The sequence below is a fragment of the Serratia sp. CY47444 genome (assembly GCF_052168635.1).
Classification (GTDB): domain Bacteria; phylum Pseudomonadota; class Gammaproteobacteria; order Enterobacterales; family Enterobacteriaceae; genus Serratia; species Serratia bockelmannii.
The window spans coordinates 1-114511 of the sequence record NZ_JBJNMH010000009.1 but is presented as its reverse complement, the minus strand read 5'-3'; the positions used below and the strand labels follow the sequence as shown (position 1 = coordinate 114511).

The 114511-nt window shown below is 58.6% G+C and carries 105 protein-coding genes, 5 tRNA genes and 3 CRISPR repeat arrays (1 of these 113 cut by a window edge); of the genes, 35 read left to right on the top strand and 75 right to left on the bottom strand.

The genetic code is table 11. The annotated features are described in order from the left end of the window. The 7 genes in view from ACJ8IL_RS13905 to phnP are tightly spaced (at most 16 nt apart) and all read left to right on the top strand, a layout consistent with a single transcriptional unit that may run on beyond the window. Window positions 1-282, top strand: partial view of an alpha-D-ribose 1-methylphosphonate 5-phosphate C-P-lyase PhnJ gene (locus ACJ8IL_RS13905; protein WP_019453317.1) — the end only. The gene continues 579 nt to the left of window position 1, outside the view; only the last 282 of its 861 coding nucleotides appear in the window; its start codon lies beyond the left edge, outside the window; its stop codon occupies window positions 280-282. Next, window positions 282-1070, top strand: a complete 789-nt coding sequence (phnK, locus tag ACJ8IL_RS13900) for a phosphonate C-P lyase system protein PhnK (protein ID WP_442516602.1) — start codon at window positions 282-284, stop codon at window positions 1068-1070. Before ACJ8IL_RS13905 ends, phnK begins: the two co-directional genes overlap by 1 nt. Before the next feature lie 16 nt (window positions 1071-1086). After that, window positions 1087-1791 carry a phosphonate C-P lyase system protein PhnL gene (phnL, locus tag ACJ8IL_RS13895; RefSeq protein WP_442516601.1) on the top strand — a complete coding sequence of 235 codons (705 nt, stop codon included), beginning with the start codon at window positions 1087-1089 and terminating at the stop codon, window positions 1789-1791. Continuing rightward, window positions 1791-2927 carry an alpha-D-ribose 1-methylphosphonate 5-triphosphate diphosphatase gene (gene phnM / locus ACJ8IL_RS13890; RefSeq protein ID WP_015376433.1) on the top strand — a complete coding sequence of 379 codons (1137 nt, stop codon included), beginning with the start codon at window positions 1791-1793 and terminating at the stop codon, window positions 2925-2927. Before phnL ends, phnM begins: the two co-directional genes overlap by 1 nt. Continuing rightward, complete coding sequence (phnN, locus tag ACJ8IL_RS13885; protein ID WP_308369870.1) at window positions 2927-3496, top strand: ribose 1,5-bisphosphokinase; 570 nt, start codon at window positions 2927-2929, stop codon at window positions 3494-3496. The genes phnM and phnN overlap by 1 nt, the downstream gene beginning before the upstream one ends. After that, window positions 3493-4095, top strand: a complete 603-nt coding sequence (locus tag ACJ8IL_RS13880; protein WP_049198721.1) for a DapH/DapD/GlmU-related protein — start codon at window positions 3493-3495, stop codon at window positions 4093-4095. The genes phnN and ACJ8IL_RS13880 overlap by 4 nt, the downstream gene beginning before the upstream one ends. Window positions 4096-4108: 13 nt before the next feature. Further along, a complete protein-coding gene (gene phnP / locus ACJ8IL_RS13875; protein WP_107226645.1) occupies window positions 4109-4891 on the top strand; it encodes a phosphonate metabolism protein PhnP in 783 nt (260 codons plus the stop codon). Here the strand turns inward: phnP and ACJ8IL_RS13870 are convergent. Beyond that, entirely contained in the window at window positions 4848-5480 is a 633-nt protein-coding gene (locus ACJ8IL_RS13870) for an NAD(P)H-binding protein (protein ID WP_442516600.1), read from the bottom strand. The genes phnP and ACJ8IL_RS13870 overlap by 44 nt on opposite strands. Window positions 5481-5510: 30 nt before the next feature. Next, entirely contained in the window at window positions 5511-5945 is a 435-nt protein-coding gene (locus ACJ8IL_RS13865; protein WP_171402857.1) for a YhbP family protein, read from the bottom strand. A 261-nt stretch (window positions 5946-6206) separates the two neighbouring features. Here ACJ8IL_RS13865 and ACJ8IL_RS13860 point away from each other — a divergent pair, with 261 nt between their 5' ends. Then, window positions 6207-6491: a GIY-YIG nuclease family protein gene (locus ACJ8IL_RS13860; protein ID WP_173888106.1), complete on the top strand. Its 285-nt coding sequence runs from the start codon at window positions 6207-6209 to the stop codon at window positions 6489-6491. An 88-nt stretch (window positions 6492-6579) separates the two neighbouring features. After that, window positions 6580-8889: a CRISPR direct-repeat array (repeat unit 28 nt; unit sequence TTTCTAAGCTGCCTATACGGCAGTGAAC). 130 nt (window positions 8890-9019) lie between these two features. On the opposite strand, the gene cas6f is transcribed toward ACJ8IL_RS13860, so the two are convergent. From cas6f to ubiT, 8 genes are all read right to left on the bottom strand, one after another. Continuing rightward, window positions 9020-9574: a type I-F CRISPR-associated endoribonuclease Cas6/Csy4 gene (gene cas6f, locus ACJ8IL_RS13855; RefSeq protein WP_442516599.1), complete on the bottom strand. Its 555-nt coding sequence runs from the start codon at window positions 9572-9574 to the stop codon at window positions 9020-9022. A 9-nt stretch (window positions 9575-9583) separates the two neighbouring features. After that, window positions 9584-10576: a type I-F CRISPR-associated protein Csy3 gene (csy3, locus tag ACJ8IL_RS13850; RefSeq protein WP_169540562.1), complete on the bottom strand. Its 993-nt coding sequence runs from the start codon at window positions 10574-10576 to the stop codon at window positions 9584-9586. 12 nt (window positions 10577-10588) lie between these two features. Continuing rightward, on the bottom strand, window positions 10589-11554 hold the full coding sequence (csy2, locus tag ACJ8IL_RS13845) for a type I-F CRISPR-associated protein Csy2 (protein WP_442516598.1): 966 nt from the start codon (window positions 11552-11554) through the stop codon (window positions 10589-10591). After that, entirely contained in the window at window positions 11551-12888 is a 1338-nt protein-coding gene (csy1, locus tag ACJ8IL_RS13840) for a type I-F CRISPR-associated protein Csy1 (RefSeq protein WP_442516597.1), read from the bottom strand. The genes csy2 and csy1 overlap by 4 nt, the downstream gene beginning before the upstream one ends. 373 nt (window positions 12889-13261) lie before the next feature. Then, entirely contained in the window at window positions 13262-16537 is a 3276-nt protein-coding gene (gene cas3f / locus ACJ8IL_RS13835) for a type I-F CRISPR-associated helicase Cas3f (RefSeq protein WP_173888096.1), read from the bottom strand. After that, a complete protein-coding gene (cas1f, locus tag ACJ8IL_RS13830) occupies window positions 16534-17514 on the bottom strand; it encodes a type I-F CRISPR-associated endonuclease Cas1f (RefSeq protein WP_173888094.1) in 981 nt (326 codons plus the stop codon). Before cas1f ends, cas3f begins: the two co-directional genes overlap by 4 nt. A gap of 200 nt (window positions 17515-17714) precedes the next feature. After that, a CRISPR array of direct repeats spans window positions 17715-20260; the repeat unit is 28 nt; unit sequence TTTCTAAGCTGCCTGTACGGCAGTGCAC. A 332-nt stretch (window positions 20261-20592) separates the two neighbouring features. Next, the gene (locus tag ACJ8IL_RS13825; RefSeq protein WP_043139248.1) at window positions 20593-21096 is read right to left on the bottom strand and encodes a GNAT family N-acetyltransferase; all 504 of its coding nucleotides are present in this window, start codon (window positions 21094-21096) and stop codon (window positions 20593-20595) included. Then, a complete protein-coding gene (ubiT, locus tag ACJ8IL_RS13820; RefSeq protein WP_025305082.1) occupies window positions 21090-21611 on the bottom strand; it encodes a ubiquinone anaerobic biosynthesis accessory factor UbiT in 522 nt (173 codons plus the stop codon). The genes ACJ8IL_RS13825 and ubiT overlap by 7 nt, the downstream gene beginning before the upstream one ends. Before the next feature lie 258 nt (window positions 21612-21869). On the opposite strand from ubiT, the gene ubiU reads away from it, so the two are divergent. After that, entirely contained in the window at window positions 21870-22865 is a 996-nt protein-coding gene (gene ubiU / locus ACJ8IL_RS13815) for a ubiquinone anaerobic biosynthesis protein UbiU (protein WP_173888089.1), read from the top strand. 11 nt (window positions 22866-22876) lie between these two features. Next, on the top strand, window positions 22877-23755 hold the full coding sequence (locus ACJ8IL_RS13810) for a U32 family peptidase (RefSeq protein ID WP_442516596.1): 879 nt from the start codon (window positions 22877-22879) through the stop codon (window positions 23753-23755). A 101-nt stretch (window positions 23756-23856) separates the two neighbouring features. Next, window positions 23857-25145: direct repeats of the CRISPR family, unit length 28 nt; unit sequence TTTCTAAGCTGCCTGTACGGCAGTGAAC. Between the two features lie 141 nt (window positions 25146-25286). Here the strand turns inward: ACJ8IL_RS13810 and ACJ8IL_RS13805 are convergent. The 3 genes from ACJ8IL_RS13805 to ACJ8IL_RS13795 are packed head-to-tail and all read right to left on the bottom strand — an operon-like array spanning window position 25287 to window position 28533. Then, window positions 25287-26429 carry an ABC transporter permease gene (locus ACJ8IL_RS13805; RefSeq protein ID WP_043139253.1) on the bottom strand — a complete coding sequence of 381 codons (1143 nt, stop codon included), beginning with the start codon at window positions 26427-26429 and terminating at the stop codon, window positions 25287-25289. After that, window positions 26426-27580, bottom strand: a complete 1155-nt coding sequence (locus ACJ8IL_RS13800; protein WP_044029869.1) for an ABC transporter permease — start codon at window positions 27578-27580, stop codon at window positions 26426-26428. Before ACJ8IL_RS13800 ends, ACJ8IL_RS13805 begins: the two co-directional genes overlap by 4 nt. Further along, window positions 27562-28533 (bottom strand): HlyD family secretion protein, encoded by a 972-nt coding sequence (locus ACJ8IL_RS13795; RefSeq protein WP_025305060.1) that lies wholly within the window; start codon window positions 28531-28533, stop codon window positions 27562-27564. Before ACJ8IL_RS13795 ends, ACJ8IL_RS13800 begins: the two co-directional genes overlap by 19 nt. 231 nt (window positions 28534-28764) lie before the next feature. Here ACJ8IL_RS13795 and ACJ8IL_RS13790 point away from each other — a divergent pair, with 231 nt between their 5' ends. Next, window positions 28765-29778 (top strand): luciferase-like monooxygenase, encoded by a 1014-nt coding sequence (locus tag ACJ8IL_RS13790; protein ID WP_025305059.1) that lies wholly within the window; start codon window positions 28765-28767, stop codon window positions 29776-29778. A gap of 38 nt (window positions 29779-29816) precedes the next feature. Here the strand turns inward: ACJ8IL_RS13790 and yedF are convergent, their stop codons facing one another. The 19 genes from yedF to rlmE all read right to left on the bottom strand — a co-directional run bounded on the left by yedF (window position 29817) and on the right by rlmE (window position 49383). Further along, on the bottom strand, window positions 29817-30056 hold the full coding sequence (yedF, locus tag ACJ8IL_RS13785; RefSeq protein ID WP_033641662.1) for a sulfurtransferase-like selenium metabolism protein YedF: 240 nt from the start codon (window positions 30054-30056) through the stop codon (window positions 29817-29819). Next, window positions 30053-31267: a selenium metabolism membrane protein YedE/FdhT gene (gene yedE, locus ACJ8IL_RS13780; RefSeq protein WP_265536384.1), complete on the bottom strand. Its 1215-nt coding sequence runs from the start codon at window positions 31265-31267 to the stop codon at window positions 30053-30055. Before yedE ends, yedF begins: the two co-directional genes overlap by 4 nt. 146 nt (window positions 31268-31413) lie before the next feature. Then, window positions 31414-33342 carry a DEAD/DEAH family ATP-dependent RNA helicase gene (locus ACJ8IL_RS13775; protein WP_049208592.1) on the bottom strand — a complete coding sequence of 643 codons (1929 nt, stop codon included), beginning with the start codon at window positions 33340-33342 and terminating at the stop codon, window positions 31414-31416. After that, window positions 33332-33406: a protein YrbN gene (yrbN, locus tag ACJ8IL_RS13770; RefSeq protein WP_223182019.1), complete on the bottom strand. Its 75-nt coding sequence runs from the start codon at window positions 33404-33406 to the stop codon at window positions 33332-33334. Before yrbN ends, ACJ8IL_RS13775 begins: the two co-directional genes overlap by 11 nt. Window positions 33407-33528: 122 nt before the next feature. Further along, window positions 33529-34413, bottom strand: a complete 885-nt coding sequence (gene nlpI, locus ACJ8IL_RS13765) for a lipoprotein NlpI (RefSeq protein ID WP_025305056.1) — start codon at window positions 34411-34413, stop codon at window positions 33529-33531. A gap of 128 nt (window positions 34414-34541) precedes the next feature. Beyond that, window positions 34542-36659, bottom strand: coding sequence for a polyribonucleotide nucleotidyltransferase (gene pnp, locus ACJ8IL_RS13760; protein ID WP_025305055.1), 2118 nt, complete (start codon window positions 36657-36659; stop codon window positions 34542-34544). A 256-nt stretch (window positions 36660-36915) separates the two neighbouring features. Then, window positions 36916-37185 carry a 30S ribosomal protein S15 gene (gene rpsO / locus ACJ8IL_RS13755; protein ID WP_004933502.1) on the bottom strand — a complete coding sequence of 90 codons (270 nt, stop codon included), beginning with the start codon at window positions 37183-37185 and terminating at the stop codon, window positions 36916-36918. 124 nt (window positions 37186-37309) lie between these two features. Then, on the bottom strand, window positions 37310-38254 hold the full coding sequence (gene truB / locus ACJ8IL_RS13750; protein ID WP_039567792.1) for a tRNA pseudouridine(55) synthase TruB: 945 nt from the start codon (window positions 38252-38254) through the stop codon (window positions 37310-37312). Then, window positions 38254-38664: a 30S ribosome-binding factor RbfA gene (rbfA, locus tag ACJ8IL_RS13745; protein ID WP_004933508.1), complete on the bottom strand. Its 411-nt coding sequence runs from the start codon at window positions 38662-38664 to the stop codon at window positions 38254-38256. The genes truB and rbfA overlap by 1 nt, the downstream gene beginning before the upstream one ends. 70 nt (window positions 38665-38734) lie before the next feature. Further along, window positions 38735-41422: a translation initiation factor IF-2 gene (gene infB / locus ACJ8IL_RS13740; protein ID WP_004933511.1), complete on the bottom strand. Its 2688-nt coding sequence runs from the start codon at window positions 41420-41422 to the stop codon at window positions 38735-38737. 23 nt (window positions 41423-41445) lie between these two features. After that, on the bottom strand, window positions 41446-42954 hold the full coding sequence (nusA, locus tag ACJ8IL_RS13735; protein WP_019453340.1) for a transcription termination factor NusA: 1509 nt from the start codon (window positions 42952-42954) through the stop codon (window positions 41446-41448). A 21-nt stretch (window positions 42955-42975) separates the two neighbouring features. Further along, entirely contained in the window at window positions 42976-43428 is a 453-nt protein-coding gene (gene rimP, locus ACJ8IL_RS13730; RefSeq protein WP_028127574.1) for a ribosome maturation factor RimP, read from the bottom strand. A 217-nt stretch (window positions 43429-43645) separates the two neighbouring features. Continuing rightward, a tRNA-Met gene (locus ACJ8IL_RS13725) sits at window positions 43646-43722 on the bottom strand. 60 nt (window positions 43723-43782) lie between these two features. Beyond that, window positions 43783-43869: transfer RNA gene (locus ACJ8IL_RS13720), tRNA-Leu, on the bottom strand. A 69-nt stretch (window positions 43870-43938) separates the two neighbouring features. Further along, entirely contained in the window at window positions 43939-44274 is a 336-nt protein-coding gene (gene secG / locus ACJ8IL_RS13715; protein WP_004933519.1) for a preprotein translocase subunit SecG, read from the bottom strand. A 220-nt stretch (window positions 44275-44494) separates the two neighbouring features. Continuing rightward, window positions 44495-45832, bottom strand: coding sequence for a phosphoglucosamine mutase (gene glmM, locus ACJ8IL_RS13710; protein ID WP_122016933.1), 1338 nt, complete (start codon window positions 45830-45832; stop codon window positions 44495-44497). A 4-nt stretch (window positions 45833-45836) separates the two neighbouring features. Beyond that, the gene (gene folP / locus ACJ8IL_RS13705; RefSeq protein ID WP_025305052.1) at window positions 45837-46673 is read right to left on the bottom strand and encodes a dihydropteroate synthase; all 837 of its coding nucleotides are present in this window, start codon (window positions 46671-46673) and stop codon (window positions 45837-45839) included. Window positions 46674-46765: 92 nt separating this feature from the next. Next, the gene (gene ftsH / locus ACJ8IL_RS13700; RefSeq protein WP_004933529.1) at window positions 46766-48697 is read right to left on the bottom strand and encodes an ATP-dependent zinc metalloprotease FtsH; all 1932 of its coding nucleotides are present in this window, start codon (window positions 48695-48697) and stop codon (window positions 46766-46768) included. A gap of 56 nt (window positions 48698-48753) precedes the next feature. Continuing rightward, a complete protein-coding gene (gene rlmE / locus ACJ8IL_RS13695) occupies window positions 48754-49383 on the bottom strand; it encodes a 23S rRNA (uridine(2552)-2'-O)-methyltransferase RlmE (protein WP_004933533.1) in 630 nt (209 codons plus the stop codon). Window positions 49384-49526: 143 nt separating this feature from the next. Here rlmE and yhbY point away from each other — a divergent pair, with 143 nt between their 5' ends. Further along, window positions 49527-49820 carry a ribosome assembly RNA-binding protein YhbY gene (gene yhbY / locus ACJ8IL_RS13690; RefSeq protein ID WP_004933536.1) on the top strand — a complete coding sequence of 98 codons (294 nt, stop codon included), beginning with the start codon at window positions 49527-49529 and terminating at the stop codon, window positions 49818-49820. Window positions 49821-49932: 112 nt separating this feature from the next. Here yhbY and greA read toward each other — a convergent pair whose 3' ends face one another. Beyond that, a complete protein-coding gene (gene greA, locus ACJ8IL_RS13685; RefSeq protein ID WP_025305051.1) occupies window positions 49933-50409 on the bottom strand; it encodes a transcription elongation factor GreA in 477 nt (158 codons plus the stop codon). A gap of 256 nt (window positions 50410-50665) precedes the next feature. On the opposite strand from greA, the gene dacB reads away from it, so the two are divergent. Genes dacB through pmrB form a run of 3 tightly spaced genes read left to right on the top strand, consistent with a single transcriptional unit; the run spans window position 50666 to window position 53828 of the window. Continuing rightward, entirely contained in the window at window positions 50666-52099 is a 1434-nt protein-coding gene (gene dacB, locus ACJ8IL_RS13680; RefSeq protein ID WP_025305050.1) for a serine-type D-Ala-D-Ala carboxypeptidase, read from the top strand. An 8-nt stretch (window positions 52100-52107) separates the two neighbouring features. Further along, window positions 52108-52770 (top strand): two-component system response regulator PmrA, encoded by a 663-nt coding sequence (gene pmrA, locus ACJ8IL_RS13675; protein WP_019453348.1) that lies wholly within the window; start codon window positions 52108-52110, stop codon window positions 52768-52770. After that, on the top strand, window positions 52767-53828 hold the full coding sequence (gene pmrB, locus ACJ8IL_RS13670) for a two-component system sensor histidine kinase PmrB (RefSeq protein WP_442516595.1): 1062 nt from the start codon (window positions 52767-52769) through the stop codon (window positions 53826-53828). Before pmrA ends, pmrB begins: the two co-directional genes overlap by 4 nt. Window positions 53829-53864: 36 nt before the next feature. Here the strand turns inward: pmrB and cgtA are convergent, their stop codons facing one another. The 4 genes from cgtA to rplU all read right to left on the bottom strand — a co-directional run bounded on the left by cgtA (window position 53865) and on the right by rplU (window position 56717). Beyond that, the gene (gene cgtA, locus ACJ8IL_RS13665; protein ID WP_025305047.1) at window positions 53865-55037 is read right to left on the bottom strand and encodes an Obg family GTPase CgtA; all 1173 of its coding nucleotides are present in this window, start codon (window positions 55035-55037) and stop codon (window positions 53865-53867) included. Between the two features lie 16 nt (window positions 55038-55053). Further along, window positions 55054-56025, bottom strand: coding sequence for a DMT family transporter (locus tag ACJ8IL_RS13660; RefSeq protein WP_049208595.1), 972 nt, complete (start codon window positions 56023-56025; stop codon window positions 55054-55056). A 105-nt stretch (window positions 56026-56130) separates the two neighbouring features. Continuing rightward, entirely contained in the window at window positions 56131-56388 is a 258-nt protein-coding gene (gene rpmA / locus ACJ8IL_RS13655) for a 50S ribosomal protein L27 (RefSeq protein WP_004933559.1), read from the bottom strand. A 17-nt stretch (window positions 56389-56405) separates the two neighbouring features. Continuing rightward, window positions 56406-56717 (bottom strand): 50S ribosomal protein L21, encoded by a 312-nt coding sequence (gene rplU, locus ACJ8IL_RS13650; protein ID WP_004933561.1) that lies wholly within the window; start codon window positions 56715-56717, stop codon window positions 56406-56408. A 270-nt stretch (window positions 56718-56987) separates the two neighbouring features. Here rplU and ispB point away from each other — a divergent pair, with 270 nt between their 5' ends. Beyond that, window positions 56988-57959 (top strand): octaprenyl diphosphate synthase, encoded by a 972-nt coding sequence (gene ispB, locus ACJ8IL_RS13645; protein WP_025305045.1) that lies wholly within the window; start codon window positions 56988-56990, stop codon window positions 57957-57959. A gap of 50 nt (window positions 57960-58009) precedes the next feature. Here the strand turns inward: ispB and ACJ8IL_RS13640 are convergent, their stop codons facing one another. Beyond that, on the bottom strand, window positions 58010-58366 hold the full coding sequence (locus ACJ8IL_RS13640; RefSeq protein ID WP_025305044.1) for a DNA-binding protein: 357 nt from the start codon (window positions 58364-58366) through the stop codon (window positions 58010-58012). Window positions 58367-58546: 180 nt separating this feature from the next. Between ACJ8IL_RS13640 and ACJ8IL_RS13635 the strand changes: the two genes are divergently transcribed. Then, window positions 58547-58807, top strand: coding sequence for a helix-turn-helix domain-containing protein (locus tag ACJ8IL_RS13635; protein ID WP_004933567.1), 261 nt, complete (start codon window positions 58547-58549; stop codon window positions 58805-58807). Between the two features lie 67 nt (window positions 58808-58874). Here the strand turns inward: ACJ8IL_RS13635 and mdh are convergent, their stop codons facing one another. Then, complete coding sequence (mdh, locus tag ACJ8IL_RS13630) at window positions 58875-59813, bottom strand: malate dehydrogenase (RefSeq protein ID WP_004933569.1); 939 nt, start codon at window positions 59811-59813, stop codon at window positions 58875-58877. A 464-nt stretch (window positions 59814-60277) separates the two neighbouring features. Between mdh and argR the strand changes: the two genes are divergently transcribed. From argR to yhcN (ACJ8IL_RS13615), 3 genes are all read left to right on the top strand, one after another. Beyond that, the gene (argR, locus tag ACJ8IL_RS13625; RefSeq protein WP_016929335.1) at window positions 60278-60748 is read left to right on the top strand and encodes a transcriptional regulator ArgR; all 471 of its coding nucleotides are present in this window, start codon (window positions 60278-60280) and stop codon (window positions 60746-60748) included. A gap of 403 nt (window positions 60749-61151) precedes the next feature. Further along, on the top strand, window positions 61152-61415 hold the full coding sequence (gene yhcN, locus ACJ8IL_RS13620; RefSeq protein ID WP_025305043.1) for a peroxide/acid stress response protein YhcN: 264 nt from the start codon (window positions 61152-61154) through the stop codon (window positions 61413-61415). Between the two features lie 120 nt (window positions 61416-61535). After that, complete coding sequence (gene yhcN / locus ACJ8IL_RS13615; protein ID WP_025305042.1) at window positions 61536-61799, top strand: peroxide/acid stress response protein YhcN; 264 nt, start codon at window positions 61536-61538, stop codon at window positions 61797-61799. Between the two features lie 197 nt (window positions 61800-61996). On the opposite strand, the gene mpl is transcribed toward yhcN (ACJ8IL_RS13615), so the two are convergent. Further along, window positions 61997-63376, bottom strand: a complete 1380-nt coding sequence (gene mpl, locus ACJ8IL_RS13610; RefSeq protein WP_033636810.1) for a UDP-N-acetylmuramate:L-alanyl-gamma-D-glutamyl-meso-diaminopimelate ligase — start codon at window positions 63374-63376, stop codon at window positions 61997-61999. Between the two features lie 169 nt (window positions 63377-63545). On the opposite strand from mpl, the gene fbp reads away from it, so the two are divergent. Further along, window positions 63546-64550: a class 1 fructose-bisphosphatase gene (gene fbp, locus ACJ8IL_RS13605; RefSeq protein ID WP_004933587.1), complete on the top strand. Its 1005-nt coding sequence runs from the start codon at window positions 63546-63548 to the stop codon at window positions 64548-64550. Window positions 64551-64595: 45 nt separating this feature from the next. Here the strand turns inward: fbp and ACJ8IL_RS13600 are convergent, their stop codons facing one another. After that, window positions 64596-66149: a methyl-accepting chemotaxis protein gene (locus ACJ8IL_RS13600; protein WP_025305040.1), complete on the bottom strand. Its 1554-nt coding sequence runs from the start codon at window positions 66147-66149 to the stop codon at window positions 64596-64598. A gap of 261 nt (window positions 66150-66410) precedes the next feature. Between ACJ8IL_RS13600 and ppa the strand changes: the two genes are divergently transcribed. After that, a complete protein-coding gene (gene ppa, locus ACJ8IL_RS13595; protein WP_004933594.1) occupies window positions 66411-66941 on the top strand; it encodes an inorganic diphosphatase in 531 nt (176 codons plus the stop codon). 53 nt (window positions 66942-66994) lie between these two features. On the opposite strand, the gene ACJ8IL_RS13590 is transcribed toward ppa, so the two are convergent. From ACJ8IL_RS13590 to tamA, 3 genes are read right to left on the bottom strand one after another with little or no spacing between them, the layout of a single operon-like run. Continuing rightward, complete coding sequence (locus ACJ8IL_RS13590; protein ID WP_025159589.1) at window positions 66995-67342, bottom strand: gamma-glutamylcyclotransferase family protein; 348 nt, start codon at window positions 67340-67342, stop codon at window positions 66995-66997. 2 nt (window positions 67343-67344) lie between these two features. Beyond that, the gene (gene tamB / locus ACJ8IL_RS13585; protein ID WP_060433988.1) at window positions 67345-71163 is read right to left on the bottom strand and encodes an autotransporter assembly complex protein TamB; all 3819 of its coding nucleotides are present in this window, start codon (window positions 71161-71163) and stop codon (window positions 67345-67347) included. Further along, complete coding sequence (gene tamA / locus ACJ8IL_RS13580; RefSeq protein WP_169540592.1) at window positions 71160-72878, bottom strand: autotransporter assembly complex protein TamA; 1719 nt, start codon at window positions 72876-72878, stop codon at window positions 71160-71162. The genes tamB and tamA overlap by 4 nt, the downstream gene beginning before the upstream one ends. A 304-nt stretch (window positions 72879-73182) precedes the next feature. On the opposite strand from tamA, the gene msrA reads away from it, so the two are divergent. Together msrA and ACJ8IL_RS13570 are read left to right on the top strand one after the other, a co-directional pair. Next, a complete protein-coding gene (gene msrA / locus ACJ8IL_RS13575; RefSeq protein WP_043139288.1) occupies window positions 73183-73824 on the top strand; it encodes a peptide-methionine (S)-S-oxide reductase MsrA in 642 nt (213 codons plus the stop codon). 180 nt (window positions 73825-74004) lie between these two features. After that, window positions 74005-75336 (top strand): hemolysin family protein, encoded by a 1332-nt coding sequence (locus tag ACJ8IL_RS13570; protein ID WP_004933603.1) that lies wholly within the window; start codon window positions 74005-74007, stop codon window positions 75334-75336. A gap of 69 nt (window positions 75337-75405) precedes the next feature. Here the strand turns inward: ACJ8IL_RS13570 and ACJ8IL_RS13565 are convergent, their stop codons facing one another. Further along, window positions 75406-75612 carry a DUF1107 domain-containing protein gene (locus ACJ8IL_RS13565; RefSeq protein ID WP_004933604.1) on the bottom strand — a complete coding sequence of 69 codons (207 nt, stop codon included), beginning with the start codon at window positions 75610-75612 and terminating at the stop codon, window positions 75406-75408. Window positions 75613-75942: 330 nt separating this feature from the next. Between ACJ8IL_RS13565 and ACJ8IL_RS13560 the strand changes: the two genes are divergently transcribed. Then, window positions 75943-76500, top strand: a complete 558-nt coding sequence (locus ACJ8IL_RS13560; RefSeq protein WP_025305036.1) for a YtfJ family protein — start codon at window positions 75943-75945, stop codon at window positions 76498-76500. Window position 76501: 1 nt separating this feature from the next. On the opposite strand, the gene cysQ is transcribed toward ACJ8IL_RS13560, so the two are convergent. Next, the gene (cysQ, locus tag ACJ8IL_RS13555) at window positions 76502-77242 is read right to left on the bottom strand and encodes a 3'(2'),5'-bisphosphate nucleotidase CysQ (protein WP_033644177.1); all 741 of its coding nucleotides are present in this window, start codon (window positions 77240-77242) and stop codon (window positions 76502-76504) included. A gap of 255 nt (window positions 77243-77497) precedes the next feature. Between cysQ and ACJ8IL_RS13550 the strand changes: the two genes are divergently transcribed. Together ACJ8IL_RS13550 and ytfE are read left to right on the top strand one after the other, a co-directional pair. After that, window positions 77498-79450, top strand: a complete 1953-nt coding sequence (locus tag ACJ8IL_RS13550) for a bifunctional 2',3'-cyclic-nucleotide 2'-phosphodiesterase/3'-nucleotidase (RefSeq protein ID WP_060433986.1) — start codon at window positions 77498-77500, stop codon at window positions 79448-79450. Window positions 79451-79563: 113 nt separating this feature from the next. Beyond that, on the top strand, window positions 79564-80229 hold the full coding sequence (ytfE, locus tag ACJ8IL_RS13545; RefSeq protein ID WP_025305034.1) for an iron-sulfur cluster repair protein YtfE: 666 nt from the start codon (window positions 79564-79566) through the stop codon (window positions 80227-80229). A gap of 43 nt (window positions 80230-80272) precedes the next feature. On the opposite strand, the gene fklB is transcribed toward ytfE, so the two are convergent. Next, a complete protein-coding gene (fklB, locus tag ACJ8IL_RS13540; protein ID WP_004933618.1) occupies window positions 80273-80893 on the bottom strand; it encodes an FKBP-type peptidyl-prolyl cis-trans isomerase in 621 nt (206 codons plus the stop codon). A gap of 267 nt (window positions 80894-81160) precedes the next feature. On the opposite strand from fklB, the gene ACJ8IL_RS13535 reads away from it, so the two are divergent. Then, window positions 81161-81832 (top strand): OapA family protein, encoded by a 672-nt coding sequence (locus ACJ8IL_RS13535; protein ID WP_060433981.1) that lies wholly within the window; start codon window positions 81161-81163, stop codon window positions 81830-81832. A 3-nt stretch (window positions 81833-81835) separates the two neighbouring features. On the opposite strand, the gene ACJ8IL_RS13530 is transcribed toward ACJ8IL_RS13535, so the two are convergent. The 5 genes from ACJ8IL_RS13530 to rpsF form a co-directional block, all read right to left on the bottom strand. Continuing rightward, on the bottom strand, window positions 81836-82189 hold the full coding sequence (locus tag ACJ8IL_RS13530) for a DUF488 domain-containing protein (protein ID WP_025305032.1): 354 nt from the start codon (window positions 82187-82189) through the stop codon (window positions 81836-81838). 111 nt (window positions 82190-82300) lie between these two features. Next, window positions 82301-82753, bottom strand: coding sequence for a 50S ribosomal protein L9 (gene rplI, locus ACJ8IL_RS13525; protein ID WP_004933629.1), 453 nt, complete (start codon window positions 82751-82753; stop codon window positions 82301-82303). A gap of 39 nt (window positions 82754-82792) precedes the next feature. Continuing rightward, entirely contained in the window at window positions 82793-83020 is a 228-nt protein-coding gene (gene rpsR / locus ACJ8IL_RS13520; protein WP_000135199.1) for a 30S ribosomal protein S18, read from the bottom strand. Between the two features lie 4 nt (window positions 83021-83024). Beyond that, window positions 83025-83342 (bottom strand): primosomal replication protein N, encoded by a 318-nt coding sequence (priB, locus tag ACJ8IL_RS13515; protein ID WP_049233092.1) that lies wholly within the window; start codon window positions 83340-83342, stop codon window positions 83025-83027. Window positions 83343-83350: 8 nt separating this feature from the next. Continuing rightward, window positions 83351-83749 carry a 30S ribosomal protein S6 gene (gene rpsF / locus ACJ8IL_RS13510; protein WP_004933634.1) on the bottom strand — a complete coding sequence of 133 codons (399 nt, stop codon included), beginning with the start codon at window positions 83747-83749 and terminating at the stop codon, window positions 83351-83353. A gap of 454 nt (window positions 83750-84203) precedes the next feature. Here rpsF and ACJ8IL_RS13505 point away from each other — a divergent pair, with 454 nt between their 5' ends. Further along, window positions 84204-84470 (top strand): DUF1471 domain-containing protein, encoded by a 267-nt coding sequence (locus ACJ8IL_RS13505; RefSeq protein WP_043139300.1) that lies wholly within the window; start codon window positions 84204-84206, stop codon window positions 84468-84470. A 99-nt stretch (window positions 84471-84569) separates the two neighbouring features. Here ACJ8IL_RS13505 and ACJ8IL_RS13500 read toward each other — a convergent pair whose 3' ends face one another. Next, entirely contained in the window at window positions 84570-84944 is a 375-nt protein-coding gene (locus ACJ8IL_RS13500; RefSeq protein WP_404758506.1) for a hypothetical protein, read from the bottom strand. 123 nt (window positions 84945-85067) lie between these two features. Then, complete coding sequence (yjfP, locus tag ACJ8IL_RS13495; protein ID WP_442516594.1) at window positions 85068-85820, bottom strand: esterase; 753 nt, start codon at window positions 85818-85820, stop codon at window positions 85068-85070. Between the two features lie 127 nt (window positions 85821-85947). On the opposite strand from yjfP, the gene bsmA reads away from it, so the two are divergent. Together bsmA and ACJ8IL_RS13485 are read left to right on the top strand one after the other, a co-directional pair. Next, entirely contained in the window at window positions 85948-86256 is a 309-nt protein-coding gene (gene bsmA, locus ACJ8IL_RS13490) for a biofilm peroxide resistance protein BsmA (RefSeq protein ID WP_164068210.1), read from the top strand. A 123-nt stretch (window positions 86257-86379) separates the two neighbouring features. Beyond that, window positions 86380-86655, top strand: coding sequence for a DUF1471 domain-containing protein (locus ACJ8IL_RS13485; RefSeq protein WP_025305027.1), 276 nt, complete (start codon window positions 86380-86382; stop codon window positions 86653-86655). Here ACJ8IL_RS13485 and ACJ8IL_RS13480 read toward each other — a convergent pair. From ACJ8IL_RS13480 to nnr, 16 genes are all read right to left on the bottom strand, one after another. Continuing rightward, window positions 86652-87050: a DUF350 domain-containing protein gene (locus ACJ8IL_RS13480; protein ID WP_016929354.1), complete on the bottom strand. Its 399-nt coding sequence runs from the start codon at window positions 87048-87050 to the stop codon at window positions 86652-86654. The two genes, ACJ8IL_RS13485 and ACJ8IL_RS13480, sit on opposite strands and share 4 nt — an antisense overlap. A gap of 66 nt (window positions 87051-87116) precedes the next feature. Continuing rightward, window positions 87117-88745 (bottom strand): isovaleryl-CoA dehydrogenase, encoded by a 1629-nt coding sequence (locus ACJ8IL_RS13475; RefSeq protein ID WP_060433975.1) that lies wholly within the window; start codon window positions 88743-88745, stop codon window positions 87117-87119. Between the two features lie 116 nt (window positions 88746-88861). Continuing rightward, window positions 88862-89593, bottom strand: coding sequence for a 23S rRNA (guanosine(2251)-2'-O)-methyltransferase RlmB (gene rlmB, locus ACJ8IL_RS13470; protein ID WP_025305025.1), 732 nt, complete (start codon window positions 89591-89593; stop codon window positions 88862-88864). A 61-nt stretch (window positions 89594-89654) separates the two neighbouring features. Next, window positions 89655-92129, bottom strand: coding sequence for a ribonuclease R (rnr, locus tag ACJ8IL_RS13465; RefSeq protein WP_049208605.1), 2475 nt, complete (start codon window positions 92127-92129; stop codon window positions 89655-89657). Window positions 92130-92188: 59 nt separating this feature from the next. Next, window positions 92189-92614, bottom strand: coding sequence for a nitric oxide-sensing transcriptional repressor NsrR (gene nsrR, locus ACJ8IL_RS13460; protein ID WP_025305023.1), 426 nt, complete (start codon window positions 92612-92614; stop codon window positions 92189-92191). A 233-nt stretch (window positions 92615-92847) separates the two neighbouring features. Further along, window positions 92848-94146, bottom strand: a complete 1299-nt coding sequence (locus tag ACJ8IL_RS13455) for an adenylosuccinate synthase (RefSeq protein ID WP_025305022.1) — start codon at window positions 94144-94146, stop codon at window positions 92848-92850. 98 nt (window positions 94147-94244) lie between these two features. Beyond that, window positions 94245-94445: a DUF2065 domain-containing protein gene (locus tag ACJ8IL_RS13450; protein ID WP_004933666.1), complete on the bottom strand. Its 201-nt coding sequence runs from the start codon at window positions 94443-94445 to the stop codon at window positions 94245-94247. A gap of 63 nt (window positions 94446-94508) precedes the next feature. Continuing rightward, window positions 94509-95513, bottom strand: coding sequence for a protease modulator HflC (hflC, locus tag ACJ8IL_RS13445; RefSeq protein ID WP_004933669.1), 1005 nt, complete (start codon window positions 95511-95513; stop codon window positions 94509-94511). A 3-nt stretch (window positions 95514-95516) separates the two neighbouring features. Continuing rightward, a complete protein-coding gene (gene hflK / locus ACJ8IL_RS13440) occupies window positions 95517-96767 on the bottom strand; it encodes an FtsH protease activity modulator HflK (protein WP_025305021.1) in 1251 nt (416 codons plus the stop codon). 68 nt (window positions 96768-96835) lie between these two features. Next, window positions 96836-98116, bottom strand: a complete 1281-nt coding sequence (gene hflX / locus ACJ8IL_RS13435; RefSeq protein ID WP_147823156.1) for a ribosome rescue GTPase HflX — start codon at window positions 98114-98116, stop codon at window positions 96836-96838. Between the two features lie 98 nt (window positions 98117-98214). Then, window positions 98215-98523: an RNA chaperone Hfq gene (gene hfq / locus ACJ8IL_RS13430; RefSeq protein WP_004933678.1), complete on the bottom strand. Its 309-nt coding sequence runs from the start codon at window positions 98521-98523 to the stop codon at window positions 98215-98217. Between the two features lie 114 nt (window positions 98524-98637). Then, on the bottom strand, window positions 98638-99579 hold the full coding sequence (gene miaA, locus ACJ8IL_RS13425; RefSeq protein WP_025305020.1) for a tRNA (adenosine(37)-N6)-dimethylallyltransferase MiaA: 942 nt from the start codon (window positions 99577-99579) through the stop codon (window positions 98638-98640). Further along, window positions 99572-101455 (bottom strand): DNA mismatch repair endonuclease MutL, encoded by a 1884-nt coding sequence (gene mutL, locus ACJ8IL_RS13420; protein ID WP_099817065.1) that lies wholly within the window; start codon window positions 101453-101455, stop codon window positions 99572-99574. Before mutL ends, miaA begins: the two co-directional genes overlap by 8 nt. A 22-nt stretch (window positions 101456-101477) precedes the next feature. Then, complete coding sequence (amiB, locus tag ACJ8IL_RS13415; protein ID WP_164068206.1) at window positions 101478-103289, bottom strand: N-acetylmuramoyl-L-alanine amidase AmiB; 1812 nt, start codon at window positions 103287-103289, stop codon at window positions 101478-101480. A 7-nt stretch (window positions 103290-103296) separates the two neighbouring features. After that, window positions 103297-103767 carry a tRNA (adenosine(37)-N6)-threonylcarbamoyltransferase complex ATPase subunit type 1 TsaE gene (gene tsaE / locus ACJ8IL_RS13410; RefSeq protein ID WP_025305017.1) on the bottom strand — a complete coding sequence of 157 codons (471 nt, stop codon included), beginning with the start codon at window positions 103765-103767 and terminating at the stop codon, window positions 103297-103299. A gap of 10 nt (window positions 103768-103777) precedes the next feature. Continuing rightward, window positions 103778-105292 (bottom strand): bifunctional ADP-dependent NAD(P)H-hydrate dehydratase/NAD(P)H-hydrate epimerase, encoded by a 1515-nt coding sequence (gene nnr, locus ACJ8IL_RS13405; RefSeq protein WP_164068204.1) that lies wholly within the window; start codon window positions 105290-105292, stop codon window positions 103778-103780. On the opposite strand from nnr, the gene queG reads away from it, so the two are divergent. Then, a complete protein-coding gene (queG, locus tag ACJ8IL_RS13400) occupies window positions 105291-106430 on the top strand; it encodes a tRNA epoxyqueuosine(34) reductase QueG (RefSeq protein ID WP_442516593.1) in 1140 nt (379 codons plus the stop codon). The genes nnr and queG overlap by 2 nt on opposite strands. Before the next feature lie 311 nt (window positions 106431-106741). On the opposite strand, the gene ACJ8IL_RS13395 is transcribed toward queG, so the two are convergent. From ACJ8IL_RS13395 to orn, 4 genes are all read right to left on the bottom strand, one after another. Then, window positions 106742-106817 (bottom strand) — tRNA-Gly (locus ACJ8IL_RS13395). 54 nt (window positions 106818-106871) lie between these two features. Beyond that, a tRNA-Gly gene (locus tag ACJ8IL_RS13390) sits at window positions 106872-106947 on the bottom strand. 66 nt (window positions 106948-107013) lie between these two features. Next, window positions 107014-107089, bottom strand: a tRNA-Gly gene (locus ACJ8IL_RS13385). A 192-nt stretch (window positions 107090-107281) separates the two neighbouring features. Then, window positions 107282-107827, bottom strand: a complete 546-nt coding sequence (gene orn, locus ACJ8IL_RS13380) for an oligoribonuclease (RefSeq protein ID WP_004929689.1) — start codon at window positions 107825-107827, stop codon at window positions 107282-107284. Between the two features lie 245 nt (window positions 107828-108072). On the opposite strand from orn, the gene rsgA reads away from it, so the two are divergent. From rsgA to mscM, 3 genes are all read left to right on the top strand, one after another. Further along, window positions 108073-109122 (top strand): small ribosomal subunit biogenesis GTPase RsgA, encoded by a 1050-nt coding sequence (gene rsgA / locus ACJ8IL_RS13375; RefSeq protein WP_004929686.1) that lies wholly within the window; start codon window positions 108073-108075, stop codon window positions 109120-109122. 76 nt (window positions 109123-109198) lie between these two features. Next, window positions 109199-110092, top strand: coding sequence for an archaetidylserine decarboxylase (gene asd, locus ACJ8IL_RS13370; protein ID WP_025305014.1), 894 nt, complete (start codon window positions 109199-109201; stop codon window positions 110090-110092). 13 nt (window positions 110093-110105) lie between these two features. Next, window positions 110106-113453, top strand: coding sequence for a miniconductance mechanosensitive channel MscM (gene mscM, locus ACJ8IL_RS13365; protein ID WP_334274110.1), 3348 nt, complete (start codon window positions 110106-110108; stop codon window positions 113451-113453). A 292-nt stretch (window positions 113454-113745) separates the two neighbouring features. Here the strand turns inward: mscM and ACJ8IL_RS13360 are convergent. After that, window positions 113746-114511, bottom strand: a 766-nt coding sequence (locus ACJ8IL_RS13360; protein ID WP_442516592.1) for an IS110 family transposase, incomplete at its 5' end; no start/stop codon positions are given.

Here is a 114511-nt window from a genome sequence, read left to right as displayed (position 1 = left end):
AACCCGAAAATGCACATGATGCCGGCGCTGCAGCTGTTCGGCGCCGGGCGCGAGAAACGCATCTACGCCCTGCCGCCGTTCACCAAGGTGGAAAGCCTGGACTTCGACGACCATCCGTTCAGCGTGCAGCAGTGGGACGAACCCTGCGCGCTGTGCGGCTCGCGCCACAGCTACCTGGACGAGGTGGTGCTCGACGATCAAGGCAACCGCATGTTCGTCTGTTCGGACACCGACTACTGCCGGCAGCAGCTGGCGCAATCTTCGCAAGAGGCGCAGCACTGATGACTTCCACCCCTTTGAGCACCACCCCGCTGCTGTCGGTGAACCGGCTCACCCACCTGTACGCCCCCGGCAAGGGCTTCAGCGACGTGTCGTTCGACATCTACCCCGGTGAAGTGCTGGGCATCGTCGGCGAATCCGGCTCCGGCAAAACCACGCTGCTGAAGTCGATCTCCGCGCGGCTGGCGCCGCAGCGCGGGCAGATCCTTTACCGCCCGCAGGCGGACCGGGAACAGGATCTGTACGCCATGGCGGAGAGCGATCGCCGCCGCTTGCTGCGCACCGACTGGGGCGTGGTGCACCAGCACCCGCTCGACGGGCTGCGGCCGCAGGTCTCCGCCGGCGGCAACATCGGCGAGCGGCTGATGGCCATCGGCCAGCGCCACTATGGCGACATTCGCCGCCAGGCCGGCCAGTGGCTGGAAGACGTCGAAATCCCGCTGTCGCGCCTCGACGATCTGCCGACCACCTTCTCCGGCGGCATGCAGCAGCGGCTGCAGATCGCCCGCAATCTGATCACCCACCCCAAGCTGGTGTTTATGGACGAGCCGACCGGCGGGCTGGACGTATCGGTGCAGGCGCGCCTGCTCGATCTGCTGCGCAATCTGGTGGTGGAAATGCAGCTGGCGGCGGTGATCGTCACCCACGATCTCGGCGTGGCGCGGCTGCTGGCCCACCGCCTGCTGGTGATGAAACAGGGCGAAGTGGTGGAGAGCGGCCTGACCGATCGGGTGCTCGACGATCCGCACCATCCTTACACCCAGCTGCTGGTTTCTTCGGTGCTGTCGTAACCCAAGGCGATAACAGATGACTATGCAAATCCGAGTTGAACATCTCAGTAAAACCTTTGTGCTGCATCAGCAGTACGGCACCCGCCTGCCGGTGCTGCACGACGCCAACCTGACGGTCCACCGCGGCGAATGCGTGGTGCTGCACGGCCACTCCGGCAGCGGCAAATCCACCCTGCTGCGTTCGCTGTACGCCAACTACCTGCCGGACAGCGGCCATATCTGGATCCACCACCAGGGCGACTGGCTGGACATGGTCAGCGCCGATGCGCGCCAAATTCTGGCGGTGCGTCGCCATACGCTGGGCTGGGTCAGCCAGTTCCTGCGGGTGATCCCACGCATCAGCGCGCTGGAGGTGGTGATGCAGCCGCTGCTGGAACAGGGCGTCGAGCGCGCCGAATGCCGCGACCGCGCCGAAGCGCTGCTCGCCGCGCTCAACGTGCCGCCGCGCCTGTGGCCGCTGGCGCCGTCCACCTTCTCCGGCGGCGAGCAGCAGCGGGTAAACATCGCGCGCGGCTTTATCGTCGACTACCCGATCCTGTTGCTGGATGAACCGACCGCCTCGCTCGACAGCCGCAACAGCGCGGCGGTGGTGCAGCTTATCGAACGCGCCAAGGCGCGCGGCGCGGCGATCGTCGGCATTTTTCATGATGAAGGCGTCCGCCAACAGGTCGCCGACCGGCTTTATGATATGCAGGCGCCACAGGCGCTGGAGGCCCTCTGATGATCGTCAATAACGTTAAGCTGGTGCTGGATGACCAGGTGGTGCAAGGCTCGCTGGAGATGCAGGACGGCGTGATCCGCAGCTTCGCCGACGGCCCGAGCCGGCTGCCGCAGGCGCTGGACGGCGACGGCGGCTGGCTGCTGCCGGGGCTGATCGAGCTGCATACCGACAACCTGGACAAGTTCTTCACCCCACGCCCGAACGTCGACTGGCCAGCCCATTCGGCGATGAGCAGCCACGATGCGCTGATGGTGGCCAACGGCATCACCACGGTGCTGGACGCGGTGGCGATCGGCGACGTGCGCGACGGCGGCCACCGGCTGGAAAACCTGCAGAAGATGATCGACGCGGTGATCCACAGCCAGCGCGCCGGGGTGAACCGCGCCGAGCACCGGCTGCACCTGCGCTGCGAGCTGCCGCACGAGAGCACGCTGCCGCTGTTCGAACAGCTGATGGACAAGCCGGGCGTGTCGCTGGTGTCGCTGATGGACCATTCGCCGGGCCAGCGCCAGTTCGCCTCGCGCGAAAAGTACCGCGAATATTATCAGGGCAAATATCACCTCAACGACCAGCAGATGAGCGAGTACGAGGAGCAGCAGGTCGCCCTGTCCGCCCGCTGGGCCGCGCCGAACCGCGAGGCGATCGCCGCCCACTGTCGCGCGCGCCGCATCTCGCTGGCCAGCCATGACGACGCCACCGCCGCGCACGTGGCCGAATCCTGCGCGCTGGGCAGCGCGATCGCCGAGTTCCCCACCACCGAGGCGGCCGCCCGCGCCTCGCACCAGCAGGGCCTGCAGGTGCTGATGGGCGCGCCGAACATCGTGCGCGGCGGTTCCCACTCCGGCAACGTGGCGGCGCACCACCTGGCGGCGCTGGGCGTGCTGGATATCCTCTCTTCCGATTATTACCCGGCCAGCCTGCTGGATGCGGCGTTTCGCCTCGCGGCGGACGAACGCAACGCCTACGATCTGCCCCAGGCGGTGCGCATGATCACCCGCAACCCGGCGCGGGCGCTGGATCTGCAGGATCGCGGCACCCTCGCCGAAGGATTGCGGGCGGATCTGGTGCTGGCGCGGCCGCACGGCGAGCACGTTTACGTGCAGAACGTGTGGCGCCAGGGCAGGCAGGTGTTCTGATGGCGCGGCTCATCTACCTGATGGGGCCTTCCGGCGCAGGCAAGGACAGCCTGCTGGCCGCGCTGCGGGCCGACGCCGACCACGCGCCGCTGGTGGCGCACCGTTACATCACCCGGCCGGCGGACGCCGGCTGCGAGAATCACATCGCGCTGAGCGAACCGGAATTTCTGCGCCGCCGCGCCAAAGGGCTGTTCGCGCTCGACTGGCAGGCCCACCAGCAGCACTACGCGTTCGGGATCGAAGTGGATCTTTGGTTGCTGCAGGGGATCGACGTGGCGGTCAACGGTTCGCGCGCCCACCTGCCGCAGGCGCAGCAGCGCTATGGTACGCAGCTGCTGCCGGTATGCCTGCAGGTCAACGCCGCGATCCTGCGCCGGCGCCTGCAGGATCGGGGGCGAGAAAGCGCCGAACAGATCGAGCAGCGGCTGGCGCGGGCGGCGGAATATCAGCAGAATCTGCCCGCCGGCTGCCGGGTGCTGCACAACGACGGCCCACTCGACGACACCCTGGCGGCGCTGCTGGCGCTGCTGCCCACCCCTACCCGACAAGCTCAGGATGCGACGCCATGAACGACTTTGCCCAGCCGAAAATCGGCGACAACGTGACCCTTAACCGCACCCGGCTCGGCCAGTATGTGCACCTGGCCGACGATGCGATCCTGGAAGAGGTGGAGATGGGGGACTACTCCTACACCGCCGGGCACAACCAGATTTTTTACGCCACCATCGGCAAGTTCGTCTCCATCGCCTCCTATGCGCGCATCAATCCCGGCAACCACCCGACCTACCAACGCATCGCGCAGCATCACTTCACCTACCGCGCTTCCGAATACGGGCTGGGGGAAGACGACGCGGCGTTCTTCGACTGGCGGCGCGAGCACCACGTTACCGTCGGCCACGATGTGTGGATCGGCCATAACGCCATTCTGATGCCGGGCGTCAGCGTCGGCAACGGCGCGGTGATCGGCAGCGCGGCGGTGGTCACCAAGGACGTGGAGCCCTACAGCATCGTCGCCGGCGTGGCGGCCAAAAAGATCGGCATGCGCTTTGACGACGCGCTGATAGAACGCATCGAACGCAGCCAGTGGTGGCACTGGGATCACGCCACGCTGCAGGCGCGGCTGGCGGATTTTCGCGACATCAACCGCTTCGCGGAGAAATACCTTTAACGGAGGGGGAGCGATGCAACTGACCTTTCTCGGCACCGGCGGCGCGCAGCAGGTGCCGGTGTTCGGCTGCGACTGCCTGATCTGCCAACGGGCGCGGCGCGAGCCGGCATTTCGACGGCGAGCGTGCAGCGCCATGCTTAACTATCAGGGGGAAACGACCTTATTGGATGCGGGATTACCGGCTTTGGAGCGGCGATTTTCGGCGGGGCAAATTCAACGTTTTTTACTGACACATTACCACATGGATCACGTTCAGGGGTTATTTCCTTTGCGTTGGGGGTGCGGAAATTCTATTCCGGTGTATGGCCCGCCGGATGAACAGGGCTGCGACGATCTGTTCAAACACCCCGGCATTCTGGCGTTTCAGCCGCCGCTGGCGCCCTTTGCCACCGTCGAACTGGGCGGCATGCGCATCACCCCGCTGCCGCTGCAACACTCCAAACTGACCCACGGCTACCTGATCCAGGCGGCGGGCGCTGCGCTGGCCTACCTGACCGACACCGTCGGCCTGCCGCCGGCCACCGCCGACTATCTGCAGAACGTGGCGCTGGATCTGCTGGTGCTCGATTGCAGCCTGCCGCCTCAGCCGCAGGCGCCGCGCAACCACAACGACCTGACCCGCGCGCAGGAGACGCAGCAGTTGCTGCAGCCCAAGCGCACGCTGCTGACGCACATCAGCCATCATCTCGATCTGTGGCTGCTGGACAACGAGCTGCCCGCCGGGCTGGAGCTGGCGTTCGACCACCTCAGCGTCAGTCTCGGTAGCAGTGCAGCCGATCCGACTCCAGCACCCTGACCCCTTCGCCCGGCGTGAACGCCTGCTGCAGCAGCGTCTGCGCCACGTCTTTGGCGGAGACGGCGCGCCATTTGCCGGGCAACAGCCTGAACAGCGGCAGCGTGAGGCGCTCCATCAGGCGCGGCGCAGGGCGCTCCCCTACCAGCATGGAAGGCCGCACCAGCGTCAGGCGCGGCCAGCGCTGTTCGCGCAGCGCCTGCTCCATCTCGCCTTTGGTGCGGTTATACAGGAAGGTGGAATCCGCGTTGGCGCCCAACGCGCTTACCACCAGGCAGTGCTGCGCCCCCAAGCGGCGGCCGGTCAGCGCGCTCTCCACCACCAGTTGGTAATCGACGTAGCGGAAGGCATCGGCGCTGCCCGCCGCCTGGCGGGTGGTGCCCAGGCAGCAGAACACCAGATCGACCGGCTGCTGCAGGCTACTCAGCAGCTCGAACAGCGCATCGCCGACCGGGTTGGTCAGCTTGCCGTGCGGCGGCAGCGGCGTGCGCGTCGGCGCCACGATGGCCGTTATCTGCGGATCGCTTTGCAACCGCTGCAGCAACTCGCGCCCCACCAGCCCGGTTGCGCCGACTAACAGTGCTCGCGCCATGCAATCTCCCGTTGTAATCAATACGTCGACTTAAAGTATAGACCGCGCCCAATGCAGCTTCTTGCCGAAGCCGAGGGTGTTGTCGGTCATCTTCACCTCGTGCAGATCCAGCCGCCATACCGAGGCCTTCATCGCCCTGGCGATCGGGAAGCGCTTGCAGTAACGCGCGCGCGCCGCCTCGGCTTCTTCACCGCTCAGCAGCACCGCCTCGGCGCGGTATTGCACGCCGCGGATCAGCGCGATGCTTTTCGGTTTCGGCGCGATGGTGCCGACCACCCGGCCGTTGTTCAGCATCAGCCCGCCGTGGCGGGTGTGCGGTTCGGTCATCAGCCACAGCGCCATCGTCGCGGCGTCGAACACGTAAAAACAGTTGGCGCACCACATGTCGAGGCCGTCGCCGGCGCACAGCGTTAAGACATGTTGCTTGCCGATGAAAAGGCGGATGTGTTCCAGATCTGTCCCCATGAAGAACCTTAATTTTGAAAGCTGCCTGTGCGGCAGTATACGATATTCGAACCCGGGACCTGATCCGTGACAGTTTCTAAGCTGCCTGTACGGCAGTAGATGTTTGAACGAATAACGTGGGCAAGTTGATGATAAGAAAGCCAGTACCTTTCCGACTCAAGACGTTTACTTTCTATGAATTTATATTTTAAAGTCAATTAATTAAAAGCAAGATGCCGCACTCTAGCGACAGACTGTGGCCTTATCTAATTCGGAAGAACGATGACAACTCCAGTTTGGCACCTCTATATGCTGCGTTTGCCGAGCGGCATGCTGTACACCGGCATCACCACTGACGTGGCGCGCCGCATGGCAGAACACCAGGCCGGCAAAGGCGCCAAGGCGCTACGCGGCAAAGGGGAACTGACGCTGGCGTTTCACTGCCAGGTAGGAGATCGCTCAACGGCGCTGAGGCTGGAATACCGCGTCAAACAGCTGAGCAAAATACAAAAAGAGCGGCTGGTGAATCACCCGCCGCTGTCGTTGGGGTATTTGCTTCCCAGTTAACAGGTGTCGGTAAAGTTTTATCCCTTCTATTTCAAACTGCCTGTACGGCAGTACACACTAGTAAGGCGAAGACGTATTCTTGCGAGAACTTCTAAGCTGCCTGTACGGCAGTGAACGATTTACGGCTGAACATGCCACATTTGGCGAATTTCTAAGCTGCCTATACGGCAGTGAACTGGATTTTGAGATCAGCGGCATTTCGCACGTTTTTCTAAGCTGCCTATACGGCAGTGAACGATAACCCGCATCAACACGCTGGCATCTGACTTTTCTAAGCTGCCTATACGGCAGTGAACTCCCCTTGTTCCAGGAACAGCCAATAGCCGCCTTTCTAAGCTGCCTGTACGGCAGCGCACCTCATCGCCATGCTTGGCACGGCACATGCGAATTTCTAAGCTGCCTGTACGGCAGTGAACGAACTGCTGATCACGCAAGACATCCGGCGCAATTTCTAAGCTGCCTATACGGCAGTGAACAACGCCATAAACGGCTCATGCGAGCCGCTAGATTTCTAAGCTGCCTATACGGCAGTGAACGCCTGGGCGCGCCTGGCGCAGTTGGTGGATGATTTCTAAGCTGCCTATACGGCAGTGAACACCGGCAAGGACTTTAAAACGCTGGCGGCAGATTTCTAAGCTGCCTATACGGCAGTGAACAGAAATACGCGCTGCGCTCTATCAAGGTGAACTTTCTAAGCTGCCTATACGGCAGTGAACTGCTCACTGCTCACTCCTTAAATCACCTTTTATTTCTAAGCTGCCTATACGGCAGTGAACGTCGGGTGACTCCTGCGCGCGGAAGCGCTGCTTTTCTAAGCTGCCTATACGGCAGTGAACTGAGGTTGAGCGCGAGTCATGGGGCAATGCCTTTTCTAAGCTGCCTATACGGCAGTGAACTTTCAAACGTCGTCATTACTGGTAATGGTATTTTTCTAAGCTGCCTATACGGCAGTGAACTGCCAATTCGCACAGATTTAGTAACGCCGTCTTTTCTAAGCTGCCTATACGGCAGTGAACCTATCGCTATGTGGACGGCAATGACAGCGAAGTTTCTAAGCTGCCTATACGGCAGTGAACATAATCAGACCCTGAATCACCGCAATCAGACATTTCTAAGCTGCCTATACGGCAGTGAACTCCAACCTGGTTTAAAACGAATGCCTCGCCAATTTCTAAGCTGCCTATACGGCAGTGAACATAAATCATCGGCAAACAATAGCTCGTTCGATTTTCTAAGCTGCCTATACGGCAGTGAACACTTCGATTCAACCAACAGGCGTTTGGTGCTTTTTCTAAGCTGCCTATACGGCAGTGAACCGGCATTTAATCCGAATAACCCGACGCTGCTATTTCTAAGCTGCCTATACGGCAGTGAACACATGGCGTTGCATATCTTCTAACGATTTCATTTTCTAAGCTGCCTATACGGCAGTGAACGTTTCGGCCGTAGTCAACTCCTCATCCAGCCATTTCTAAGCTGCCTATACGGCAGTGAACATTTGGGATGAAGCGGCCTGCTGCATACGAGTTTTCTAAGCTGCCTATACGGCAGTGAACCGTATCGAGAAACAGGCGAACAGCCGTACACGTTTCTAAGCTGCCTATACGGCAGTGAACATTGACCAATCTCACCAGCTCCTGATCATCGATTTCTAAGCTGCCTATACGGCAGTGAACTGCGTCGTTATTCCGGCCGCAGAGGCGATCGCTTTCTAAGCTGCCTATACGGCAGTGAACATACAACGAACCGATAGAGAAAGGTGCAGAATATTTCTAAGCTGCCTATACGGCAGTGAACAACCAATACCAAATGGCGGTGATGGAGTACGATTTCTAAGCTGCCTATACGGCAGTGAACGTGGTGTTGGTGTACGGCAATGACCCGTGGGATTTCTAAGCTGCCTATACGGCAGTGAACTCGACGACGTCGCTATGGACGTACTCCCAGTATTTCTAAGCTGCCTATACGGCAGTGAACACTTTGATGTGGAGCGGCTGCTGATAAAGCCCTTTCTAAGCTGCCTATACGGCAGTGAACACGTTTGAGCCAGAAGACAAATATATCCGTAATTTCTAAGCTGCCTATACGGCAGTGAACGTTGGCTATCGCCCCCGCCGCCGCCAGGCTCATTTCTAAGCTGCCTATACGGCAGTGAACGGGACGGTAAATCGACCGTCCAGGCCGTTTTGGTTTCTAAGCTGCCTATACGGCAGTGAACCTCTGCTGCAATGACTCGCTTGACCTCTGACTTTTCTAAGCTGCCTATACGGCAGTGAACGCTCACGCTTTGGAATCTTGAATAACGCCTTTTTTCTAAGCTGCCTATACGGCAGTGAACATCCCGGCGGCGGTGGCGTTGGCGCCGATCGATTTCTAAGCTGCCTATACGGCAGTGAACAGAACAAAAAATCACTAACGATCTGATTATTAAAGAACAACAGGCAAATACCTCGGTTTAACCCTAATTTTTCAGATACCGTTCAGAGACAACAAAATCAATGTGTTACCTCTGAACGAAAAAAAAAGGGTTAAAACCAAGGTACCGTAGCGGACGCACTCAGCCCATAAAAACTAAAAACGCCCGACGTTGGTTTTTCCTGTAATTGGCCCTGTTTCACGAACAAGCGAAAATGTTGTCCGGTGGAGAGACTTTTCAAGGCAATAAAGGGCAATGAGGTTCGCTGCTCGTTCGCCATCGGTATTCTTTCCCGTGCCTGTTCTTCAGTCAGCCAACCTTTACTGACGGCCCGGCGGCGTATACGCTCTACGCTGCTCTTTACCTGAACTCTGCTGACCGTACGAAATACCGCCTCAGCAGGCACGGCCTGGATGAGCGATAGGTCGGTATAGTCTCGCAGCCCTTTAAGCCAGTCGAATTCCCCCAGCGCCGTCAGCGCATCGTGGCTGCCATGCAACCGCAAAATGGCACCTGGTGTACGTTGCATCTGCGGAAAGCTGATACCGATATCGCCTTTGCCATAGGCAGCCAGCGCCCGATGCAACTTCGCGAACAATGCCGACAGCAAAATGGGTTCGCTGAACTCAGGATCGGGCAATACGCGGACGTCCTGATAATGATCCATGGTATCCCCTTATTCGCCTTTTTCGCCAAATACGCCGCCGCGGATCAGCACCGCCATCACGTAGTGCTGCTGTTCAACCGACGGTTTCTCTTCTTTAATCACCCAGCGATCGAGTAGCGTATAAAAATCCATCTTTTCCTTTGGCTGACGGCAGGCGATGCCACGACTGGTCACCGACCCATAAGGTTCTACGGCGATCGCGCCAAGAGAATCGGCCTGAGAATGCCAGGTATCGATAGTGCGCAAAGCGTTACCGACTTTCTGCGAGTGCATCGCGGCAACGCCATCCACCTGGTACAGCAGCTTACTTTTCTTACTGTTGCTGTCTAATACCAGCTCCTGAGAAGGGAAAATTTCCTGCCCATTCCCCAGGCGTACAAACGCCTCGACATTGAACAAGGCAAAACTTTCGCCCGCCAGGCCACGTTCAATTTCCGCCGCCAGCTCGCCTAGCGCCCCCTTCGGTTGGCTAAATTCGCGCAGGCTGTACTCATGCGCGTTGAATTCCCAGGTTTTACTGCCGGTCACTCGCACGGCGATCTTTTCAGCCCCCACGCGGTTACGCCACAAGAAGCGCCCATTCGCCAGGTTCTCGGCGTAGCGCGCGGCTAAAGCACCAAAACCATGCTCGGCGATATAGCCTTCGATCACCGCCTGCAGCGCATTTTGGTAGTCCTGATCGTTACAGACCGACGGCACCACCAGATTGCCCAACACACGCAGCGTGAACGCCACTTTTAGGGTATCGGCATTTTGCGGCAGCGCCGCAACATCGACCGTTTGCAGGTTTGGTTTCTGAATTTCCGCATCAAGCTTGGCGGGATCGCTGGTAATCGCGTTTTTCAGGCGGTTAGAGATAGTCCCACGCACCGCCTTTTCTTTAATGACGATAGACTGCCAGCTATCGGAGCCCCACTCACCCGCCAACATGATGGCGTCCGAGTTTGCCAATTTGCGTTCAAATGCCAACACCGAAGCGGTTTTAATCGTTGATTTAGCCATTGCCATAATCCTTTAAAAGTCGTCGAGATGAATTGAGTCAGCGGATTCGTCATCCTGCGGAATCACTGCAGACGGGGTACGGCAGTAATAGCCGTTGTCGGTCGTTTGATAGCGCCAGAACAGCGCGGATAAATCGTGAATACGGTGCAGGCCGCACCATTCACCCACGCCGTAAACCGCTTCAGCGAAGCAAAACGGCGTTGACGCATCGCGCGCATTCAGCACTTCACCCGCCGGGTAGAGAGGAGAAATACGCTGATATCCCGTCATCAGTGGCACTAAATAGCCGGGGTGAGGTTTACCTACGTATTCCCAATCAGCCTTGTCTCCCACTTCAGGCGGTTTCTCCTGATAAGTGGACACCGCCTGCATTTTCAATGCGGCGAAGTCGAGCCAGGCATCCAGCATTTCCGCTTGCGGCCGATGCTGTTTTAGCGCCATAAAATGTTGTTGCAACAGCTCTGAACGGTCCAACAAAGCAAAGCCAGGTAACAGCCTGCACACTAAACGCCGCACGTCATCAGGCTGCTGCGGATAGTCGCGCACGCTCACGCCACGCAGCCGCGTAATACTGCCGCCGGCCAGTTTTTGCGTTTGGCATAAGCGGTAAAGGTGTTCTTGCAGCTGATCCAAGCCAATATCGCCGTTGGCAATCTCACCGGTGCATTCAATCACCAGAGAAACCGTCATGTGCATACGCCCTTCTTCATTGAAGGCGGCGGTTTTAGCCTCTTTAGTCAATGGATTGCGCGTCAACGCGAACTGGTAGTCACGCCCCGATGAATGGGCATGAATTTGGCGCCGGTGGCATATCACACCGCAACCGCCCAACGTTAAACCGTGGCTGGCTTGTAACTTGCGCGACAGCGCGTGCACATAGCCGAGGAAGTGGCTGATGGCAGGAAAACCGTAGGTCAGCCCCGCCACCGCGTTGGCATTCTCAACCTGAAGATGACGCAATACGATCACATGGCTCATTTAAGATCCTCCGCCAGCGCGTCTTCCAACGTCCTTAAGCGTTGACGGAACAGCGGCGCAGCGCGCCAGTCTCGGCGCTCCACCATTCCCATATTCATCGGTTCAATACTCAACTGACGATTCAGCCAAACGGCGAAGTCATCGGCAATATCAACCTGCCACGCATCCTTTTCCCGTTCGGCTCGGAACAGCTCGTCGTCCATACTCCGGAAGGGATCGAGCCATAATTGCTGCGCCGGTTTCAGCTCGCAATTATCGTTACGGCTCCAGCCGCACCATTCCTCACGTTGAATATCTGCTACAACGTTAAACAGCATGTCGATGATCTGATCGATATAATCTTGGCGACGTCGACGGATCTCTTTGGTGCTTTCCCGCTCCTGTACCCCAAGCAAGAAATGCCTCAGCTGCGCCACGATGCCACGTACCAGATAGCTGAACGGCCCGCGCCGATCAAATATGGATTTACAGCCATAAGGCGGCTTATCCAGGCTTTTCCAGTCCGGCGGCGTACATGGCAGCAGCCACACTCGGCCGCCACGTGCGCTGTTAAGGTAGGAAATATTCTGCGGTTTGGTGCCGCCCATATTCATCACCGCCGTCTGCGGGAAATAGGTCAGCTGCTGCGGGTGCCACTGCCCCGCTCTGCGCGCCTGATTGACCTCTTTGGTTTCGTCGCTGAAACGTACGTGCAGCAAACGATCGTGCAATGCCTGGGCAAGGGAGGAAGAAAACAGTGGGCTCAGCAAATGATAATCGTCCCCCACCGGGAAATAGATCTGCTTGGCCAACTTATGCGAACTGGGTTGTTTGTTCATCAGCGCCTGGCTAAAACCGAGAACCCACTGTTCAAGCTGCTCAGCATTTTCAGCCAGCTCAGCTAACGCCGAACAATCCTGCCGCTGTAAGCAGGCCAGCAGAGAATCGCCTTGATGCTCAGTTTGCAGCAGTTTGGCAACATCCAGCGCGGCGGCATTGCCGACGGCATCCACCGCTGGCTTTGGCAATGTAGCCGTCGACAGGTAACGTTCATCACCTTCCACCTCCCCATACACGCTGCTGCCTTTGGCATCGCTGTGGGTGTATTTGGCGGCATGGGTGACCAGGCTAATTTGCCCGGCACGCGCGGCGGCGTCCGTTAACCAGGCCCGCACCTCATAACGCTGCTCCAGATCGCGCCGTTCCTGCGCCAACTGCTGTTGCAACACACCCTGTTCGGCCTCCGTTGCTGCCGCCAGCTTCTTTTGCGCGTCCTTGTCGAAGGCTTCCAGCTTGGGCTCTCGCCTCCCTTCTATGTAGGTCACGATAAAAGAAGCCAGTCCTTGTTGTGGCATATTAAGCTCCTTGTGCTGTTTAACGGTTCAGGGTTATCACAGAAAAGAAGTTATTGTTCCCCTGAGTGAAATCAACATTATTATGTTGAATATAAACGGGTTTTAATAAAACCATGCACACAATTACCAAACTGCATGCCAGATAAAAATTGTGACCAGTAGGTTGCTTCATTTTTACTCACCCTCATTTCACCATGAGCAAAAAATACACTCCGACAAGAGAAATATCAACACCTATATTCAAAGTATAAAATTGGTTGTGAGGTGGCGTTTTTAACACGATTTCACTACACTCTTTTCACTGCCGTTATGGGCAGCTTAGAAATATATGCAAAGCATAAGCATGACACTGCCGCACAGGCAGCCCGCGCCCTCATTTGAGGGCGCGGAACACTCCAAGCGCCGGATGGAAGCGCCACGTCTCGGTGTCGTCCTCATCCAGCTTGCGTAAATTGATTTCGCCAAACCTCTCGCTGATCTGCGCAAATTCCATCCCCAGCGTATCCGCCAGCCGGCGGTATAGCTGCGGATAATCGTTATCCATCCAAAGGCTGTTGCCATCCACTAATGCCAGACTCGGGTAGTCAAAATCACCGCTCTGTTTACTGCCGCTGGAGCCTGCGTCGCGATTCACAAACACCATGCTTTCTTCGTCTTCCTCCAGAGACAGGTAATACTGTGTTTCTTGGGCAGACTGACGGAATGGGTGGCGCCGTTGCATTTCAGCATTCCAGCTCAGGGGATAACGCCACCACAGAGCGGCGCTTTCTGTGGCTTTCTGCGTACCCAGTAACGTTTCCCACAACCGGCGATGCTCCAGATCGACCAAATTCTCGAACAGGGGCCCCTTACCGGCGCCTTGCCGTTCGCGAATTCGTGGGATAGCGCTGGGGAATTGGTATTGCTGAGGTAACAGCAACGCCTGCAGATCGTGGCTGGCTAACCGGAAATGTCGGGATTCGAACCCCGGCCGGCAATACGCCAGGCCTTCGCTATTTCGCTCGCGCAGCGCTTTAATGTTTTTATTGAGAATTAACAAATTAGGCGTTACCACCGTCTGCTGCCGGTGTCGCTGAACACGTCCCGCCAATTGGATAAGCGAACGCATGGAGCTGGGTTCGGCGATTGCCCAATCCAGATCCCAGTCACGCCCAACCTCTGCGACCGGTGAAGCCAGTACGACAAAAAGATGGTTCGATTCACCATCACACGCGACAGCCCGCTTGATCTCCTCAACCTCCCATAAAGTTTCCGGTTGGTGGCGCGTCAGCGTGGCATCCAGCCGCCGTTCGATATGCGATCGCATCGCCAAAGGATGCTGGCTGTGGTAAACGCAATAATGAATGCGATAACCGGCCGGTGGCGCGAGTTGCATCAGGCATTGTGCTACCGCCACTAACGGATCGATATTCGCCATGCGAATCAGGCCGATGGAGACTGTCTTACCGTTTGTATGCTGCTGGCAGTGATGCTGATGCAGTTGGATAATGGCAGAGTGCAAACAGGCCGCGACAGCCTCCAACACCCCCTCTTTTTGCCGCCCCGCCACCACGACGGGCAACAATTCCGCCTGACGTAAAGGCGTAAGCTGTTCCAGCTTGCCGATACGCTGCGTGACAAAACGGGTGTGCTCATCCAAAAACATCGACGCTTTATCTATCTCAGCACTGACAGCGCCATGCTCATCGAACCAGGCGCAGCAAACATTCAGCGGTGTGCCCGGCTCAGAGCAGGAACGTTGATACTCGCGTCTTCCCGTGCAGTAGGCGTTAAACAGTGCCTGCACCAACGCAGGGGGCAGCGTCGCGGACGAAAGCAACACGCGGGTACCCAGCATTCCTGCCCAATTAACCAAACGGCAGAGCGCCGGCAAGTCAGCAATGTCGAAGTCATCCGGCTCATCCAGCACCAGATCGGCGGTAAGCAGGCGCAACATCGGGGCTATTTGCCGCCCGCCACGAACGCCCTCCGTCGCCGGGATGAGGTAATCGATAGTGCTGACCAAGACCGGTGCACTGATCAACTTGTGCAGGCGGCTATCCTGGGCCAGCCAGCGGCTCAGGCGGCCATCATCCAGCGAACCGTCGTAACGGACATACTGATGTTCGGCAAATAGCGCTTCAGCAGAAACGCTACCGACATCTGAAACAGGAGTCTTATGCAGTTGCTGAACGGCCGTGGAACCGATCATCACGGCAAGATCGTCGTCTTGTAAATGCAGCCGGTCACGTAACGCATCGCCAGTTTGCAACGTCAACGTACGCAGGCCAAGCGCAATGCTGAAACGGCATCCCTCCTGTTCATCCGCCAGCGCATACATAATGCGAGCGTTGGCAAATGTTTTTCCGCAGCCGGTCGACGCCATGTTCACGCCAAAAAAGCCTTGTTTAACCGAACGCTGCCGCAGTGCGGCCGCAACGTCGTAGGCCTTGTCCTGCCAGCGATATCTTTCGTGCGCAGAGCGGCGTTTGAAGCCTTTGTGGCGAGTGATGGCGGGCAGCGTTTTGCGCACATGCGGCAGTAAGCGCCCTAAAAGCAACGCGCCTTGCCCTACGCCAATATTATGCTCGTCCAACTGCTGTTTACGCTGGCCGGTCTGACGATCGGTATTCGCCCATGCCGCATACCCAGGTGCCTGCCAATCGGTTACCGCCGGCCCAGCGGAATAGACATGATCCGCCAACATCAGCGTCAAACGCGCCAAATGAACGGCAAACTGTTGATCCAGATTGCCGAATTGAACCAATGAACCAAGTTGTTGAGCGCGCTTGGCCAGCTTTTGCGCTTTCGCGCACCATAAGGCACTTTGCAGCGGTGTGCCTTGTGGGAACTGCCATACCTGAGCGAAATCCTCCGGTATCCAGTCACTGTGATCTTGATTCGTCGAGTTCCAGCATGCATTAAGCTGATTTTCCAACCAACTGTCGCTGCAAGCAAAGTCTGGGGTATCACGATAACGTTCGGCATCATCTTGCCGGGGATATGCCGGTAATCGATGGTGAGCCACTATCAGCCAGCCAATCGCCTGCGCCAAGGGAGGTAAGGCATTGAAAGGACTATCTGACATCCCTTGCCGATCCCGATACAAGCGCTGTAATAAAGCCGGTTCATCTTCTGCAGTGATTTCAGCTAGCGCGGCCAACCACTGCTTATCTTGCTGCTGACCGACAAAGGCCTGGAACAGGCGCAAAGAAACCCATTCATGGCGATACGGTTGAAACCGTTTAGCCCCTGGTTGTATCAACCCCGCCTGAAACAACGCGTTCGCCTTGCCAAAGTCATGAAACAGCCCGGCAATCCCTGCCATCAACGCCATCGCCTCAGCGCTGTGCCAGTGATTCTCATCCTGGCTTTTCAAAACATCGCGGACGGTGCTATTGGTCGGCACGGTTCCCTGGGCGTTAAACCTGCGCGAATTGCCTACTACCCACAGCAACTCCGTCTGGTTTGCCCCTCGGATCCAATGGCAGGCAACCGCAGTATTTCGGCGCGCCGTCTTACGCAATGCCCGCCGCAACGTGTCCAGCCCCTGCAAAGTGATTGCCGTTTGCCAGGTGCGGTCCCCCTTTCGTTCTGCGAACTGATCAAGAATTTTACGCGTTTGAGTAAGTGCGAACTTATTGCATTGCGAAATCAGCAGAATATTCATGAGGGGCCCGCCCCTAAACGTAAGGCGGTTTCTTGTAGGGTATCAATCATCAGATCCAATGCGTCGGCATGCTGAAAACCATTCAGGCAGCGTTGCCTAAAGTCTTGCTCCTCTTCCCCCGCCATCGCCGCGATGAAGGCTTGGGGTAAAATCAATGCATCTTTTATCAAGTCCGCTACGTCGAAAACCAACCCTCCGCGCCGCGTTTTGCCATGCAAGACGGCTAAACCGTGGGGCAAACCGGTCACCCAGGTTGCCGTTGCCGCCAGCCCATAGGCCAGGTAATTACCGTGATCGAGAAAACGGTTAGCCAGATCGCTGCCGCCACCACGCTTGGCGCGAATAAAATCACCATAGCTGACCGCTTCCGCCGCTAACTTATACAGCGCTTTGGTCATTACGGCTTCTTGCAACATCAATTCATTATGCGTTGCACTCTCGCTGAGCTTTGACTGATAGCGCTCAACCAACGCCAATAACCGCTCTTCACCCAACACAAACCCGTCTTCGCGCTGCATTCGGGCACCCAGCCAATGCCGTTTAATTTGCTCGATACGCACCTGTTGAAAAATTCGGGCAGCCTCAAGCCTTTTTGTCTCGTCGAACCAAAAGCTAACCCAGTTCTGAAGATATTCCGTAGGACGATACTCGCTTTGCGGAGTCAGCCACGAAACGGCGACTTCCACTTCGTTGGCAGCAAATAGGGGTGTCCCTCCGCCGCCACAGAATCCGACTAAAACGCCGGCGCGAGCAAATTCACGCATTGCAGCCTGCGTAACCGAGGTTCCGGTTCCCAGCATGATGGCGGTGGTGTTGGCAATGGGGATGTTCCAGTAAAGGGACTGCTTTCCTTCGTCCGTGACATATTCGACGCGGCCGCCATTCACTAAAACTCGGCAATATTGCAGGTAATACAAGTTTGCTCGTTTCGAGTGCAGTATTGTTTTTAATTCAGAGGAAGAGAGGGCATTTTTCATTGTTATATTTCTTATCCATAATGAAATAATTACAATTAAAATAAATAACAAGCAATGCATATCAATGCAGGCGACACCAACGTTCTACCACGTTTCTCCAAGGAAATCCGTTGTAACCGAGTCAATATCCATCAATCGGACAAATAAAATCATCCACTTATTGATCACTGCCGGAATGAGCCAAATACATATTACTTTTTCCTATATTCTGCCTGTACGGCAGTGCACACAGAACGTCAACGTCAAAACCGCCACGAATTTCTAAGCTGCCTTTACGGCAGTGCACCCGCTCGTCTCAGAAACGCCATTCGAAACAGATTTCTAAGCTGCCTGTACGGCAGTGAACATGTAGCTTCGACTCAACGCCAGCACAGGTATTTTCTAAGCTGCCTATACGGCAGTGAACTCAAAAATCGACGGCGCAGTTGCTCTCCTGATTTTCTAAGCTGCCTATACGGCAGTGAACGCGAGCGCGCGAAAATCTTGCGCCGTCATTATTTTCTAAGCTGCCTATACGGCAGTAAACCACAACCCCGAACGTCCTGCGTATCAACGCCTTTTCTAAGCTGCCTATACGGCAGTGAACCGGCCCGTCGAGCACGTCGCTATGCGCCCACATTTCTAAGCTGCCTGTACGGCAGTGCACGGTTAGGCACACGTTGCGGATGTAGTCCTGCATTTCTAAGCTGCCTGTACGGCAGTGCACCGACATCATCATCATTGCCTGTGAAGCAAGCCTTTCTAAGCTGCCTGTACGGCAGTGCACGCTGTCACGCCGCGCAATGCGGGTGACATAGTTTTCTAAGCTGCCTGTACGGCAGTGCACCCTGGCGAGTCGCTGGCGCTGTTCCGCCTGCGTTTCTAAGCTGCCTGTACGGCAGTGCACTCCTTACCGGCGGGCCCCGGCGGCATCATTGCTTTCTAAGCTGCCTGTACGGCAGTGCACCTTTCGAAGTTAACGGTGACGGCACGGGATATTTTCTAAGCTGCCTGTACGGCAGTGCACCAGGTAGCCGATATCTACGACGCGAACCAGCATTTCTAAGCTGCCTGTACGGCAGTGCACAAAATTCGGTAAACGCTACGGATGTGCTGCATTTTCTAAGCTGTCTGTACGGCAGTGCACAAGAAGGCTCCGACAGCCAGCCGGTTCCTCAATTTCTAAGCTGCCTGTACGGCAGTGCACTCTTTCCCCTGAGTGGCCGCATCGGCTTTGATTTTCTAAGCTGCCTGTACGGCAGTGCACGGGTTGTCCGGAGCGTTGAAAGCGCGGGCTGATTTCTAAGCTGCCTGTACGGCAGTGCACGCTGCCGAGGCCTTCCATCGCCATGCCGGCCATTTCTAAGCTGCCTGTACGGCAGTGCACATCGCCGAACGCACCCTGGCGGCGCAGTTCAATTTCTAAGCTGCCTGTACGGCAGTGCACGCGCACTGAGGAAAGCATGAGCAAAAGAGGTTTTTCTAAGCTGCCTGTACGGCAGTGCACAGGTTGAATCTCACGATCCGACAAAGGTTAGCTTTCTAAGCTGCCTGTACGGCAGTGCACGTCAATGTTACGCCAGCGCGGCGGGCTGCATCTTTCTAAGCTGCCTGTACGGCAGTGCACACTGACCCGCTCCGGCGGGTTTTTTCGTTTCATTTCTAAGCTGTCTGTACGGCAGTGCACGCCCTGCCAGCCGTTGGGGCCGACGCGCTCCATTTCTAAGCTGCCTGTACGGCAGTGCACAACTTTGTCACCGGCCTTTACTGCGCTGCTGTTTTCTAAGCTGCCTGTACGGCAGTGCACATATTTTACCGCGGAACAGGATTCGATATTTTTTTCTAAGCTGCCTGTACGGCAGTGCACTGAGCTCATCGGCACTGCGCTGGGCTGGGTATTTTCTAAGCTGCCTGTACGGCAGTGCACGTCTGGCGAGCCAAGAGACTACTCCCCAGTCATTTCTAAGCTGCCTGTACGGCAGTGCACCAGCGTCGCCCAGGTGTTGCATTGCGTGATTTTTTCTAAGCTGCCTGTACGGCAGTGCACTTCAACAGCTATCAGGCAAATTAGGTTTCTCATTTCTAAGCTGCCTGTACGGCAGTGCACGGGTTGGTGATGCCAACCGCAGACATTCCGCCTTTCTAAGCTGCCTGTACGGCAGTGCACATGCGCTGGACGGGCTAACAGACGACGAAAGCTTTCTAAGCTGCCTGTACGGCAGTGCACAAAAAGGAGTGTGGCCAGAGGGGAAGCTTTGGTTTCTAAGCTACCTGTACGGCAGTGCACCGGACATGTTCGCAATGTAAGCCTCGACGATGTTTCTAAGCTGCCTGTACGGCAGTGCACTCACAGGTCAGTTATTCCAGTGCCCGGGCATCTTTCTAAGCTGCCTGTACGGCAGTGCACACTCAAATAGACCCGCAACGCGGTACCAAAATTTTCTAAGCTGCCTGTACGGCAGTGCACCGCTTTAACCGTATCTAAATCGGTCGTATTTGTTTCTAAGCTGCCTGTACGGCAGTGCACAAAATGGGCGTCAGCGATGCCGATAAGGTCAATTTCTAAGCTGCCTGTACGGCAGTGCACTGATTAAGATGGCTGATAACGCCAATGATGAATTTCTAAGCTGCCTGTACGGCAGTGCACACTTGGTTCATGCCGTCCAGGGCGGGGTTGTTTTTCTAAGCTGCCTGTACGGCAGTGCACAGTGACGATAGCCATTATTGCATTTCCTTCTTTTTCTAAGCTGCCTGTACGGCAGTGCACCGTTGCATATTAGCGCTAGTCAGCTGATTGATGGAGGAAAATCAAATTACCCGTCTAAAAAGCCTTTTTTAAAACGTTTAAAAATATTATTTTAAATCAATAAATTAAAAATGGTATTCAAAAAAGGGTTCGGCAATCAAGAATGGAATAAGGTGACATTTCTAAATTTTAGGGGGAATTATAGGTTCCCTCTTTGGTATCACCATCCGTCTCACTGCGACGCAGAGACACGACAGATGAACTGAATTGTTCACTCAAACAGCTGAGCAAAATACAAAAAGAGCGGCTGGTGAATCACCCGCCGCTGTCGTTGGCGTATCTATTGCCGGTCGTTAAAAGCGATTAAACGGCGCCGAAAAAGCCACTTCGCCGCTGACGCCATTCAGGGCGTCTTCCGCCAGCGGATACACCTGGAACGCGCTTTCCGTGTCCGGCCAGCGGCAGTTCAGGCCATAGGTGGCGGCCGGTTTAAAGCCGAAGCGGCCGTAGTAGGCCGGATCGCCCAGCACCACCACCGCGGCGTAGCTGAATTCGTTCAGCGAATCCAGGCCTTCGTACACCAGCTTTTCAGCCAGCCCCTGGCGGCGCAGGCTTTCGTCTACCGCCAGCGGCGCCAGCGCCACCCATTGGCGGTCTTCGCCGGCCACGTCTACCGGGCTGAACGCGGCGTAACCCACTACCCCGCCTTCGTCGTCAGTGGCGACCACGCCCAGCGTCAGCAGGCCGTCTTCGCGCAGCTGCTGCACCAGATCGGCTTCGTCGTCGCGGCCAAAGGCGCGGCGCAGCAAGGTGTCGATGCCCGCCGCGTCTACCGGGATCTCTACGCGGATCAGCATGATACCGCCACACGGGAAGCCGACGCCGTGCCCTCCTGCAACCCTTTTTCGACAAAATCAGCCAACTGCAACAGCCCCATGCGCAGCGGCGCAGGCATGCTTTCCAGCTCGATGGCGTCCATCAAATTTTTCACATACAGGCCCAATTCGGTATCCCCTTCAATCTGCAGCCGACGCTGAAAGAACAGCGTATCCGGATCTTGCTTGCGCGCCGCGATCAGGATCAGATCGTTGGCATCGCCGCTGAAGCTGACGTCCGCTTCGGCGTGCTGGCTGACCACCAGTTTGTCGTTTTCTACCGTCATAAACCATTGTAGCGCCAGATCGCGAACTTCGATCTTCAGCCAACGCGATTCGAGAAACTCCAGATCCCCATCCGCCAATGCCTGGCGGAACTGCCAGCTCAGCACCTGTTGCAGCAGCTGACGCTGCAGAGCGAACGGCGTGAATTTCAGCGGGATGCGCAGCAGCGACGGCCCCTGGCGCACAAGGCGTGCTCGTAGTTGTTCCAACACGGTCATCCACTCCTTTTAATACGGACTACCGCTATTTTGCCACACTGACGCGCGGCTTCAGCGGTCTATATCAACAAATAGTGCATTTCACCGCCATGTTTATCAATACGCCATAAGCTGCCTCAAATCAAAACCTGTGTGTGCCCCATTGCCTAAAATGACCTCCCCGATTCGCATTTGCCGGCGGAACACCGCCGCCGGCAACCTTTAAAGACAGCGTGCGCCCGGCCGGGCGCACGGCTAAGCCAGGATAAATCTATGGAGCTGCTTTGTCCCGCCGGCAACCTGCCGGCCCTGAAGGCCGCGGTGGATAACGGCGCCGATGCCGTTTACATCGGTCTGAAAGACGATACCAACGCGCGCCACTTCGCCGGCCTTAACTTCACCGAGAAAAAGCTGCAGGAAGCGGTCGATTACGTGCATCGCCACGGCCGCAAACTGCATATCGCCATCAACACCTTCGCCCATCCCGACGGCTACGCCCGCTGGCAGCGCGCGGTGGATATGGCGGCCCAGCTGGGCGCCGACGCCCTGATTCTGGCGGATCTGGCAATGTTGGAATACGCCGCCCAACGCTACCCGCAGCTGGAACGCCACGTTTCGGTGCAGGCTTCCGCCACCAACGAGGAAGCGATCCGTTTTTACCAGCGCAACTTCGAGGTCGGCCGGGTGGTGCTGCCGCGCGTGCTGTCGATGCATCAGGTGAAACAGCTGGCACGCACCAGCCCGGTGCCGCTGGAAGTGTTCGCCTTCGGCAGCCTGTGCATCATGGCCGAGGGGCGCTGCTATCTCTCTTCCTACCTGACCGGCGAGTCGCCGAACACCGTCGGCGCCTGTTCGCCGGCGCGGTTCGTGCGCTGGCAGCAAACCCCGCAGGGCATGGAGTCGCGCCTGAACGACGTGCTGATCGACCGCTATCAGGATCATGAAAACGCCGGTTACCCGACGCTGTGCAAGGGCCGCTATCTGGTGGACGACGTGCGCTACCACGCGCTGGAAGAGCCCACCAGCCTCAATACGCTGGAGCTGCTGCCGGAACTGCTGGCCGCCAACATCGCCTCGGTGAAGATCGAAGGCCGCCAGCGCAGCCCGGCTTACGTCAGCCAGGTGGCGCGCGTCTGGCGCCAGGCGATCGACCGTTGCCAGGCCGATCCGTCCGCCTACCGCGCCGACGCCGCCTGGATGGAGACGCTGGGCGCGATGTCCGAGGGCACCCAGACCACGCTGGGCGCCTATCACCGCAAATGGCAGTAGCCGGAGGAAACATGAAATATGCACTGGGGCCGGTACTCTACTACTGGCCGAAAAATGACATCGCGGCGTTCTATCAACAGGCGGCGGAGAGTAACGCCGACATCATTTATCTCGGCGAGAGCGTCTGCACCAAGCGGCGCGAGATGAAGGTCGGCGATTGGCTGGCGCTAGCGCGCGAGATCGCCAGCAGCGGCAAGCAGGTGGTGATCTCCACGCTGGCGCTGCTGCAGGCGCCGTCCGAGCTGAATGAGCTGAAACGCTATGTGGAGAACGGCGAGTTCCTGTTTGAAGCCAACGATCTGGGCGCGGTCAACATGGCGGCGGAACGCGGTCTGCCGTTCGTCGCCGGCCATGCGCTGAACTGCTACAACGCCTATACCCTTCGCCTGCTGCGCCGCCAAGGCATGATGCGCTGGTGCATGCCGGTCGAGCTGTCGCACGACTGGCTGGCCAACCTGCTGGCACAGTGCGACGAGCTGGGCTTCCGCCACGACTTCGAGGTGGAGGTGCTGAGCTACGGCCATCTGCCGCTGGCCTATTCGGCGCGCTGCTTCACCGCCCGCTCGGAAAACCGCGGCAAGGACGAGTGCGAAACCTGCTGCATCAAGTATCCGCAGGGTCGCATGATGCGCTCCCAGGAACAGCAGCAGGTGTTCGTACTCAACGGCATCCAGACCATGAGCGGTTACTGCTACAACCTCGGCAACGAGCTGCCAAGCATGCAGGGGCTGGTGGACATCGTGCGACTGTCGCCGCAGGGCGCCGAGACGCTGGCACAGATCGACGCCTTCCGCGCCAACGAGCGCGGCGAGCAGCCGCTGGCCTTGACCAACCACGTCGACTGCAACGGCTACTGGCGCCGCGTGGCGGGGTTGGAGTTGGTGGGGTAATGCCCTCTTGTATTCAACAAATGGGTACCTATTGTGGTGCTCATTAGATCTGCCTGTACGGCAGTGAACGCGCAAGACCGATCAGCAGATCGCAGCGGACTTTTCTAAGCTGCCTGTACGGCAGTGAACATACCGGCATTTTTCGCCACCGGTGCGGCATATTTCTAAGCTGCCTGTACGGCAGTGAACTCCACGGTCAGCTTGAAGTAAGTACACTCGGTTTTCTAAGCTGCCTGTACGGCAGTGAACTTGCCGCTGTACCGGCGACAGAATTACTTGCTTTTCTAAGCTGCCTGTACGGCAGTGAACTGATGAATGGCTCAGTCATCGATCGCCAAACGTTTCTAAGCTGCCTGTACGGCAGTGAACGCGACTCATTTGCGATACTGAGCCATCCCGCATTTCTAAGCTGCCTGTACGGCAGTGAACTAGTACGAGACAGACCACAGACAAATAGCCAGTTTCTAAGCTGCCTGTACGGCAGTGAAATTATTCCTGTTGGCCCCTAAACAGGGGACGATTTTCTAAGCTGCCTGTACGGCAGTGAACATTGATTCCCAAACAGATCGCCAGCTGTGTCTTTTCTAAGCTGCCTGTACGGCAGTGAACTGGGCAATGTTCGGTCGTTGGGTCAGCGTTAGTTTCTAAGCTGCCTGTACGGCAGTGAACTAGATTCCTTGTCGAAGCTCAGCATGCTGTCATTTCTAAGCTGCCTGTACGGCAGTGAACTTTGAGGTGGTTGATTGATAACTTGCTGCTGATTTCTAAGCTGCCTGTACGGCAGTGAACGTCATCGCCAGGCCGACCAGATACGGGCCGTTTTTCTAAGCTGCCTGTACGGCAGTGAACCCGGATAACCACTGGCGCTATATCACCACTGTTTTCTAAGCTGCCTGTACGGCAGTGAACTTCTTCTGGCGCTGGGTGAGGGAGAGTTTGGCTTTCTAAGCTGCCTGTACGGCAGTGAACTCCCAATTCGCACAGATTTAGTAACGCCCGCTTTTCTAAGCTGCCTGTACGGCAGTGAACCCCTTTACGCTCGTTAGGAAGCTTATCCACTCTTTCTAAGCTGCCTGTACGGCAGTGAACATTTACGAACCTTTGAGAAAGTTAAAGGGTCGGTTTCTAAGCTGCCTGTACGGCAGTGAACTTCACCGGCACCAGCCCGCCGGCGGTGCCGGCTTTCTAAGCTGCCTGTACGGCAGTGAACGCAAACGCAGACCGGAACACGCCCCACAGCTTTTTCTAAGCTGCCTGTACGGCAGTGAACGCGCTAAAGCAAGCGCAAAACGCCGGGCTACGTTTCTAAGCTGCCTGTACGGCAGTGAACACCTGGTGGCTGCTGAGCAATTCCGCCTGTATTTTCTAAGCTGCCTGTACGGCAGTGAACAGTTAGCAAGTGATTCTAACCTGCTGAGAAAAAAAGATAATCGGCCGTTACTCACCCAAAAACCCTTTTTCCGGCAGAGAATGCATTTTATTGAAATTAAAAGCATTAATTTTAGTCACCAAAAAAGGGTCAATGAGGGGATCAACTCGCCCGCCGTTTCCTGAACATCCCGCGCAGCGCCACGCTGTTGCGCAAGAAGCCGACGCCGAAGCCCAGTAGGGTGTAGACCACGCCGAGTATCAGCATCATCACCACGTCGCCCCACACTTCATTCAGCGACAGCCCCATCTGGTTGACGCCGGCGATCGCCTTGGTGCCCCAGGTGGAGGGAATGCTGTACGAGATGGCGCGCACCCAGGCCGGCATCGACTGCAGTGGCCAGATGGTGCCGGACAGGTAGAAGACCGGCGTCGTGATGAACGCCAGCGTCAGGTAGATCATCTCGACGCTGCGCAGGCACTCGGTCACCAGCTTGCCCAGCCCCAGTACCGCCAGCAGGAACGGGAAGGTCAGCAGCAGCAGTTCGGCGATGTTCGCCGTCTGCCGATAGCCCAATACCCACGGCCACAGCACGAACAGCACGATCGACAGGAACAGCCAGATCGGCAGCAGCGCCGTCAGCCCGCCGAGGTGCGCCGCCAGCGGCGCTTTGCCGCCGGGCATGCTCTTCATGGCGATATTGACGCGGATACAGGCGATCAGCAGCGAGTGCTGCAACAGCATCACCAACAGGCCGGGAAAGATGATCGCCGCGAAGCTGATGCCGGGGTTAAACACGTCCAGCGTTTGCCCCAGTATCGGCGTCAGCAGTATCTGCGCCTGCCGTTCGCTGAAACCGCTGCGCAGCAGCAGCCCGTTGTTGTACTCCGTCAGCAGCTGCTGATAGGCCGCCACCACGTCCTGTTGGATCTGGCCGTTGGCCAGACGGTTGGTGGCGTCGCCGTACACCGGCACCACGATGTTCTGCCCGCTGAGGATCTTCTTCTCCAGATCCACCGGCATGATGATCACCGCAAACAGCTTGCGCCAGCTGAGATCGCGCTGTGCCTGTTCCAGGCTGTCGTAGGTTTCAATCGCTATCTTGGAGGTGGCGTCCAGTTGGCGGATCAGCTGGCGGCTGGCGGTGCTGTGGTCCTGATCGACCACCCCCACCGGCAGATCCCACACCGTGCGGTTGGCGTACACCAGGCTCATGATGCACAGCGACAGGATCAGCATCAGCCACACCGGCCGCTCCAGCATGCCGAGCAACACCTTAACGAAGGTTTGCCAATAGAGCTTCATCCGGCGTTCCCCTCTTTTGCCAGCCGCGCCGGCAGGCGATTGCGCACCAGCAGCGCGGCCACCAGCGGATAGACCGCCAGCAGCGCGCACACGCTGAAGATGGCGCTGGCGTGCACCTGCCGCAGGAACACGTCGAACATCGCGTACAGCGCGTGGGTCAGCGGTTCGATGTTGGAAATGATGCGCGCCGGCAGCGGCATCGACAGCTCAGGCACCGCCATGCCGGAGAAGGTCATCGCGATACTGACCAAAATACCAATCAGGCTGTAGGCGGTGATGGTGCTGCCGGTAAAGGTGTACAGCAGCAGGCCGATGCTCTGCGCCGCCATCACGTAGAACAGGCCGATCATCAGCATAAACAGCGGATTGCCGCTGACGCGGGCGTCAAAGATACCCACCAGCGCCGCGATCTCCACCATCAGCAGGGTGGTGAAACACAGCGTGTACGGTGCCAGCTTGCCGAGCAGCGCCAGGCTGAACGGCTTGGCCTGCAGCAGCGACTTGCTGCGCGCCAGCACGTAGATCATGCAGGTCACCGCGAACAGCTGCAGCAGGTGGATGGTGGCGGCGAACTGCTGGTAATAGATATAGCTGCCGCTGGCGTTGAACAGGCTGCCGTAGGAGAGCGTCACGTCCGCCAACGGCGGCAGCGTTTTACCCATCTCGGTGGCGATGATGCTGCGGGTGCTGGCGTTGATTTCGTTCATCAGGCCGCCAAAGTCCTGGGTGGAGTACAGCCCGGCACCGTAGAACAACGCATTGTAGTACATCACTACGCTAGGCTGTTTGCCCGACAGCGCGTTGGCCTCAAAGTCCGGCGGGATATACAGCAACGCGTAATCCTGCGCGCTGCGCAGGCGGCTCAGCGACTCCGGCAGCCCGCCGCCATATGCCTCGACGTGGGCGTGCGAGCCGGCGTCCAGCCGCCGCGTCAGCGATTTGGACAGCGGGCTGTGATCGCTGTCCACCACCGAGACCGGCAGATCGAGCAGCGTGCCTTCGGAGAAGTTGCTGCTGATCAGCGCAAACAGGATCAGCGGAAAGATCCAGCTCAGCCAGTGCACCACCGGGCTGCGAAAGGCGACGCGACACTCTTTGTCGAACGCGTGACTGAAGCAGCGCCAGCCGGCCCTTACTCTTTCCATTGCCATAAGGTGCTCATCCCCGGACGCAGGCCGTCCACCGGCTGTGACGGATACAGGCGCACTTCGAAGGTTTTCAGGTCGAAGTCGCCAGTGGCGCGGGTGGCGCGTTTGGTGGCGTAATCCCCCAGCGGCGCGATGTAGCGCACCTCGGTGTCGATCATTTTGTCCTTCAGCGCCGGCACCCGCAGCGTGACCTTGTCGCCTTTGCGCACGTGGGCCAGGATGTCTTCACGCAGGTTAAACACGAAGTAGGCGTCCGGCACCCGGATCAACGTCACCAGCGGGCTGCCGGCGTTCAGCAATTCGCCCACTTCGGCCGGGATCGGCCCCACTTCGCCGTCCACCGGCGCTTTCACCTGCAGATCGTCGCTCTGCGCCTGGATCTGCAGCAGATTCTCTTCCGCCGCCCGCAGCGCCGCCGCATATTGCTGCCGCTGCTCGACGCGGTCGCCGTTAATGCCTTCATCCAGATTGGCCTTGGCGGCCTGCACCTGTTGGAAGGCGGTGTCGCGCGACCGGCGCGAAGCGTCCAGCTCGGACTTCGAGATATAGCCCTTGCCGGCCACGCTCAGGTTGCGGTTGTAGTCGTTTTGCGCATTGCGGTACTGCGCCTCGGCCTGCGCCAGGTTGGCGCGCAGGTTGCGGATGCTCTCTTCACGGGTGCCGTGCAGCGACAGCTCAAGCTGCGCCTTGGCCTCGTCGCGCGTCGCCTGTGCGGAACGCAGCTGCGCCATCAGTTCGGGGCTATCGAGTTGAATGATCAGTTGGCCGCTTTTCACGTCGTCGCCGCGTTCGATCAGGCGTTCAACGACCCGGCCTTTCGCCTTGGATGCGACGATCACTTCGGGGGCATCCACTTCACCCTGCAGCAACAGATCCTGATTGTGCGCGCGGAACAGGATCGCCAATGCGATCGCCGCCAACATCAGCAACAGGGTAAACAGCGTCTTTTTTTTCATTATGTCAGCTCCCGGAACGGTAAGCGGCGGGCGGGGATCATCATTTCCATGTCTCAAATTGCTCCAAAAAACACCATTGCTCTCATGAGGATATCACAAGCACATATCTCCTCTTTTATAACTATAAATTGGATTATGCTTTTAACACTAAAAAGCATCTTTTTTCGGCTTTTTGGTATGCAGACTCCTGCAATCGCCCTTTAAGCGATCCACTCTCTGATGGACGATGTCATGACTGAACACACTGCGGTACCGCTGTCGGTACTGGATTTATCGCCAATCCCGCAAGGGGCCAAAGCGCGCGACGCTTTCCACTGTTCGCTGGACTTAGCGCAGCACGCCGAACGCTGGGGCTACCAGCGCTACTGGCTGGCCGAGCACCACAACATGACCGGCATCGGCAGCGCCGCCACCTCGGTGCTGCTGGGCTATCTGGCCGCCGGCACCCAAAGCATTCGCCTCGGCTCCGGCGGTGTGATGCTGCCGAACCATGCGCCGCTGGTGATTGCCGAGCAGTTCGGCACGCTGGAGTCGCTCTACCCAGGGCGCATCGATTTGGGGTTGGGCCGCGCGCCCGGCACCGATCAGCGCACCATGATGGCGCTGCGCCGCCACCTGTCCGGCGACGTGGATACCTTCCCGCGCGACGTGCAGGAACTGCAAAACTATTTCTGCGATGCGCAGCCCGGCCAGCCGGTGCAGGCGGTGCCGGGCCAGGGGCTGCACGTGCCGCTCTGGCTGCTCGGTTCCAGCCTCTACAGCGCGCAGCTGGCGGCGCAGCTCGGCCTGCCGTTCGCCTTCGCCTCGCACTTCGCCCCGGATATGCTGTTCCAGGCGCTGCAGCTGTACCGCGAGAACTTCAAACCGTCCAAACAGCTGGCGCAGCCGCACGCCATGGTGTGCGTCAACGTGATCGCCGCCGAGAGCGACAGCGATGCACGCTTCCTGTTCAGCTCGATGCAGCAGCAGTTCATCAATCTGCGCCGCGGTTCGCCCGGTCCGCTGCCGCCGCCAGTGGATAACATCCACGCGCTGTGGACCGCCGGTGAACAATACGGCGTCGAACAGGCGCTGCGGATGTCGATCGTCGGCGATGAAAAAACGGTGCGCCACGGGCTGCAAACGCTGCTGCGTGAAACCGATGCCGACGAGATCATGGTCAACGGCCAGATTTTCGATCACCAGGCGCGGCTGCGTTCGTTCGAGATTGTTGCCGGCGTGAAGGGCGACATCGTGAAGGGATAAAAAGCGAAAAGACGGTGGGGAACCCCACCGCCTCGGCGTTAACGCTGGATCAGGTAGCGGATGGTCGGCCCGTCCTGCTGGATATCCAGCACCTTGTAGCCGTGGTTGCGCGCATCAAGCGGGATGTTGTTGATCGACTGCGGGCAATCGCTGATCACCTCCAGGATCTCCCCCGGTTTCAACTGCGGCATCGCCTCCAGCGTCGCCACCGCCGGGTACGGGCAAGGCTCGCCCAGCATGTCCAGCCGGTAGTCCGGCACTATCGTCGTCGCTTTCATGGCATGCTCCTCAAATTCACCACCTGCGCCTCAGGCCGGGCGCGGAAAAAGCGTTTCTCCCACCACAGCATGGCGGCGAAGGCCAGCGCCAGCAGCAGGTAAGTCACCAGCAGGCCGCCGATCGGGCCGAAGGTGTCGAGCAGGTTGATCTTGTCGTAGTCGGTCGCCAGCGCCGGCGCCAGATCGTCCCAGTAATAGGCCAGCAGCGTAGCGCCGATGATGTTGCCCAGCCCCACCCACCAGTAGTGCACCTGCCCTTCCACCGCGCGGTACATCCAGCCGGTTTCGCAACCGCCAGCCAGCACGATGCCGAAGCCGAACAGCAAGCCGCCCAGCACCGCATTCGGGCCGGCCCACATGATCTTCGGCGCCACGCCGAGCTGCACGTAGCTGAAGATGCCGATGGCGCTCACCGCCATGCCGATGATGATGGCTTTCGCCATGTGAGTGCGGCCGGTGATCCACAGATCGCGGAACGCCGAGGTGAAGCAGATCTGCGCGCGTTCGATCAGCAAACCGAAGCCGATACCGAACAGCATGGCGATGCCGAGCTTCGGCGCATCGAAAAGCGTCCACAGCGACCAGGCCACCGCTAGGCCGAAGACCGCCATGCCCAGCCGGAAGCGGCGGCGCGCCTGCTCAGGCTTCTGCGTCAACGGCGCGGCGGACTTCACCTTTTGCAATTTGACCGGGATGCGGAACATCGGCAACAGCGTGAATTTGGCGCCGAAGTAGGAGCCGGCGGCGGTCGCCAGCGCGAAGAACCAGGCATGCAGCGAGAACTGCGGGATGCCGGTGAAAAACGCTGCCAGGTTACAGCCCATCGCCAGGCGCGCGCCGAAACCGGCGATGATGCCGCCCAGCAGCGCCTGTACGATGCGAATGCGGTGCTGCGGCTGGCGCAGCTTGATGTTGTTGGCCCACAGCGCGGCGGCGGTGCAGCCGGCGAACATGCCGATGATCATGCGCCCGTCGATGCGTTCCAGCGGCGTGCCCTGCAGGCCGATAACCTTGAAATAGCCCCACTGCTCGGGGTGCAGGCCGAACCACTGCAGCACATGGCCGCCCCAGCGGGTGAATTCCCCGGTCACCGCCCAGAAGGTGCCGGTCATGCCGAAGTAGTAGGTAGAAAGGATCCCGGCAGCGATCACCGCCGGCAGCGGCGCCCAAAAGCGCACCAGGTATTGAGATTTGAACTGCTGCCAACTCATGGCATCTCCCGTGCATATCATCCATAAGAAAAAACCTTATGAATGATACGCCATTCAGGGGCGTTTGACGGCAATTTTCAGGCATAAAAAAACCAGCCCGCAGGCTGGTTTTTCAGAGCGCTTCACCGCGAACGGTGAATCAGCGATTACGCGTCGCCGAAACGACGACGTGGTGCTGCCGGTGCGCTGTCATCACGGCGTGGCGCCGGCTTGCCGTCACGGTTGTAGTTACCGCCACGACGCTCGCCGCCGTTACCGCCTTCGCGACGTTCTCCGAAGGAACGACGTGGGCCGCCTTCGCGACGTTCACCGTTGAACGGACGGCCGTTACCGTTGCCACGACGCTCGCCACCGTTGCCACCGTCACGACGCTCGCGACGTTCGAACGGCTGTGCATCGCCCAACAGCTGCATGTTCATCGGCTTGTTCAGGATGCGAGTGCGAGTGAAGTGATTCAGGATCTCGCCCGGCATGCCTTTTGGCAGCTCGATGGTGGAGTGGGAAGCGAACAGCTTGATGTTACCGATGTAACGGCTGCTGATGTCGCCTTCGTTAGCGATAGCGCCAACGATATGACGGACTTCTACGCCATCGTCGCGGCCCACTTCGATGCGGTACAGCTGCATTTCGCCAACGTCACGACGTTCGCGACGCGGACGGTCGCCGTCACGGCTATCGCGACGGTCGCCACGATCACCGCGGCGATCGTCACGGTCGTTGAACTCACGGCGCTGGCGCGGTTTGAAGACCGGATCCGGCGGCAGGATCAGCGGACGTTCGCCCTGAGCCATTTTCAGCAGCGCTGCGGCCAGGGTTTCCATATCCAGCTCTTCTTCCGGCTGCAGTTTGGTCAGCAGTGCGCGGTACAGATCCAGATCGCTGCTTTCCAGCTGCTGCTGAACTTTCGCAGCGAACTTGGCCAGACGACGCTCGCCCAGCAGTTCTGCGTTTGGCAGCTCCACTTCAGGGATGGTCAGCTTCATGGTGCGTTCGATGTTGCGCAGCAGGCGGCGTTCGCGGTTTTCCACGAACAGCAGCGCACGGCCGGCGCGACCCGCACGGCCGGTACGGCCGATACGGTGAACGTAAGACTCGGAGTCCATCGGGATGTCATAGTTGACAACCAGGCTGATGCGCTCAACGTCCAGGCCGCGGGCCGCAACGTCGGTCGCGATCAGGATATCCAGACGACCGTCTTTCAGGCGCTCCAGGGTCTGCTCACGCAGCGCCTGGTTCATGTCGCCGTTCAGCGCGGCGCTGCTGTAACCGCTGCGCTCCAGCGCTTCGGCCACTTCCAGGGTCGCGTTCTTGGTACGAACGAAGATGATCGCCGCGTCAAAGTCTTCGGCTTCCAGGAAACGCACCAGCGCTTCGTTTTTACGCATGCCGTAGACCGACCAGTAGCTCTGGCTGATGTCCGGACGGGTGGTCACGCTGGACTGGATGCGCACTTCCTGCGGCTCTTTCATGAAGCGGCGGGTAATGCGACGGATCGCTTCCGGCATGGTGGCGGAGAACAGCGCGGTCTGATGTTCTGCCGGGATCTCAGCCATGATGGTTTCTACGTCTTCGATAAAGCCCATGCGCAGCATTTCGTCGGCTTCATCCAGCACCAGACCGCTCAGGTTAGAGAGGTTCAGGGTGCCGCGCTTCAGGTGGTCCAGCAGACGACCTGGGGTACCCACAACGATTTGCGGGCCCTGGCGCAGAGCGCGCAGCTGTACGTCGTAACGCTGGCCGCCGTACAGGGCTACCACGTTGACGCCGTTCATGTGTTTGGAGAAATCGGTCATCGCTTCGGCAACCTGAACCGCCAGTTCGCGGGTCGGTGCCAGCACCAGGATCTGAGGTGCTTTCAGGTCTGCCTGCAGGTTGTGCAGCAGCGGCAGCGAGAACGCTGCGGTTTTACCACTACCGGTCTGTGCCATGCCCAGCACGTCGCGGCCGTTCAACAGGTGAGGAATACACTCAGCCTGGATCGGAGATGGTTTTTCATAGCCCAGATCGTTCAGGGCGGAAATGATTGGAGCAGACAGCCCCAGATCAGCAAAAGAGGTTTCAAACTCAGTCGTCATGTACACGTGCCTCATTAATAATGGCAGCCAGTCTACATAACTCGTCGAGAAAATTTTCAGTCATTTTCATTGAAAAGTGTGAACCGGCTCAAATTAGATTATAAAACGAACAAAAAAGCCCTCGCCCGTTAAGGCGATAACTTTGGTTAAAAACCAATGTTCATCAGGCTGATAGGTGTTCGTCAGCTATTGCTGGTCCGATTCCGATAGGTCGTCTTGCTCTTGGCCCAAAAGCGCCAATTCCAACAATGCATAGCGGTGCTCAACGAAGTTGTGAACGTTGTTAGACACCGTCAGTTTGAACAGCGCCGAAGCGGTGTCCTTGTCCCCCAGACTCAGGTAGTGTTTACCCAAATAGAAGTCAGTTTCACTGAGATGCTCAGCGAGCGAAGTGTTATCCGTTGCATCTGCCTTGAGGCGTTCCATCAGCGTTTTTTCGCTGATCTTGCCCAGGTAGAATTCGACAATATTCCATCCCCATTGCCCTCTGTCCGATTTGTCATAGCGCTGCTGAAGCGCTACCTCGGCCTTCTTGGGATCGATTTCTCGCTCCACCAGATACAGCCATAACGAACGGAAGGGATCGTTTGGGTCGTCTTGATAAAACGCCTGCAGATCATCCTGCGCCAACGGGAAGCGGCCGCCATAATACAGTGCGATGCCCCGGTTTAAACGCGCGTAATTGTAAGTTGGATCAAGCTCTAGTACAGAATCAAACGCTTCATAGGCAGCATCAAAATTGCCTGCCTGCGTTAAGTAAATGCCCAGGTAGTTGAAAACTTCCGGCATGTCGGGACGTATCGCCAGCGCCTGCGAGAAATCATTGCGCGCTAATGCACGTAACCCGAGGCTATCATACAGCACACCGCGCTCATATAAAAGCTGTGCGCGTTCGTCATCCGTCAGTGCCCGGCTGGCAAGAATTTGTTCCATGCGCGCCAGGATCACTTCCTGCTGCAACGTAGGCTGCAACGGGATTGCCAAAACTTCGTCTTTACGCCAATCATGGTTGCTGCATCCTGCCAGCATGAGTGCTGTCGCAACGTAACACCAGCGCAAGAAAGGCTTCATTTCCCACTCCCGAAGACAAACATTGGATGAACGTCCTGTCCTCCGTTTGCTAAAACGCGGGTATCCTACCCGCGCGATACGAACAGCTCCCAACCCCATGGCGGGGAGCTGTAAAACTATCTATACAGTTATTCTGCTTCAGGCGCAGGTGAACCTGCTTCCGGCGCCATCGCTTCTTTGATGCTCAGACGCACGCGGCCCTGACGGTCAACTTCCAGTACCTTAACCGGCACTTCCTGACCCATCTGCAGATAGTCGGTCACTTTCTCAACGCGCTTGTCGGCGATCTGAGAAATGTGCACCAGACCTTCTTTACCACCGCCGATAGCGACGAATGCGCCGAAATCAACGATACGGGTCACTTTACCCTGGTAGATACGACCCACTTCGATCTCTGCCGTGATCTCTTCGATACGACGGATAGCGAATTTCGCCTTCTCACCGTCGGTCGCAGCGATTTTAACTGTACCATCATCTTCAATTTCGATGGTAGTGCCAGTCTCTTCGGTCAGTGCGCGGATAACGGAACCGCCCTTACCGATCACGTCTTTGATTTTATCCGGGTTGATGCGGATAGTATGAATACGCGGTGCGAATTCGGAGATATCGCCGCGTGGGGAGCTGATAGCCTGTTCCATCACGCCCAGGATGTGCAGACGCGCGCCCTTGGCCTGGTTCAGAGCCACCTGCATGATCTCGCGGGTGATGCCTTCGATTTTGATGTCCATCTGCAGCGCGGTGATACCGTCGCGGCTACCGGCCACTTTGAAGTCCATGTCGCCCAGGTGATCTTCGTCACCCAGAATGTCGGACAGAACCACAAAGTTATCGGCTTCTTTCACCAGGCCCATCGCGATACCCGCAACGGCAGCCTTGATTGGCACACCGGCGTCCATCAGCGCCAGAGATGCGCCGCACACGGAAGCCATGGAAGAAGAACCGTTGGATTCGGTGATTTCAGACACGACGCGAACCGTGTACGGGAAATCTTCCGGTTTAGGCATCATAGCCAATACGCCGCGTTTCGCCAGGCGACCGTGACCGATTTCACGACGCTTAGGAGAACCGACCATGCCGGTTTCGCCTACGGAGTACGGAGGGAAGTTGTAGTGGAACAGGAAGCTGTCGGTCTTCTCGCCCATCAGCTCGTCCAGGTTCTGTGCGTCGCGCGCGGTACCCAGGGTCGCGGTAACCAGCGCCTGAGTTTCGCCACGGGTGAACAGCGCGGAACCGTGGGTGCGCGGCAGTACGCCGGTGCGCACGTCCAGGCCACGGATCATGTCTTTTTCACGGCCGTCGATACGCGGCTCGCCACGCAGTACGCGGCTACGCACCACGTTCTTCTCGACGTTGCCCAGGATGTCCTGGATTTCGCCGGCGTCCAGCGTTTCGTCCTGCGCCAGCAGGGTTTCAACCACGCTGTCTTTGATCGCGTCAACCTGAGCGTAACGCTCTTGTTTTTCGGTGATGTGGTAAGCGTCGCCCAGGCGAGCTTCGGCCAGTTCAGCCACGCGCGCGTGCAGCGCTTCGTTGACCGCAGGGGCCTGCCAATCCCACTTCGGCTTGCCGGCTTCGGCAACCAGGGAGTTGATGTTTTCGATAACCACTTGCTGCTGGTCGTGGCCGAACACCACGGCGCCCAGCATCTGATCTTCGCTCAGCACTTCCGCTTCGGATTCAACCATCAGCACCGCGCCTGCAGTACCGGCAACCACCAGATCCAGACGGCTTTCTTTCAGCTCGTCAGTTGTCGGGTTCAGCACATACTGATCGTTGATGTAACCTACGCGCGCTGCGCCGATTGGGCCGTTGAACGGAATACCGGACAGGCTCAGGGCGGCAGAGGCGCCGATCATCGCGACGATGTCCGGGTTCACCTGCGGGTTAACGGAAACCACGGTCGCGATCACCTGAACTTCGTTCAGGAAGCTGTCCGGGAACAGTGGACGGATCGGACGGTCGATCAGACGGGAAGTCAGGGTCTCGCCTTCGCTCGGACGGCCTTCGCGACGGAAGAAGCTGCCCGGGATGCGGCCGGCGGCGTAAGTACGCTCTTGGTAGTTAACGGTCAGCGGGAAGAAGCTCTGGCCCGGCTTGGCTTTTTTCTGGCCAACGACGGTAACGAATACGGCGGTGTCATCCATGCTCACCATAACGGCGGCGGTGGCCTGACGAGCCATCATACCGGTTTCGATGGTGACGGTATGCTGGCCATACTGGAATTTGCGAATGATCGGTGTCAGCAAAATTATATCCTTGATTAGCGGCGCGCAATCGCATTGACGACTCGACACGCCTGTGACTCGATTTGCCTTCTCACTACATCCTCGCGACTAATGACAATCCTTATCTCAGGCAGGAGATAAAGCCTCTCATTAGCCGCGCGAACCTCTGTAACGGAAGAACCTGTTTGGAAACATCAGTAATACATTAACCTGATTTGCTTATGCTTCCTAGAAGAAAGGGGCCAAAATAGGCCCCTTTCCACTGAAACTTGCTAGATTAGCGACGCAGACCCAGACGCTCGATCAGGCTGGTGTAACGTGCTACATCTTTACGCTTCAGGTAGTCCAGCAGCTTACGACGCTGAGAAACCATACGCAGCAGACCACGACGGCTGTGGTGATCTTTTTTGTGCTCGGAGAAGTGGCCTTGCAGATGGTTGATCTGCGCAGTCAGCAGGGCAACCTGAACTTCGGTAGAACCGCTGTCGTTAGTACCACGACCGAAATCAGCTACGATTTGAGCTTTAGCTTCAACACTTAGAGACATTGTAATACTCCAGATTATAGATAATAAAAACAGGCGCCGATCTCTAATTCAGCAACCCAATGCATAAGCTGCGCCATTCTACTCTTAGCGCAGTGCGATCGCAAGGCGACGCAGTGCCCCGCCGTCAGTCGAAATGCTCGACCACCAGGCGGCGCGGCGCCACGCGACCATCTTCGGCGATGTCGCCAACGCCGATGAATTTTCGCTCTTCACCCTCGGTGATACGCACCAGGCCGGAAGCCGGCGCGCCGGCCACTTGCACCGGTTGCCCCTGCTTGACGTAACCCGCGACCACCGGCAGCAAATTCACTTCCGGATAGTTCTCAACCGGGCTGTCCATCGGCATCAGCAGCGGATCGAGCAGCTCGCCGGGCGCGATCGCTTGTTCCTGCGCCTGAGCCAGCAAGGCGTTCAGCTGTTCCAGCGTCACCATGCGCGCGATCGGATAAGTCGCCACCTGCAGGCGGCGCAGATAGATCACGTGCGCGCCGCAGCCCAGCAGCTCGCCGAGATCGTCGGTGATGGTGCGGATGTAGGTGCCTTTCGAGCAGTGGATCTCCAGCTCCAGCTCATCCCCTTCCCAGCGGATAAACTGCAGCTCGTACACCGTGATGCTGCGCGCTTCGCGCGGCACTTCAATCCCCTGGCGCGCATACTCGTAGAGTTTCTTGCCCTGGTATTTCAACGCCGAATACATCGACGGCACCTGCTGGATGTCGCCGCGGAAGGTGTCCAGCGCCGCATCGAGCTGCGCCTGGGTGAAATTCACCGGGCGCTCCTGCACGATCTGGCCGTCGGCGTCGGAGGTATCGGTGCGCTGCCCCAGCTTGGCGATCACCCGATAACGCTTGTCGGAATCGAGCAGGTATTGCGAAAACTTGGTCGCTTCGCCCAGGCAGATAGGCAGCATGCCGGTCGCCAACGGATCGAGCGCGCCGGTGTGGCCCGCTCGGTTGGCGTTGTACAGGCGTTTTACTTTTTGCAGCGCATCGTTGGACGACAACCCCTGCGGCTTGTCCAGCAACAGAACGCCGTGGATGTCACGGCCGCGGCGACGAGGGCGACTCATTAATCCTCCTTGTCATCGCCTGAGGCGGAACGGCGCTCGGCGTCGTTCTTCACCACGTTGGTCACCAGGTTGGACATGCGCATGCCTTCCACCAGGGAGTTGTCGTAGGCGAAGGTCAGCTCCGGCACCACGCGCAGGCGCATCGCTTTGCCCAGCAGGGTACGGATATAGCCGGAAGCGTCCTGCAACGCTTTGATGCCGTTGGTGACCAGATCCGGATCGTGGTTCTCGGTCAATACGTTCAGGAAGGTGACGTAAACCTTGGCATACGCCAGGTCGCGGGACACTTCCACGCCGGAAACGGTCGCCATGCCGACGCGCGGATCTTTAACTTCACGCTGCAGAATGATCGCAATCTCTTTCTGCATCTCTTGCGCCACACGTTGACCGCGGCTGAATTCTTTTGCCATTTTGGATTCTCCAGACAAATCGGGGGGCACAAAGGCCCCCCGTAAACAGATATAAGCAGATGTGCAATCGTTAAGCGATGGTGCGTTGGATCTCAATGATTTCGAACACTTCGATCATGTCGCCGACGCGCACGTCGTTATAGTTCTTAACGCCGATACCACATTCCATGCCGTTACGGACTTCGTTAACGTCATCTTTGAAGCGGCGCAGGGATTCCAGCTCGCCTTCATAGATAACCACGTTGTCGCGCAGTACGCGGATTGGGTTGTGACGCTTGATGGTCCCTTCGGTAACCATACAGCCGGCGATAGCGCCGAACTTAGGCGATTTGAACACGTCGCGCACTTCGGCCAGGCCGATGATCTGCTGCTTGTATTCCGGCGCCAGCATACCGCTCATCGCCTGCTTCACTTCGTCGATCAGGTTATAGATCACGGAGTAGTAACGCAGATCCAGGCTTTCCGCTTCGATCACGCGGCGCGCAGAAGCGTCGGCACGCACGTTGAAGCCCAGGATGATGGCGTTGGAAGCCGCAGCCAGCGTCGCGTCGGTTTCGGTGATCCCACCTACGCCGGAGCCGACAATCTTCACCTTCACTTCGTCGGTAGAGAGTTTCAGCAGCGAGTCGCTGATCGCTTCGCAAGAACCCTGCACATCGGACTTCAGTACGATGTTCAGCTCGGACACTTCGCCGTCGGTCATGTTGGCGAACATGTTTTCCAGCTTGGACTTCTGCTGACGCGCCAGTTTGACTTCGCGGAACTTGCCCTGACGATACAGCGCCACTTCACGCGCTTTCTTCTCGTCGCGCACCACGGTCGCTTCGTCACCCGCTGCAGGCACGCTGGACAGACCCAGGATTTCCACAGGGATAGACGGACCGGCAGAGGTCACTTCACGGCCCAGCTCGTCACGCATCGCACGCACACGGCCGTATTCGAAGCCGCACAGGACGATGTCGCCCTTGTTCAGCGTACCTTCCTGAACCAGTACGGTAGCCACTGGGCCACGGCCTTTATCCAGGAAGGACTCGATCACTACGCCGCTCGCCATGCCGCTGCGTACCGCTTTCAGTTCCAGAACTTCGGCCTGCAGCAGGATAGCCTGCAGCAGCTCGTCGATACCGGTACCGGCTTTCGCGGACACGTGAACGAACTGCGCTTCGCCGCCCCACTCTTCCGGCATAACGCCGTACTGAGACAGTTCCTGCTTAACGCGGTCCGGATCGGCTTCCGGCTTGTCGATTTTGTTCACCGCAACCACCAACGGCACCTGCGCCGCTTTCGCGTGCTGGATAGCTTCGATGGTCTGTGGCATCACGCCGTCGTCGGCCGCCACCACCAGAACCACGATGTCAGTCGCCTGAGCACCACGAGCACGCATCGAGGTAAACGCGGCGTGGCCCGGGGTATCCAGGAAGGTGATCATGCCGTTCTCGGTTTCTACGTGGTAGGCACCGATGTGCTGGGTAATGCCGCCGGCTTCGCCCGCCGCCACTTTGGTGGAGCGGATGTAGTCCAGCAGAGAGGTTTTACCGTGGTCAACGTGGCCCATGATGGTCACGACCGGCGCGCGCGGCTCAGCCGCAGCGCCCGTATCACGGTCGCTCATCAGCGCTTCTTCCAGCTCGTTTTCACGACGCAGAATAACTTTGTGGCCCATCTCTTCGGCAACCAGCTGCGCGGTTTCCTGGTCGATAACCTGGTTGATGGTGGCCATAGCGCCCAGCTTCATCATCACTTTGATGACCTGAGAACCTTTTACCGCCATCTTGTTGGCCAGCTCGGCCACGGTGATGGTTTCACCGATCACCACGTCACGGTTAACCACCTGCGCCGGCTTGTTGAAGCCCTGCTGCAGAGCGCTAGGCTTGCGTTTGCCTTTACCGCCACGGGTAACGGCACGCGCTTCTTCGCGATCCGCTTTGGATTCGGACAGCTTGTTGCCTTTCTTCTGCTTGGTCGCTTTGCCGCCGCGGGTGCGGCTACGACGATCGCCTTCAACTTTGGCGTCGTTTTCGTCTTCTGCGGCACGCGCATGCTGAGAAGTGGTCACGTGATAGTCGGCACTTTCAACCGCAGCGCTTGCCGCGTCGGCCTGGGCCCACTTCTCGCCGTTCTCTTCGGCCATGCGACGGGCTTCTTCCGCCACGCGCTTGGCTTCCTCTTCAACCTTGCGGCGCACTTCCTCTTCCGCTTTACGTTTCAGTTCAGCGGCTTCGGCTTCACGGCGTGCTTTTTCCGCCTGAGCTGGCTTGGTCATTTCGTCGGTATGTTGATTGGTCACTTTTTCTTTTTCCGCTGAATTACGCTTAGCAATCTCCGCGGCCTCACGTTTGGCTTGCTCTTCGGCTGCGCGCTTCGCTTCCGCTTCGCGTTTTGCGAGCTCTTCCGCTTCGCGCCGTGCCTGCTCTTCCGCTTCACGCTGTGCCTGCTCTGCCGCTTCAGCCAACTGGGCTTCCTGCGTATCGCGATTTACATAAGTGCGTTTCTTGCGGACCTCAATTTGCACCGATTTACTTTTACCGCCGGTGCTCGGGATATTCAAGGTGCTGCGCGTTTTGCGCTGCAAAGTGAGTTTACCCGGCGCGCTGCCGTGTTCACGGTTCAGGTGCGCCAGCAATGTTTCTTTTTCTTGCTGGGTAACAGAGTCCGACTCGGACTTGTTGATCCCTGCATCAGCAAACTGCTGTACCAGGCGATCAACCGGAGTCTGAATCTCTGCTGCCAGCGATTTTACGGTTACATCTGTCGTCATGCTGTTCCTTCCTGCTACAGTTATTACGCGTTGTCGCCAAACCAACAGATATTGCGTGCAGCCATGATCAGCTCGCCGGCTTGCTCATCGCTAAGCCCTTCAATATCAGCCAGATCGTCAACACCCTGCTCGGCAAGATCTTCCAGCGTACAAACCCCACGCGCGGCCAGTTTAAAGGCCATGCTGCGCTCAAGACCCGGCAGGTTGAGCAAATCGTCGGCCGGTTTGTTGTCGCCCAGGCTTTCTTCTTGTGCCAGGGCCAGCGTGGTCAATGCAGCTTTGGCGCGTTCGCGCAATGCTTCAACCGTATCTTCATCCAGACCGTCGATTTCCAACAGCTCTTTGATCGGCACGTAGGCCAGCTCTTCCAGCGTGGAGAAGCCTTCTTCAACCAGTACGGTGGCGAAATCTTCGTCGATATCAAGATACTTGGTGAAGGTATCAATAGCGGCATGAGCCTCGGCCTGGTGCTTGGCCTGCAGGTCGTCCGCCGTCATCACGTTCAGTTCCCAACGATCGTCGCCGCGATGTTGTTTCAGCAGCTGGGAAGCCAAACGCACGTTTTGGCCGTTACGGCCGATCGCCTGTGCCAGGTTGCTGGCTTCAACGGCGATATCCATAGTGCAGTTATCTTCGTCTACCACGATCGACGCGACGTCGGCCGGTGCCATGGCGTTGATGACGAATTGCGCAGGGTTATCATCCCACAGGATGATGTCGATGCGTTCGCCGCCGAGCTCGCTCGACACAGCCTGAACGCGCGCACCGCGCATACCTACGCAGGCGCCGACCGGGTCGATGCGCTTGTCGTTGGTTTTCACTGCAATTTTCGCGCGGGAGCCTGGATCGCGGGCTGCCGCTTTAATTTCAATCACTTCTTCGCCGATTTCCGGCACTTCGATGCGGAACAGTTCTTTCAGCATTTCCGAACTGGAACGGCTGACGAACAGCTGCGCGCCGCGAGCTTCAGGACGCACGGCGTACAGTACGCCGCGAATGCGGTCGCCCGGGCGGAAGTTTTCGCGCGGCAGCATGTCTTCACGGCCAATCACCGCTTCGGCGTTGTTGCCCAGATCCAGCGCGATGCTGTCACGGTTCACTTTCTTCACCACGCCGGTAACGATCTCACCTTCGTGTTCACGGAAAGCGTCGACCACCATCGCACGCTCGGCTTCACGCACTTTCTGCACGATAACCTGCTTGGCGGTTTGGGTGGTGATACGGTCAAAGGTCACGGATTCGATCTGATCTTCGACGTAGCCGCCGAGCTCGATGCTCGGATCTTCAAACTGAGCGGCTTCCAGCGTGATTTCACGCGTTGGCTGAGTCACTTCGTCTACGGCGACCCAACGGCGGAAGGTGTCGAAATCGCCGGTTCTGCGGTCAATGCTGACGCGCACGTCGATTTCCTGCTCGTATTTTTTCTTGGTTGCGGTGGCTAATGCAGTTTCCAGCGCTTCGAAAATCTTCTCGCGCGGAAGGGATTTTTCATTGGAAACTGCTTCAACAACAGCCAGAATCTCTTTGTTCATCCTAGTTGCCTCTTCCAAACTTTAAAAGTGGGGTACCAGGTTCGCTTTCTGGATGTTGCTCAGCGCGAACACTTCATCTTTCCCTTCCACAGTAACCGTGATCATCTCGCCTTCGACAGACTTGATAATACCCTGCCACTTGCGACGGTTCTGTACCGCCATGCGCAGGACCAGGCTGACTTCTTCACCGAGGAAACGCGTATAGTGCTCTGCGGTGAACATCGGGCGATCAAGGCCAGGAGAGGAGACTTCCAAGTTGTAAGCGACCGTGATTGGATCTTCGACGTCCAATACAGCGCTGACCTGGTGGCTGACATCAGCGCAATCATCAACATTGATGCCGTTATCACTATCAATATAGATGCGGAGCGTCGATTGGCGCGCACGAATGAATTCGATGCCTACAAGCTCAAAGCCCAACGCTTCTACCGGTGCCGAAAGCATCTCTGTTAACTGTTGCTCTAATGTGGACAAGCCCACCCCCAAGACATAAAAAAAGGGCTAAATAGCCCAGTGATTCTGTTGCCAAATAACAAAAAACCCCGAAAAATCGGGGCTTTATGCAACTGGACCCTGTTTGCCGCTAGGCGGCCTCGGTACAACTTTCGAGCAAGTGTCATTTTCAAATGTTGATCGAGAAAAGCGGGTTTCAATCGAAAAGTGTATTTGAAAATAAACACTTAAAGGAAAGTGGTTGCGGGGGCCGGATTTGAACCGACGACCTTCGGGTTATGAGCCCGACGAGCTACCAGGCTGCTCCACCCCGCGTCCGAAAACGTGGCAAATACTACGCCGATAATCGCAAAATTGCAAGTTATCTCTGGGATTTGGTACCGAGGATGGGACTCGAACCCACAAGCCCGTTAGGGCACTACCACCTCAAGGTAGCGTGTCTACCAATTCCACCACCTCGGTACTGATTCTTACTGCTAACGGCCGTTGTTCCTTCGAGTTCACAACCACCGTTTACAAACTTTTTGCGGCTTACTGCGGGATGTCGCTGCTCGGCTTGGCAGGTGCTGCCGGCGCGGTTGTCTGCTCAGTTTTCACTGGCTGACCGAGGTTTTCCCACTCGCTGCCTTTCTTGCTTTGGTTGCTGCTGAGGTTGCCCAGAATCAGGCTGATGACGAAGAACAGCGTCGCCAGCACAGCAGTCATGCGGGTCATAAAGTTACCGGAACCACTCGAACCGAACAACGTGCCTGATGCACCTGCTCCGAAAGAGGCTCCCATATCAGCGCCTTTACCTTGCTGCAGCATAATCAGAGCAACCAGCCCGATTGAGATCAGCAGGAAAATTACCAGAAGAGCTTCGTACATAGTAGTACCCGTATCCTTGCGGCCTCACCGCATGCCAAATGCTTCACACTCATCAAGCAGGCGTTTTTACAAACTGCCTACTGAAGCGGGTGTGAATACTAACCAAAGCCGCCAACCCGCGCAAGGGCAATTTGCTGCCGCCGGCGCGTTTGCGGAAAAAAACGCCAACAATCGTCTGTTCGGGCTCAGCGATGCCGAGCCCGACGGCTAACTGTCTGTTTTAACCTGCGGATTTCACCGCGTCGGCGATGCGATGCGCCAGCGCGGTCACCTGCTGCTCGTCTTCGCCTTCCACCATCACGCGGATCAGCGGCTCGGTGCCCGATTTGCGCAGCAGCACCCGGCCACGGCCGGCCAGCTCGGTTTCCACCTGCTCGGTGACCTTGCGCACCGCGTCAGACTCCAGCGGATTATGCTCGCCGGCGAAGCGCACGTTGACCAGGATCTGCGGCAGCAGCTTCATGCCGCTGCACAGGTCGTGCAGGCTCATGTGGTTACGTACCATGGCGGTCAGCACCTGCAGCCCGGCCACGATGCCGTCGCCGGTGGTGGTTTTGTCCAGCAGGATAACATGACCGGAGTTTTCCGCACCGATGCGCCAGCCCAGTTCCTGCAGCTTCTCCAACACGTAGCGGTCGCCCACTTTGGCGCGCGCGAACGGAATGCCCAGCTGTTTCAGCGCCAGCTCCAGCCCCATATTGCTCATCAGGGTGCCGACCGCACCACCGCGCAGCTGCCCCTGACGCAGGCCTTCACGGGCGATGATGTACAGGATCTGGTCGCCGTCCACCTTGTTGCCCAGGTGATCCACCATCATCACGCGGTCGCCGTCGCCATCGAACGCCAGGCCAACGTGCGCTTTTTCCTGCAGCACGCGCTCCTGCAGCTGACGCACGTCGGTAGCGCCGCATTTCTCGTTGATGTTCATGCCGTCCGGCTCTACGCCGATGGCGATCACCGTGGCGCCCAATTCGCGCAGCACGCTCGGCGCGATGTGGTAAGTCGCGCCGTTGGCGCAGTCGACCACGATTTTCAGCCCCTTCAGGCTCAGCTCGCTCGGGAAGGTACCTTTGCAGAATTCGATGTAACGGCCGGCGGCGTCGATGATACGGCTGGCTTTACCCAGCTCGGCGGACTCCACGCAGGTCAGCGGTTTTTCCATCTCGGCTTCAATTGCCTCTTCGACGTTGTCCGGCAGTTTGGCGCCGTCGATTGAGAAGAACTTGATACCGTTGTCATAGAACGGGTTATGCGAAGCGGAAATGACAATGCCTGCTTCGGCGCGGAAGGTACGCGTCAGGTAGGCCACCGCCGGCGTGGGCATCGGCCCGGTGAAGGAGGCGGACAATCCAGCGGCCGCCAGACCGGCTTCCAGAGCGGACTCCAGCATATAGCCGGAGATGCGCGTATCCTTACCGATGATGATCTTGCGGGAACCGTGACGCGCCAGCACTTTACCGGCCGCCCAGCCCAGCTTCAGCACGAAGTCCGGCGTGATGGGGCTGTCCCCGACCTTGCCACGGATGCCGTCGGTGCCAAAATATTTGCGCTCGCTCATGTCTCTACTGTCCCTTAGCTGAAAGTGTTGCCTCGACGACACGCATCGCCTCGACGGTTTCTTTAACGTCATGCACTCTGACAATCTGCGCACCCTGCATCGCCGCGATCACCGCGCAGGCCACGCTGCCGATAACCCGTTGATCCGGCGGCACGTTCAGCAGTTGCCCAATCATCGATTTACGCGACATGCCGACCAATAGCGGCAAACCGAAACGATGAAACTCCGACAACCGTGCCAGAAGCTGATAGTTGTGCGCCAAATTTTTACCGAAACCGAAGCCTGGGTCGAGCAGCAATTTCTGATTTGTTATCCCCGCCTCGTTACAGCGCTGAATATGATGCTCGAAAAACGCCTGAACATCGGTAATCAGGTCATCGTAATGCGGCGCCTGCTGCATGGTGCGCGGCTGCCCTTGCATATGCATCAGACAGACCGGCAGACCGCTTTCCGCCGCCGCCGCCAGGGCACCCGGCTCCTGCAGCGAACGAATGTCGTTAATCAGATGTGCGCCTGCATGCGCCGATTCGCGGATCACGCCCGCTTTCGAGGTATCGACCGAGATAAAGACTTCGAAGCGCTGCGCCAGCGCTTCCACCACCGGCACGACCCGTTCCAATTCTTCCTCTTCACTCACCTCAGCTGCCCCCGGCCTTGTCGATTCGCCGCCGATATCGATCATCGTGGCACCGGCCGAAATCAGCGCATGCGCGTGGAGCAGCGCCTGGTTCAGGGTGTTGTGACGGCCGCCGTCGGAAAACGAATCTGGCGTCACATTGAGGATACCCATCACCTGCGGATAGGAGAGGTTGAGCGTCATGTCGCGCACGGTTAACTGCATGGTTGGTCCACCTTACTGTTGCCTGGTTCACTGCCCGCCGGGCAAAAAAAAACCCCGGCGTACCGGGGTTTGATGTTATTACACAGCCGCTGTTACTTGTCGAGCTGTTCGGACATGGTGTTGCCCGGCGTTGGGGTGCGCGGCTCATCTACCGGCGTCGGGGCTTTCGGAGTGCCACCGTTGTCGGAGCTGTTGCCTTTGTTCGCATCGTCCCAGCCCGCCGGCGGACGCACGTCTTTGCGGTTCATCAGATCGTCGATCTGCGGCGCATCGATAGTTTCATACTTCATCAGCGCATCCTTCATCGAATGCAGGATGTCCATATTTTCCATCAACAGCGAACGAGCACGCGTGTAGTTACGTTCGATCAGCGACTTCACTTCCTGGTCGATGATACGCGCGGTTTCATCCGACATGTGCTTCGCCTTGGCCACGGAACGGCCCAGGAACACTTCACCCTCTTCTTCCGCATACAACAGCGGCCCCAGCTTCTCGGAGAAGCCCCATTGGGTCACCATGTTGCGGGCAATGGAGGTCGCCACTTTAATGTCGTTCGACGCACCGGTAGAGACTTTTTCCGGCCCGTAGATGATCTCTTCCGCCAGACGACCGCCGTACAGGGTGGAGATTTGGCTCTCCAGCTTCTGACGGCTGGCGCTGATCGCATCCCCTTCCGGCAGGAAGAAGGTCACACCGAGCGCCCGACCACGAGGAATGATGGTGACCTTGTGTACCGGATCGTGTTCAGGAACCAGGCGGCCAATGATGGCGTGGCCCGCTTCGTGATACGCGGTCGACTCTTTCTGCGCTTCGGTCATCACCATGGAGCGACGTTCCGCACCCATCATGATCTTGTCTTTGGCTTTTTCGAACTCCACCATCGACACCACGCGCTTGTTGCCGCGGGCGGCGAACAGCGCCGCTTCGTTGACCAGGTTGGCCAGGTCGGCACCGGAGAAGCCCGGCGTACCACGCGCAATGACGGAGGCGTCGATGTCGGCAGCCAACGGCACGCGGCGCATGTGCACCTTCAGGATCTGCTCACGGCCACGCACATCCGGCAGCCCGACCACGACCTGACGGTCGAAACGGCCCGGGCGCAGCAGCGCAGGGTCAAGCACGTCTGGACGGTTGGTCGCCGCGATGACGATGATGCCCTCGTTGCCTTCGAAGCCGTCCATCTCAACCAGCATCTGGTTCAGGGTCTGCTCACGCTCATCGTGACCGCCACCCAGGCCGGCGCCACGCTGGCGACCGACGGCGTCGATTTCATCGATGAAGATGATGCACGGCGCGGCTTTCTTCGCTTGTTCGAACATGTCGCGCACGCGGGATGCACCCACGCCGACGAACATTTCGACGAAGTCGGAACCGGAAATGGTGAAGAACGGTACCTTCGCTTCGCCGGCGATCGCTTTCGCCAACAGCGTTTTACCGGTCCCCGGCGGGCCAACCATCAGCACGCCTTTCGGGATCTTGCCGCCCAGCTTCTGGAAACGGCTCGGTTCGCGCAGGTATTCCACCAGTTCGCTCACCTCTTCTTTCGCTTCGTCACAACCGGCGACATCGGCGAAAGTGGTCTTGATCTGGTCTTCCGTCAGCATGCGGGCCTTGCTCTTGCCGAAGGACATCGCGCCCTTGCCGCCGCCGCCCTGCATTTGCCGCATAAAGAAGATCCAGACCCCGATCAGCAACAGCATCGGGAACCAAGAGATAAAGATAGAAGCCAGCAGGCTCGGCTCTTCAGGCGGCTCGCCGACAACTTTCACATTCTTCGTTAACAACGTATCCAGCAACTTAGGATCGTTGACAGGGATGTAGGTCGTGTATTTGTTACTGTCTTTCTTGGTAACGTTAATTTCACGTCCGTTGATTCGCGCTTCGCGAACCTGGTCCTGGGTCAGTTCGGACATGAAGGTAGAGTAATCCACCCTACGGCCATTCGACTCGCTGGGCCCAAAGCTCTGGAATACAGACATCAACACTACCGCGATGACTAACCAGAGAATTAGGTTTTTCGCCATGTCACTCAAGGGATTAACCTCATCTTACAACTGTGTTAACAAACAGCGTTAGGGTACTACAGTTTGCGCCCTGTCGCTACAATGTACACTTCGCGCGAACGGGCGCGGGAAGCGTCTGGCTTACGAATCTTAACCTTCGTAAACAGGGAGCGAATTTCCCGTAGGTACTCGTCAAAGCCATCTCCCTGGAACACCTTCACCAGGAAACTTCCGCCTGGTGCGAGGACATCACGACACATATCCAGCGCCAACTCCACCAGATACATCGACCTTGGAATATCGACCGCCGGGGTGCCACTCATATTCGGGGCCATATCGGACATGACCACCTGAACCTTACTCTCGCCTACTCGTTCCAACAGCGCCTTCAGCACCAGTTCATCACGAAAATCGCCCTGAAGGAAATCGACGCCAACGATAGGATCCATTGGCAAAATATCACAGGCGATGATGCGCCCGGTACCGCCGATTTGGGTGACCACATACTGCGACCAGCCGCCCGGTGCGGCGCCCAGATCAACCACGGTCATTCCCGGTTTGAACAGTTTGTCGCTCTGCTGTATTTCATCAAGTTTAAACCAGGCACGGGAACGCAGTCCCTTTTTCTGCGCCTGCTGCACATATTTATCGCTAAAGTGTTCTTGTAACCAGCGACTGGAGCTAGCCGAACGCTTTTTATTAGCCATCTCGTTTTCCAACTATCATAAAAAGAGTCTTATGTCAGGGTCGCTGCTCACGTAGACTCACACCGGTGAAGACCGATTTGGTGATATACATGAGATGGCGGTAGAATGTACCGTTTTCAATCCCAACTTAAGCAAAAAAGACAATGAATCTGAATAATAAACAAAAACAGCACCTGAAAGGCCTGGCGCATCCGTTAAAACCGGTGGTAATGCTGGGCAATAACGGTCTTACCGAAGGGGTGCTGGCTGAAATTGAACAGGCTCTGGAGCATCATGAGCTGATCAAGGTAAAAATCGCCGCTGAAGATCGCGAAACCAAAACCCTGATCGCCGACGCTATCGTGCGTGAAACGGGCGCCTGCAATGTACAAGTTATCGGCAGTACGCTTATTCTTTACCGCCCGTCGAAAGAGCGCAAGATCAGTCTACCGCGTTAATAACCATCAGGTTAACGAAAAGGTGCCATGCGCCTGACGAAGATAAAAGGCCGCTTGCGGCCTTTTTCCTATCTTTACAAAACGTTGGCGCATTAATGACCAACGGCCTCGATCAGAGATACTCGACCTTCAGGATCTCGTATTCCACGTCGCCGCCGGGGGTTTTGATCACCACCACGTCGTCTTGCTCTTTGCCGATCAGGCCGCGCGCCATCGGCGAGTTTACCGAAATCAGATTTTTCTTGAAATCGGCCTCATCGTCGCCAACGATGCGGTAAGTCACTTCTTCTTCACTGTCCAGATTCATCACCGATACGGTGGCGCCGAAGATCACCCGGCCGGTGTTCGGCATCTTGGTGATATCGATCACCTGAGCATTGGACAGCTTGGCTTCGATCTCCTGAATGCGGCCTTCGCAGAAACCCTGCTGTTCACGGGCGGCATGGTACTCGGCATTCTCTTTCAAATCGCCGTGCTCACGGGCGTCAGCGATATCCGCAATGATTTTCGGGCGGCGCACGCTTTTCAGATATTCGAGCTCTTCGCGCAGTTTTTCAGCGCCAAACAAGGTCATCGGAATTTGGTTCATCGTATAAATACCTCTAAATCTTTCCTGTTCAAATAACCGTCATCCTGACGTATTCGTATGAAAACACGGTTGGCATACCGCCACCCGCCTCCAGGCGACAAACAAAAGAAACCTGACTCGGAACGAGGCCCAAGCCAAGATTGGTTTTGCATTTTGATACGCATTTTAGCCTAGAGTTCCTTGAGGGTCATCGTTTACTTTTTCCCTGATTGCACCGTAGTATGACGGCACGTTATCCAGCTGTTATCCCGAGATTATGCGTTTTTCACGAATTGTCAGTGCATTGGCTTGCGCATTTGTTCTGAATGCGAATGCGGCCCCGGTTGAAGAGTACACACAATATCTGCCTGATGGGGCCAACCTTGCCCTGGTCGTTCAGAAAATCGGTGCCGGCGCGCCGACGATCGATTATCACTCTCAGCAGATGGCGCTGCCGGCCAGTACCCAAAAAGTGCTGACGGCGCTGGCAGCCTTGCTGCAACTCGGGCCCGATTACCGTTTTACCACCACGCTGGAGAGCCAGGGCGATATCCGCGACGGCGTACTGCGCGGCAACCTGATCGCCCGCTTCAGCGGCGATCCGACCTTCAAGCGCCAGAGCCTGCGCAATATGGTGGCCGTCTTGAAGAAACAGGGCGTGCGCCAAATCAGCGGCGACGTCCTGGTCGATACCTCGGTCTTCGCCAGCCATGACAAAGCGCCCGGCTGGCCGTGGAACGATCTGACGCAGTGCTTCAGCGCGCCACCGGCTGCCGCCATCGTCGATCGCAACTGTTTCTCGGTCTCGCTGTACAGCGCACCGAATCCGGGCGACATGGCGTTTATCCGCGTCGCCTCCTATTATCCGGTCAATATGTTTAGCCAGGTGCGCACCCTGGCGCGCGGTTCAGCAGACGCACAGTACTGCGAGCTGGACGTAGTGCCAGGCGAGCTGAACCGCTTTACCCTGACCGGCTGCCTGACGCAGCGCAGCGAACCGCTGCCGCTGGCCTTCGCCATCCAGGATGGCGCCAGCTATGCGGGCGCAATCCTGAAAGACGAACTGACCCAGGCCGGTATCCAGATCGACGGGCACTTGAAACGCCAGACGCGTCCCGGCATCACCGGCACGGTGATCGCGCAAACTCAGTCGGCGCCGCTGCACGATCTGTTGAAGATCATGCTGAAGAAATCGGACAACATGATCGCCGATACCGTCTTCCGCACCATCGGCCACGAGCGCTTCGGCGTACCGGGCACCTGGCGAGCGGGCTCCGATGCAGTGCGGCAGGTGCTGCGCCAGAAGGCCGGCATCGATCTGGGCAATACCATTATCGCCGACGGTTCCGGCCTGTCGCGCCACAACCTGCTGGCGCCGGCGACTATGATGCAGGCGCTGCAGTACATCGCTCAGCACGACAACGAGCTGAACTTCATCTCGATGCTGCCGCTGTCCGGCTATGATGGCACCCTGCGCTACCGCGGCGGCCTGCACGAAGCCGGCGTCGACGGCAAGGTGTCGGCCAAGACCGGTGCACTGCAGGGCGTCTACAACCTGGCGGGCTTCATCACGACCGCCAGCGGCCAGCGCATGGCCTTCGTGCAGTATCTCTCCGGCTACGCCGTGCCGCCAGAAGATCAGAAACAGCGCCGCGCGCCGCTGGTGCGCTTCGAAAGCCGCCTGTATCGGGACATTTACCAAAACAACTGAGGATCGTCATGAAGCTGCTGGTCGTTGAGGATGATGAACTGTTGCAACAGGGGCTGGCACTGGCGCTGACCGGCGAAGGTTACGTCTGCGACTGCGCCGCCACGGCGGCGGAGGCCAACAGCCTGCTCATCACCAGCCAATACAGCATGGTGATCCTGGATCTCGGTCTGCCGGACATGGACGGCGCCGCACTGCTGCGGCAGTGGCGCCGCCAGCAGATCGATCTGCCGGTGCTGATCCTGACCGCCCGTGATGCCCTGGAAGATCGCGTCGACGGGCTGGATGCCGGCGCCGATGACTACCTGGTCAAACCCTTCGCGCTGGTTGAGCTGCAGGCGCGCGTGCGGGCCCTTCTGCGGCGCTACCAGGGCCACAGCGACAATCTGATGCAGGTGGATGACCTGCAGTTGAACCTCTCCAGCCAGCAGGTCTACCTGCAGCAACAGCCGGTGGAGGTTACGCCGAAAGAGTTTGCCATTCTGGCGCGTCTTATCATGCGTGCCGGGCAGACGGTCAATCGTGAACTCCTGCAGCAGGATCTCTACACCTGGCAGGACGACCTGGGTTCCAACACGCTGGAGGTGCACATCCACAACCTGCGCCGCAAACTGGGCAAGGATCGCATCCGCACCGTGCGCGGCATCGGCTATCGCCTGGAACCCTCGTCATGATCAGCATGCGCCGCCGCCTGCTGCTGATGCTAGCGCTGATCCTGCTGGTCACACAACTCATCAGCGCCTTCTGGCTGTGGCACGAAAGCCAGGAGCAGATCAGTTTCCTGGTGGATGAAACCCTGTCCGCCAAAGTGCGTACCGAGCGCGTCGATACCGAGATCGCCGAGGCCATCGCGTCGCTGCTGGCGCCTTCGCTGATCATGATGGTCGTCACGCTGCTGGCGTCGTTTTGGGCCATCAGCTGGATCATCCGCCCGCTAAACCAATTGCAGCAGCGGCTGGAAAAGCGCTCTGCCGATAACCTGGCGCCGCTGCCAATCACCAGCGACAGCCAGGAAATGGTAGCGGTCACCAATGCACTCAATCAGCTGTTCTCACGGCTGGATAACACCATTCAACAGGAACGCCTGTTCACTGCCGACGCCGCCCACGAGCTGCGCACGCCGCTGGCCGGCATCCGCCTGCACCTGGAACTGATGGAAAAGCAGGGCGTCAAGGGCAGCCAGGCGCTGATCGCCCGAATCGATCAACTGATGCACACCGTCGAGCAGTTGCTGATGCTGTCGCGCGCCGGGCAAGACTTCGCCAGCGGCCATTATCAGCATTTCGATTGGGTGGCCGATGTGATCCAACCGCTGCGCGAAGAACTCGACGAAATGACCGCCCAACGCGGACAGACGCTGGATTGGCAATTGCCGGCCGTCGCCACGGTGAACGGCGATCCGGTGCTGCTGCGGTTGCTGCTGCGCAACCTGGTCGAAAATGCCCACCGTTACGGCCCGGAAGGCGGCGCGATGCAGGTGCGATTAACGCCGCAAGACAGCGGCTATCTGCTGCAGGTCATCGACGATGGCCCGGGTATCAAGGAAGAGATGGTTGGGGAGCTGACGCAGGCGTTTCGCCGCATGGATCAACGCTACGGCGGCAGCGGACTGGGCCTGAATATCGTGATCCGCATCGCGCAACTGCACCAGGGGCGATTGACGCTGGAAAACCGCCGCGATGCGCGCGGCCTGAACGCCCAGTGCTGGTTGCCGGAAAAGGCGCTCAAATAACAAGGGCCCAGCGTTGCTGAGCCCTTTATCACCGAATTACTTCTGGTAAATGATTTCGACGCCTTCGTCGTCGTCTTCGTCCCAGTCGTCATCCCAGTCATCTTCCGCTTCGGCTTCCACCTCCGCGATTTGCTCGCGGTGGTAGTCATCCCACATGAATTCGACTTTTTCCGGCGCGCTTTCTTCAATCGCCATCGCTTTCGGCTGAGTGTTGATGAAGTTCATCACGTCCCAGCACAGCGCGTTGACGCCTTCGCGGTTGGCGGCGGAGATCATGTAGTACTTCCCTTCCCAACCCATGCCTTCCACAATCGCTTTGGCGCGTTCGGCGGCTTCTTCCTCACCAATCACATCAATTTTGTTGAACACCAGCCACCGTGGCTTCTGCGCCAGATTTTCGCTGTATTGGTTCAACTCGTTGATGATCACTTTGGCGTTTTCCACCGGATCGGTTTCGTCGATCGGCGCGATGTCCACCAGGTGCAGCAGCACGCGGCAACGCTCCAGGTGTTTCAGGAAGCGAATACCCAGGCCCGCCCCTTCGGAGGCCCCCTCGATCAACCCCGGAATGTCGGCAACCACAAAGCTCTGCTCGTGGTCCATGCGCACCACGCCCAGGCTCGGCACCAGCGTGGTAAACGGATAATCAGCCACCTTAGGTTTGGCAGCGGACACCGCACGGATGAAGGTCGATTTACCGGCGTTCGGCAGCCCCAGCATGCCCACATCGGCCAGCAGCAGCAGCTCCAGCAACAGGTCACGCGCTTCGCCCGCGGTACCCAGCGTCTTCTGACGCGGCGCGCGGTTGACCGAAGATTTGAAACGGGTGTTGCCCAGGCCGTGCCAGCCGCCTTTGGCGACCATCAGCTTCTGCTCGTGGCGGGTCATGTCGCCGAGGATCTCGCCGGTGCCCTGATCCTTCACGCGCGTGCCGACCGGCACCTTGATGATGACGTCTTTACCGCGTTTGCCGGTACAGTCGCGGCTCTGGCCATTCTGGCCGCGCTCGGCGCGGAAAGACTTCTCAAAGCGGTAGTCGATCAGGGTGTTGAGGTTCTCATCCGCCAGCAGGTAAACGTCGCCGCCGTCACCGCCGTCACCGCCGTCAGGCCCACCGTTCGGGATATATTTTTCGCGGCGGAAGCTGACGCACCCGTTGCCGCCGTCGCCTGCAACGACCAGAATCGCTGCTTCATCTACAAACTTCATTTACCGTCTCCGTAAATCATTCACCGGGCTGCTTCAAAGGAGCAACCAGGGGGGGTTCTGCCCGTCGCGGCCACCACCGGTGACCAATTGCGGAAAACATGGCGCCCGCCACAACCACAAACGCACCCACATAGCCGACGACGTTCAGCGTCGGCGCAGCGAATGCCTGGGGCCAGGCCAGCGCCAATAAATCTGAAAACAGCAGGGTAAACAGCGGGGTCAGCGTCACCAACGCGCTCACCTGCGCCGCCTGCCAGCGTGCCATCGCCTCTGCCAACGCGCCGTAGCCGATCAGCGTGTTGGCGCCACAAAATAGCAGACACGCCAATTGCCAGCCGCTCAGCTGGAAAATCACCTCGGGTTTGGCCAGAGGGAACAACGCTATCGCACATAAAGTGTACAACATAACCAGGATCTGCGGCGAAGCCAGTCGGCGCAGCAACACCTTCTGCGCCACGCCGTAGCTCACCCAAACCATCGCCGCGCACACGCCCAGCATAACGCCCAGCGTGTAGTCCGTCAGCCGGGTGAAGATCTCTATCAAACTGACGTTGAAAAACAGCATCAGTCCGCAAATCAGCATCAGGGCGCCAATAACCTGGGTGATGCGCATACGTTCTTTTAAAATCAGCACGCTGGCGAACATCATGCCCACCGGCGACAGCTGGCCAATCACCTGCGACGCCGTCGGGCTCAGGTATTGCAGCGAGGAGCTGAAGAACACAAAGTTGCCTAGCAGCCCCGCCGTCGCGATCGCCAACAGCAGCAGCCAACGCGGCTGGCGGAACATCGTCAGCCGCGGCAGCTTGCCGCGTACCGCGAGGATCACGCCCAAACCGATGGCGGCCATGGTAAAGCGATACCAGACAACGGTAAACGGCTCCATCACGACCAACACTTCTTTCATCGCGATCGGCAACGCGCCCCAGCAAACCGCCGTGGTTAACGCCAGAGAAATGCCAACGCCGACCTGCTGCTTCGTATCCATATCACCTTCGCCAACGCTGACGGGCCTGCCCTCAGGCAACCCATAAATGTAAAAAGCCCCGCAACGAATTGCGGGGCTTACATCTATTTCGTAAGGCTCGAAAAATTATTCAGCTTCGATGCTGATGAATTTACGATTGCTCGGGCCTTTAACTTCGAATTTGACTTTACCGTCTTTCAAAGCAAACAGAGTGTGGTCTTTGCCGCAACCCACGTTGGTACCAGCGTGGAATTTGGTGCCGCGCTGACGAACGATGATGCTGCCTGCCAGTACTGCTTCGCCGCCAAAGCGTTTTACGCCCAGACGTTTAGCTTCTGAATCGCGACCGTTACGAGTCGAGCCGCCAGCCTTTTTGTGTGCCATTAATCCGCTCTCCTAACTTAAGCGCTGATGCCGGTGATTTTAACGTCAGTGAACCACTGACGGTGGCCCTGCTGCTTACGGTGGTGTTTACGACGACGAAACTTAACAATTTTAATTTTCTCGCCACGACCGTGAGCAACAACTTCAGCTTTGATCTTGCCGCCATCGACGAAAGGAACGCCGATTTTGATATCTTCGCCATTAGCGATCATCAGAATCTGGTCAAACTCAACCGCTTCACCAGTTGCGATGTCCAGCTTTTCCAAGCGAACGGTCTGACCTTCGCTTACTCGGTGTTGTTTACCACCACTTTGGAAAACCGCGTACATATAAAACTCCGCTTTCCGCGTGCCCGACTGTGTTAGTTCAGAGCGCGCTATAAATATTCACAATAGGGCGCGAATTCTACGCAAAAAAGCAGCGTATGACAAGAGCAGAATAAGACCAGAACAAGAAAAAAGAAGAAAAAAAGCGCAGTTTCTTTCGTGGCGTTTATCTGAACCGTTTTTCAAGTACAATCATAGGGACAGTTACCGCCATGTACCGATGTGAGCAGCGATCTCAACGCGGTGAAGAGAAACACAGCTGAAAAAAACACAATGAACCTAGAGCAAATTACCGAGTTAACCGCGCAAGATATGGCGGCCGTGAACGCAACAATTCTCGAACAGCTGAATTCCGATGTCACGCTCATCAATCAGCTTGGCTATTACATTATCAGCGGTGGCGGTAAGCGCATCCGGCCGATGATCGCCGTCCTGGCGGCGCGGGCGTTGGGCTATGAAGGCAACAAGCACGTCACCGTCGCCGCCCTGATCGAATTCATTCATACCGCCACGCTGCTGCATGACGACGTCGTCGACGAATCGGACATGCGCCGCGGCAAAGCCACCGCCAACGCGGCGTTCGGCAACGCCGCCAGCGTGCTGGTCGGCGACTTTATCTATACCCGCGCCTTCCAGATGATGACCAGCCTGGAATCCCTGCGCGTGCTGGCGCTGATGTCGGAGGCGGTCAACGTCATCGCCGAAGGCGAAGTGCTGCAGTTGATGAATGTGCACGATCCCGACATCAGCGAAGAAAGCTATATGCGGGTGATCTACAGCAAAACCGCCCGTCTGTTTGAGGCGGCGGCGCAATCGTCGGCGATCCTGTCCGGCGCCAGCGCCGAACAAGAGAAGGCGCTGCAAGATTATGGCCGCTACCTCGGCACCGCTTTCCAGCTGATCGACGATCTGCTCGACTACAGCGCCGACGGCAGCACCCTGGGCAAAAACACCGGCGACGATCTGAACGAAGGGAAGCCGACCCTGCCGCTGCTGCACGCGATGCACAACGGCGACGACGCCCAGCGTGACATGATCCGTGGCGCAATTGAGCAAGGCAACGGCCGTCATTTGTTGGAGCCGGTACTGCAGGCGATGCAGCAATGCGGTTCGCTGGAATACACCCGCCAACGCGCCGAGGAAGAGGCCGACAAGGCGATCGCCGCGCTGCAGGTGTTGCCGGCATCGGAGCACCGCACGGCGCTGGAAGGCCTGGCCCATTTAGCGGTGCAACGCGATTTTTAAGAAATCGTGATTTCGCAATACACTCATCAGGCCCGCGTACGCGGGCCTGCTTAGGTATTGCTCTCTTCGTCGATACGCGCCAGCAGGCCGCCAATCCCTTCCCGCATCAGGAAAGCCACCATTTTCTCGCGCTCGCTCTCCGTCAAATGGTAGTAATACTCGATCCAGACCGCCAACGGATCCTGGCGTTCTACGTCATAGGCCGCCCCGTCTTCCTTCAGCACCAGCAGGTTACGCACACCTGAAGGCAGGCTATCGATATGGTATTCCAACGCTTTTCCCTGCACGCCTTTACGCCTGCGGCTGATCCAGCCTTCGCGCCGGGCCATCAAATTGATTCCCTGTGGTGAGGAGGGTAATCCTGCGATGCCTGTCAGTTCCTTGGCGGCAAACCACTCGTTTTTCATGGCCATCATCTCTGGGCAATAGTGGGCAACGTCATTTTTGGAAATTACCTGGGTATTTTTTAGGAAATTTAATGGTATTCTGGTTTCCGAATAAACGTTTCACGTTGTTCAAACGCTTAACTTTGACTCGTTAGTTATACCACTAACGCAACTTTGGCTAATCAGAAAAGGAATGTAAACATGAATTCAAGGAACCCAGATTGGCACCCAGCAGATATCATCGCGGCGCTACGCAAGCAGGGCACCACGCTGGCGGCGGTATCGCGCAAGGCCGGATTGAGCTCATCGACGCTGGCCAATGCGCTGTCGCGCCCGTGGCCGAAGGGGGAATGGCTGATCGCCGAAGCGATAGGCATTCACCCATCGGAGATCTGGCCAAGCCGTTATTACGATCCGCACAGCGATTGCCTGCTGGATCGCAAAGCACGCATCAAGTCGTGAACGCGGAACAAAAAAAAACCGCCGGAACAGCGTCCGGCGGCGTTTATCGGCTGACTCTCGGTATCGATCAGTTATTGATGAACTTCTCGCCCAGTTCGATATCTTTGTGCAGCACGTCCAGCATCTCGTTCAGCGCTTTCTGCTCGAAGGCGCTCAGGGTGCCGATATCTTTACGCTCTTCAACGCCGTTCTTGCCCAGCACCAGCGGCTGCGCGAAGAAGCGAGCGTATTTGCCGTCGCCTTCAACGTAAGCGCATTCCACAACGCCTTTTTCGCCCTGCAGCGCACGCACCAGAGACAGACCGAAACGTGCGGCCGCCTGGCCCATGGACAGCGTTGCAGACCCGCCGCCGGCTTTGGCTTCTACCACTTCGGTACCGGCGTTCTGAATGCGTTTGGTCAGATCCGCCACTTCCTGATCGGTGAAGCTCACACCAGGGATCTGCGACAGCAGAGGCAGAATGGTCACGCCAGAGTGGCCGCCGATAACCGGCACGTTCAGCTCTTCCGGCTGCTTGCCTTTCAGCTCGGCCACGAAGGTGTTGGAACGGATGATATCCAGCGAAGTCACGCCGAACAGTTTGTTCTTGTCGTAAACGCCGGCTTTTTTCAGCACTTCCGCCGCGATGGCGACCGTGGTGTTAACCGGGTTGGTGATGATGCCGATGCAGGCTTTCGGGCAGGTTTTCGCCACTTGCTCAATCAGGTTACGCACGATGCCGGCGTTAACGTTGAACAGATCAGAGCGATCCATGCCTGGCTTACGGGCCACGCCGGCGGAAATCAGCACCACGTCCGCACCGTGCAGAGCCGGGGTCGCGTCTTCGCCGCTGAAGCCTTTAATTTTAACTGCGGTTGGGATGTGGCTTAAGTCGACGGCAACGCCTGGGGTTACGGGGGCAATGTCGTAGAGAGAGAGTTCAGAACCTGAAGGAAGCTGGGTTTTGAGTAGAAGGGCGAGGGCCTGGCCGATACCGCCAGCAGCACCGAGAACTGCAACTTTCATCCTATACTCCTTTATTATCTTAAATATATAAAGCGCCGTGAATGTGTTGGTTACGGACCTTGAGTCATTACACCTTTTAAAACAATAAATTAGCCAACTCTTGCCTGCAGGTGTAATAAAACGGCCGCTGTCGCGCCCATTTTAGATTAAATCGCTTGCGCATGAAGGGCATAGCGCACACTAATCAAAAATAGTGCGAGGTTATTCACGAGCAAGTTAACCGGCCGTTACATTACACCCTTACGCAACATCAGAACAACATCATTTTAATAACATTTTATTTACCACCGTAGGCCGATTTTCCGTCGTCAAAAGGGCATATTCATCGCGGCCGGATTTTGTTAAAATGCCGCCCTTTCCTCGCCGCCCGGTCTTTTTTATTTTCTTTGGGGCGGCCTTTGTTGCATAAAAATTCATCTATATGCATAATCATGACTTCCACTATCAACATTCCACGGTGCAAAATGCGTAATCCCGCAAAACAGGAAGATCTGATCAAGACGTTCAAAGCGTTATTGAAAGAAGAAAAATTCAGTTCTCAAGGCGAGATCGTTTTGGCGCTGCAAGAAGAAGGCTTCGAAAACATTAACCAATCCAAAGTATCGCGCATGCTGACCAAGTTCGGCGCGGTACGTACGCGCAATGCCAAAATGGAAATGGTGTATTGCCTTCCTGCCGAACTCGGCGTGCCGACCACCACCAGCCCGTTGAAGAATCTGGTGCTGGACGTCGACCATAACGACGCCGTCGTGGTGATCCATACCAGCCCGGGCGCCGCGCAGCTGATCGCCCGCCTGCTCGACTCACTGGGTAAATCCCAGGGCATCCTCGGCACGATTGCCGGCGACGATACCATTTTCGTCACCCCGTCCAGCGGCTTTACCGCTCAGAAGCTGCATGAAGCGATCCTGGGCGTGTTTGAGCAAGAGCTGTGAAACCTGGCGCTAACAAAGTGCGGCTACCTTCCGCATTTTGTTAGCGCTTCTTTAACCCTCGCGTTACCTCCCCAGCCTTTAACCGCGTTTAACACTGCTTTTTTATCCCGCAGCAACACATTTCCATGACATCGCCATGTAACCAGCAGTACCCACTGTGATCTTCCGCACTTTTGGTTAAAAGCACTTACCTTATTGAAATTACATAAATTTAACATCAAAAGATCGTTTTATGAGCGTTTTTTATTCCTTACAGTTATAAAAAATAAGGATCATAAGGTTAAAGTTTCACTAGAAACTGTTAGCGAACTATTAATTTTTCGCGTTACTAGCTGTATACTCATTTTCGTGAACTGAATCACAGTTCGTTGGAACTGATAAAAGAATACGATGAGGTGAGATGATGAAAATTAAAGCTACCGTTGCAACCCTGAGCGTTCTGTCCATGCTTTCATTTGGTGCATTCGCAGCACAATCTGTTGATGCAACCCAGGCCGCACAACTGCAACCCGCCGGTGTGATCACCGTGAGTGGCGTCGCCGCTGCGCCTTCCGACATTCGCCAGGCACTGTCTGACAAAGCTGACGCCAAAGGGGCGACCGCTTACCGCGTGATCGAAGCGCGCAACGACGGCAACTTCCACGCGACCGCTGAAATCTACAAATAAGTAACGACATTACCCGGCAACGGGCAATACATCTCTGGAATCAAACGCTGTCATAACGGCCTTCAAGAATAAAAATCGCTGCCAAGCCCTTCCAGGCTGTTATGACCAAGGATCGCTATCATGAACATGAAAACTACTCTTGCTGCACTCGGTCTGCTGTCCGTCATCTCCTTCGGCGCATCTGCCGCCCAGTTGGTGACTAACGATCAGACCGCCAATCTGCAATCTATCGGCACCATTACCGTCAGCGGTATCGACGGCGCACCGACCGACATTCGCCAGGCGCTGTCGGAGAAAGCCGACGCTAAAGGCGCGACCGCCTACCGCGTGATCGAAGCGCGTAACGAAGGCAACTACCACGCCACCGCCGAGATTTACAAATAACAACTCTGGGAACGGCTTTGCAGAGCTGATTACCCTCGTCACTGCCACTGCCGAGTTCTGACGCAAACGCCGATTTCCCAGAGACCCTCTCGTCGTCCTATCCGACGAACCCCGTTGCCCTCGCTCGCGAGGGCTTTTTTATGGGCGTAAAAAAGGCCGCAAATGCGGCCCTTAGAGTGGCTTATGCTACTGAACAATCAGTAGGTCACCTTCGGTTCCTGCTTTTTCGCCAGCGCGTCCAGCAGGCGATCGTGAATGCCGCCAAAACCGCCGTTGCTCATCACCAGAATGTGGTCGCCCGGCTGTGCGGTTTTCACCACCATGTCCACCAGCGTGTCGAGATCCGCGCTCCAGTGCGCCGGCTGCACACAGGCATCAGCCACTTCCGCTACCTGCCATGGAATGTGATGCGGCTGGAACAGGAACACTTCGTCGGCGCGGCCGAGCGAAGGCGCCAGATCGTTTTTGCTGATGCCCATTTTCATGGTGTTGGATCGCGGTTCCAGCACCGCCAGAATGCGCGCCGTGCCGCCGACCTTGCCGCGCAACGCGGCCAGGGTGGCCAGGATCGCGGTCGGGTGGTGCGCGAAGTCGTCGTAAACCGTGACGCCGTTGGCTTCGCCACGCAGCTCCAGGCGGCGGCGGGCGTTGATGAAATCGCCCAACGCGCGGCAGGCGTCCGCCGGCTGCACGCCAACGTGGCGAGTCGCGGCGATGGCCATCAGGCCGTTATGCATGTTGTGCTCGCCCACCAGCGCCCAGTTCACTTCGCCAACCTGCTCGCCGTCGAGGAACACCGCGTAATGACTGGCGTCCGGCGTCAGCTTCTGCGCACGCCAGGTACCCTCTTCGCCCACCAGCTCCTGTTCGCTCCAGCAGCCCATCGCCATCACCTGCTTCAGGTGGCTGTCGTTGTCCGGCAGGATGATCTTGCCTTTGCCCGGCACCAGGCGCACCAAGTGGTGGAACTGTTTCTGGATGGCTTTCAGATCGTCGAAGATATCGGCGTGGTCGAACTCCAGGTTGTTCATGATCAGCGTGCGCGGGCTGTAGTGCACGAACTTGGAGCGCTTGTCGAAGAACGCGCAGTCATACTCGTCGGCCTCGATCACGAAGAACGGGCTGCCGCCGAGGCGCGCCGAGACGTCGAAGTTGCCCGGCACGCCGCCGATGACGAAGCCCGGCTGGTAGCCGCAGGCTTCGAGGATCCAGGTCGCCATGCCGGCGGTGGTAGTTTTACCGTGGGTACCGGCGACCGCCAGTACCCAGCGATCGCGCAACACGGCGTCGTGCAGCCACTGCGGGCCGGAAACGTAAGGGATGCCACGCTCCAGCACCGCCTCCACGCACGGGTTGCCGCGCGTCATGGCGTTGCCGATGATCACCAGATCCGGCGCCGGATCCAACTGGGCTGGATCATAACCCTGAATAAGATCGATCCCCTGGTTCTCCAGCAGCGTGCTCATCGGCGGATAGACGTTGGCGTCCGAACCGGTGACGTCATGCCCCAGTGAACGCGCCAGCATCGCCAACCCGCCCATAAAGGTGCCACAGATCCCAAGAATGTGAATGCGCATAGGTTTCTCATGTGAGTGCATCGAATGTCGGCATATTCTAACGCTCAGAATCGTCCAGAAGAAATGGATTTGCCTATGAATGGCGCGCATCTTTGGGCTACACTGCTCGCGAAAACGTTGGCGGTTTGTTAACAGGCCGCTATCCATCCGTAGATTCAGGGATTGTGTCATGAAAACGTTAGGCGAATTTATCGTCGAGAAACAGCACGACTTCTCGCACGCCACCGGCGAGCTGACCGCGTTACTTTCTGCCATTAAACTGGGCGCCAAAATCATCCACCGCGACATCAACAAGGCTGGCCTGGTTGATATTCTGGGGACCAGCGGGGTGTCCAACGTACAGGGCGAAGTTCAGATGAAACTGGACCTGTACGCGAACGAAAAACTGAAAGCGGCGTTGAAAGCGCGTGGTGAAGTTGCGGGTATCGCTTCCGAAGAAGAAGATGAAATCGTGATATTCGACGGCGAGCGTGCTGAAAATGCCAAGTATGTCGTATTGATGGATCCGTTGGACGGTTCGTCCAACATCGATGTCAACGTCTCGGTCGGTACGATTTTCTCTATCTACCGCCGCATCACGCCGGTCGGCACACCGGTGACCGAAGAAGACTTCCTGCAGCCGGGCAGCGCCCAGGTCGCAGCGGGTTACGTGGTTTACGGTTCGTCCACCATGCTGGTGTACACCACTGGTTACGGTGTCCACGCCTTTACTTACGACCCGTCTCTGGGCGTGTTCTGCCTCTCCCACGAGAAAGTACGCTTCCCGGCGAGCGGCAACATGTATTCCATCAACGAAGGCAACTACATCAAGTTCCCTCTCGGCGTGAAGAAATACATCAAGTACTGCCAAGAGCAGGATGAAGCGACGCAGCGCCCTTACACCTCGCGCTACATCGGTTCTCTGGTGGCGGACTTCCACCGCAACCTGCTGAAAGGCGGCATCTACATCTACCCAAGCACCGCCAGCCATCCGCAAGGCAAGCTGCGCCTGCTGTACGAATGCAACCCGATGGCGTTTCTGGCCGAACAGGCCGGCGGTAAAGCCAGCGACGGCAAAAACCGCATTCTGGACATCACGCCGGTGAAACTGCACCAGCGCGCGCCATTCTTCGTCGGCACCAAGTCGATGGTAGAAGACGCAGAACGCTTCATCGCCGAAAACCCGGACGAGTAACGCGTTTCTGGCAAGGGTTCGGCACCGCGCCGAACCCTTATCGCCTTACAGCTTGAACGCCGCCATGCTCTGCGCCAGCAGCTGAGCCTGATCTTCCAGCGAGCGCGTTGCCGCCGCAGACTCTTCCACCAGCGCCGCATTCTGCTGCGCCACCTGATCCATCTGCGCCACCGCCAGGTTTACCTGTTCGATACCGCTGCTTTGTTCGCGCGTCGCCGCCGAGATCTCACGCATCAACGCCGTCACCCGGCCCACTTCACCGGTGATGCCGCTCATGGTCTGCGCGGCCGACTCCACCATCTGTTCGCCTTCCTGCACCCGGTTCTGCGACGCTTCAATCAGCCCTTTAATCTCTTTCGCCGACTGGGCGCTACGCTGCGCCAGACTGCGCACTTCACCGGCCACCACCGCGAAACCGCGGCCTTGCTCGCCGGCACGCGCCGCTTCCACCGCCGCGTTCAGCGCCAGGATATTGGTCTGGAAGGCGATGCCGTCCATCACGCTGATGATGTCGGCGATGCGGCGCGAACTGTCGGTGATCGCCTGCATCTTGCTCATCACCTGGCTGACCACGTCACTGCCCTGGTTGGCGATATCGGACACGCTCAGCGCCAGTTGGTTGGCCTGCTCGCAGTTCTCGGCGTTCATTTTCACCGTCGAAGTCAGCTGTTCCATGCTGGCGGCGGTCTCTTCCAGCGAAGCGGCCGACTCTTCGGTACGCTGCGCCAGATGCAGGTTACCGGCCGCCAGTTCGCGTGAACCGGTGTCGATCTGGCTGCTGGCATCGCGCACTTTGCTGACCGAACTGGCCAACGCCTGCTGCATACGCTGCATCGCCCGCACCAAGCGGCCCATCTCGGTATCACCCTCACCGCGGATCTCATGGGTCAGATCGCCGCCGGCGATGTGTTCCAACTGCGCGATGGACTCGTCCAACGGGCGCAAAATGATCACGCGCAGCGCGAACCAGGCCAGCACCGCCAGCAGCACGCTGAGCAGGCCCGCCACCACGATCAACGAGATCTTGGTGCTGGCGTTGTTTTCCGCGTCATACACCTGCTTTTCGCCGAGCTTCATGGCAAAGCTGCGGAAATCGCTGAGATCCTTTTCAAACGCGATGCTCAGCGCAGAGATGCGGGTCTCCTGAATATGGTAATACTCATCGATTTTGCCGGCCTTGATGGCGGCAGCCATCGGCTTCACGCCCTGCTCGAGGTAGGCGCGATAGCTGTTTTGCAGACGATTGGAGAGTTCGCGGCCGCGATCGGTCACGGTGCCGACGCCGACAAAGCGCGCCATTTCCTTGTTTGACTGATCGAGGTAACCGTAGATGCGGCCCACGGTGGCGTCGGACACATCGATCTGGCCGATCTCCCGTTGGCGCACCGCCAACGAAGCGGCGGTTCGGGCGCGCAGCGTCAGGTTGGAGCTGTTGGCCAGCGAGCCCAGCTCTTCACCGAGGATCTGATTCAAGGTATGGATCGATCGCGATCCTTCGTTAATCGCGTTGACGCCAATAACGCTGACCATGATCAGCAACATGGTCATCAGGCTCAGCAGGGCGATCAGCCCAGCCTTCACCGTAATCTTTTTTAGCATGAGTTCTTCCCGGCTTCAGAAATTGTGAGATCAGACGTAGTAGGGGTGGCAAAACGCGGAGCCAGCTTTGCTAGCTCATTATTGTTTGTTGAAGTTATCGGCAGGCGAAGGCAAAACTTCATGCCGCGGCGGGATTAATCTGGAAATTATCCCTGCGCCGGCACACTGGGTTTTCGACGATGAAAAGGGCAGGAAATCGCAAAAGAGTCCGCTATAATAGCCGCCACTCCATTTCTGGTTTGATGATTAAAGGAAACCGACATGAGCTTGAATCTGGTCCCTGCTGGCAAAGACCTGCCGGAAGACATCTACGTAGTAATCGAAATCCCGGCCAACGCCGATCCAATCAAATACGAAATCGACAAAGAAACCGGCGCGCTGTTCGTTGACCGTTTCATGTCCACCGCGATGTTCTACCCGTGCAACTACGGCTACATCAACCACACCCTGTCTCTGGACGGTGACCCGGTTGACGTGCTGGTCCCAACCCCATACCCGCTGCAGCCGGGCTCCGTGATCCGCTGCCGTCCGGTTGGCGTACTGAAGATGACCGACGAAGCCGGTGAAGACGCCAAGCTGGTTGCGGTACCACACAGCAAGCTGACCAAAGAGTACGATCACGTGAAAGACGTGAACGACCTGCCGGAACTGCTGAAAGCCCAGATCGCTCACTTCTTCGAGCACTACAAAGATCTGGAAAAAGGCAAATGGGTGAAAGTGGAAGGCTGGGCAGACGCTGCCGCGGCTAAAGCGGAAATCATCGCCTCCTTCGAACGCGCTGCCAAGAAGTAATTCCAGCCGCCGTCCGATGAAAAAACACCGCTCATTGAGCGGTGTTTTTTTTCTTACTGTTCTTCGAGACGCTTCAGCCAGTCACCGCTGGTAATCCGCGGGTAACCGTCCACGCTGTGTTTGTACAGGTAGATCCACGCACTCCCATAAGGCGTCTGAATCAGCTCGCGCTTATAGTCCTTGGTGTTGCTTTTCAGTTCGTCCAGCTCTGCCAGAATCGATGAGTTAATACGATACACCTCGCAATGTATCGTGCCCTCTCCAGGGATCGCCGCCGGGTAATGGCCCAGATTATAAATCTGATAGCCTTCGAGCTCGTGCTCGCCGAGCCATTGGGCGTTGGTCATCCAATGGCTGTTTCCCTGTTTGCGCCGTAAACTGCCGTAGACAATTATTCGCATCGCTAAAACTCAAACTGATAGAGCAAATCTAATGCCTGGTCGAGACCAGACACCGCTTCAAGATACAACTTAGGCATCAGGCGATAACGCAACGTCAGCGTGGCCAGCGAGTCGAAAATGCCCACCCCATATTTTACTTGTAAGCCTGGGAGGACATAGCCGCTCACGACAACCTGGGAATTGTCGCCAACCCCTTGAGTGTCCAGAGCCAAATTACTCACGCCGAATGCCTCGCCGATTTTACCCACAAGTTGACCACTTTGTGCAACCCCCATGCCGATTAACATCGACGTCATGGCGTTGCCGTCGGCGCCGGAGCTGCTCAAGCCCTGGCCGCGCAGCAGATAAGACAAGGCTTCCTGTTGCGATTTGGCCGGATCGGAGAACACTTCCAGCTTCGGTGCATCCGCCAGGCCGGTCACGCGCACGCCGGCAGTCACGTCGTCCTCGGTGGATTCCGGGTTGCGGATCGCTTCAATATTGAGCAGCGGCTGATCCGGCGGGCCGGAGAACATCAGCTGCCCTTTACGCACGATCAAATCCTGACCATAAGCATGGAAGCGACCGGAAGGGATGTCAATCTGGCCGTTGAGGCCCAGCCCTTTCTTGTCCTGTACCACTTTCAAATCGCCCTTCAAGCGGGCTTTCAGGCCGAAGGCGTCCAGCCGCACGTCATTGCCGACGTGGATCATCAGGTTGCTGTTGATCGGGATCGAAGCGGTCTTCGGCTGAATCGGCTTCAGCTGATCGTCCAGCATCACCTCGTCGGAAGAGACGCCCACCGCGCTTTCCGGCAGCTCCTGCACCGTAATGCGCGCCCAAGGGATATCGACCTTGCCGTTGAGCGAGAACAGCTGCGGCGTGGCTTCGAACACCAGATCCGGCGACACGTCGATGCGGATCATCGGCGGCACCGTCACCCGCAGCTTGTCGCCCTTGGCGGCAATGCGCGCACGCCAGGCGTTGATGTCACGCCAGTCTGCATCGCCCGCCAGATTCAGCTGGCCGCGGGTGGTGCTGAGCAGCCCCTCCAGCGTCGAGGTCATGCCGTTGAAATTCACCGCCAGCCGCGCGTCGGTCATATCGAACGGCATCCAGTGCCCCTGCACCTTCGCCCGATCCAACGCCAGACGCCCGAACACCAGCGGCTTCTGCGCGCTGCCGCCCAGACGCAGGTTGGCATTCAGCATGCCCGCTGCACTTTCGCCCTTCATCAGCGCCGGGTTGATCAGCGCCAGCGAGATGTTGGTGATATTGACGTTGCCGCTGATGGTGCGCCGCACCTGCGGATCCACCACCTGGATATTGCCGTCAAACTGGCCGTTGTTGGTCAGTTTGATCCGCCAGTCGGCCTGCGCGCGGCCGTTGTTCAGGCCGGCGTTGAGGGTCAGCGTATCGAAAGCGATAGGCAGCGCGTTGCCCTGCACCTGCTGTACCACCTTGACGCCGTTGCCGGCCAGCGTGACTTTCGCCTCCGGCAGCGCGCCGCCCGGTTTCCAGCTGACGTCGGCCCGGCCGGTGAACACGCCGCTCAGGGCGGTTTCCGGGCCGAGAAACGGCTTGATCATCGCCAGGTCGAACCGATTGAGCACCACGCTAGCCTGGCCGCTCTGGCCGGCTTCAATGGTCTTCGGCACGCACAGCTCGGCGTTCGGGTTCTGCCAACAGTGCGGCCCGATGCTGATTTTCTGCGCGGTGTTCAGGTAATCCAGCGCGATGGCGCGCGTCAGGCGCCACTCCCCTACCGGCGTATCGAAGCGGGTATTGTTCAGATTGCCGCGCCAGCGCTGCTGCTGACGATCGAAGCTGCCCTGCAGCGCCAGCTGGCCGGAGACCGGTTTGCCGTCGATCTTCAACTGCAGCTGATGCTGCTTCTCGCTGCCTTTGGCGTCGAGGGTCAGCAGGCTGACTTCCAGCGCGTCCTGCTTCAGCTGCTCGACGCGTACCGCCAACTGCCCCTGGATCTGATCCGTGGAGCGCACGTCGCCGTCTATTTTCACGCGGTTGATGCGCAGCGCCTGCCACTGCAAGCCGGAGGCGGTCAAATCCGCCAGCAGCTGCGGCGCCTGCAGATTGCCGCGCAGTTTCAACAGCCCTTTGGCGGTGCCGCCCAGGCCCGGCAGCGCGCCGTCCAGACGCGGCGCGTCGATGTTGGCGTCCAGGTTCCAGCTTTTCTCATCCAGCTGCCCTTTGACGTTCAGCTGGTTGCGCCCCAGCGTCAGATCGATGCCGGGGATTTTCCACTGCCCGGCGGCGTTGCCGCTCAGCGTACCGCGCGCCGTGACCTTGTTCTGCTTCACGTTGCCGTCCAGCTGCAGCACCGGCACCTGCAGCTGCCAGCTGCCGCCGTGCAGGCTGCCGCGCGTGGTGATCTTGCCATCCAGCTTCGCCGGCCATTCCGGCCACTGCTTGGCGGTATTGATGCCGCTCAGCGTCAATTGCGAGTTCCAGCTGATGGCCTTGCTCCAGTCCACCAGCGCAGTGAGATCGGTATTGCCCTGCAGCGCCGCCAGCCGCAGGCGCTCCAGCTTGAACTGCTCAACGTTGCCTTTGCCGTCCAGCGTCAGCACCGCCGGCGGCAGATCCTGGCCTTTCAGATTGGCGCGTGTCGACAGCGCATAGTCGGTCGCCTTGCCGTTAAAGCGCAGGCGAAAATCGTTGACCTGGTACTGCGCCTCGCCGCTCAGCGGCCATTTCAGCTGTTTGCTCTGCAACGTCAGCGCCAGCGGCAGGCCGGCTTCGGCCAGCCGGGTTTGCACATCGAGCTGGGCGCCGACCGGGCCGGACAGGTTCAGCGCGACCTTCAGCTCATCACGCAGCCCGCCACCGATGTTCAGCTTCACCTTCTCGCCCTTCAGCGGTTCGATGTTCAGCGCGCTGTTGGCGGTCAGGGCCACCGGCCAGTCGCCGGTCAGGGTCGCCTGCCCCTGCACCGACAGCGTGCCCTGCGGCGACTTCACGTCGAAGTTGTCCAGTTGGATATGCTGATCCTGCGTGCTGGCCTGCAGCAACAGACTCGTGATCAGCACGTCGGTATCGCCGGTCAAGCGCAGCTGTTCGCCGCTGATCTCTTTGACGGTGATATCCAGCGGCAGGCGGATGTCCGGCAGATCCGGCAACAGCGGTTTGGCGAACAGTTCCTTCAGCGTTTCGCCGAGCGGCTTCTCTTCCGGCTGCGGCGCCGGTTTCGCCGCGTCGGTAACCTGTTCACCGACCTTTTTCGCTACCTCAACCGCCGGTTGCACCGCTTCCGGCAACGGATTTTGCGGCGTTTTCGGCAAGGCGATCAGCAACGAGCCGATCTTGGTTGGCATCAGCGTCAGCGCGCGCTCTTGCCACTGTGCGCCGGTGCGGAACTCGGCCAGAGAAATGGCGGTGTCGTCGACGGTGACCTTGATGTTGTTCAGCGCCAACAGGCGCAGGGTGATCGGATAAGGGGTGCTGAGATTGGTGGTCGGCTCACTGCTCTCCTCCACCGGCGTGGAGGGCGCCATCTCTTTGGTGTTCACCGCCACGTCCACGTCCTGAGCGGTCAAGGCGTTGACGCACAGCGAGCTGCGTTTAAAGCAGGAGAGATCGAGGGACAGATGGAATTGCCCAGCGTTGACCGTCACGCCCGGCATCTGATACTTCACGCCCTTCAGCGTCAGATCGCGCCAGCCGCCGCTGACGCCGGCGATCTCCAGCCCCGGCACCCAGCGCGCCGCGCCGTTGATGACCATATGCAAACCGGTGGTAGTGCCCACCAGAAAGGCCAGCCCGCCGATCAGCAACAGCAGGACGACCAGAAATCCGAGACAAATCTTTTTAACCAGGCTCATAGTTCAGGCCCCAAACCGATGTAGAACTGCATCCCGTGAGTGTCCTTGTCTCCCACGGGCGCGGCGATATCCAACTTCACCGGCCCCACCGGCGACTGCCAGCGCACGCCGACACCGGCGCCGGTCTTGAAGTTGCTTTTCTTGATATCGTTCACCGCTTCACCGGAATCGACGAACATCGCCCCCCACCATTTGCCGGTCACGTTGTATTGATACTCCAGCGAGCCGGTCAGCATCTTGGAGGCGCCGGTCAGCTTGCCATCGTCGCCGCGCGGCGAAATGTCTTTGTACTTGTAGCCGCGAATGCTGCGGTCACCGCCGGCGAAGAAGCGCAAATCCGGCGGCACCTTGTCGAAGTCGTTGGTTTCTATCCATCCCACCTGCCCGCGCGCCACGAAACGATGCTTGTCGGCGAGCGTGCGGATCCAGACGTTTTGCGCCTGCATCAGCGCGAAGTCCACGCCGGAGCCCCAGGTGGTGTCGGACACGTCGATGGAGTAGCGTTGGCTGTCGCCCCAGGTCGGCATCAGGCCACCACGTGAGCGGGTGCGGTTGAAGCTGACGCCGGGGTATAACAGCATGGTAGTGTTGCTGACGTTGCCCTGGGTAAAGTTATCCCAGCGCCAGGTCAGGTTGATCGCCCGCTGCCAGCCGCTGGAGAGATCCCAGTTGCGTGAGGCCACCACTTTGGAGGTCACGGATTTGGTGTCGTTAAGATCGACGTTCTTGAGCCCGCCCTGCAGCAGGTAATACTGCTCCAGCGGATTCTTCAGCAGCGGGATCTTATAGGTCAGATCCAGTTGCTGCTCCGGCGCCGACACGCTGGCGCTGGTTTCCAGGCTGTGGCCGCGATCGTTGAGCCAGGGCTTTTTCCAGGTGCCTTTCACCCGCGGACCGACGTCGGTGGAGTAACCGATACCGGTTTCGATGGTATTGCGCGTACGCGGCGTTACCAGCGCGTCCAACGGCAAAATCTTGTTCTCTTTGGCATCGTTGAAATCAGGGGACACCACCACCGAGTTGAACCAGTTGGTAGCGGACAAACGGCGGTTCAGCTCGGCCAAATCCTCCGAACTGTAGTAATCCCCCTGATGAAAGGGCACCAGATTTTGCAGATAGTCTTCGCGGATTTGCGAACCGGTGAATTTCACCTTGCCGAAGCGGTAACGTTCGCCGCTGTTGAAATCGATGTCCCAAAACGCCTTGTGCAGATCTTCGGCCACGCCGAGCTGGCTTTTGGTCATGTCGGCGTCGAAATAGCCTTTGCGCAGCGCCAGGCCGGTGAGCGAGCCTTTGAAACTGTCATACTTGCCGTGGTTGAGGATCTCGCCGATGGTCGGCCGCCCCTTCTTTACCAGCGTCAGGTAGTCTTCATCGGTCTTCGCGCCGCCCTCCAGCACGATATTGGCGCCGGCGATACGCACCGGCTCGCCCGGATTGACCTTGGCATGCAGCACCGGGCGCGACATTCCCGGTCGGTCGTCCAGCGTAAACTCGATGGTCGGCTGGTAATAGCCGAGCGCACGCAGCCCCTGGCGCACCGCCTCATCCACCCGCGCGCGGAAGCGGCCGTCGGTGCCGACCTCTTCAGGCGTGATCGACGACAGGCGCACCCGGACGTTTTTTTCCAACTCTCCGCTTAACCCCTCCACCTGCAGCCGCACGTTCGCCGCATAGGCCGCAGGTGCCGCAAGCAACACAGATATCAAGCACATGACCGGGTACTTTGGCACGTGTTCTCCTTATTGATTTTACTTTCCTGTTATGGTGTTTGCTCCGGGGCCAGGGCAGACTCCGCGCTATCATGACGGCAGCCCTCTTCAACCTTATTCCGGACGCCGCCCGCCGCGCTTTGCCACCGCCGCGCAACAGGCGAATTCTTCACTTTTGGCGCTCAAAATACTGCGTTAAGCTTATACAAAATCCAACTTGCCACTTATTGTGGGCAAAGACGCGGTGAGATACAACCGAACCGCCGCCATGTAGGGTCAATTCTTACTGTGACAACAGGAGTCAACCGTGGTGCCATTTTTTGATAAATCACAAACCGTCGATAAGGCAAGCGCGCTGCCTGGCCGCACCACGCCAATGCCTGTCGCAACGCTCAACGTGGTCACCGAACACTCGATGACCCAGGTGCCGGCAGGCATGGAAGTGGCGATCTTCGCCATGGGCTGTTTCTGGGGCGTTGAGCGTCTGTTCTGGCAGCAGCCGGGCGTCTACAGCACCGCCGCCGGCTACAGCGGCGGCTATACGCCGAACCCGACCTACCGCGAAGTGTGCAGCGGCCAGACCGGCCACGCCGAAGTGGTGCGCGTGGTGTTCGATCCGCAGGTCGTCAGCTACAAACAGCTGCTGCAGGTATTCTGGGAAAATCACGATCCGGCGCAGGGCATGCGCCAGGGCGGCGACGTCGGCACTCAGTACCGCTCGGCGATTTATACGCTGAGCCCAGAGCAGCAGGCCGAGGCGGAAAGCAGCCTGCAACGCTTCCAGCAGGCGATGGACGCGGCGGGCGACAAGCGCGTCATCACCACCGAGATCGCGCCGGCGCTGCCGTTCTATTATGCGGAAGACGATCATCAGCAGTACCTGTTCAAAAACCCGGAAGGCTACTGCGGGCTGGGCGGCATCGGCGTTTGCCTGCCGCCGCAGGGCTGATTTGATGCCGGCCGGCGGCACTTTTTTAACCGCTGGCGGCCCCTGTGGGGCAACTGCTATACTATGCGGGCCGCTTCTGCGGCCCGATAGCTTCCCTTCTGGTTGTTATCGCTGCTTTTTTTACTATGTACTACCCTTCCTCAAGAGCGCCGTCATCCCGTCGGCACGTATGGATAGATTATGTTAAACAGTATTTTACTGATTCTTTTTCTGATCGCGGTGAGTGCGTTCTTCTCACTGTCGGAAATCTCTCTGGCCGCCTCGCGCAAGATCAAACTGAAGCTGATGGCCGACGAAGGTAACGTCAACGCCGCCAGAGTGCTCAAGCTGCAAGAAACCCCAGGCATCTTCTTCACCGTGGTGCAGATCGGCCTGAACGCCGTGGCCATCCTCGGCGGTATCGTCGGCGACGCGGCTTTCTCTCCCACCTTCAAGGTGTTGTTCGATCGCTTCCTGTCGCCTGAACTGGCAGAACAGGTCAGCTTCATCTGCTCCTTCGTGCTGGTGACCAGCCTGTTTATCCTGTTCGCCGATTTGACCCCGAAGCGCATCGGTATGATTGCACCAGAGACGGTCGCCGTCCGGATCATCAACCCGATGCGTTTCTCCATCATGATCTTCCGCCCGCTGGTGTGGTTCTTCAACGGCATGGCCAACCTGATCTTCCGCATGTTCAAGCTGCCGATGGTGCGTAAGGACGATATCACCTCCGATGACATCTACGCGGTGGTGGAAGCCGGCGCCCTGGCGGGCGTGCTGCGCAAGCAGGAGCACGAGCTGATTGAAAACGTGTTCGAGCTGGAATCGCGCACCGTGCCGTCTTCGATGACCTCACGCGAAAGCGTGGTGTACTTCGATCTGCGCGAAAGCGAAGAGAGCATCAAGGAGAAGGTCTCGACCCATCCGCACTCCAAGTTCCTGGTGTGCGACGGCCATATCGATCAGGTGGTGGGTTACGTCGATTCCAAAGACCTGCTGAACCGCGTGCTGGGCAACCAGAGCCTGGTGCTGAGCAGCGGCGTGCAGATCCGCTCGGCGCTGATCGTGCCGGATACGCTGACGCTGTCCGAAGCGCTGGAAAGCTTCAAAACCGCCGGCGAAGACTTCGCGGTGATCCTCAATGAATATGCGTTGGTGGTGGGCATCATCACCCTTAACGACGTGATGACCACGCTGATGGGCGATCTGGTCGGCCAGGGCCAGGAAGAACAGATCGTGGCGCGCGACGAAAGCTCATGGTTGATTGAAGGCGGCACGCCGATCGACGACGTGATGCGCGTGCTGGACATCGACGAATTCCCGCAGGCGGGCAACTACGAGACCATCGGCGGCTTTATGATGTATATGCTGCGCAAGATCCCGAAACGCACCGACTTCGTCAAATACGCCGGCTACAAGTTCGAGGTGGTGGATATCGACAGCTACAAGATAGACCAGCTGCTGGTCACCCGGCTGAGCGACAAACCGGCGGCGGTGCTGCCGAAAGCGCCAGACGACACCCCGGCGGCCTGACGGCGCGAAGGACAGAAACATCAGCGGCCCCATCGGGGCCGCATTTTTTTACCGCTGTCAGCGAGGTGTTCACCCCATCTCGGTCTGCAACAGCAGCACCTGACGGTTCACTTCAGACATCACGCTGAAATGGCGCTTGTCGCGAATCTTCGGCGGCAGGATTTTCCCTTCGTCGAATTCAAATGCGCCTACGTCCTTGATATACAGCCTTCCACGAAACAGGGTCTTAACGTACTTTGCCACTTTCAAAGGGTTATAACGCTGGAAGATTCTCATTCTTTTACGCTCCTCCCGTTGATCCATGCGCTCAGCGAGCCGCCAAAGGTGGCAGCCTCGAAATTCAGAACGCAACTTGATTGCATGTAGTAGACCCAGTAAAGACCAGAACGTTCACTTCTGCCTGGTTATCTACGCTGGATTTACACTTTTTGACAGAATTGTATATGATAATTTATAACGTTTTCAGGATATCCCTTCAAAATCTGATGATTAGCGAACCAAGGGAAAATCTGCGATCCGGTTAACAGGACAGACCTCTTATCACATCCTATGCTTTAGGCTGTCGAAGTGCTGTCGCACAAATTCCCCCCATTACAAGGAGAAAGCATGAAAACAAGTCGCATGCTGATGGTATCCCTGCTGCTCGCCCCACTTTTCGCTTCCGCGCACAACTTCCAGCTCCAGCAGCGCGTAGCGCCGGTTGGCGTCAGCGACAAAGGAGAGCTCAACTACGCTGACGGTAATTTTAGCTACCAAAACTGGAACAGCGCGCAGCTCAGTGGAAAAGTGCGAGTGATACAACATATTGCCGGCCGCAGCTCCGCCAAAGACATGAACGACCCACTGATTGAAGCGATCAAGAAAGCGAAGCTACCACACGATCGTTACCAAACGACGACAATCGTCAACACCGACGATGCCCTGATGGGCACCGCGATGTTCGTGCGCAGCAGCATTGAAGACAGCAAGAAGGAGTTCCCGTGGTCGCAGTTTATCGTCGACAGCGACGGTAACGTGCGCAAGGCCTGGGATTTGCAGCCGAAAGGCTCAGCCATCGTGGTGCTGGATAAGCAAGGGCGCATTCAGTTTGCTAAAGACGGCGCGCTGACGCCGGAAGAGGTGCAGCAGGTGATATCCAAACTGCACCAGCTGTTGGCGAACTAACTCAGAACAGCGACACCCGGAAGCCGGGGTTGAGGAAAGATTCACGCGGGGTATAGAGCAACGGCTTGCCCTGCCAATCGTGAATTTGCGCCCCGGCAGCCACCGCCACCGCATGCCCTGCGGCGGTATCCCAAATGTTGGTCGGCCCAAAGCGCGGATAAAGCTGCGCCTTGCCTTCCGCCACCAGGCAAAACTTCAGCGAGGAACCGACGGACACGGTCTGGTGCTCGCCCAGTTGCTGAAGGTAATCTTTCAGCTCGTCGTCGATATGCGAGCGGCTCACCACCACCAGCGGCGGATGCGCGTTGCTGACGCCGATCGCCTGCCGCACGCCCTTCTCTTCTTTCCAGGCCTTGCCGCGCTCCGCCAGATACAACACGTCGATCGCCGGGGCATACACCACGCCCATCACCGCCTGCCCGTCTTCAATCAGGGCGATATTGACCGTGAACTCGCCGTTGCGGTGCAAAAACTCTTTGGTGCCGTCCAACGGATCGACCAACCAGTAGCGCGTCCAGTTGCGGCGCTCTTCCCACGCCGGCGGATCCTCTTCCGACAGCAGCGGCACCTCCGGCGTCAGGGCCGCCAGGCCGCGCTTGATGATGTGATGCGCCGCCAGATCGGCCGCCGTCACCGGTGAGTCATCTTTTTTCTGTGCGACATCAAGCGGTTGTTCACCGTCGTACACCGCCATGATCGCCGCCCCCGCCTCGCGGGACAGTTGGCAAATTCGCTCTAACATCATGCACCTCAACTCTGCATCTCCGTGGGAAATTTCCCTCTGTCTCTGCTAGCAGACTAGTTTTTTTTACGCCGAATATCCATCTCAACCGGCTAAGCCACGGGAAATCCTCAGATCTTGTTGGGCACAACTGTGAACTTCCCCGCGTTACCTGCTCCCGTTTTCTGCCACACTTCACAGTTTACTGTGGCAAGCAGTGTTAATTACATTTCCTTCTGCGATAACACTCGAATAATGGAATGGAGAGAACCCCAAATGATGAAGCATCCACTGACGCTGTCCGCGCTTGCGCTGCTGGTGTGCGCCTCGGCGCAGGCGGCGACCGTCGATCTGCGCGTGCTGGAAACCACCGATCTGCACAGCAACATGATGGACTTCGATTACTACAAGGACACGCCGACCGACAAATTCGGCCTGGTGCGCACCGCCAGCCTGATCCAACAGGCGCGCCAGCAGGCCGCCAACGCGGTGTTGGTGGACAACGGCGACATCATTCAGGGCAGCCCGCTCGGCGACTACATGGCGGCCAAGGGGCTGAAACCGGGTGACGTGCACCCGGTCTATAAGGCGATGAACACGCTGGACTATGTGGTCGGCAACATCGGCAACCATGAGTTCAACTACGGGCTGGACTATCTGAAGAACGCCATCGCCGGCGCCAAATTCCCGTACATCAACGCCAACGTCATCGACGCCAAAACGCAAAAACCGCTGTTCACGCCGTACATCATCGTCGATACGCCGGTGAAAGACCGCGACGGCAAGGCGCATACGCTGCGCATCGGCTATATCGGCTTCGTGCCGCCGCAGATCCTGGTGTGGGACAAAGCCAACCTGCAGGGCAAAGTGACGGTGGACGACATCACCGCCACCGCCAAGCGCTACGTGCCGCAAATGCGTAAACAGGGCGCCGATCTGGTGGTGGCGATCCCGCATTCCGGGCTGTCCAGCGAGCCTTACAAGGCAATGGCGGAGAACTCAGTCTACTACCTCAGCCAGGTGCCGGGCATCGACGCCATCATGTTCGGTCACGCCCATGCGGTGTTCCCGAGCAAAGACTTCGCCAACATCAAAGGCGCGGATATCGACAAAGGCCTGCTGAACGGCGTACCGGCGGTGATGCCGGGCCAATGGGGCGATCATCTCGGCGTGGTCGATCTGCAGCTCAACAACGATAACGGCAGTTGGAAAGTGACCGCCGCCAAAGCGGAAGCACGGCCGATCTACGATAAAGAGAACAAGACATCGCTGGCGGCGGAAGATGCCGCGCTGGTGAAGGTGTTGGCGGACGATCACAAAGGCACGCGCGAGTTCGTCAGCCAGCCGATCGGTAAATCCGACGGCAACATGTACAGCTACCTGGCGCTGGTGCAGGACGATCCGACGGTGCAGATCGTCAACAATGCGCAGAAGGCCTACGTCGAACATTACATCCAGGGCGATCCGGACCTGGCCGATCTGCCGGTGCTGTCGGCGGCGGCGCCGTTCAAGGTCGGCGGCCGCAAGAACGATCCCGCCAGCTTCGTCGAAGTGGAAAAAGGCCAGCTCACCTTCCGCAACGCCGCCGATCTCTATCTCTACCCCAATACGCTGGTGGTGGTGAAGGCCAGCGGCAAAGAGGTGAAAGAGTGGCTGGAGTGCTCCGCCGGCCAGTTCAACCAGATCGACGTCAACAGCGCCAAGCCGCAGGGCTTGATCAACTGGGACGGCTTCCGCACCTATAACTTCGACGTGATCGACGGCGTCAACTACCAGATCGACGTCAGCCAGCCGGCGCGTTACGACGGCGAATGCCAGCTGATCAACGAGAAGGCGGAGCGTATCAAACAGCTGACCTTTAACGGCAAGCCTATCGATCCGAACGCCACCTTCCTGGTTGCCACCAACAACTATCGCGCCTACGGCGGCAAGTTTGCCGGCACCGGCGACAAACATATCGCCTTCGCTTCGCCGGATGAAAACCGCTCGGTGCTGGCGACCTACATCAGCGCCGAAACCCAGCGGCATGGCGCGGTGCGTCCGCAGGCGGACAACAATTGGCGTTTGGCTAACTTCAGCAGCAAGCAGCCGCTGGATATTCGCTTCGAGACCTCGCCTTCGGACAACGCGACGGCGTTTATCAAAGAGCACGCCCAATACCCGATGACCGCCGAAGGCAATGACCGTATCGGTTTCGCGGTCTATCGCATCGATTTAAGCGCGAAATAATCACCAGGCCGGGGCACTCCCCCGGCCATCACCTCTATTTTCCCGCTGGCGCGCCCTTTAAATTGCATTTAAAATGCATGTTATAAAATCCCTTCGTTTAAAGAGGCACTACCATGGATTACCGCAATCAATCCCTTGGCGCGCTCGCTATCGCCATTCCCCGGGCATCCCGCCTGTTTCGCCAGCATCAGCTGGATTTCTGCTGCGGAGGCCGGCAATCGCTGGCACGCGCCGCCGAGCGCAAAGGGCTGGATATCGACACACTGGAAAACGAACTGGCCGCCTTGGCCGCCACACCGGAGCAGAGTCGGGACTGGCGCACGGCGCCGCTCGGTGAAGTAATTGATTACATTCTGCCGCGCTTTCATCAGCGGCACCGCGAGCAGCTGGCCGAACTGGTGCTGATGGCGGAAAAAGTCGAACGTGTGCACGGTGACAAACCCACCTGCCCGCGCGGACTGGCGAAGCAGCTGAACCTGATCCGCCTGGATCTGGAGAATCACATGATGAAAGAGGAACAGATCCTGTTCCCGCTGATCAAACAAGGCATGGGGCCGCAGGCCGCCGGACCGATCTCAGTGATGGAACATGAGCATGACGAGGCGGGTGAACAACTGGAGGTGGTGAAGTTCCTCACCGATAACGTGACGCCACCGGAGGGCGCCTGCACCACCTGGCGGGCGCTGTACAACGGCCTCGACGAGTTCATCGGCGATCTGATGGAGCACATCAGCCTGGAAAACAATCTGCTGTTCCCGCGCGCGCTGAGCGGCGCATAAAACAAGGGCGCCATAAAGGCGCCCAGAGCAATCTTCGGTAGGATTACAGGATTTCCAGCAGCTCGACGTCGAACACCAGCGCGCTGAACGGCGGGATGGACGCGCCTGCGCCACGTTCGCCGTAGGCCAGGTTGTGCGGGATATACAGCTGCCATTTGGAACCGACCGGCATCAGGGTCAGCGCTTCAATCCAGCCTGGGATCACGCCGCTGACCGGGAATTCTGCCGGCTGGCCACGCTCGACCGAGCTGTCGAACACGTCGCCGTTGATCAGACGACCGGTGTAGTGCACACGCACGCGATCCTGACGGGACGGGATTGGGCCGTTGCCCTGCTCCAGTACGGAGAACTGCAGGCCAGACTCGGTCAGCGTCACGTCGTCGCGCTTAGCGTTGTCGTCCAGGAATTTCTGGCCTTCAACGGCCATCGCCTGCTGGCGCTCGCGGCGCACCGCATCCGCACGCTCGTGGATTTCACGCAGCGCACGGTGCACCACGTCTACCGGAACCGCCGGGGCATTCCCTTCCAGCGCGTCGCGCAGACCCGCCAGCAAAGCTTCCGGTTGCAAACCTTCCAGCCCGGACTCTTGCAGCTGCTGGCCGACCTGTAAACCAATCCCGTAACTTGCTTGCGCTTCAACGCTGTCAAAAGAAGGGGTTGTCATGGGGTTTTCCTTAAGTCTGTAAAAAGTCGAAAGCGCAGCATAACAGCGCGTCAATGCCGGGTAAAATCTTGTGTGGAGAATGATGACTTTTGTCGTAGAAAAAGAAACAATAACCTTCTGTTAACGCCCGCAGCCGCAAACGCCGGCCCTGCCGCTCAGCCGCCTTTCACTTCAATCAGTTAGCGGACTATACTGAAAGCAGGATATCGGGCAGGCAACGCGCTTGCCGCGCCGCGCTCATTATTACGCCGTCGAAGAGAGGTCACCATGGGCAGAATCGCGCCCAGGAGAAGGAAAACCACCCGCATCTACCAGCCGCTGCTGCGCACCTGGCTGAACGTCAGCCAGCGCCTGAAACCGGGCGCCGCACCCACGTCTGAAGGCGCGGAACCGCCATCGGAGCCACCGCCGGCCAACGACAAAATGCAGCAGGTCAAAGCGCTGCTGGCCAAAGTCTGGCATCTGCCGGACGGTTTCCATTGGATGGAGCCGCTGCCCTACTTTCACCGCCGCTGGGTGCTGATCTTCGGCATCATCCTACTGTTGGCGTTGCTGTGGCCCTATTCGCCCGAAAGACAGCCGTTCCCGGTCTCCCACCAAGAAACCAGCGTGCCACTGCAGGCCGATCTGCAAAACGACGGCGGTACCACTTCAGCCAACGAACCGACGCCGGCAGGCAACTGGCAGCGTTACCAAATCCAGCCAGGCCAGACCCTGGCCCAGCTGTTTCGCGATAACAATCTGCCGGTAAATGAAGTGTTTGCCATGGCGCAGGTGGAAGGCGGCGACAAGCCGCTGAGCAACATGAAAGCCGGCCAGGAAGTGCGTATCGAACGCGACGCTAACGGCGTGATTAACGCGCTGTCAGTCACCACCGTGGACAACAGCCAGGCGCTGTTCCGCCGCCAGGCCGACGGCAGCTACCGCCGGGAACGCTAATCCCTACAGCTGCGCCAGCAAAAACTCGCGCAGCACCACGCCCTGGTTGTGCTCGGTGTCCTTGCTGCCATACAGCAGCGTCAGCGTTTTCCCCTGCCGTAAGAGCGCCACCAGCGGCTGCCAGGCGTCGTTGGTAGCCAGCTGTTGGCGGTAACGCTCTTCGAAGACTGTCCACTGGTCGGTATGCTGATGGAACCACTTGCGCAGTTCGTCATCCGGCGCCACCTGTTTCAGCCACTGCACGCCCGTCAGCCGCTCCTTGCTGATACCGCGCGGCCATAGCCGGTCTATCAGATAACAGTGTTCCGGCGCCGGCGCGCTGAAGTCATAAACCCGCTGCAGCATAATCTTTGCCATCGCTCGCTCTCCTTTTCATCCCGTCTTCAAGCGTAGCGCGTTTTGCCGGGCGCAGAAAAGCAAAACGCCAGCGCGAGGCTGGCGTTTTAACCGGGTTAACAGCAGCGTAAATTACGCTTCTGCAACCACAACTACATTCAGCTGTGCGAACACGTCGCTGTGTACCTGGAAGTGCACTTCGTGCTCACCAGTGGTACGCAGAACGCCGTTCGGCAGACGAACTTCGCTCTTGGCAACTTCAACGCCTGCCGCAGTCACTGCGTCAGCGATGTCGCGGGTGCCGATAGAGCCGAACAGTTTACCTTCGTCGCCAGATTTGGAAGCGATGGTCACTGAACCCAGTTCGTTGATCTTGGTTGCGCGAGCTTCAGCAGCAGCCAGAACGTCAGCCAGTTTGGCTTCCAGTTCAGCACGGCGTGCTTCGAAGAACTCAACGTTTTTCTTGGTAGCAGGAACAGCTTTGCCCTGTGGTACCAGGAAGTTACGAGCGTAGCCCGCTTTAACGTTAACTTGATCACCCAGGCTGCCCAGGTTTGCTACTTTATCAAGCAGAATAACTTGCATTACCTTATCCTCTCAAAGTCGTTAATGGACAGTGGCCGATTACTGATGACGATCAGTGTACGGCAACAAAGACAGGTAGCGCGCGCGCTTGATAGCACGGGCCAGCTGGCGCTGATATTTTGCACGAGTACCGGTGATACGGCTCGGTACAATTTTACCACTTTCGGTGATGTAGTTTTTCAGCGTAGCGATGTCTTTATAGTCAATCTCTTGAACGCCTTCCGCGGTGAAACGGCAGAACTTGCGACGACGGAAATAACGTGCCATTTGGCTAGTCTCCAGAATCTATCAATTCAATCTGCTCGGCATGCAGAACCAATTTGCTCAGCCCGTTGCGCCCTTGATGGCAGCTTACAAAGCCTTGCACGGTAATCTGACTGCCGACCGTTAATCTTTGAGTTAGTGCTTGTGACTGTTGTCCGCTGACAACCACGGGCATTCGGCACCATGCTTGTCTGCTGAATCCGGCTTCCATCTGCTGCGAACGGTGCTCTAGCACAAATTGGCAGTGCGGTATCCCGGAAGGACTCACTTTTCGAACCGGCGCCTTGCACACAGTGCCCGACAAGACCAGACGATTAGCCGTCACGACGGCAATTACTCTTCAGAATCCCCAGCATCTGCATCATCTGCGGTTTCGTTAGCGAAGTCTTCGCGGCGATCGCCACGACGTTCGTCTTTCGCTTTAACCATCGGAGATGCTTCAGTTACCGCGTGCTTAACGCGCATAACCATGCTGCGGATAACGGCGTCGTTGAAGCGGAAGTTAGTTTCCAGCTCATCGATCGCTTCCTGCGGCGCTTCAACGTTCAGCAGAACGTAGTGAGCTTTGTGCAGTTTGTTGATCGGATAAGCCAGCTGACGGCGGCCCCAGTCTTCCAGACGGTGAATCTGACCTTGCGCGTTAGTGATGGTAGCACTGTAACGCTCGATCATGCCCGGAACCTGTTCGCTTTGGTCAGGATGGACCATAAAAACGATTTCGTAATGACGCATCGAATTGCTCCTTACGGATTATTCAGCCTCCTGTCAGGGTCAACCGCGGCCCATGGAAGCAAGGAACGTGTTTAGTGTGCGGCTGAAAAATGACGCGTAATCATACTGACGCAGGGCGGGAAACTCAAGGACTGCGTGGGTTTTATTCGCGTTAATGCGAGGCGCTATGGGAAATAGCACGATTTGCTCGTGGGTGAACCTATGTACGCCGATCCATGGGTTTCAAAAATCTTTCAATGAAATCAGCGCTGAGTCACAAATCTATTTCATTTTTTTTGAAAGAGGTCATCAAAACACCCCACTTTTTAATCCGCAGTAACGGACTAAAATTAACCATATCCGCCGCAGACAGCGCGACGAAAAAGATTTCAGGTTATTCAATGCAGATAAATGACTTTTTGCCGCAGCGACACTCGCTGTCAGGCCGTAACGGCAAAGGGTTAAGAGAGGCACTATGAAACGCATTATTCTCGCGACGGCGCTGGCCGCCCTATTCTCCGCCAACGTGATGGCCGCGACGGAGATTAGCTCGCACCAGGCCGATCAACGCCAGAGCGTTGGCTTCGTCACCCTGAACCAGAACGTGGTTTCGCCGGATGACGCCAGCAGCCAGGTCAGTAAAATCGCCGATCAACGCGGCGCGACCTCTTATCGCATCATCGCCCTGCACGAACCGGGCGACAACAGCACGATGCACGTCAGCGCCGAGCTGTACCGCTAAAAAGACGCGCCACGCCAGGGAAATCCCCAGGGCTTCATCAGAAAGCCCGCTCAATCCTCGCCGGAGCGCCGCTTGTAGGGCGCTCCACTTTCTCACCTGTCACAGCTTGAGCAACGCCGGCGCGCTGAACGCTTTGCCCGGATTGTGCAATTGCAGCGCCATCCGCAGATAGTTTGTCCGCGTTTGCAGCAGCTCGGCGCCTTGCGTCAGCGTCACCCGCTGCTCGAAGGAGAGCGTACCGGCCGCCGCGGTGTGAGTGGCCGCCGCTTTCGGCGCGAAGGCAAACAGCGCCGTCAGTTTTTGCACCGTCTGCGCGGTGATGCGCGACAGCGGATCCGCCTTGTTTTGCCGCACCTTGCCGTCGGCTGCCCCCAACATCTCGCTGAAGGCCGCTGAGTTAAGATCGGCGCGCACTTTCATCGTTCCCACCAGCCCGCGCGCTGTCTCGGCCGTATTGCTGATACCCTTTATCATGCTCTCCGCTCCTTGCTGCCCTGAAAGAATTCACGCTGACATTCTCCTCCGCCATGCGTCAAACAATGACCGAAACAGCCCGCAGAGAGCGGCGCAATTCCACGCATCGCGCCCGGATGCATATTACAGCTCGCGGAGGAAGAAATCGGTGGTAGCGGACAGCGCCAGCGGCGTGATGCGGTGCTTCACGCCCGGCTCGACGAACGACGTCAAGCGGCCATCTGCGCCTTGCTGCCGCAGTTCAGCCGCCAAACGCAGGCTGTCCGCCGCCGGCACCACGTCGTCCGTCTCGCCGTGCCACAGCAGCAGCGGCCGCCCGGCGATCGTCTCCAAACGCCCTTCCAGCTCATACTCCGCCAACACAGCGGTGCGCGCCGCAAACGCCGCCGGCGAGAGTGCCTCGCCCTCTTCGCCCAACGGCGGATACAGCGTTTGCGCCAGCGCACGGTAATAGCCTGAGCCCATCAGGCTGGCGGCCGCCCGGATCCACGGAAAGCGCGCGAAGGCGCCCAGCGCGGTCATGCCGCCCATTGAGGCGCCGGCGACGCCGATGCGGCCGTCGACGATCAGGCCAAGCCGCTCGAAATGCGCCTTGATCTGCGGCAGTTCGTCGATATTGCTGCGCAGGATCTCCCAGAATGACGCCAGGCGCTGCGCCTCATCGCCGTCGAATCGCTCGCCGTGCCGATCGGCATCCGGCAACACCGCCCGAAAACCGGCACGCGCCAGCGCATAGGCGAAGTAGGCGTACACCTCTTTCGACGAGGTATAGCCATGGCAGAAGAACACCGTCGGCAAGGGCCGGTGATAGTGCCCGGCGGGAACGGCATGGATCACCGCAATATCGCCCACCCGCTCGTCATGAATTTCGATCATCCGTTCATCCTCAACCCACCTGTTGGCCTTAATCATGACAAACTTGCGCCAGCCAGCGTTAGCTCAATCTGTTCCAGCTTATATTGCGTTACACTGAAGCCATCGTACCGGCACTTTCGAGGTCACCATGACGCTAGTCCGCACACTCATCGCCCTGACGCTGGCCGCACAGCTTTCCGCCTGCGGCATCATGACCACCACGCCGAAACCGCCGCCGCCGCCCACCGCACAGGCGCAGGAGATCGTCCGCGCGCAGACCGCCGAGCTGGTGAAAATCGGTACCATCACCGCCGTGGTGCGCGGCAGTCCGATGGACGTGGAAGCGGAGATCCAACGCAAGGCCACCGCCGCCGGCGCCCGTTATTACGTGATCATCATGAACAGCGAAACCGTCGTGCCGGGCCAATGGTATTCCCAGGCGATCCTGTATCGTTAAGGCGGGGATTTTTTAAGCAGATTTACACTGGCTTTGCACTGGCTGAAGAAGGGTGTTGCACACTGAGGGACAGCATGCCGCATGTTGCGGGTGTCGATTCAGGATCTGACGAAGGGGAACGCCATGAAACGCTCCACCGCACTCACCTCCCTCTTGCTTTCCATGGGATTGCTCAGCACCGGCGCACAGTCCGCCGAGCTGGCGCCCGCCGATCGTGTGACGCCGCTCAGTGAAATCGCCGAGATCACTTTCAACGATCTGCCCGGTTCGCCGCAGGAAGCGGAACTGGCCATTGCCCGCACCGCCGACCAACACGGCGCCAGCTATTACCGCATCCTGCGGATGGAAGAACAGGCGCACCCGCTTGGCTGGCGCGCCTCCGCCATCTTATACCTTTAATAGCTCATGCAAGCCGCATTCAACACGCCGCCGCTAACGGAGACGCCCCCCAGGAAAATCCCGGCGGCCAGGTGATTCGCTTCGATCTTTTCGCTGATACGCGGCATGTAGATCTTCACGGCCGCGAACAGCAAGAGTTGCACCACCAGCGCCACTACGCCCCACAGCAGGTAATCCAGCAGGCTGATCGAGTTGATCGCCGCGCTGGCCAACGGGATCACATACCCCAGGCAGGCGCCGATGAAAGCAAAGGCGGCGGATTGATTATCGGCCTTGATCAGCGCCCATTCATCGTGCGGGGTGATACGGGTATAGACGAACAGAAACACCAAAATCATGGCGAAGCCGCTGAAGAAGTAAGAGGCAAACGCCGCCAACGCGCTGAGAATATCCATGTGCATTTTCCTGTCAGAGTGAGGCTGAATTAAAAAGGTTTTCGCCGCCGGGCGCCACCCTTTTCCCTAACCGCCGATGGCGCGACTCAGCAGCAGTTCGCACACCTCGGCCGACAGCAGGCTCTCGCCACGGTGATCCAGCGTCAGATGACACCAGGCGTCGGCGATCTGCGGGCTGGCGTGCTGCAGCAGCTGCGCGGCGCAGCACAGGTCGAACAGCTGCTGGGTCAGCAGCCGCCCCATCTCTTCACGCGGTTGCCGGGCACGCTGCTGCCACTGCCGCCAGGCGCGATCGAACAACCGATTCTGGCCGCGCACCGGCTGCAGCTCGAACTGCAACATCTCGAGCGCGCCCGGCAGTTTGTGCAGGCTGCGCAACACGTCCAGACACATGATGTTGCCAGAGCCCTCCCAGATGCTGTTCACCGGCATTTCACGGTACAGGCGCGGCAGTTCACTCTCCTCGCAGTAACCGATGCCGCCCAGCACCTCCATCGCCTCGGCGATGAACGGCATGCCCTGGCGGCAAATGCTGTATTTGGCCGCCGGCGTCAGCAGACGGCTGTAGATCAGTTCGCCTTCATTGCTGCGGCTTTCCCAGGCGCGAGCCAGCCGGAACAGCAACGCGGTATGCCCTTCCAGCCGCAGCGCCATGCGCGCCAAGACCTGGCGCATCAGCGGTTGTTCTATCAACAGCTTGCCGAACGCCTGCCGCTGCAGAGCATGATACAGCGCCACCGACAGCCCGCGGCGCATCAGGCCGTGGCTGCCCAGCGAACAGTCGAAACGGGTCAGGCCGCCCATCTTCAGGATATGCCGCACGCCGTCGCCCTCATCGCCCAGCAGCCAGGCCGTGGCGTCCTGAAACTCCACCTCGCTGCTGGCGTTGGAGCGGTTGCCCAGCTTGTCTTTCAACCGCTCAAGGCGAATGGCGTTGCGGCTGCCGTCCGGCAAAATGCGCGGCAGGAAGAAGCAGGACAGCCCGCCTTCGGCCTGCGCCAGCACCAGGTGCGCATCGCTCTGCGGCACCGAGAAGAACCACTTGTGCCCCACCAGCCGGTAGGCTTCGCCCGGCCCGCGCGCGCCGAGCGGCGTGGCGGTGGTGGTATTGCTCAAGACATCGGAGCCGCCCTGTTTCTCCGTCATGCCCATGCCGATCAGCAGGCCGCGCTTTTGCCCGCCCGGCAGCAGGTGAGCGTCATAACGGTCCGACAGCAGCGGCGTCAGCCAGGAGCGAAACTCGGCCGGTAAAGCCTGCAGCAACAGCGGCGTGGCGCCGAAGGTCATGGTCACCGGGCACAGCGTGCCGGCCTCGACCTGCGCATGCAGCATAAAGCGCGCGGCGCGCGCCACGAAGGAACCGATGCGCGCATCCTCCTGCCAGGGCAGGTTGTGCACCCGATTGGCGATCAGGCCCTGCATCAGAATATGCCAGGCGGGGTGAAAGCGAACGTCGTCCAGCCGCTGGCCAGTGGCGTCGTAGCGCAACAGTTCCGGCGGGTTGGCGTTAGCCAGCCGCCCCAGCTCCAGCGACTCCTGGGTACCGAGCTGCTGGCCCAGCGAGGCCAATACCTCGGCGTCCCAACCGCCTTGTTCACGCTGCAACGCTTCGCGCAGCGGCGTATCGGAGAGAAACAGGTTGCTGTTGCCCAGCGGCTTGGGTTGGTTAAAAACGGTGTGCGTAGTCCAGACCATGAGAGTGCTCCCTGAAAAAAGCGTCAGGGATAAGTATGGTCGGCGCAGAGATTTCTGCCGCAGGCGGGATCACAAGAGGGGGAATTAACGGGGGCACGGGGCCCCCGTCAGAAGAATCAGCCGCGCTGACGCACCGCTTCGAACAGGCAGATGCCGGTGGCGACCGACACGTTCAGCGAAGAGACGGTGCCGGCCATCGGGATGCTGATCAGCTCGTCGCAGTGTTCGCGAGTCAGGCGACGCATGCCTTCGCCTTCCGCGCCCATCACCAGCGCCATCGGGCCGGTCATTTTGCTCTGATACAGCGTATGGTCGGCTTCGCCGGCGGTGCCCACCACCCAGACATTCATCTCTTGCAGCAGACGCAGCGTACGTGCCAGGTTGGTCACGCGGATCAACGGCACGTTTTCGGCGGCACCACAGGCCACTTTCTTGGCGGTGGCGTTCAGCTGGGCGGAACGGTCGCGCGGCACGATCACCGCGTGCACGCCGGCTGCGTCGGCGCTGCGCAGGCAGGCACCGAGGTTATGCGGGTCGGTCACGCCGTCCAGCACCAGCAGGAACGGGGTCGCCACGCTTTCCAGCAGGCCCGGCAGATCGTTCTCCTGATACTGACGCCCTTCGCGCACCCGGGCGATGATCCCCTGGTGCACCGCGCCTTCAACCTTGTCATCCAGCCATTGGCGGTTCGCCACCTGGATCACGATGCCGGTCGCTTCCAGCTCGGCGATCAGCGGTTGCAGACGGCGATCTTCGCGGCCTTTCAGGATAAACACTTCCAGGAAGCGTTGCGGATCGCGCTCTAACAGGGCTTTGACGGCGTGGATGCCGTAAATAATTTCGCTCATGATGCTCTTTTAAATTCGTGCGGCCGGCGATAACCGGCCGATGATAACGATGTGCGGCAGGTTAAGCCTGCTCGGCACCTTTCTTCTTGGCTGCGCGTTTGGCTTTGGTCGCCGCCGCGATTTTCCGCGTTTTGTCGGACGCTTTCTTGGCTTTCTTTTTCGCCTTCTTCACGTTGTCCGCAGGCTTGGTGTCATCCTGCTTGCGGAAGGCGCTGTCCGGTTCGAAGTTGGCTGGCGGTTTGCCGCCACGGCGCTTGCCGCGCCCCGCGCTACCGTTGTCGCGCAGCGTGCGCTGGCCGCCCTTCTTGGCGCGATCGCGCTCGGTTTTGCCTTCACCGCGCGCTTTACGGGTGCTGGATACCAGCGCGAAGTCGATCTTGCGCTCGTCCATATGCACCGCATCCACGCGGATCTCCACCGTATCTCCCAGGCGATAGACCGTGCCAGAAGATTCGCCGATCAGGCGCTGGCCGATATTATCGTAGCGATAGTAATCATTATCCAGCGTTGATACGTGCACCAGCCCGTCGATGAACAGATCGTTCAGGCGCACGAAGAAGCCGAAGCCGGTCACGCTGGAGATGATGCCGCTGAACACTTCACCGACGTGATCCTGCATGAAGTCGCACTTCAGCCAGTCGGCGACGTTGCGCGTCGCTTCATCCGCACGGCGCTCGGTCATCGAACAGTGCTCGCCCAGCTGCAGCATCTCTTCGAATTCGCTGTGCCAGCCGCCGGTCGGCGTCCAGCGCTCTTTCGGCTCGCCGTGTTCTTTGGCCAGCTGGTATTTGATCGCGCGGTGCAGCGCCAGATCCGGATAACGACGGATAGGCGAGGTGAAGTGGCCGTAAGACGCCAGCGCCAGACCGAAGTGGCCGCGGTTTTCCGGATCGTAAATCGCCTGCTTCATCGAACGCAGCAACATGGTTTGCAGCATTTCGTGGTCAGGGCGCTCGGACACTTCATCCATCAGCACCGCATAGTCCTTCGGCTGCGGCTTGTTGCCGCCGCCCAGCGTCAGCCCCAGCTCGCTCAGCACGCTGCGCAGCGCGGAGATGTGGTCATCGCTCGGACGATCGTGCACGCGGTACAGCGCCGGCTCGTTGCGTTTCTCGACAAAGCGCGCGGCCGCCACGTTGGCCATGATCATGCACTCTTCGATCAGCTTGTGGGCGTCGTTGCGCACCGTCGGCTCCACGCGCTCGATGCGGCGTTCAGCGTTGAAGATGAATTTGGCTTCTTCGGTTTCAAACGCGATGCCGCCGCGCTCGGCGCGCGCCTTATCCAGCACCTTATACATCGCGTGCAGCTCTTCCAGGTGCTTGACCAGCGGGTGGTAATGCTCGCGCAGCTCCTGATCGCCCTGCAGAATGTGCCACACCTTGTTATAGGTCAGGCGGGCGTGCGAGCTCATCACCGCCTCGTAGAATTTGGCCGTGGACAGGCGCCCCTGGGCAGAGATGGTCATCTCGCATACCATGCACAGGCGATCGACCTGTGGGTTCAGGGAGCACAGTCCGTTGGACAGCACTTCCGGCAGCATCGGGATCACCTGCGACGGGAAGTAGACCGAGTTGCCACGGCTGCGCGCTTCGTCATCCAGCGCGGTGCGTGGACGCACATAGTAGCTGACGTCGGCGATCGCGACCCACAGGCGCCAGCCGCCGCCGCGTTTTTTCTCGCAGTACACGGCGTCGTCGAAGTCGCGCGCATCTTCACCGTCGATGGTGACCAACGGCAGTTTGCGCAGATCGACGCGGCCCTTCTTGGCCGCTTCCGGCACCTGCTCGCTGAGATCGGCCACCTGCTTTTCCACCTGCGGCGGCCAGGTATGCGGGATCTCATGGGTGCGCAGCGCGATGTCCACCGCCATGCTGGTGCCCATTTTGTCGCCGAGGATCTCGACGATCTTGCCGACCGCCTTAGTACGGCGGGTCGGGCGCTGAGTCAGCTCCACCACCACCATAAAGCCCATGCGCGCGCCGCTGACGCTGTCCGCCGGGATCAGAATATCGAAGCTCAGACGGCTGTCGTCCGGCACCACGAAGCCGGTACCGGCGTCCATGAAGAAGCGGCCGACAATCTGGCTGGTTTTCGGCACCAGCACGCGCACGATGCGCGCTTCGCGGCGCCCTTTACGGTCCGCACCCAGCGCCTGCGCCAGCACCACATCACCGTGGATCGCCATTTTCATCTGTTCGGCAGACAGGTACAGATCGTCTTTGCTGCCTTCAACGCGCAGGAAGCCGTAGCCGTCGCGGTGGCCGATCACCGTGCCGCGCAGCAGATCCAAACGTTCCGGCAGCGCGTAGCACTGGCGGCGGGTAAACACTAACTGGCCATCGCGCTCCATGGCGCGCAGGCGGCGGCGCAGCGCTTCCAGCTGCTCTTCACCGCTGAGGCCCAGTTCGTTGCCCAGTTCTTCGCGGCTGGCCGGCGTTTCTCGTTTCGCCAAATGGGCCAGGATATATTCACGGCTGGGGATAGGGGATTCGTATTTTTCTGCTTCTCGTTCCAGGAATGGATCTTGTGACATTGCGGTTCCTCCGTTGTCATCAGCAGGATGACGTTGAGCCTTGTCTTCTCAACGTCGTTTTATTCGACAAGCAATAGCTTGTAGAGCGGCGGATTGTCTTCGACCATGTCGGCCAACGTATGCTTATCCAGCTCTTCAAGGAAATTCTGTACGCCCTGTTGGAGCACCTGCTTCAATCGGCAGGCAGGGGTGATGTGGCAAAAATCACTGCTGCAGTTAACCAGCGCAAGCGGCTCCAGCGCCCGCACGACGTCACCGAGGCGAATGCTCTCGGCCGGTTTACCCAAACGAATGCCGCCATGCTTGCCGCGCACCGCCGTGACAAAACCGACCCGGCTCAACTGATTGATGATCTTCACCATATGGTTGCGGGACACGCCATAAACCTCAGTCACTTCCGAGATGTTGGTCATCTTGTCCTGCGGCAACGAGGCCATGTAGATCAACGCCCGCAGGCCATAATCAGTAAAACTTGTTAACTGCACATCTTACCTCTGGGTATCACTTTACCCGTCTGATACGCCGCTTTTCGGCGCTATTCAAAAGATTACTCATTGGATAATAAACCAGCCGGAGAGTTCGTCGCTAATTATTTAGCGGATCCCGCGCCCTAAGGCGAGTTTATGAAAGGATTTTTTGACGTGAAACCGCAATCGGAGGGAGTCAGGATAAAAACAAACCGGGACGCGCCCGGTTTGTTTAATGCCGCAAAGCCTGATTATGCGTCGAACGGGTCGCGCAGGATCATGGTTTCGCTGCGGTCCGGGCCAGTAGAGATGATGTCTACCGGTACGCCGGTCACTTCTTCGATGCGCTTGATGTAGTTCAGCGCAGCCTGAGGCAACTTGCTGTGCTCTTTCACGCCAAAGGTCGTTTCGCTCCAGCCCGGCATGATTTCGTAGATAGGCTCGATGCCTTCCCAACCTTCAGCCGCCAGCGGAGTGGTGTCCACTTCGCGGCCGTCCGGCATGCGGTAGCCCACGCAGATCTTCACTTCTTTCAGGCCGTCCAGGACGTCCAGTTTGGTCAGGCAGAAGCCGGACAGGGAGTTGATCTGCACGGCACGACGCACCGCTACCGCGTCCAACCAGCCGGTACGACGACGACGGCCGGTAGTGGCGCCGAACTCGTTACCCTGCTTGCACAGGTACTCGCCGGTTTCATCGAACAGTTCGGTTGGGAACGGGCCTGCACCCACGCGAGTGGAGTAGGCTTTCACGATGCCCAGCACGTAGTCCACATAACGTGGGCCGATGCCGGAACCGGTAGCCACGCCGCCGGCAGTGGTGTTGGAAGAGGTCACGTACGGATAAGTACCGTGGTCGATATCCAGCAGGGTGCCCTGAGCGCCTTCGAACATGATCAGGTCGCCACGCTTGCGTGCGCCGTCCAGCAGTTCGGAAACGTCAACCACCATGGCGGTCAGGATGTCGGCGATAGACAGTACGTAGTCCAGCGTCGCCTGATAATCGACGGCTTCAACTTTGTAGTAGTTGACCAGCTGGAAGTTGTGGTAATCGACGATCTCTTTCAGCTTAACGGCGAAGGTTTCTTTATTGAACAGGTCGCTGACGCGCAGGCCGCGACGAGCCACTTTATCTTCGTAAGCCGGGCCAATGCCGCGACCGGTGGTGCCGATCGCTTTCGCGCCGCGCGCTTTCTCACGCGCGTTGTCCAACGCAACGTGGTAAGGCAGGATCAGCGGGCAAGCTTCAGAGAGTAACAGACGTTCGCGTACCGGGATGCCACGCGCTTCGAGTTCACCCATTTCTTTCATCAACGCGTCCGGCGCCAGAACAACACCGTTGCCGATGATGCTGGTGACGTTTTCACGCAGAATACCTGAAGGAATTAAATGAAGGACGGTTTTTTCACCGTTGATTACCAGAGTGTGGCCAGCGTTATGGCCACCTTGGTAGCGCACAACATATTGAGCCCGTTCAGTCAGCAGGTCTACAACCTTGCCTTTACCTTCGTCACCCCATTGGGTGCCCAGTACGACGACGTTCTTACCCATTTTTCAAAATCACCGATTGCTTAAAAATGGATTCTACCACCGTAATTTTCGATTTTCAGCACTTTTAGCATACGATTGCATAAATTTTGGGCTAGAATTTAAAGACCCGTGCGGCCGCTCAACATGTAGTAGATCACGCAGCCCGCAACCACTATTCCACCACCAAATCGCCGCAGCGTCGCGTCCGGCAGCTGCGACATCGCCACAATCATTTTGCGCCAGGCCTGCGGAAACAGCATCGGCCCTAACCCTTCCAGCACCAGGACCAGCCCGAGCGCCAGCCAAATCGTTGAGTTCATGCATCCCCCAAAAACGAGAAAGGGCCCGCGTAAACGGGCCCTCGGTCAGATTGCCTGCCGCGCTTATTTGCGCAGGGTATCAGGCGACTTCATGTAGCGGAAGAAATCGCTGTCCGGGCTCAGTACCAGCACGTCCTGGTTGTCCTTGAAGCTGGCTTCATAGGCACGCAGGCTGCGGATAAAGGCATAGAAGTCCGGATCCTGGCTGAACGCGTTGGCGAACAGTTTAGCCGCTTCGGCATCGCCTTCACCGCGGGTGATACGCGCCTGACGCTCGGCTTCCGCCAAGGTACGGGTCACTTCGTAGTCCGCGCTGGCGCGCAGTTTCTCAGCTTCTTCCTGGCCCTGCGAGCGCAGACGACGGGCTACCGCTTCACGCTCGGCGCGCATACGCTGGTAGATGGCGTCGGACACTTCGGCCGGCAGGTTGATCTGCTTGATACGTACGTCGATCACCTCGATGCCCAACGCCGCCATGCTGTTCGGGTTAACCTGCGGCTGTTTGCCGGTGGTTTCCCGTTCAACGCGCGCCGCCGCAGAGGCGATAGCGTCATCGGCTTCGGTGGTCGCCACTTCTTCGCCGTCACCCACGGTGCCGGTGTTCAGCGCGTCACGCACGTCAGACATCAGCTTGCCGCGCGAGTCGGTCACGATGTCTTTCACGTCCAGACGGCCGATTTCGGAACGCAGACGGTCGCTGAACTTGCGTTTCAGCAGCACTTCGGCCTGGGAGACGTCGCCGCCGCCGGTCGCCAGATAGTAGCGGCTGAAGTCGCTGATGCGCCACTTCAGATAGGAATCGACGATCAGGTCTTTCTTCTCGCTGGTCACGAAGCGATCGGCCTGGTTGTCCATGGTCTGAATACGCGCATCCAGGTTCTTCACGGTCTCAATGAACGGGATCTTGAGGTGCAGACCCGGCGCATACACCAGCGGCTTGTTTTCGCCGTCGCGCAGAACCTTGCCGAAGCGCAGCACGATGCCGCGCTGGCCTTCCTGCACCACGAACAGCGAAGCGTACAGCACCACCAGCACCGCGAGGACAATAACTACAAAAGACTTACGCATTGATTACTCTCTCCCTACGCGAGTGGTGTCGTCACGCTGCGCATTCGCCCGGCGCTGATCCATAATCGAACCGCCGCTGGTACGCGGAGCGCTGCTGTTGGCAGCCGGCGCAGGGTTCGGATTGAGGCGAATCAGGCTGGTATCCTTGTTGCCGCTCTCCGTTGCCGCGCCTTGACCGCGCAGCATCTGATCCAGCGGCAGCACCATCAGGTTGTTGCCTTTGTCGCTCACCAACACCTTACGGGTATGGCCCAGCACTTTTTCCATGGTTTCGATATACAGACGCTCGCGAGTAATCTGCGGTGCGGACTTGTATTCCGGCAACAGCTTGGCAAAGCGCGCCACCTCACCCTGAGCTTCCAGGACGGTACGGTCTTTATAAGCCTTGGAGTCTTCCAGCAGACGCTGCGCCTGGCCGTTCGCACGCGGCTGAACTTCGTTGGCGTAAGCTTCCGCTTCACGGATGTATTGCTGCTCGTTCTCACGCGCAGCGATCGCATCGTCGAACGACGCCTTCACCTCTTCCGGTGGACGCGCCGCCTGGAAGTTGACGTCCAGCAACGTGATACCCATGTTGTAAGGACGAATAGTCTCTTCCAACATGCGCTGCGTATCGTTACGCACCACGGTACGGCCTTCGGTCAGGATGCGGTCCATCGAGTATTTGCCGATCACGCCGCGCAGGGCGCTGTCGGTCGCCTGGCTCAGGCTGTCGTCGGCATTGACGACGCTGAACAGGTACGCTTCCGGGTTGGTCACGCGGTACTGCACGTTCATTTCCACGCGCACCACGTTTTCATCGGAGGTCAGCATCACGCCGGACGCCGCCAGCTCGCGCACGGACTCCACGTTCACCGGACGCACGTCATCGATGAAGGTCGGCTTCCAGTTCAGGCCCGGCTGCACCAGGTGGCTGAACTTACCGAAACGCGTCACAACGCCGCGTTCGGCTTCCTTGATGGTGTAGAAGCCGCTGGCGGCCCAGATCACCACCACGGCAACCGCCGCGATACCGATAATGCGGCCGCTGAAGCCCGGACCAGAGGTGCCGGTGCCGCCGCTATTGCTGTTGGAGCCTTTGCCCCCGCCGAAACCGCTCAATTTCTTGCTCAGTTTGCGGAAGATATCGTCCAAATCAGGTGGCCCTTGATCACGACCGCCTTTGTTGTTACCGCCAGAGTTGCCGCCATTATTATTGCTGCTCCCCCACGGGTCGCGGTCCTGTCCGTTATTACCGGGCTGATTCCACGCCATGTTTTAGCTCCATATTCTGTGATTGGGTACTTCAGGCTTTCGCGAAGCATAAATGTAACAGGATATGATCATACGATAAAGTCAATCAGGTCCTGTTCTTGCTTGCAGAGACGACGCCATTCGACGATCGGCATTCGCACCACCACGCCAATGCTGCCGTCCTCTTCGTTCCACTCTTTTTCAATCGCCTGAAGCTGGTAAAAACGGCTGCGAAGACGGCCTGCCCGTGGCGGTAAGCGCAATTCGTAATGCGCGATCTCCCCCGATAAGCGCTCCGTCAACGCCTGATACAGCAACGGAATACCCTCTCCGCTGGCGGCGGACAGCCACACCCGGATCGGCAGGTTTTCGTCGTTGCGGTCGATACGCGGCACAAAATCGTCCAGCATATCTATTTTGTTCATCACTAACAGTGTAGGAATTTCATCCGAGTCTATCTCCGCCAGCACGGTGTTCACCGCTTCGATGTTCTCATCGACGCGCGGATCTGCGGCATCGATGACGTGCAGTAGCAAAGACGCCTGGCGCGTTTCCTGCAGCGTCGCCTTGAAGGCGGCCACCAGATCGTGCGGCAGGTGCCGGATAAAGCCTACGGTATCCGCCAACACGGTATCCCCCACGTCCGGCACGTCAATGCGCCGCAACGTAGGATCCAGGGTGGCAAATAGCTGGTCCGCCGCATACACCTCGGCAGACGTTATTCGGTTAAACAGGGTGGATTTGCCGGCGTTGGTGTAGCCCACCAGCGATACGGTCGGCACATCGGCACGGGTCCGCGCGCGTCGGCCTTGTTCACGCTGCTTTTCTACCCGCTCCAGGCGGCGCAGAATCAAGCTGATGCGATCGCGCAACAGGCGACGGTCGGTCTCAAGCTGGGTTTCCCCCGGCCCGCGCAGGCCAATCCCCCCTTTTTGCCGCTCCAGGTGCGTCCAACCGCGTACCAGACGCGTGGCGATGTGACGCAACTGCGCCAGCTCCACCTGCAGCTTACCTTCATGGGTGCGGGCACGCTGGGCGAAGATGTCTAAAATCAGCCCGGTGCGATCGATCACCCGGCATTCGCACAGGCGCTCGAGGTTTCTTTCCTGCGCCGGGGAAAGGGAATGATCAAACAGGACAACAGACGCGCCGCTGGCTTTCACCGCATCTGCAATTTCTTCGGCCTTTCCTTCGCCGACAAAGTACTTCGGATGCGGGGCTTTGCGGCTACCAGTCACCACTTGCAAAGCTTCGACACCGGCTGAGGAGACCAGCGATTCGAACTCGCTGAGATCTTCCGTATCTTTGTCTTGCGAGAAATAGATATGAACCAGTACGGCCTGCTCACCGGCTTCATAACGGTCAAACAAGCGTGCAACCTCTCAAACGGACACTCACCGTGAGTTTGGGGGACATAAACAGCCCGCGGCTGCTTATGCTCCCCGTCATGGTTGACTTGCAACGCGCTTTATTCAGCGTCATCGCTTTCCTGCTGCGGCTGTTGCTGCGCAGACGGATTGTTACCATGGTGATAGTTGCTTGAACCGCCGCTCGGATTGTTGCTGTGATGCGAGACCGGGCGTGACGGGACAACGGTAGAGATAGCGTGCTTGTACACCATCTGGCTAACCGTGTTCTTCAACAGGATGACAAACTGGTCAAAAGACTCAATCTGGCCTTGCAGCTTAATACCATTCACCAAATAAATAGAAACCGGAACACGTTCACGACGCAATGCGTTCAGGAACGGATCTTGCAAAGATTGCCCCTTAGCCATTCTATCTTTTCCTTATTTGCTTGTTGTTTGTAACTAAGAACCTGTCGGCTCTAAAATAAACGACGTAAAAAATTTGCGCGCTGAATACTCAGCAATTGTACACAATCACCCAACCTATGCACTAACAACCTGTGTCACCGAGTCCAAAGCCTCTCCCGGCTTTTCACTGTCCAACCAATGGACCGACTCCCAACCCCGTAACCAGGTCATCTGACGTTTAGCCAACTGACGTGTTGCGCAAATACCACGATAAACCATCTCATCGTAACTAATTTCACCAGACAAGTATGACCACATCTGGCGGTAACCGACACAGCGAATGGAGGGCAAGTCCGTATGCAAATCACCCCGTGCGAAAAGTGCACGCGCTTCCGTCTCAAAACCCGCCGCCAACATTTGATGGTACCGCAGCTCGATGCGTTGATGGATCAACTCACGGCTGGTCGGCGCTATCGCAAATTGGTGAACTTGATACGGTAACGATTCACCCGAAATTTGAGTCAGTTCCGTTAAAGTTTTACCCGAAATAAAAAAAACTTCCAGTGCTCTGGACAGTCTCTGCGGATCATTCGGATGAATTCTCACTGCCGCGACCGGATCGATCGCCTGCAACTGACGGTGCAGCGCCTCCCAGCCCTGCTCCGCCGCTTGGCGTTCGATGCGCTCGCGCACCGCGGGATCGGCGGAGGGCAGCGGCGACAATCCTTCCAGCAACGCCTTGAAATACAACATGGTGCCGCCGACCAGCAGCGGAATGCGCCCGGCGGCGGTGATATCGGCCATCTCCTTCAGCGCGTCGGCGCGGAACTCCGCGGCCGAGTAAGCTTCGGCGGGATCGCGAATATCGATCAGCCGATGCGGCGCCTGCGCCAATTCTTCGGCGCTCGGCTTGGCGGTGCCGATATCCATGCCGCGGTAAATCAGCGCGGAATCGACGCTGATCAGTTCCACCGGCAGGCGTTCGCGCAGCGCGATCGCCAGCGCGGTCTTACCTGAGGCGGTCGGCCCCATGATGAAAATAGCCGGGGGACGTGGTGTCATTTCAGTGTTAGTCATGCTTGAGGGCCGCCAGTGCGGCCTGTAAATCAACGGGTTGTAAAAGTCCGCTCGGTGGCGATTTGACCAGCTGCGGGCAAAGTCGTTCAACGTCGGTCAGCAATTGTATCGCTTGCGAGGTGTTCCACTGTTCATGTTCGCTGCCAAGACGGCGAGCGAGCCAGGTGGCCAGCACCGCGGGCGACATCTCCTGATGTTCGGCCAGATAGCCTAACAGTTCGGGTATCAGTTTTTGTAAATTTTGTTGGCGTAATGGTAAAGGCACTGCGCGCAGCGTCACACGGCCGTGATCCGTCTGCAGATCCAGCCCCATCATCGTCAGCAGCGCCTGATGCCGTGCAATGGCCGCCGCTTCGTTCTTATCCAACGTCAGCTTGATCGGTATCAGCAGCGGTTGCGGCCGCAGCCCTTCCGTCGGCGGATTGAGCTGCGCCTGGCGCAGCCAGCGTTCGGCCACCGTCAGATTGAGCAACGCCGGCTGCTGGCGCTGTTCAATCAGCGCGTAGCACGGCGGATGGATCATCAGCACCCGGCCAAAGCTGTGTTGTCCGCTCGCCAACGGCGTTTCCACGGCGGCTTTCGCCGGCGGGAACAGCGGCGGCTTGCTCGAAACTTCCGGCGTCGCATCGGCCGGTGGCTCGGTGGCGGGCTGCATCAGTTTGCCGTACAGCTCGCCTTCGCGTTTCTGGTAACCGCCCGCCGTTTGCCAACCGGGCTGCGGCGCGCGCTCGCGGACGGCGCCGGCCGATGACGGCGTTTCGCGACGCGGCGCCGGCTGAGAAAAATGGTTGCCGCCGGCGGCGACGCGGTTTTCCTGCTGCCAGACCGGCGCGGGCGCTTCGTCGGGCGTTTCCGCCAGCGGCAGCGACGGTGTCTGACCGGCCTGTTGCAGCACGGTGGTCACCGCCTGGTAGATAAAATCGTGTACCAGCCGCGCCTGATGGAAACGCACCTCGTGCTTGGCGGGATGAACGTTGACGTCCACCTGGTGCGGGTCGACTTCCAGATACAGCACGTAAGCGGGCTGCTGATCGTCTTTTAGCTGATCCTGATAGGCCTGACGAATCGCGTGATTGATCAAGCGATCGCGCATCATGCGGCAATTGACGTAGCAGTATTGCATCTCACCCAGCTGGCGCGCCCCCGCCGGATCCGCCACCCAGCCGCGGATACTCAGATCGCCGTGTTGCCAGTCGATGTTCAGCGCATGCTGTAAAAACGCCGGGCCGCAGATGCTGCCCAAACGGCGTTCGTGCTGGCTCTCTTCTTTCGCCGCCCGGTATTGGCGGATCAGTTTGCCGTTGTGGCTGAGGTTGATCGCCACATCGAAACGCGCCAGCGCGATGCGCCGCACCACTTCATCGATATGGCCGAATTCGGTTTTCTCGGTACGCATGAACTTGCGGCGCGCCGGCGTGTTGTAAAACAAATCCAGCACTTCCAGCGTACTGCCGACCGGGTGCGCGGCGGGTTTGACCGTCACCGCCTGCTCGCGCCCTTCGGCATAGGCTTGCCACGCCTCGCTTTGTTCGGCGGTGCGCGACGTCAGGGTCAAACGGGAAACCGAGCTGATACTGGCCAGCGCTTCGCCGCGAAAACCGAGGCTGACGATCGCTTCCAGGTCATCGAGCGTGCTGATTTTACTGGTAGCGTGCCGCGCCAGCGCCAGCGCCAAATCGTCCTTGCCGATGCCGCAGCCGTTGTCGCGAATGCGGATCAGCTTGGCGCCGCCGCGTTCGATATCGATATCGATGCGCGTCGCACCGGCGTCCAGGCTGTTTTCCACCAGCTCTTTGACGACCGACGCGGGGCGTTCAACCACCTCTCCGGCGGCGATCTGGTTGGCGAGCTGTGGCGGTAACACCTGGATAGGCATGCTGACTCCTGTAGCGGTGGCGCTAGGCCTGCGGAATGGTCAGCGTCCGGTCCAGCGGCGCGACGTCCGACTTCAGATTATTGACCCGTTTCAGATCGCCGACGCTGATCCCATAACGAGAAGCGATAGAGGACAGCGTGTCCCCGCGGGCCACTTTATGTTTAGACGGCTTCTTCGCCGGCGTTTTCGCCTTGGCGACGGCGGTGACGGCGGCGGTTTTCCCCGCCGGCACCTTCAGACGTTGCCCGACCCACACGCCGTCTTTTTTCAGTTTGTTCAGATCCCGCAGCGCCGCCATGGTCGTGCCGTAGCTGTCGGCGATGCCGGACAGCGTCTCCGCCCGTTTCACCACATGGATCTGAGTCTTGCCGCTTACGCTGCGGCTCGCGCCGGCCGAGCTCACGATAGGCTCCGGCTGGCGCACGTCTGGTGTTGAGGTGTTAACCGCCGCTGCGACGTCCAGCGGTCGGTTTTCCACCTTTGGGTCGGCTTGCAGCGGATGCGCCAGGAAGTAGCTGCGCAGGCCGTTATGAATGGCCTTGGCAATCTTCTCCTGATACGCGCTACTGCCCAGCAGCCGCTCCTCCGTGCTATTACTGATAAATCCGGTTTCCACCAGCAGCGAGGGAATATCCGGCGAACGCAATACACCCAGGCTGGCGTGTTCCGGCCGGCGTTTATGCAACGATCCGACGCTCTGCAGCTGCTGCAGCACCTTCACCGCCACATCGTACCCGACGCGCTGCGAGTGGCCGAACTGCAGGTCCAGCACCGCCTGGCTCAGATAAGGATCGGCCTGGCTGTTGGCCAGCAAATCGCCGGCGCCGCCGAGCAACTCAGACTGCTTCTCATGCTGTTCGAGCCAGCCGGCCATTTCGCTGTTGGCGCGGCGATTGGACAGCACCCAGACGGAAGCCCCGCTGGCGCTGCGGTTCGGCGCGGCGTCGGCGTGGATGGAGACCAGCACGTTGGCACCCTGTTTACGCGCAACGTCGGAACGCCCCATGACCGAGATGAAATAGTCGCCGTTACGCGTCAGCACCGGTTTGAACTGCGGATCGGCGTCCAGCATCGCCTGCAGGCGGCGCGCGATGGCGATGGTGACGTTCTTTTCTTTCAGCCCGCTCGGGCCAATGGCGCCCGGATCCTGGCCGCCGTGGCCGGCGTCGATCGCTACCACCACCCGATCGCCGGAACCGGCGGAAACGCGGCTACTGCGCGGCGTCACCTCGGTGGCGGTGCCTGCAACCACGGTCTGTTTATGGGTAAAGGGATTCGATCCCGTCGGCGCTTTGCGCAGCGGCGGCTCCGGCGCTTCACGCACCGCCACCGGCGCCTGGCGCGGTGGCTGGCTGACCGTGACGGGTGCCTGACGCGGCGGTGGATTGACCGCAACCGGCGCTTTACGCACTACGGTATTGGCACTGCCTTCGGCCGTGATAGTGAACACTACGGTGTGCACGCCGCCGTTCTGGCGGGTGGCGACGCGGGTTTTGGCGCGCTGCGTCAGATCAAACACCAAACGCACGCTCTGAGCGTCTTTCGGCGCGCTGGAGCGAATGCTCTTCACCAGGTTTTGGCCGCTGAAATTGAGCGGCAGGCCGCCGACCTTGCCTTTCTGGTTGACGTCAAGCACCACGCGCTCCGGGCCGTGCAGCGGGAAAAACGCGTAGTCCGGTGGACCATTGAAGCTCACCGACACCGTCGCTTCGCGTTGGGCGTTGGACACTTTGATATCGGACAGCGAGGACGCCGCCAGCACGTTCAACGCGCCGAGCGGCCCCAGCACGGCGATCAGCATGATGACCGCAAATTTTTTCAACACATGCGTCATTGCAGCATCATCCCTGTGATCCATGAATGCGGTCTAACAGCTGGCTGCCGTATGCGGAAATCGCCTCGATCTTCGCCTCTCGCCCCTCGCCCTGATAGCTGAGGTGCAGCGCCAGATCCGGCTCCGGCAGCACGCCAGTGCCCTGCTGCGGCCATTCGACCAGGCAGATGGCGTCTTGCGCGAAGTAATCGCGAATGCCCATAAATTCAAGCTCTTCCGGATCGGCCAGGCGATACAGATCGAAGTGATACACCGCCAGCGGCTGCAAGGCATAGGGTTCCACCAGCGTGTAGGTTGGGCTTTTGACGTTGCCCTGATGCCCCAACGCCTGCAGGAAACCACGGCTGAAGGTGGTTTTACCGGCGCCCAGGTCGCCGTAGAGATAGATGACGCTGGCGCGATCGCAGGCCTTGGCCAAAGTGGTGCCCAAAGCGACAGTCGCTGCCTCGTCCGGCAGAGGTAAAACGAGTTCTTTCATTCGATAAAGTCTATTTTGCCCACTCAGGGTTAACGAAATGAAGGATGTCCGGCAGTAAATCGGTCGCCAACATGCCTCTTGTTCCTTGTCTTTCCGCTACGCGATCGCCGGCCGCGCCGTGTACGACGCAGCCCGCACAGGCGGCATCATACAGCGAGAGCTTTTGCGCCAGCAAACCGCCGATGATGCCCGACAGCACATCGCCCATGCCGCCGGAGGCCATGCCGGCGTTGCCGACGTCGGCGATCGCCATCTGCCCCTGCTCATCGGCGATCAGCGTACCGGCGCCTTTTAGCACCGCCACGCCGCCGTAGCGTGCCGTCAGCTTACGCACGGCAAGTAAGCGATCACTCTCGATGTCGACAGTGCTGCAGCTCAACAGCCGCGCAGCCTCTCCAGGATGCGGAGTCATCACGCGATTCTGCCGTTTCTCGGGATTTAATGCCAGCAAGTTCAGCGCATCGGCGTCCCACAAGGCCGGTTTATCGCTGGTTTGCAGCACGTTCAAGGCATTTTTGCCCCACTCAGCCTGGCCAAGCCCCGGACCGATCACCAGCACATCCGCCCATTGCATCGCCTGCCGAAGCGTCGTCTCGTCCAGCGCCTGCGCCATCAACTCCGGCCTGGCCGCCAGCAGCGGCGCGACGTGCTCAATGTGAGTAAGCACTCGCACCAACCCAGCCCCGCTGCGCAGCGCCGCTTCCGCCGCCATGCGAATGGCGCCACCGAACCCGCGATCGCCGCCCACCAACAGCAGACGGCCATGCTCGCCTTTATGGGCACAGGGACGACGCGGATGCAGCCAGCGCGGTAACACCTCGGCGGTAAGCCGCTGAATCTGCTCCGGTTGCTTCGCCAGCCAATCCGATAAGCCTAGCGTATTCTGATGAAGTTGCCCGACCCAGTCGCGCGCCTGCCCGGTCAGCAAACCCGGCTTGAGGCCAATGAACGTGATGGTGTGCGCGGCACGCACGACCGGGCCCGGCGTCGCGCCACTTTCCGCCAGCAGGCCGGACGGGATATCGAGCGCCACCACCGGCGCCGAATGGCGGTTGACGGCCTCGATCAGCGCGTCGTAGGGCGCACGCGGCGCGCTGCCCAGGCCGGTGCCTAGCAGGCCATCAATGATGAGCGAAACAGACGCCGGCCAGCGGCTGTTCGCCGGTAGAATGTCGCCGCCGGCAGCCAGCCAGGCCTCGCGGGCCGCTGCGGCCTCCGGCGGCAAAGGCCGCGCGCCTTCGCAGGCGATCAGCGTCACCTGCACGCCCGCCGCCTTCGCCAAACGCGCCACCACATAGCCGTCGCCGCCGTTGTTGCCGTGGCCACAGAGCACCAGCCAGTGGTTGCAGGAGGGATAAGTGTCGCGCGCCAGAACGTAGGCCGCCTGACCGGCGCGCAGCATTAAATCGTAAAGAGAAAGACCGAGCGAGGCCGCCGCCGCGGGTTCCGAGCGACGGATCCAATCCGCAGGCCAGACAGAGTGTGGTAAACTGTCAGCGTATGCTTTTTCACTGTGGCCCGTCATGACGCACCCCCTCGATCTCCATCAACTCGCCCAACATATCAAGCAATGGGGGCAATCGCTAGGATTCCAGCAGGTTGGCATCTGCGATACCGATCTGAGCCTGGAAGAGCCGAAGCTGCAGGCCTGGCTCGACAAGCAGTACCACGGCGAGATGGAATGGATGGCGCGCCACGGCATGTTGCGCGCGCGCCCTCACGAGCTGTTGCCGGGCACGCTGCGGGTGATCAGCGTGCGCATGAACTACCTGCCGGCCAAGGCGGCGTTTGCCAGCACCCTGCAGAACCCGCAACTGGGCTACGTCAGCCGCTACGCGCTGGGGCGCGACTATCACAAGCTGTTGCGCCAGCGTCTGAAAAAGCTGGGCGATCAGATCCAGGAATACTGCGGCGAGTTGAATTTTCGCCCCTTTGTCGATTCTGCGCCGGTGATGGAGCGCGCGCTGGCCGCCAAAGCGGGCATTGGCTGGGTTGGTAAACACTCACTAATTCTCAACCGTGAAGGCGGGTCGTGGTTTTTCCTCGGCGAACTGCTGATCGACCTGCCATTGCCGGTGGATCAGCCGCAGGAAGAGCAGTGCGGCCGCTGCGTTGCCTGCATCACCACCTGCCCGACCGGCGCCATCGTCGCGCCCTACACCGTCGATGCCCGGCGCTGCATCTCCTACCTGACCATCGAGCTGGAAGGCGCGATCCCGGAAGAATTCCGTCCGCTGCTCGGCAACCGCATCTACGGCTGCGACGACTGCCAGCTGATTTGCCCGTGGAACCGCTTTTCTCAGCTCACCGACGAAGACGATTTCAGCCCCCGCGCCGCGCTGCATGCGCCGCAGCTGCTCGATCTGTTCAACTGGACGGAAGAAAAATTCCTGCGCATCACCGAAGGCTCGGCGATACGCCGCATCGGCCACCTGCGCTGGCTGCGCAATATCGCAGTGGCGCTGGGCAATGCGCCCTACGAAGACAGCATCGTGCTCGCACTGCGCACGCGTTTGGGCCAAGACGCCATGCTGGATGAACATATCCACTGGGCGCTGGCGCAACAGCTCGCTCGCCGCGAAGCGCAGGGTATCGAGGTGCAGACGGCGCAGAAAAAGCGGCTGATACGGGCTGTGGAAAAAGGTTTGCCAAGGGATGCCTGACGGCGTACGCCATTCAGGCGTATCGCCGGAAGACTCACTCTGTGGATTTGTGCATAAAAATAAAAACACGTTGTCTTTCAACTGCAACAAAAAGAGCAAGTGATCGGCATAACGTTTTGGGATAAATAAATAAGCATATAAATCAAATAGATAAATATTTAATTTGTATGACGTTGATTTTTCAGGCAGGCGAGTTTATGTACAGAGGCTGTGGATAACTCTGTTTACAACATTTTTACCAGGCGTGTAAAACGGGACAAAAACCCGCGCCGAATAAGGCGTTGGATTTGAGTTTGAAACGAAGAGAAAATTGGAGCGGGAAACGAGACTCGAACTCGCGACCCCGACCTTGGCAAGGTCGTGCTCTACCAACTGAGCTATTCCCGCATTGAGATGCTTTTGGCATCCGGCCACCAAACACTGGCGTGACCTTTGAATTTTTGGAGCGGGAAACGAGGCTCGAACTCGCGACCTCAACCTTGGCAAGGTTGCGCTCTACCAACTGAGCTATTCCCGCGTCGCATAGGTACTGCTTGATACTGCTTTATTTATTCATCATGCCGCATCGCGGCATTGTTGAATTTGGAGCGGGAAACGAGACTCGAACTCGCGACCCCGACCTTGGCAAGGTCGTGCTCTACCAACTGAGCTATTCCCGCCCGGCGTATCGATGGTGGAACGTTACGAAATTCTTCATCGGTACGGGGTGCGCATTATACGAGAAATCCTTTTTGTCGCAAGCCCCTGAAAGCAAAAAAACGCGATTTTTGTTTGATTGCCGATTAAAGCGCCAGATTGGCGAATTAAGCGGCTAAAAACGGCGTTTTTTCCCCGCAGGGGCCGTCATCGCTTTAAAGCTGAATGAAATGTTCGCGGTAATAAGCCAGTTCGGCCACCGATTCACGGATGTCATCCAGCGCCTGATGGGTGCCCTGCTTCTTAAAGCCGCCGAGAATTTCAGGCTTCCAACGGCGCGCCAGCTCCTTCAGCGTGCTGACGTCCAGATAGCGGTAATGGAAGTAGGCCTCCAGCTCCGGCATATAACGGAACAAGAAACGGCGATCCTGGCCCACGCTGTTGCCGCAGATCGGCGATTTGCCGGCCGGTACCCACTGCTGCAGGAAGGCTATCGTTTCCAGCTCAGCGGCGCGATCGTCCTGGCGGCTGGCTTTCACCCGCTCCACCAGCCCGCTGCCGGTATGGGTGCGCACGTTCCACTCGTCCATCAAGGCCAGCTGCTCGTCGGATTGGTGCACGGCGATCACCGGCCCTTCCGCCAGGATGTTCAGGTTGGCGTCGGTGACCAGCGTGGCGATCTCAATAATGCGGTCACGCTCGGGATCCAGCCCGGTCATCTCCAAATCGATCCAAATCAGGTTATTTTCGTTTCCTGTCATGATGTTTCCTGCCTAAAAGCCGAGAGAAAAACGCTGTGCGGACGAGACGACGGGCGCCGCCGGTGGCAACGCGCCGCAGCCGGCGGCTAACAACGGTTATTTAATATAAAATAGCGTGTATCATAGTCTTTTTGGTCGCCATCGGCGACATATACCCTGACGGGTTCAAGGCTGCGCCCGGGGCTAGTCCCTCGCCGCAGCTGTGCGTATACGTAAAGGTATAAAACCGATTCAAGTGAGGCGCAGTGAGTAAGAACAAACTGTCCAAAGGTCAGCAACGCCGCGTGCAGGCGAACCATCAGCGCCGTCTGAAACGCGCTGATAACAAACCGGAACCGGATGATTCCCAGCTGGGCGAGCCGCAGGAAGGCGTCGTCATCAGCCGTTTCGGCATGCACGCCGACGTTGAGGCGCCGGATGGCACTCAGCACCGCTGCAATATCCGCCGCACGCTGCGTTCGCTGGTCACCGGCGATCGCGTGGTGTGGCGCCCCGGCCTGGGCACCCATGAAGGGGTAAAAGGCATTGTGGAAGCGGTGCACGAGCGCACCTCGGTGCTGACGCGCCCGGACTTCTACGACGGCGTGAAACCGATCGCCGCCAATATCAATCAGATCGTCATCGTGTCAGCGATCCTGCCCGAGCTGTCGCTGAACATCATCGACCGCTATCTGGTGGCCTGCGAAACGCTCGAAGTCGAGCCGCTGATCGTGCTCAACAAAATTGACCTGCTGGACGCCGAAGCGCGCAAGCTGGTCGACGGCATGATGGATATCTATCGCAAGATTGGCTACCGGGTGCTGGAAGTCTCCAGCCAGACGCGGGAAGGCATGGCGGAATTCGAACAGGCGCTCGCCGGGCGCATCAGCATCTTCGCCGGCCAGTCGGGAGTCGGCAAGTCCAGCCTGCTGAACGCGCTGCTGCCGCCGTCTGAAGAGCAAATTCTGGTAAATCAGGTTTCCGACGTCTCGGGCCTCGGGCAACATACCACCACCGCCGCGCGGCTGTACCATTTCCAGCACGGTGGCGACGTGATCGACTCCCCGGGGGTGCGCGAGTTTGGCCTGTGGCACCTGGAGCCGGAACAAATCACCCGCGGCTTTGTCGAATTCCGTGATTATTTAGGCGGTTGCAAATTCCGCGACTGCCGCCACGATACCGATCCCGGCTGCGCCATCCGCGCGGCGATGGAGAAAGGCGATATCGCGGAAGAGCGTTTCGACAACTATCACCGCATTCTGGAAAGCATGGCTCAGGTGAAGGTTCGCAAGAACTTCACGGACGCCGCAGACTGACACTGACGGGCGAGCATTGACGACGGCGAGGCCCTCGTTACAATGCGCGCCCTTTACCCTGATTCACGAGGTTAACGTGCTGGATAGCATCAAGATTAAACTGCAATATTGGCTACCGAAGCTGGCGCTGACCCGCCTGGCGGGCTGGGGCGCCGACAAACAGGCAGGCTGGCTGACCCAACTGGTGGTCAAAACCTTCGCCCGCTACTACCGCGTGGACATGCAGGAAGCGCAAAACCCGGACCTGACGTCTTACGCTACCTTCAACGACTTCTTCGTGCGCCCGCTGCGCGATGGTGCGCGCCCGATCATCGCCGACGCCAACTGGCTGGCGCTGCCTGCCGATGGCGCCATCAGCCAGCTCGGCCCGATCCGCGAGGATCAAATCTTCCAGGCCAAAGGCCACCACTACAGCCTGGAAGCACTGCTGGCCGGCAACTACCTGTTGGCCGAGCCGTTCCGCAACGGCCTGTTCGCCACTACCTACCTGGCACCGCGCGACTATCACCGCGTACACATGCCGTGCGCCGGCGTACTGCGCGAAATGATCTATGTACCGGGCGATCTGTTCTCGGTCAACCCGCTCACCGCCGCCAACGTGCCTAACCTGTTCGCTCGCAACGAGCGCGTGATCTGCGTATTCGACACTGACATCGGGCCGATGGTGCAAATCCTGGTCGGCGCCACCATCGTCGGCAGCATCGAAACCATCTGGGCCGGCACCGTCACGCCGCCGCGCGAAGGCATCATCAAACGCTGGACCTACCCGGCCGCCGGCGAAGAAGGCGCCATCGCGCTGGAAAAAGGCGCCGAGATGGGCCGTTTCAAACTCGGCTCCACGGTGATCAACCTGTTTACCGCAGGCAGCGTGCAGTTTGCGCCGCAGCTGCATAACGGCACCGTCACCCGCATGGGTGAGGCCTTCGCCGAAATCCCGGCCGCCGCTGAAACACCACAGACCCCGCTCTAAAGGAATCGACGCCGTGCGCCTGATCATCACGCTTTTGCTCGGTTGCCTGCTGTGGCAACCGGCGCTGGCCGCCCCCGTGCCGACCGAGAACCAGCTCAAACAGGAGCTGAAGCAGGCGGAAAGCAGCAAAAACGCGCCGAATCAGGCGGAAACCACCGAGGCGCTGCAAAGCGCCCTCAACTGGCTGACGGAGCGTAAAGAGTCGCAGACTCGCTCCGAGCAGTATCAGAGGGTGATCGACGATTTCCCGAAGATGACGCAGGAGCTGCGCCGTCAGCTGGTGCTGGAAAGCAACAAGATCCTGCCGAACGGCGACGATCTGCCGGCCGCCGAGCTGGAACAGCAGATCCTGCAAACCAGCAGCCTGCTGCTGGAACAGGCGCGCCTGCTGCAGCAAGAGCAGGATCGCACGCGGGAAATCAGCGATTCGCTCGGCCAACTGCCGCAGCAGCAGACCGACGCCCGCCGCGCGCTGACCGAAGTGCAGCGCCGTCTGCAGGCGCAGCCCGCCAACCCGACCACCCCGTACGCGCAGGCCGCCCTGGCCCTGCTGCAGACCGAAGCCGCGGCGCGCAAAGCCAAAGTGGACGAGCTGGAGCTGGCGCAGCTGTCGGCCAACAACCGTCAGGAGCTGGCGCGCATGCGCGCCGAGGTCTATAAAAAGCGCCACGAGAAAATAGACGTTCAGCTGCAAGCGCTGCGCAACAACCTCAACGCCCAGCGCCAACGCGAAGCGGAACTGGCGCTGGAAAAAACCGAGCAGCTGGCCGAGCAGAACGGCGACTTGCCAAAAAGCCTCAGCCAACAGCTGCAGATCAACCGCGAACTGTCCGCCGCGCTGAACAGCCAGGCGCAGCGCATGGATCTGATTTCATCGCAGCAGCGGCAGGCGGCGGCGCAGACGCTGCAGGTGCGCCAGGCGCTGAGCACCATTATCGAACAGGCCCAGTGGCTCGGCTCGTCGTCGGCGTTAGGGGAAACCCTGCGCGCCCAGGTGGCAACGCTGCCGGAAATGCCCAAGCCGCAACAGCTGGACGGCGACATGGCCCAGCTGCGCGTGCAGCGCCTGCAGTTTGAAAATCAACTGGAAAAACTGTCGCAGCGCGAATTCAAACGCGACGACGGCAGCGCGCTGACCAACCAGGAGCAGCGCATCGTCGATGCTCAGCTGCGCACCCAGCGCGAACTGCTCAACTCGTTGCTGTCCGGTTGCGACACCCAAATCCTCGAGCTGACCAAGCTGAAGGTGGCCAACACCCAGCTGATCGAAGCGTTGAACGAGATCCGCGACGCCACCCACCGCTATCTGTTCTGGGTGCCGGACGTCAATCCGATCAACTTCTCTTATCCGCTCAACGTGGCGCACGATCTGACGCGCGTCCTGTCGCTGGACACGCTGTCGCAGCTCGGCGGTGCCTTCATGATGATGGTGACCAGCCGCGAAACGCTGATCCCGATCTTCGGCGCCCTGCTGCTGGTGATTTTCAGCATCAGTTCGCGCAAGCACTATCACGCCTTCCTCGAGCGCGCCAGCAGCCGCGTCGGCAAGGTGACGCAGGACGAATTCTTCCTGACGGTGCGCACCGTGTTCTGGTCGATTCTGGTGGCGATGCCGCTGCCGGTGCTGTGGGCCGCGCTCGGCTACGGCCTGCAGAGCGCCTGGAACTACCCGGTGGCGGAAGCGATCGGCAAAGGGGTGACCGCCACGCTGCCGATCCTGTGGATCTGCATGATCTGCGCCGCCTTCGCCCATCCGCAGGGGTTGTTCATCGTGCACTTCCGCTGGCCGGCGAAGCAGGTTTCGCGCGCCATGCGCTACTACAAGATGTCGATCTGGCTGATCGTGCCGCTGATCATGGCGCTGATCACCTTCGATAGCCTGAAAGAGCGCGAGTTCGCCAACACCCTGGGGCGGCTGTGCTTCATCCTGCTGTGTCTGGCGCTGGCGCTGGTCACCCACAGCCTGAAGCGCGCCGGTATCCCGCTGTATCTGGATAAAAACGGCTCCGGCGACAACATGCTCAACAGCGCCTTCTGGGGGCTGCTGCTGTCGGCGCCGCTGTTGGCGGCACTGGCCTCGACCGTCGGTTACCTCACCACCGCGCAGGCGCTGTTGGCGCGCCTGGAAACCTCGGTGGCGATCTGGTTCCTGCTGCTGGTCATCTACCACATCATCCGCCGCTGGATGCTGATCCAACGGCGTCGCATCGCCTTCGATCGCGCCAAACAGCGCCGCGCAGACATCCTGGCCCAGCGCGCCCGCGGCGAAGACGAAACCTCGCACACCCCGAACAGCACCGAAGGCGCCATCGATCCGGACGATTCGGACTTCGATCTGGACACCATCAGCGCCCAGTCGCTGCGGCTGGTGCGGTCGATCCTGACGCTGATCGCGCTGGTGTCGGTGATCGTACTGTGGTCGGAGATCCACTCCGCGTTCGCCTTCCTGGAAAACATCTCGCTGTGGGACGTGACCTCGACGGTGAACGGCGTGGAAACCGCCCATCCGATCACCCTCGGCGCGGTCCTGATTGCCATTCTGGTGTTGATCATCACCATGCAGCTGGTGCGCAACCTGCCGGCGCTACTGGAGCTGGCGGTGCTGCAGCACCTGGATCTGACGCCGGGCACCGGCTACGCCATCACCACCATCACCAAGTACCTGCTGCTGGTGTTCGGCGCGGTGCTCAGCTTCGCCTGGATCGGCATCGAATGGTCGAAACTGCAGTGGGTGGTTACCGCGCTCAGTCTGGGGTTGGGCTTCGGCATGCAGGAGATCTTCTCCAACTTCATCTCCGGCCTGATCATCCTGTTCGAGAAACCGATCCGCATCGGCGACACCGTGACGATCCGCAACCTGACCGGCACCGTCACCAAGATCAACACCCGCGCCACCACCATCTCGGACTGGGACCGCAAAGAGATCATCGTGCCGAACAAAGCCTTCATCACCGAACAGTTCGTCAACTGGTCGCTGTCGGATAACCTGACCCGTGTGGTGCTGACCGTACCGGCGCCGGGCGAAGCCAACAGCGAAGAAGTGACCAAGATCCTGATGAACGCCGCCGAGCGCTGCTCGCTGGTGCTGGATAACCCGGCGCCGGAGGTTTACCTGGTTGATCTGCAACAGGGCATCCAGATCTTCGAGATGCGTATTTACGCCGCCGAGATGGGCCACCGTATGCCGCTGCGTCACGAGATCCACCAGTTGATCTTGGCGGGCTACCGCGAGCACGGCATCACGCTGCCGTACCCGCCGTTCCAGGTGCGCACCGAGACGCTGTCACGGTTGACCAACAACGGCCGTACGCCGCCGTCCACGCCGGCGCCGAACACCAAGCGCGACGCCGGGGGCCTGTAAGCGGTTCTCGCGATAAAAATCTATGGTCACCCCCGTTTTTGCAACACCGATTTTGATTTATGATGGGCTTGCTTAAATCTATACGGCGTCTGATGGGTAACACTGCGTTACCCGCGCCACGATGAAGTCCGCACCTGTTGAACCTGAAAAGGGTCTCGGCTTCAAAGAGCCATTTTTTATGTCAGGTTCATCAGCAGGTCGCTGTGCCGTTCATGTCATCATAATCAGTCGTCGCAAAACCAGGTCGTAACTGGGTATCCAAAGCGCTGACAGCTCTAACTGCCAGCGCTTTTTATTGGCTAAAAACGGTGCGATGCGCCGTGATAGCCCAGGCTATCCTGGCCAGTTTATTGGCCAGTCCACAGGCCACCACGTTCGAGTGATGCCGCGTCAACTGAACCTTCACCCACTCAGCCAGACGCCCCGGGTTATGCTCCAGCCTCTGCATAAAGGCCCGGGCACATTGGACCAGCAGGCGACGCAAATTTTTATCTCCCCGCTTGCTGATGCCCATCAGCGTATTTTTCCCGCCTGTGCTGTATTGCCGCGGCACCAGCCCCGTCGAGGCGGCGAAGTCCCGGCTGCCGGCATAATTTTTCCCATCGCCCAACTTCGTGGCCAACAGACTGGCGGTTATCATGCCGACACCGGGAATGCTCAGCAGGCGCTGCGTGGCCTCGTCATCCGCCATATGCGTTTTTAACTCTTGTTCGACGCCCTCAATCTGTTCGCTGAGATAGACGTAATGTTGACGGAGCAGCAGCAGCAGCCGGGTTAAATACGGCGGTAATGGATGCTCTTCGAGCACGGCGGTCAGGCGTCGGATAACGGCTATACCGCGTGGCATGCTGATACCAAACTCCAGCAGAAAGCCGTGCATCTGGTTGGTGGTTTTTACCCGTTCTTTGACGAACGCATCCCGGACACGATGCAGCGCCCCCATTGCCTGTTGGTCTTCGGTTCTTGGCGTCACGAAGCGCATGGAAGGGCGTGAGGCGGCTTCGCAGATGGCTTCGGCGTCGATGAAGTCGTTTTTGTTGCTCTTGACGAATGGCCGG

Coding starts and splice junctions, on each gene's coding strand:
- ACJ8IL_RS13500 (WP_404758506.1), bottom strand. CDS start 84,944: ATGATAAAGGGTATCAGCAATACGGCCGAGACAGCGCGCGGGCTGGTG.
- ACJ8IL_RS13805 (WP_043139253.1), bottom strand. CDS start 26,429: ATGAAGCTCTATTGGCAAACCTTCGTTAAGGTGTTGCTCGGCATGCTG.
- ACJ8IL_RS13565 (WP_004933604.1), bottom strand. CDS start 75,612: ATGAGAATCTTCCAGCGTTATAACCCTTTGAAAGTGGCAAAGTACGTT.
- ACJ8IL_RS13865 (WP_171402857.1), bottom strand. CDS start 5,945: ATGGGGACAGATCTGGAACACATCCGCCTTTTCATCGGCAAGCAACAT.
- mpl (WP_033636810.1), bottom strand. CDS start 63,376: ATGCGCATTCACATTCTTGGGATCTGTGGCACCTTTATGGGCGGGTTG.
- ACJ8IL_RS13790 (WP_025305059.1), top strand. CDS start 28,765: ATGACTGAACACACTGCGGTACCGCTGTCGGTACTGGATTTATCGCCA.
- cgtA (WP_025305047.1), bottom strand. CDS start 55,037: ATGAAGTTTGTAGATGAAGCAGCGATTCTGGTCGTTGCAGGCGACGGC.
- cas6f (WP_442516599.1), bottom strand. CDS start 9,574: ATGGATCATTATCAGGACGTCCGCGTATTGCCCGATCCTGAGTTCAGC.
- ACJ8IL_RS13530 (WP_025305032.1), bottom strand. CDS start 82,189: ATGGCAAAGATTATGCTGCAGCGGGTTTATGACTTCAGCGCGCCGGCG.
- rnr (WP_049208605.1), bottom strand. CDS start 92,129: ATGTCACAAGATCCATTCCTGGAACGAGAAGCAGAAAAATACGAATCC.
- csy1 (WP_442516597.1), bottom strand. CDS start 12,888: ATGCCACAACAAGGACTGGCTTCTTTTATCGTGACCTACATAGAAGGG.
- infB (WP_004933511.1), bottom strand. CDS start 41,422: ATGACGACAGATGTAACCGTAAAATCGCTGGCAGCAGAGATTCAGACT.
- phnM (WP_015376433.1), top strand. CDS start 1,791: ATGATCGTCAATAACGTTAAGCTGGTGCTGGATGACCAGGTGGTGCAA.
- truB (WP_039567792.1), bottom strand. CDS start 38,254: ATGAGTCGCCCTCGTCGCCGCGGCCGTGACATCCACGGCGTTCTGTTG.
- nlpI (WP_025305056.1), bottom strand. CDS start 34,413: ATGAAGCCTTTCTTGCGCTGGTGTTACGTTGCGACAGCACTCATGCTG.
- fbp (WP_004933587.1), top strand. CDS start 63,546: ATGAAAACGTTAGGCGAATTTATCGTCGAGAAACAGCACGACTTCTCG.
- ACJ8IL_RS13450 (WP_004933666.1), bottom strand. CDS start 94,445: ATGAACTCAACGATTTGGCTGGCGCTCGGGCTGGTCCTGGTGCTGGAA.
- tsaE (WP_025305017.1), bottom strand. CDS start 103,767: ATGAAAGAACTCGTTTTACCTCTGCCGGACGAGGCAGCGACTGTCGCT.
- ispB (WP_025305045.1), top strand. CDS start 56,988: ATGAACCTAGAGCAAATTACCGAGTTAACCGCGCAAGATATGGCGGCC.
- ACJ8IL_RS13860 (WP_173888106.1), top strand. CDS start 6,207: ATGACAACTCCAGTTTGGCACCTCTATATGCTGCGTTTGCCGAGCGGC.
- glmM (WP_122016933.1), bottom strand. CDS start 45,832: ATGAGCGAGCGCAAATATTTTGGCACCGACGGCATCCGTGGCAAGGTC.
- ACJ8IL_RS13550 (WP_060433986.1), top strand. CDS start 77,498: ATGATGAAGCATCCACTGACGCTGTCCGCGCTTGCGCTGCTGGTGTGC.
- rpsR (WP_000135199.1), bottom strand. CDS start 83,020: ATGGCACGTTATTTCCGTCGTCGCAAGTTCTGCCGTTTCACCGCGGAA.
- secG (WP_004933519.1), bottom strand. CDS start 44,274: ATGTACGAAGCTCTTCTGGTAATTTTCCTGCTGATCTCAATCGGGCTG.
- rplI (WP_004933629.1), bottom strand. CDS start 82,753: ATGCAAGTTATTCTGCTTGATAAAGTAGCAAACCTGGGCAGCCTGGGT.
- ACJ8IL_RS13775 (WP_049208592.1), bottom strand. CDS start 33,342: ATGACGACTGAGTTTGAAACCTCTTTTGCTGATCTGGGGCTGTCTGCT.
- miaA (WP_025305020.1), bottom strand. CDS start 99,579: ATGACTAACACTGAAATGACACCACGTCCCCCGGCTATTTTCATCATG.
- yhcN (WP_025305043.1), top strand. CDS start 61,152: ATGAAAATTAAAGCTACCGTTGCAACCCTGAGCGTTCTGTCCATGCTT.
- fklB (WP_004933618.1), bottom strand. CDS start 80,893: ATGACAACCCCTTCTTTTGACAGCGTTGAAGCGCAAGCAAGTTACGGG.
- ACJ8IL_RS13590 (WP_025159589.1), bottom strand. CDS start 67,342: ATGCGAATAATTGTCTACGGCAGTTTACGGCGCAAACAGGGAAACAGC.
- rpmA (WP_004933559.1), bottom strand. CDS start 56,388: ATGGCACACAAAAAGGCTGGCGGCTCGACTCGTAACGGTCGCGATTCA.
- csy3 (WP_169540562.1), bottom strand. CDS start 10,576: ATGGCTAAATCAACGATTAAAACCGCTTCGGTGTTGGCATTTGAACGC.
- nnr (WP_164068204.1), bottom strand. CDS start 105,292: ATGACGGGCCACAGTGAAAAAGCATACGCTGACAGTTTACCACACTCT.
- ACJ8IL_RS13535 (WP_060433981.1), top strand. CDS start 81,161: ATGGGCAGAATCGCGCCCAGGAGAAGGAAAACCACCCGCATCTACCAG.
- greA (WP_025305051.1), bottom strand. CDS start 50,409: ATGAACCAAATTCCGATGACCTTGTTTGGCGCTGAAAAACTGCGCGAA.
- rlmE (WP_004933533.1), bottom strand. CDS start 49,383: ATGGCTAATAAAAAGCGTTCGGCTAGCTCCAGTCGCTGGTTACAAGAA.
- ACJ8IL_RS13825 (WP_043139248.1), bottom strand. CDS start 21,096: ATGCTGATCCGCGTAGAGATCCCGGTAGACGCGGCGGGCATCGACACC.
- ACJ8IL_RS13880 (WP_049198721.1), top strand. CDS start 3,493: ATGAACGACTTTGCCCAGCCGAAAATCGGCGACAACGTGACCCTTAAC.
- orn (WP_004929689.1), bottom strand. CDS start 107,827: ATGACAGGAAACGAAAATAACCTGATTTGGATCGATTTGGAGATGACC.
- nusA (WP_019453340.1), bottom strand. CDS start 42,954: ATGAACAAAGAGATTCTGGCTGTTGTTGAAGCAGTTTCCAATGAAAAA.
- rpsF (WP_004933634.1), bottom strand. CDS start 83,749: ATGCGTCATTACGAAATCGTTTTTATGGTCCATCCTGACCAAAGCGAA.
- cas3f (WP_173888096.1), bottom strand. CDS start 16,537: ATGAATATTCTGCTGATTTCGCAATGCAATAAGTTCGCACTTACTCAA.
- ACJ8IL_RS13505 (WP_043139300.1), top strand. CDS start 84,204: ATGAAACGCATTATTCTCGCGACGGCGCTGGCCGCCCTATTCTCCGCC.
- amiB (WP_164068206.1), bottom strand. CDS start 103,289: ATGACGCATGTGTTGAAAAAATTTGCGGTCATCATGCTGATCGCCGTG.
- rlmB (WP_025305025.1), bottom strand. CDS start 89,593: ATGAGCGAAATTATTTACGGCATCCACGCCGTCAAAGCCCTGTTAGAG.
- phnN (WP_308369870.1), top strand. CDS start 2,927: ATGGCGCGGCTCATCTACCTGATGGGGCCTTCCGGCGCAGGCAAGGAC.
- ppa (WP_004933594.1), top strand. CDS start 66,411: ATGAGCTTGAATCTGGTCCCTGCTGGCAAAGACCTGCCGGAAGACATC.
- ACJ8IL_RS13480 (WP_016929354.1), bottom strand. CDS start 87,050: ATGGATATTCTCAGCGCGTTGGCGGCGTTTGCCTCTTACTTCTTCAGC.
- csy2 (WP_442516598.1), bottom strand. CDS start 11,554: ATGAGCCATGTGATCGTATTGCGTCATCTTCAGGTTGAGAATGCCAAC.
- rplU (WP_004933561.1), bottom strand. CDS start 56,717: ATGTACGCGGTTTTCCAAAGTGGTGGTAAACAACACCGAGTAAGCGAA.
- yhcN (WP_025305042.1), top strand. CDS start 61,536: ATGAACATGAAAACTACTCTTGCTGCACTCGGTCTGCTGTCCGTCATC.
- ACJ8IL_RS13870 (WP_442516600.1), bottom strand. CDS start 5,480: ATGGCGCGAGCACTGTTAGTCGGCGCAACCGGGCTGGTGGGGCGCGAG.
- ytfE (WP_025305034.1), top strand. CDS start 79,564: ATGGATTACCGCAATCAATCCCTTGGCGCGCTCGCTATCGCCATTCCC.
- rbfA (WP_004933508.1), bottom strand. CDS start 38,664: ATGGCAAAAGAATTCAGCCGCGGTCAACGTGTGGCGCAAGAGATGCAG.
- cysQ (WP_033644177.1), bottom strand. CDS start 77,242: ATGTTAGAGCGAATTTGCCAACTGTCCCGCGAGGCGGGGGCGGCGATC.
- hfq (WP_004933678.1), bottom strand. CDS start 98,523: ATGGCTAAGGGGCAATCTTTGCAAGATCCGTTCCTGAACGCATTGCGT.
- yedF (WP_033641662.1), bottom strand. CDS start 30,056: ATGAAAGCGACGACGATAGTGCCGGACTACCGGCTGGACATGCTGGGC.
- ACJ8IL_RS13800 (WP_044029869.1), bottom strand. CDS start 27,580: ATGGCAATGGAAAGAGTAAGGGCCGGCTGGCGCTGCTTCAGTCACGCG.
- pmrB (WP_442516595.1), top strand. CDS start 52,767: ATGATCAGCATGCGCCGCCGCCTGCTGCTGATGCTAGCGCTGATCCTG.
- ubiU (WP_173888089.1), top strand. CDS start 21,870: ATGGAGCTGCTTTGTCCCGCCGGCAACCTGCCGGCCCTGAAGGCCGCG.
- dacB (WP_025305050.1), top strand. CDS start 50,666: ATGCGTTTTTCACGAATTGTCAGTGCATTGGCTTGCGCATTTGTTCTG.
- ACJ8IL_RS13660 (WP_049208595.1), bottom strand. CDS start 56,025: ATGGATACGAAGCAGCAGGTCGGCGTTGGCATTTCTCTGGCGTTAACC.
- ACJ8IL_RS13795 (WP_025305060.1), bottom strand. CDS start 28,533: ATGAAAAAAAAGACGCTGTTTACCCTGTTGCTGATGTTGGCGGCGATC.
- ACJ8IL_RS13485 (WP_025305027.1), top strand. CDS start 86,380: ATGAAACGCTCCACCGCACTCACCTCCCTCTTGCTTTCCATGGGATTG.
- bsmA (WP_164068210.1), top strand. CDS start 85,948: ATGACGCTAGTCCGCACACTCATCGCCCTGACGCTGGCCGCACAGCTT.
- folP (WP_025305052.1), bottom strand. CDS start 46,673: ATGCAGTTAACCGTGCGCGACATGACGCTCAACCTCTCCTATCCGCAG.
- ACJ8IL_RS13600 (WP_025305040.1), bottom strand. CDS start 66,149: ATGCTAAAAAAGATTACGGTGAAGGCTGGGCTGATCGCCCTGCTGAGC.
- hflK (WP_025305021.1), bottom strand. CDS start 96,767: ATGGCGTGGAATCAGCCCGGTAATAACGGACAGGACCGCGACCCGTGG.
- tamA (WP_169540592.1), bottom strand. CDS start 72,878: ATGTGCTTGATATCTGTGTTGCTTGCGGCACCTGCGGCCTATGCGGCG.
- ACJ8IL_RS13635 (WP_004933567.1), top strand. CDS start 58,547: ATGAATTCAAGGAACCCAGATTGGCACCCAGCAGATATCATCGCGGCG.
- pmrA (WP_019453348.1), top strand. CDS start 52,108: ATGAAGCTGCTGGTCGTTGAGGATGATGAACTGTTGCAACAGGGGCTG.
- tamB (WP_060433988.1), bottom strand. CDS start 71,163: ATGAGCCTGGTTAAAAAGATTTGTCTCGGATTTCTGGTCGTCCTGCTG.
- ACJ8IL_RS13475 (WP_060433975.1), bottom strand. CDS start 88,745: ATGGTCTGGACTACGCACACCGTTTTTAACCAACCCAAGCCGCTGGGC.
- ACJ8IL_RS13810 (WP_442516596.1), top strand. CDS start 22,877: ATGAAATATGCACTGGGGCCGGTACTCTACTACTGGCCGAAAAATGAC.
- ACJ8IL_RS13455 (WP_025305022.1), bottom strand. CDS start 94,146: ATGGGTAAGAACGTCGTCGTACTGGGCACCCAATGGGGTGACGAAGGT.
- ACJ8IL_RS13640 (WP_025305044.1), bottom strand. CDS start 58,366: ATGAAAAACGAGTGGTTTGCCGCCAAGGAACTGACAGGCATCGCAGGA.
- mdh (WP_004933569.1), bottom strand. CDS start 59,813: ATGAAAGTTGCAGTTCTCGGTGCTGCTGGCGGTATCGGCCAGGCCCTC.
- ftsH (WP_004933529.1), bottom strand. CDS start 48,697: ATGGCGAAAAACCTAATTCTCTGGTTAGTCATCGCGGTAGTGTTGATG.
- ACJ8IL_RS13570 (WP_004933603.1), top strand. CDS start 74,005: ATGTTAAACAGTATTTTACTGATTCTTTTTCTGATCGCGGTGAGTGCG.
- queG (WP_442516593.1), top strand. CDS start 105,291: ATGACGCACCCCCTCGATCTCCATCAACTCGCCCAACATATCAAGCAA.
- phnK (WP_442516602.1), top strand. CDS start 282: ATGACTTCCACCCCTTTGAGCACCACCCCGCTGCTGTCGGTGAACCGG.
- cas1f (WP_173888094.1), bottom strand. CDS start 17,514: ATGAAAAATGCCCTCTCTTCCTCTGAATTAAAAACAATACTGCACTCG.
- argR (WP_016929335.1), top strand. CDS start 60,278: ATGCGTAATCCCGCAAAACAGGAAGATCTGATCAAGACGTTCAAAGCG.
- ACJ8IL_RS13560 (WP_025305036.1), top strand. CDS start 75,943: ATGAAAACAAGTCGCATGCTGATGGTATCCCTGCTGCTCGCCCCACTT.
- phnP (WP_107226645.1), top strand. CDS start 4,109: ATGCAACTGACCTTTCTCGGCACCGGCGGCGCGCAGCAGGTGCCGGTG.
- rpsO (WP_004933502.1), bottom strand. CDS start 37,185: ATGTCTCTAAGTGTTGAAGCTAAAGCTCAAATCGTAGCTGATTTCGGT.
- yjfP (WP_442516594.1), bottom strand. CDS start 85,820: ATGATCGAAATTCATGACGAGCGGGTGGGCGATATTGCGGTGATCCAT.
- phnL (WP_442516601.1), top strand. CDS start 1,087: ATGACTATGCAAATCCGAGTTGAACATCTCAGTAAAACCTTTGTGCTG.
- yedE (WP_265536384.1), bottom strand. CDS start 31,267: ATGAGTTGGCAGCAGTTCAAATCTCAATACCTGGTGCGCTTTTGGGCG.
- hflC (WP_004933669.1), bottom strand. CDS start 95,513: ATGCGTAAGTCTTTTGTAGTTATTGTCCTCGCGGTGCTGGTGGTGCTG.
- yhbY (WP_004933536.1), top strand. CDS start 49,527: ATGAATCTGAATAATAAACAAAAACAGCACCTGAAAGGCCTGGCGCAT.
- mutL (WP_099817065.1), bottom strand. CDS start 101,455: ATGCCTATCCAGGTGTTACCGCCACAGCTCGCCAACCAGATCGCCGCC.